Annotated in this window: 74 protein-coding genes and 1 pseudogene; 35 read left to right on the forward strand and 40 right to left on the reverse strand. The window is 44.0% G+C overall.

The window, feature by feature from the left end:
* A partial coding sequence (locus tag CRP01_RS42900; RefSeq protein ID WP_222845877.1) for a hypothetical protein occupies positions 1-206 on the reverse strand: 206 nt, incomplete at its 3' end.
* Between the two features lie 124 nt (positions 207-330).
* Positions 331-1,416 (reverse strand): S41 family peptidase, encoded by a 1,086-nt coding sequence (locus CRP01_RS33055; RefSeq protein ID WP_099154362.1) that lies wholly within the window; start codon positions 1,414-1,416, stop codon positions 331-333.
* 744 nt (positions 1,417-2,160) lie between these two features.
* On the opposite strand from CRP01_RS33055, the gene CRP01_RS33065 reads away from it, so the two are divergent.
* Positions 2,161-2,757 carry an outer membrane beta-barrel protein gene (locus CRP01_RS33065; RefSeq protein WP_170110638.1) on the forward strand — a complete coding sequence of 199 codons (597 nt, stop codon included), beginning with the start codon at positions 2,161-2,163 and terminating at the stop codon, positions 2,755-2,757.
* Positions 2,758-3,089: 332 nt separating this feature from the next.
* Here CRP01_RS33065 and CRP01_RS33070 read toward each other — a convergent pair whose 3' ends face one another.
* The 4 genes and pseudogenes from CRP01_RS33070 to CRP01_RS43515 form a co-directional block, all read right to left on the reverse strand.
* Positions 3,090-4,181: a hypothetical protein gene (locus tag CRP01_RS33070; protein ID WP_099154365.1), complete on the reverse strand. Its 1,092-nt coding sequence runs from the start codon at positions 4,179-4,181 to the stop codon at positions 3,090-3,092.
* Between the two features lie 514 nt (positions 4,182-4,695).
* Positions 4,696-5,754, reverse strand: a complete 1,059-nt coding sequence (locus CRP01_RS33075; RefSeq protein WP_099154366.1) for a hypothetical protein — start codon at positions 5,752-5,754, stop codon at positions 4,696-4,698.
* Between the two features lie 120 nt (positions 5,755-5,874).
* The gene (locus tag CRP01_RS33080) at positions 5,875-6,354 is read right to left on the reverse strand and encodes a hypothetical protein (protein WP_099154367.1); all 480 of its coding nucleotides are present in this window, start codon (positions 6,352-6,354) and stop codon (positions 5,875-5,877) included.
* A 1,594-nt stretch (positions 6,355-7,948) separates the two neighbouring features.
* Positions 7,949-8,476 (reverse strand): annotated as a pseudogene (locus tag CRP01_RS43515) (eCIS core domain-containing protein); the annotation flags it as partial.
* Positions 8,477-9,016: 540 nt separating this feature from the next.
* On the opposite strand from CRP01_RS43515, the gene CRP01_RS33090 reads away from it, so the two are divergent.
* A complete protein-coding gene (locus CRP01_RS33090) occupies positions 9,017-9,979 on the forward strand; it encodes a hypothetical protein (RefSeq protein WP_143473637.1) in 963 nt (320 codons plus the stop codon).
* Between the two features lie 113 nt (positions 9,980-10,092).
* Positions 10,093-10,536: a GNAT family N-acetyltransferase gene (locus tag CRP01_RS33095; protein ID WP_099154369.1), complete on the forward strand. Its 444-nt coding sequence runs from the start codon at positions 10,093-10,095 to the stop codon at positions 10,534-10,536.
* Between the two features lie 80 nt (positions 10,537-10,616).
* Here the strand turns inward: CRP01_RS33095 and CRP01_RS33100 are convergent, their stop codons facing one another.
* Together CRP01_RS33100 and CRP01_RS42550 are read right to left on the reverse strand one after the other, a co-directional pair.
* Positions 10,617-11,189, reverse strand: a complete 573-nt coding sequence (locus tag CRP01_RS33100; protein WP_099154370.1) for a response regulator — start codon at positions 11,187-11,189, stop codon at positions 10,617-10,619.
* A 603-nt stretch (positions 11,190-11,792) separates the two neighbouring features.
* Positions 11,793-12,701: a hypothetical protein gene (locus CRP01_RS42550; protein ID WP_170110639.1), complete on the reverse strand. Its 909-nt coding sequence runs from the start codon at positions 12,699-12,701 to the stop codon at positions 11,793-11,795.
* Between the two features lie 775 nt (positions 12,702-13,476).
* Here CRP01_RS42550 and CRP01_RS33115 point away from each other — a divergent pair.
* The gene (locus CRP01_RS33115; protein ID WP_099154373.1) at positions 13,477-13,815 is read left to right on the forward strand and encodes a YegP family protein; all 339 of its coding nucleotides are present in this window, start codon (positions 13,477-13,479) and stop codon (positions 13,813-13,815) included.
* Between the two features lie 138 nt (positions 13,816-13,953).
* Here CRP01_RS33115 and CRP01_RS33120 read toward each other — a convergent pair whose 3' ends face one another.
* Positions 13,954-14,802: a sigma-70 family RNA polymerase sigma factor gene (locus CRP01_RS33120; RefSeq protein ID WP_099154374.1), complete on the reverse strand. Its 849-nt coding sequence runs from the start codon at positions 14,800-14,802 to the stop codon at positions 13,954-13,956.
* 536 nt (positions 14,803-15,338) lie between these two features.
* On the opposite strand from CRP01_RS33120, the gene CRP01_RS33125 reads away from it, so the two are divergent.
* Positions 15,339-16,982, forward strand: coding sequence for a DUF5060 domain-containing protein (locus CRP01_RS33125; protein WP_170110640.1), 1,644 nt, complete (start codon positions 15,339-15,341; stop codon positions 16,980-16,982).
* A 569-nt stretch (positions 16,983-17,551) separates the two neighbouring features.
* Positions 17,552-18,103, forward strand: coding sequence for a type 2 periplasmic-binding domain-containing protein (locus tag CRP01_RS33130; protein WP_099154376.1), 552 nt, complete (start codon positions 17,552-17,554; stop codon positions 18,101-18,103).
* A gap of 363 nt (positions 18,104-18,466) precedes the next feature.
* Here CRP01_RS33130 and CRP01_RS33135 read toward each other — a convergent pair whose 3' ends face one another.
* The 12 genes from CRP01_RS33135 to CRP01_RS33185 form a co-directional block, all read right to left on the reverse strand.
* Positions 18,467-18,967: a hypothetical protein gene (locus tag CRP01_RS33135; protein WP_143473640.1), complete on the reverse strand. Its 501-nt coding sequence runs from the start codon at positions 18,965-18,967 to the stop codon at positions 18,467-18,469.
* A gap of 208 nt (positions 18,968-19,175) precedes the next feature.
* Positions 19,176-21,365 (reverse strand): 3-coathanger stack domain-containing protein, encoded by a 2,190-nt coding sequence (locus CRP01_RS43520; protein WP_099154378.1) that lies wholly within the window; start codon positions 21,363-21,365, stop codon positions 19,176-19,178.
* Positions 21,366-21,615: 250 nt separating this feature from the next.
* On the reverse strand, positions 21,616-21,828 hold the full coding sequence (locus CRP01_RS43525; RefSeq protein WP_099154436.1) for a helix-turn-helix domain-containing protein: 213 nt from the start codon (positions 21,826-21,828) through the stop codon (positions 21,616-21,618).
* A 561-nt stretch (positions 21,829-22,389) separates the two neighbouring features.
* Entirely contained in the window at positions 22,390-23,502 is a 1,113-nt protein-coding gene (locus CRP01_RS33150; RefSeq protein WP_143473641.1) for a hypothetical protein, read from the reverse strand.
* 30 nt (positions 23,503-23,532) lie between these two features.
* On the reverse strand, positions 23,533-24,309 hold the full coding sequence (locus CRP01_RS42025) for a DUF6345 domain-containing protein (protein ID WP_143473642.1): 777 nt from the start codon (positions 24,307-24,309) through the stop codon (positions 23,533-23,535).
* Positions 24,310-24,793: 484 nt separating this feature from the next.
* A complete protein-coding gene (locus CRP01_RS33155; RefSeq protein ID WP_099154380.1) occupies positions 24,794-27,835 on the reverse strand; it encodes a sensor histidine kinase in 3,042 nt (1,013 codons plus the stop codon).
* 91 nt (positions 27,836-27,926) lie between these two features.
* Positions 27,927-28,880 (reverse strand): hypothetical protein, encoded by a 954-nt coding sequence (locus CRP01_RS33160; protein ID WP_099154381.1) that lies wholly within the window; start codon positions 28,878-28,880, stop codon positions 27,927-27,929.
* A 36-nt stretch (positions 28,881-28,916) separates the two neighbouring features.
* Positions 28,917-29,693, reverse strand: coding sequence for a LytR/AlgR family response regulator transcription factor (locus CRP01_RS33165; protein WP_099154382.1), 777 nt, complete (start codon positions 29,691-29,693; stop codon positions 28,917-28,919).
* A gap of 420 nt (positions 29,694-30,113) precedes the next feature.
* On the reverse strand, positions 30,114-30,314 hold the full coding sequence (locus CRP01_RS33170) for a hypothetical protein (protein ID WP_143473643.1): 201 nt from the start codon (positions 30,312-30,314) through the stop codon (positions 30,114-30,116).
* Between the two features lie 570 nt (positions 30,315-30,884).
* The gene (locus CRP01_RS33175; RefSeq protein WP_099154384.1) at positions 30,885-31,370 is read right to left on the reverse strand and encodes a YciE/YciF ferroxidase family protein; all 486 of its coding nucleotides are present in this window, start codon (positions 31,368-31,370) and stop codon (positions 30,885-30,887) included.
* A gap of 29 nt (positions 31,371-31,399) precedes the next feature.
* Positions 31,400-31,819: a hypothetical protein gene (locus tag CRP01_RS33180; protein ID WP_099154385.1), complete on the reverse strand. Its 420-nt coding sequence runs from the start codon at positions 31,817-31,819 to the stop codon at positions 31,400-31,402.
* 9 nt (positions 31,820-31,828) lie between these two features.
* Positions 31,829-32,707: a DUF2391 family protein gene (locus tag CRP01_RS33185; RefSeq protein ID WP_170110641.1), complete on the reverse strand. Its 879-nt coding sequence runs from the start codon at positions 32,705-32,707 to the stop codon at positions 31,829-31,831.
* A 247-nt stretch (positions 32,708-32,954) separates the two neighbouring features.
* On the opposite strand from CRP01_RS33185, the gene CRP01_RS33190 reads away from it, so the two are divergent.
* Positions 32,955-33,965 carry a helix-turn-helix transcriptional regulator gene (locus CRP01_RS33190; RefSeq protein WP_099154387.1) on the forward strand — a complete coding sequence of 337 codons (1,011 nt, stop codon included), beginning with the start codon at positions 32,955-32,957 and terminating at the stop codon, positions 33,963-33,965.
* A 171-nt stretch (positions 33,966-34,136) separates the two neighbouring features.
* Here CRP01_RS33190 and CRP01_RS33195 read toward each other — a convergent pair whose 3' ends face one another.
* The 3 genes from CRP01_RS33195 to CRP01_RS33210 form a co-directional block, all read right to left on the reverse strand.
* Positions 34,137-34,634, reverse strand: a complete 498-nt coding sequence (locus CRP01_RS33195) for a nucleoside deaminase (protein WP_099154388.1) — start codon at positions 34,632-34,634, stop codon at positions 34,137-34,139.
* A gap of 320 nt (positions 34,635-34,954) precedes the next feature.
* The gene (locus tag CRP01_RS33205) at positions 34,955-36,397 is read right to left on the reverse strand and encodes a DASH family cryptochrome (RefSeq protein ID WP_099154389.1); all 1,443 of its coding nucleotides are present in this window, start codon (positions 36,395-36,397) and stop codon (positions 34,955-34,957) included.
* On the reverse strand, positions 36,387-37,922 hold the full coding sequence (locus tag CRP01_RS33210) for an FAD-binding domain-containing protein (protein ID WP_170110642.1): 1,536 nt from the start codon (positions 37,920-37,922) through the stop codon (positions 36,387-36,389). The genes CRP01_RS33205 and CRP01_RS33210 overlap by 11 nt, the downstream gene beginning before the upstream one ends.
* A 443-nt stretch (positions 37,923-38,365) precedes the next feature.
* Here CRP01_RS33210 and CRP01_RS33215 point away from each other — a divergent pair, with 443 nt between their 5' ends.
* The 8 genes from CRP01_RS33215 (at position 38,366) to CRP01_RS33250 (ending at position 52,392) form a co-directional block, all read left to right on the forward strand.
* On the forward strand, positions 38,366-38,953 hold the full coding sequence (locus tag CRP01_RS33215) for an RNA polymerase sigma factor (protein WP_099154391.1): 588 nt from the start codon (positions 38,366-38,368) through the stop codon (positions 38,951-38,953).
* An 11-nt stretch (positions 38,954-38,964) separates the two neighbouring features.
* Positions 38,965-39,735: an anti-sigma factor family protein gene (locus CRP01_RS33220; protein ID WP_099154392.1), complete on the forward strand. Its 771-nt coding sequence runs from the start codon at positions 38,965-38,967 to the stop codon at positions 39,733-39,735.
* Positions 39,736-39,789: 54 nt separating this feature from the next.
* Positions 39,790-43,158, forward strand: coding sequence for a CHAT domain-containing protein (locus CRP01_RS33225; protein WP_099154393.1), 3,369 nt, complete (start codon positions 39,790-39,792; stop codon positions 43,156-43,158).
* 109 nt (positions 43,159-43,267) lie between these two features.
* Complete coding sequence (locus CRP01_RS33230; protein WP_170110643.1) at positions 43,268-44,902, forward strand: thiol-activated cytolysin family protein; 1,635 nt, start codon at positions 43,268-43,270, stop codon at positions 44,900-44,902.
* A 174-nt stretch (positions 44,903-45,076) separates the two neighbouring features.
* A complete protein-coding gene (locus CRP01_RS33235; protein ID WP_099154395.1) occupies positions 45,077-46,960 on the forward strand; it encodes a CHAT domain-containing protein in 1,884 nt (627 codons plus the stop codon).
* A complete protein-coding gene (locus CRP01_RS33240; protein ID WP_143473645.1) occupies positions 46,935-48,866 on the forward strand; it encodes an ATP-binding protein in 1,932 nt (643 codons plus the stop codon). Before CRP01_RS33235 ends, CRP01_RS33240 begins: the two co-directional genes overlap by 26 nt.
* Positions 48,859-50,991: a WD40 repeat domain-containing protein gene (locus tag CRP01_RS33245; protein ID WP_099154397.1), complete on the forward strand. Its 2,133-nt coding sequence runs from the start codon at positions 48,859-48,861 to the stop codon at positions 50,989-50,991. Before CRP01_RS33240 ends, CRP01_RS33245 begins: the two co-directional genes overlap by 8 nt.
* Before the next feature lie 27 nt (positions 50,992-51,018).
* Positions 51,019-52,392: a hypothetical protein gene (locus tag CRP01_RS33250; RefSeq protein ID WP_099154398.1), complete on the forward strand. Its 1,374-nt coding sequence runs from the start codon at positions 51,019-51,021 to the stop codon at positions 52,390-52,392.
* A 66-nt stretch (positions 52,393-52,458) separates the two neighbouring features.
* Here the strand turns inward: CRP01_RS33250 and CRP01_RS33255 are convergent, their stop codons facing one another.
* From CRP01_RS33255 to CRP01_RS33265, 3 genes are all read right to left on the reverse strand, one after another.
* Positions 52,459-53,454, reverse strand: a complete 996-nt coding sequence (locus CRP01_RS33255) for a transposase (RefSeq protein ID WP_099154399.1) — start codon at positions 53,452-53,454, stop codon at positions 52,459-52,461.
* 433 nt (positions 53,455-53,887) lie between these two features.
* Complete coding sequence (locus CRP01_RS33260; protein WP_099154400.1) at positions 53,888-55,561, reverse strand: eCIS core domain-containing protein; 1,674 nt, start codon at positions 55,559-55,561, stop codon at positions 53,888-53,890.
* 135 nt (positions 55,562-55,696) lie between these two features.
* On the reverse strand, positions 55,697-56,863 hold the full coding sequence (locus tag CRP01_RS33265; protein WP_099154401.1) for a hypothetical protein: 1,167 nt from the start codon (positions 56,861-56,863) through the stop codon (positions 55,697-55,699).
* Between the two features lie 449 nt (positions 56,864-57,312).
* On the opposite strand from CRP01_RS33265, the gene CRP01_RS33270 reads away from it, so the two are divergent.
* Complete coding sequence (locus CRP01_RS33270; RefSeq protein ID WP_099154402.1) at positions 57,313-57,876, forward strand: class I SAM-dependent methyltransferase; 564 nt, start codon at positions 57,313-57,315, stop codon at positions 57,874-57,876.
* 6 nt (positions 57,877-57,882) lie between these two features.
* Here the strand turns inward: CRP01_RS33270 and CRP01_RS33275 are convergent, their stop codons facing one another.
* The 4 genes from CRP01_RS33275 to CRP01_RS33290 form a co-directional block, all read right to left on the reverse strand.
* Entirely contained in the window at positions 57,883-58,452 is a 570-nt protein-coding gene (locus CRP01_RS33275) for a glycosyltransferase family A protein (protein ID WP_170110644.1), read from the reverse strand.
* A gap of 17 nt (positions 58,453-58,469) precedes the next feature.
* Positions 58,470-60,017 carry a hypothetical protein gene (locus tag CRP01_RS33280; RefSeq protein WP_143473646.1) on the reverse strand — a complete coding sequence of 516 codons (1,548 nt, stop codon included), beginning with the start codon at positions 60,015-60,017 and terminating at the stop codon, positions 58,470-58,472.
* Between the two features lie 81 nt (positions 60,018-60,098).
* Positions 60,099-60,929 (reverse strand): hypothetical protein, encoded by an 831-nt coding sequence (locus CRP01_RS33285; protein ID WP_099154405.1) that lies wholly within the window; start codon positions 60,927-60,929, stop codon positions 60,099-60,101.
* 58 nt (positions 60,930-60,987) lie between these two features.
* Positions 60,988-63,054, reverse strand: coding sequence for a hypothetical protein (locus CRP01_RS33290; protein WP_099154406.1), 2,067 nt, complete (start codon positions 63,052-63,054; stop codon positions 60,988-60,990).
* A gap of 514 nt (positions 63,055-63,568) precedes the next feature.
* Between CRP01_RS33290 and CRP01_RS33295 the strand changes: the two genes are divergently transcribed.
* The 11 genes from CRP01_RS33295 to CRP01_RS33340 all read left to right on the forward strand — a co-directional run bounded on the left by CRP01_RS33295 (position 63,569) and on the right by CRP01_RS33340 (position 82,604).
* Positions 63,569-65,677, forward strand: coding sequence for a phage tail sheath family protein (locus tag CRP01_RS33295; RefSeq protein WP_143473647.1), 2,109 nt, complete (start codon positions 63,569-63,571; stop codon positions 65,675-65,677).
* A gap of 105 nt (positions 65,678-65,782) precedes the next feature.
* A complete protein-coding gene (locus CRP01_RS33300; RefSeq protein WP_099154408.1) occupies positions 65,783-66,256 on the forward strand; it encodes a phage tail protein in 474 nt (157 codons plus the stop codon).
* 14 nt (positions 66,257-66,270) lie between these two features.
* The gene (locus tag CRP01_RS33305; protein WP_099154409.1) at positions 66,271-66,750 is read left to right on the forward strand and encodes a phage tail protein; all 480 of its coding nucleotides are present in this window, start codon (positions 66,271-66,273) and stop codon (positions 66,748-66,750) included.
* Between the two features lie 11 nt (positions 66,751-66,761).
* Positions 66,762-66,932, forward strand: coding sequence for a DUF5908 family protein (locus CRP01_RS42555; protein ID WP_170110645.1), 171 nt, complete (start codon positions 66,762-66,764; stop codon positions 66,930-66,932).
* A 5-nt stretch (positions 66,933-66,937) separates the two neighbouring features.
* Complete coding sequence (locus CRP01_RS33310; RefSeq protein ID WP_099154410.1) at positions 66,938-67,624, forward strand: CIS tube protein; 687 nt, start codon at positions 66,938-66,940, stop codon at positions 67,622-67,624.
* A gap of 14 nt (positions 67,625-67,638) precedes the next feature.
* Positions 67,639-69,444 carry a type VI secretion system tip protein VgrG gene (gene vgrG, locus CRP01_RS33315; RefSeq protein ID WP_099154411.1) on the forward strand — a complete coding sequence of 602 codons (1,806 nt, stop codon included), beginning with the start codon at positions 67,639-67,641 and terminating at the stop codon, positions 69,442-69,444.
* Positions 69,445-69,566: 122 nt separating this feature from the next.
* Entirely contained in the window at positions 69,567-69,860 is a 294-nt protein-coding gene (locus CRP01_RS33320; RefSeq protein WP_099154412.1) for a PAAR domain-containing protein, read from the forward strand.
* Positions 69,853-70,275: a GPW/gp25 family protein gene (locus CRP01_RS33325; RefSeq protein WP_170110646.1), complete on the forward strand. Its 423-nt coding sequence runs from the start codon at positions 69,853-69,855 to the stop codon at positions 70,273-70,275. The genes CRP01_RS33320 and CRP01_RS33325 overlap by 8 nt, the downstream gene beginning before the upstream one ends.
* Before the next feature lie 10 nt (positions 70,276-70,285).
* Positions 70,286-75,511, forward strand: coding sequence for a baseplate J/gp47 family protein (locus CRP01_RS33330; RefSeq protein ID WP_099154414.1), 5,226 nt, complete (start codon positions 70,286-70,288; stop codon positions 75,509-75,511).
* Positions 75,512-75,547: 36 nt separating this feature from the next.
* A complete protein-coding gene (locus CRP01_RS33335) occupies positions 75,548-78,901 on the forward strand; it encodes a hypothetical protein (RefSeq protein ID WP_099154415.1) in 3,354 nt (1,117 codons plus the stop codon).
* Entirely contained in the window at positions 78,894-82,604 is a 3,711-nt protein-coding gene (locus CRP01_RS33340) for a contractile injection system tape measure protein (protein WP_099154416.1), read from the forward strand. The genes CRP01_RS33335 and CRP01_RS33340 overlap by 8 nt, the downstream gene beginning before the upstream one ends.
* 68 nt (positions 82,605-82,672) lie before the next feature.
* On the opposite strand, the gene CRP01_RS33345 is transcribed toward CRP01_RS33340, so the two are convergent.
* The 6 genes from CRP01_RS33345 to CRP01_RS33370 form a co-directional block, all read right to left on the reverse strand.
* Positions 82,673-84,952 carry a hypothetical protein gene (locus CRP01_RS33345; RefSeq protein ID WP_099154417.1) on the reverse strand — a complete coding sequence of 760 codons (2,280 nt, stop codon included), beginning with the start codon at positions 84,950-84,952 and terminating at the stop codon, positions 82,673-82,675.
* Positions 84,953-85,100: 148 nt separating this feature from the next.
* On the reverse strand, positions 85,101-85,631 hold the full coding sequence (locus tag CRP01_RS33350; RefSeq protein ID WP_449401859.1) for an eCIS core domain-containing protein: 531 nt from the start codon (positions 85,629-85,631) through the stop codon (positions 85,101-85,103).
* 138 nt (positions 85,632-85,769) lie between these two features.
* Positions 85,770-87,122 (reverse strand): ATP-binding protein, encoded by a 1,353-nt coding sequence (locus tag CRP01_RS33355; protein WP_099154419.1) that lies wholly within the window; start codon positions 87,120-87,122, stop codon positions 85,770-85,772.
* Between the two features lie 2 nt (positions 87,123-87,124).
* The gene (locus CRP01_RS33360) at positions 87,125-88,522 is read right to left on the reverse strand and encodes a hypothetical protein (RefSeq protein WP_099154420.1); all 1,398 of its coding nucleotides are present in this window, start codon (positions 88,520-88,522) and stop codon (positions 87,125-87,127) included.
* 10 nt (positions 88,523-88,532) lie between these two features.
* A complete protein-coding gene (locus CRP01_RS33365; RefSeq protein WP_099154421.1) occupies positions 88,533-89,111 on the reverse strand; it encodes a DUF4255 domain-containing protein in 579 nt (192 codons plus the stop codon).
* A 61-nt stretch (positions 89,112-89,172) separates the two neighbouring features.
* Positions 89,173-90,093 (reverse strand): GH25 family lysozyme, encoded by a 921-nt coding sequence (locus tag CRP01_RS33370; RefSeq protein WP_099154422.1) that lies wholly within the window; start codon positions 90,091-90,093, stop codon positions 89,173-89,175.
* 266 nt (positions 90,094-90,359) lie between these two features.
* On the opposite strand from CRP01_RS33370, the gene CRP01_RS33375 reads away from it, so the two are divergent.
* Positions 90,360-92,753 carry a motility associated factor glycosyltransferase family protein gene (locus CRP01_RS33375; RefSeq protein WP_143473649.1) on the forward strand — a complete coding sequence of 798 codons (2,394 nt, stop codon included), beginning with the start codon at positions 90,360-90,362 and terminating at the stop codon, positions 92,751-92,753.
* 338 nt (positions 92,754-93,091) lie between these two features.
* Here CRP01_RS33375 and CRP01_RS33380 read toward each other — a convergent pair whose 3' ends face one another.
* The 3 genes from CRP01_RS33380 to CRP01_RS33390 are packed head-to-tail and all read right to left on the reverse strand — an operon-like array spanning position 93,092 to position 97,703.
* Positions 93,092-96,001: a CHAT domain-containing protein gene (locus CRP01_RS33380; protein WP_170110647.1), complete on the reverse strand. Its 2,910-nt coding sequence runs from the start codon at positions 95,999-96,001 to the stop codon at positions 93,092-93,094.
* A gap of 39 nt (positions 96,002-96,040) precedes the next feature.
* Positions 96,041-97,090, reverse strand: a complete 1,050-nt coding sequence (locus CRP01_RS33385; RefSeq protein ID WP_099154425.1) for a hypothetical protein — start codon at positions 97,088-97,090, stop codon at positions 96,041-96,043.
* Positions 97,083-97,703, reverse strand: coding sequence for an RNA polymerase sigma factor (locus CRP01_RS33390; protein WP_099154426.1), 621 nt, complete (start codon positions 97,701-97,703; stop codon positions 97,083-97,085). Before CRP01_RS33390 ends, CRP01_RS33385 begins: the two co-directional genes overlap by 8 nt.
* 575 nt (positions 97,704-98,278) lie before the next feature.
* On the opposite strand from CRP01_RS33390, the gene CRP01_RS33400 reads away from it, so the two are divergent.
* The 7 genes from CRP01_RS33400 to CRP01_RS43385 form a co-directional block, all read left to right on the forward strand.
* A complete protein-coding gene (locus tag CRP01_RS33400) occupies positions 98,279-101,707 on the forward strand; it encodes a CHAT domain-containing protein (RefSeq protein ID WP_143473651.1) in 3,429 nt (1,142 codons plus the stop codon).
* A 659-nt stretch (positions 101,708-102,366) separates the two neighbouring features.
* The gene (locus CRP01_RS33405) at positions 102,367-105,471 is read left to right on the forward strand and encodes a CHAT domain-containing protein (RefSeq protein ID WP_099154429.1); all 3,105 of its coding nucleotides are present in this window, start codon (positions 102,367-102,369) and stop codon (positions 105,469-105,471) included.
* Between the two features lie 500 nt (positions 105,472-105,971).
* Positions 105,972-107,189 carry a hypothetical protein gene (locus CRP01_RS33415; RefSeq protein ID WP_099154431.1) on the forward strand — a complete coding sequence of 406 codons (1,218 nt, stop codon included), beginning with the start codon at positions 105,972-105,974 and terminating at the stop codon, positions 107,187-107,189.
* Between the two features lie 3 nt (positions 107,190-107,192).
* Positions 107,193-107,855: a hypothetical protein gene (locus CRP01_RS33420; protein WP_099154432.1), complete on the forward strand. Its 663-nt coding sequence runs from the start codon at positions 107,193-107,195 to the stop codon at positions 107,853-107,855.
* Entirely contained in the window at positions 107,852-109,582 is a 1,731-nt protein-coding gene (locus CRP01_RS33425; protein WP_143473652.1) for a hypothetical protein, read from the forward strand. Before CRP01_RS33420 ends, CRP01_RS33425 begins: the two co-directional genes overlap by 4 nt.
* Positions 109,583-109,594: 12 nt before the next feature.
* On the forward strand, positions 109,595-110,398 hold the full coding sequence (locus CRP01_RS33430; RefSeq protein ID WP_099154434.1) for a hypothetical protein: 804 nt from the start codon (positions 109,595-109,597) through the stop codon (positions 110,396-110,398).
* A gap of 260 nt (positions 110,399-110,658) precedes the next feature.
* Positions 110,659-113,267: S8 family serine peptidase (locus CRP01_RS43385; protein WP_099154435.1), on the forward strand; the 2,609-nt coding region annotated here is incomplete at its 3' end.

Consider the following 113,267-nt stretch of genomic DNA (forward strand, 5'->3'; position numbering starts at 1 on the left):
TTTATGTACTTTCCACTTTTAGTTCCTCCCCCTAGATGTCCTTCACCTCTTAATGTATAGTTTCCGTACTGATCAAACTGATAGATCCATTCCGTCTCTCCCCAAAAACCAATGAATTTGCGTTTTTTGGAGAATACCGAATCATCTCCAGTACAGCTAAGCTGTCCAAGTAGAAGTAAAATGATTATTTTCTTAATAAAATGCATCGATTTTTAAATGGCAGCCAACGGTCACGGCTATGAGTAGTTGCGTGGTTTAGTACTTGGCTTTGCAAGTACGCACAAAACTGAAAATCCGCTAGGGTTTTCAGAAGTAGGCGAGAACAAGCAATTACTCACAGCCATTGTTAGCGGTTGTTTTTTTCATTTCTTTAATTCCTTTTTCTATTAAGGGGTCTAATTCATCATTAATGTTTTGAAGTTCATTCAATAACTCTATGTCTGGCTTAATACCTATGCCTTCAAAATTTTTCATTTCGGAAGAGAAGTACTGCTGATGTGATAAAGTAGCAAGCCAACCATTGGGTAATTTAAAATCATACATATCTGAGAAAATTCCATTAGTATGGTCTCCTATTATGGTTACGTATGGTAATTCTTTCATGATCATAGTAAAGACCTCAGCCGCACTCGCAGTTAAGTCGCTCGTTAGAATTATTATTGGTTTGGTAAGTTGTTTTTTACCAGAAGGCTTTAAATATTTAGTTTTTAGTTTTTTAAATTCTGAAGTTCCCTTTTTTCTCTCTCTTTTATAAAGTGCAATTCTTTTTTTATCAGTAAATCTGCTTGCAATTTCAAATGATGCTTTATCATCTCCACCACCATTGAATCTAATATCAATTATTACACCTTTTGAATTTTCAAACGCTTTAACTGCTTTATCAATGTGTTTCCTATACCCACTTATAGATAAATTGCCCATAGATAAAATCCTTAAATAGCCATAATCTTTTGAAATTGCATATTCCATTGAACCTTTTTTGGAAGCACCAACAATCGAAAAGCCATTACCTTTAAGGGTTTTGTCTGTTGTTTTTAATAGTTGGTAAATATTTGGTCTTTCTTCTTTTGAAAGAGGAAACTTTTTAAGGAATTTGGAAGGGCTTCCATCATTTGCTTTGTTTATGACCTTACCTTTATTTCCGTATTGAATTAAGTTAACATGACCGTCTTTTAGCTCAAGAAGCATATTGTTACAAACTTTAAAAAGACTATCATTTGTAGTATTTTCATTTATTAGCGGTCGGTATTTTTTATAAATGTCACTCCAATTGATGTTTTTAATTTCAAAGCTTGCATATCTATCGTTAAACTCATTCCAGAGTTTGTCAAAGTTCTTTACTGGTTGCTCAATTCGAGTGTCTTGAGCAAATACTATATTGATGGTTGCTAATAAGAGAATGAAGGTAAATTTCATCACTGTTTTCTTTTTAAATAACCGCTAACATTAAGTCCGTTAAACGAAGGTGGAGCCCAAGCGTAGCTTTCGCTTAACGGACGCGTTGAACGAAGGGATCCGTCACACCAGGCTTTGTTGGGTAAATGATTCGCCCATGACCGCTTTGGTCGGCTCTGGCTGTCAAAATACGGTCATTCATCGGAGTAGACAAGAGCTGTGGTCGATGATTTCCGGGGTTTTGATCATAGTGAGGCCATGGCCTATCTGCTGAAGGTCTACCGGAGGCTTCCGCATCGTATTTATCCAACGGCTAATTTCGTATTTGTCGAACAGGAAGGAGGCGGGACGCTGGTGGACAGCAATATCATAAAGATAGGCATCCGGCCTTGTTTACAATAAGGGCAGGAGTGGGAATCTATTCCAATGAGCTGATACAGTCCTAGATACTGTATTGCCTGGAAGCCTTATCCTCTCAAAGGTTAAATGTTATGTCGTGCTAAAAGTTACCATGAAGGAGTCAAGAGAAATTTTGGTGTGAATGTTTAAGATATCCAGAATTACTCTACGCTCTAAAGTTAGGAACTTCGGGGCGCTTTCGGAAGATGGATACACAGTTTTGGACACTACGGACAGCTAAGGAGTCATACGGGTGCTTTTGAGATTTTTATGAGGGTGGTGCTGCGGGATAACATTTTACCTCTATATTGCATGCCGTTTTGATAACTCCACCAAGTCTACCTGCGCTACTCAATGAAATTTAAAATGAAAAAATTTACGCTCTTTCTCTTTTTGTTAAGTTGTGTTGTAACGATAGAACTAACTGGGCAAGAAAGTAGAAGCAAATGGTCTGTTGGTGGAAGCTGGTCTTTCGCGAAAGATGACGAAACAGTAATATTAAACTCGGATTTCGCTCTTGATGTGGATATCAGTATAGGTTATAGGATCAAAGAGCGTTTCCTAATCGGATTACGACCTGAGTATAATTATGAATTACTGAAGCACTATTTTAATTGGGACCCTAAAGGTGAAGAAAGTAGAGATAATGCGTACGCCTTGGGACTTTTTGGCAGATACTATTTACCAGTGAGCCCCAAATGGCAATTTTTCTTAGATATGAATATTGGTTACAAATACATTTTTACTAAAGGGTACTGGGAACGTCAGGGAGGAGAAGAGTTCATAAATTACGGTCTGGGTCTTGATTTTTTCATTACCAAGAAAATTGCAATAGAAACTTTATTTACGCTAAATGCAGAAGAGATCTTCCCGCTAAGGGGACCTCTGTATTTCAATGGTAAATACGATCTGAAAATCGGATTTCAATATTTTTTCCAACCTTTCCGCTCTCCGAAGTTTTGAACTTCGGATAATTATTCCAAAAGCGATTTCAACAAAACATTCTGGCAGTAATAATGATGTAAGGATGAGGTTTCTGGAGAGCATATGTATTTACAAGGCTTCCGATATTTGCCATCCTTACATGTTCATTACCGCCAACATTTTAATAAAGATTCGGCGTTCCAAATCCGAATAGCGGTATCGATGGGCCTAAAAACATTTGTCCCGGGAACCGCCGTATACGCGATCCGTACTGCCTGTCCGGTACATGGCATGTCGGGATACGGTGGTGTGAGAGGCGCAACCCGGGTTAAATATGGCTGGGGACGTCTACTCGATTAGTCACCGTATTCTTACTTTTCTTTAAATGGTCTTTTATCTGAAGTAGTTATTTTATATTGTTCCAAAGCCTCTTCCAGAGTAAGATCTGGTCGCATATTTTCAACGAATGTCATAACTGATGTAAAGATGAACGGTATGTTGCTTCTTGAAATAAAATCAGATTTTGTTGCAATGTCATCTAGTTGATCAGCATTCCATTTTTCCCTTATTCTATTGGCACTCTCATATTTTTCCTTATTCAAATTGGGAAGCCATATTTTGTTATTTAGAGAATCTGGCAACAAGTGATGTCTATATTGCCAAGTTGAGTAAACCTCAAAATTTCCTTTATCCTTATCATTTTGGAAATGGAGGTAAGAGATTGCTTGTTCAGGATCAAATCGTCCCTCATTTACTGCCTTGCAAAGAATTGGTTCAAGATCAATTATGTTTTTATCGCTGCTTCTTCTTTGAGATGTATGAACTAAAACCACATCATGATTTTGGCCTCTTAAGGATTTTCTAAAACCGAGCTCTATGTGCGAAGGGAAGCCAAGAGAATCAGTTATTGAAAGTATCCTGTTCATATTTATTATTCGATTAGCTTGAATAGTGTCATCATGAGTATCGTACATTGGTCTGAACAATTGATCTCTTTCCCAAATTGATTTGAATTCATTTCTTAATCTTGCGTTATATTCAGTCTTTCTTTTCTCTATAAAAGAATTCCAGAGGTTTTCATCTATATATGTGTTGACAAAAATTGACTTTAGCGAACTTAAATCATCAGAATTATTTATAAGTAGTTGAAGATTTAAATTTCTTTCATCTAAATTATCAGAGAGGTGGTTTGAAAGTGCAGCATTATAAACATCAGGACCAAAAGGTTTTTTGATTTCTCCAAATGCCAATGAGTAATTTTTGGATGCTCTATCAAAATCACCATCACAAATTGCAATTTCAGCTTCATTAGTTAGAATGTGATATTTAGTAATTGCTTCATTATTGTAGTTGCATTTCGCTAATTCAGTGATGGCAGAATTTTCAGACTTAATATTCGTCTCATTACGGTTTCTACAACCTACTTGAATTGTCAGAATAATTATAATGATTGTTATTCTCATTTTTTTAATTTTATGGTGCCCAACGGTTTGTATAGCCGCAGACCGACGTTAAGGAGCCTTGTCGGCTATGCCGTGTGTGTGCCCCGAATGGGCATCACTACTGTCAAAGATAACGAATCAAAGACAGTAGTCTACCCTAGGGAGATGAAAGTTCTCCTATCGGATAAAGTAAGTGAGGGCGATTAGCAAACCGCAAACTGGCTGGGCTTGCGCTAGAAAATAGCGAGTGCAAAAAACGCCGGATAATTAATGGTCTGAAGAAAGTCGGACTGCCCATATCGAGGCAAAAGCTGGACTGCACAAACAGTTAAATTGACTAATCCTCGAAAGAGATGGTCTACAAGAAAAGATGTATTGTTCCGTGAACCGCCGTATACCAGATCCGTACTGCCTGTCCCGTACATGGAATGTCGGGATACGATGGTGTGAGAGGCGCACCCCAGTCAACTATGGCTGGGGCCGTCTACTCGATTATAGGCGTTTTTTGCTCTCTCATGTATAATATTACGGATAGTTAAAATTTTTGGGTTGGATCAACTAATACATACCCTGCACTTGAGGTCTGTACCCACTGACCATATGAATCCACGTCTATTCTAGGTGCGGTGTAAGGATAACCACCACTAGTAGCAAGTGCTTTGCGATGGTCTAATATTTCTCTTGATCTGGGAGTTAGTGAACCTTCATCAGCCACTGTTGTCATATCAACGTGTGGGTCAGGTCTAAAGCTTACACTTCTATTGACGTAATTTATGCCTGGATAGTAATTCGCAGCAGAACTATCCAGTAATTTGATAAGATCATTGATAGCTCGTCCAATTTTTTGAACTCCTTGAGATTTATCAGAAATTATCTGGAACAACGAGACTGCGTGAGTATCTCCACCTGAAACCACATTCACCCAATATTGAGTATGTAGATCCAAAGCTCCTCCAGCCATTATATTATTTCCATACCGAACAAGTACGTTTTCAATATCACTTATTGAATTTTTATGACATAGATCAGCATTATTGGAGCTAAGCCAAGCTCCGTTTAAAAAAGAGTCTTTTTCTGCCTGGCTTGAAATTAACTTCTTTTCTAAATCATTTTTAGGTCCCTTTGAAATTATATCATCTAAAATAGCTTCCCTAACCGTTTTTCTGTTACGCTCACTAGGTCGCCCCCGAGTTGATGAAAAATGTGGAGAAGTTTCTTTAGTACTAATTGGATATCGCTGAACAACAGTTTTTTCAACTTTGGAAAGTTTTGGACTTAAGTTTACACGAAATGGTATTGTTCGTTTAGTTTGCTGATTATCTTGAGAAGCCTTTAACTGATATACTTGAGGGGTGTTATTAGCCATCTCTTTCAATTTTCTTTGGATAATAGTTTCAGGTCGATTATCAATATATTGCAAAGGATTCTTTTGGATATGGTTATTCGCCATTTCTTGGAACTTCCGCTTCTGAAAGACTTGAGATCGGTTGTCTATAAACTGAAAAGTTGACTTACTGCTACTTTGCTTTTGAAAAATACAACCTGCAACCGATTGGTTTTTATTTTCTTGCGTTTTATCAGTATAAATATTCATACTTTTTTCTTTTCAGTTTCTATTCTATTGCCTATAACGGTTTGAATAAACGACCGTTTTAATGGCGTTTATTTTGTGTTATAGGCATTTAAATCAATAGCACCTTTACCGATGGTTAGATCATCTCAATACTTCTCTCGCCATTTCTGCAAACTGACGCATATAATTAAGGTTTCCAATAACATTGGGATCGTTACTTTTAATTTCTCTCATTAAGGCATCGAAGCGTTCGCCACAGGCAAACAAGGCTGCAAGTAATGTTGATTTTGGGTACACTCCACTAGCAGTCTTATTGCCACTAACTTCGATATTATCACCGACCGGTTTTAAATCCAAATAACCCGACCGGCTAAAGTAATGTATTCTAACTTCCTCTCCATTCATCAATTGGCTTACCGCTCTAAAACACAGATTCTGTATCCAAGGCAACAGTTCATCGATAATCTCAATTGTAGGCTGATTTTCAGCATCAAGAACAACGGCACCTTCGATAGCCTTTGCCGAAGCAATTTTGCCACGAAGCTCAGATTCGGTTTGGGAAAACTCCTCTTCTTTATAGAATTTCTGATAGTCAAATGTAATAGTGAAGTTTACGTTCATAGTTATAAAATTATACCAATTGATCTATCGCACGCATCGTTGCTGCGTCATGATCATGGAAGTTTGCCCCGGCTTCCGGGAAGAATTGGCCAAGTCTCAGGCCTGGCCCACCGCCGTCCAACAGTCCTGCGATTTGTGCAGTACCGCCAACGACTGCCTGGCCTGGCTGTGGTATACCCGGCATCAGCCAGTTGCCGGCACCATGAAGTACACCGAGGAGCGCTACAAGCCGTGCATCAACCTGGGCACTGGCACCAGCCGCCCATGCCGTTGGCCATTGTGTATTATCCGGCTTTATCTCTCCAAAATCGAAATAATGGGCCGTATGGCGGGTAAGGAAATGGTCGTAGGAGATGTTAGTGATGTTCGGAGCATTGTTGGCTGCATCGAAAGCAGTAAACGCGTTCGTAACGGCCAGTACAGCGGGTGCAAATGCCGGGGGAACCACAATTCCACCTAAGCCAGTCAACTGACCATTTAACGTATTTGCAACTATATTACGTAACTGGTTAGCATTGTTTCGATGGCCGGCATTGATTGGTGCGCCTCCCCCAATTGCCGCAATATCTCCGTTGACTGTGCCAATTCTTGCGTTCACATTTCCCATAAGGCCTGCGTTGACTCCACCAGCATGGGTGCCTAAAGGAGGAGCCGTAAATGGAAGTGCAGAGTTGTATGCGGTGTACGCCTGCACGTGGAGTATGTTCAACTGGGCAAGAGGAGCCGCTGCTCTGGCCACATTATAGGCGTTTCGTGCCACATTGACGGGCCCTGGGACTGCGCCTGGCGGCGCAGTCCGTTGAAAGTGGGGAAGCTCTCCGCACAACCGGGCAAAAAGAGCGCCATTGCCTCCTGCTACTCTTGCCATGTCAAAAGCCGCAGTTGCTGTCCTTATCGGTGGTCCTGTTAGCATTGCACGAAGCGTTGCTATCTGCGCATGCCCGCCAATCAAGGGAATTATGGGGGCTAGTAGAGGAATATTTGCACCACCACCACTCGCATTGATGAGTGCGGTCAGGTTTGCAAGACCTGCAACACCGTTAGCAAGCGGGATCAGATGTACTAGCAAGTGGGCGTTTGCTGCACCGATTGCAGTAACGGCACCACTGGCTACTAAAGCACCTATTTGTGCCGGTGTCACAGTGTTAATCAAGTTGGGTAAGGTGTTAGCGTTGGCAGCACCTACCTGGTTCGCAAGTAAAAGTAAAGATGGTATATGTCCTGTAGCCTGTGCTATAAGAGCGTCAACAAGATATGCATTTCCATTACCAATTTGTGTGAGTAATTGATGTTCTCTCTGCGCTTCAGTTCGCATTGCGGTTGCAGCAGCGATACGAGCAGCTTGATGGTTACCAGCCAAATAAGCGTTGCAGGCAAGCACCAATGCATTCGCATTTGCAATTGTTCGTGCCCCTATATAATTTGCCAAGTCGCCATCTAGTGCCCTGATATTGGGGCCACGCCCATGAAACGTGGTTGCCGGTGTTGCGGCTTGGAACCCAGCCACACTAATAATCATTTGGACTGGATGGTTGGAGTTTTCAGTATTAGATTTTATTTCAGATAGATTCTTAGCGATACTCTGCCTTTGAAGAGCTTTAGCCCCCATCACATCCGCTTCTTTCTCCAAACTAGCATTATCATTCACATTGACCTTGCCCTTCATTTGCATGGTAGGCTTTACTCTGCCTTGTTTTTGTTGAACCACGTGCCAGGCTTCATGGGGGAGGTGTTTCTCTTGTCCTGGTCCTAAATGAATATCTGTACCTTGTGCATATGCATGCGCTTGTAACTGTGCTGGTTTGTCAGAATTACGATGCACTTTTACATCATCCAATGACATCCCAGAAAGGTTTTCTATTCCTGATTTTAAATTATCAGGTAAACCCGTGTTGTTTTCTTTCTTCTGAATGAGCTGCTGTTGCTCAGTAGCATGGTTGTCAGCTATTGACTGTAACTGTTTAGCTTGTTGCGCTTGGGGGCTGTTGATAGCCATATTCTGAACAGCTTGCAACTGCATAGCACGAGGACTATTATTAGCCATCTCTTGCAATTTCCGTTGGGCAACAGCTTCAGGTCGATTGTCCTCAAATTGAAAAGTAGAATCATTACCGCTTTGCATCTGAGAGACAGCCGCAGAAACCGCTTGGTTTTTATTCTCTTGTGTTTTGTCAGCGTGAGTATTCATAAATTTTTCTATTCAGATTTTGGTCTATTGCCTATAACTATGTGTATACGCCATATGGCGGATAGAAACTTGTATCCTTTCCAAGAATGAAGATAGGAAAAAAGCCTTCCAGGCTATAGCGCCTGGTGAAAAAGCCCCGATCAGTTCGAACATTACCCGGTTGGGATCCCATATGTTGAAAATTAATCATGCATTATAATGAATTCCTTGATCTTTTCAAATACGGAGTAGAACATTGAAGACCATCTTCAAAAATCCTAAGTTCTCTATCATTTAGTGAGCGCTCGATTATTGTATCATCCAACTCAGGAACGCATTGATCTTGAACCTATAAAAAGAAGATAGGGTTAAAATTGAATACGACGGACAGTGATCCGATCGGCACCAACCGGCGTTCTTCTGTTGATCTGCTACCGGTGGGGGCCTGCAGACGAACAATACTATTCCATATGGATCATGGATAAATGCCTGGAAATGGAAAAATTCATTGGTAAATACGCGCATACTCACAGATCTCTGGTACAATCTTGTTTTGCCTTACTCGTATTGAGCGTATTAAGTATATTTTTCGGTTCAACGAATCTGATCGCGTGCTCCTGTCCTGTATTTTCCCCGGGCCCCAGGCTGGTGCAGGAGCACATCGCCCGGTATGAAGTAGTTTTCATCGGCAAGGTCATTAAGCGTTCCCAGGAGTATTCGACCTTCGAGATTATCAGACACCTGAAGGGGCTGACCGGAAAATCGACCGTCACTTCGGCCTATTTCGATAGTTGTTCCACGCTTTATGATTCGGGTTACCATATTGTGTACGGCAACCTGAAAGATACCCTGCTCAATACCAGTTATTGTTCCTGTAATGAAAGTCTAAAGATGGAAGATTACGGAATTGCCGGAGCGCACGATACCGCTTCCTTCGAATCTTTATTGAAAAACGGTATCGAGCGGTACAATTTCCATGTCTTTTACTTAAAGAGTATGCGCGGACAGTCCCAGAATCGCCTTTATCTATCTCCGGTGATTAGCGGTAAAGACTGGTACCGCTCCTATACTATTTACCACAGCATGCAAATTGTTCTGATCGGCTTGCTGCTGCTCGCGATCCTGTACTTCCTGGATCGTCGCTTCGGTTCGCGCCAGCCCCTGCGCTCCTGGATCCATTTGGCGCTAACGGCCGGCCTGGTCCTTACTCTGCTATCCATCTTTATTTACGGTGAGTCCAGACCCATAGGCATTCCTGGAGAAACCGTATTGGAAATGTATGGATTTCCGAAATTTATCCTGTCCCGAAACTATGAGCTTGGAAGCGGAGCCTATACCGACTATGATCTACACCTGATCAATCTGATCGGTAACCTGAGTGTATACGCAGTGCTCTGCGCTCTTTGCCTCCAACTTTTCTTTTTCTTCCGGACGGTGCTCCACTCGAAGAACACCTAATCCTGGCCCCGGAAAGTTATTATGGACAATAAACGGATACAGCAACTTCCTACCAAATGCAAAAGAGGAAAAGCTGCCAAATGTCAATGATAAAGTAAAAGCTAAATTAGACGATGACGTATTCACTGATACAGTCAGAAGTTAAAGACCATCCGTGGTTGGATGCCTTACGTCGGGAGGTCTATAAAGATTTGTTCGATCTGACCTGGGGCAGATGGGATGAGGCCAGGCATCAGCGGCATTTTTCGGCCTGCTTGGACCGTGGAGCTATCCAGATTATTAAAGTTGCCGATTCCCCGGTCGGTATGCTCCAACTTTTGGAATCTGAGGTTGCGATCGAGATCGGAGAAATTCAAATTTTACCTGCGTACCAGCGGCAAGGACTGGGTACAAAAATTTTAACAGATGTGATACATCACGCGCAAAAGCACGCTAAGCCACTAAAACTTTCAACAGGACTGCGGAATGTTGGTGCATTAGAACTGTATAAAAAGCTGGGTTTTAGGGAAATTGAACGATCTGAAACGCATGTGCATATGGTGCATTTCACGGTGTGATAAAATAGGTAGAATGATCAGTTTTAGATTCTCCTTATTGGGTAACCCAAAGTGGTTTGGGATTTCCCGAGCAATATGTATTAGCCGGCAAAATTGGAAATGGCACTCTTACCATCCGCGTCCAGCAACTGATCGATCGTCGCGATCATCTCACTTTGCCGAGGTAAATTTGCACCACCCAGCAGGGTTCTCAAATTGGTCAATAACAATTCCTGTCGTTGCAAAAGTGCAGCCCGTTGCCTGGCCTTTTCCCGGGCGGCGCTCTTCCGCATGATGGCTTCGGTCATCACGGAGGGTAGGCGTCGCAGGTTCTGCTTAAGTACATACCCGGTAGCTCCCCGCAGTATGGCCCGCGCAACGAGTTCCTCGTCATTCAGAGTACCGGTCACATACACAAAAGGAACATCAGGCGAGATGGTTCTGGCCAATACCAGGGCATCGATCCCACTGTACCCGGGAATCGAAAAATCGGAAAGAATGATGTCAAATGAGGAATCGTTCAGTAAGCGCTCGTAGGACTGCTGGTCGTTGGCAACTTCAATTTGAGCGGCCGGAAATTTTTTTCGGATGATTCGGCTAATCAGCACAGCATCCGTCGGCATATCTTCCAACAGTAAGATGGAAAAGTTATGCGGTACATGATCACGGTTCATTCAATGTGGCTTAAAGAGTAGTCTGTAATTAAATTCTAATCATTGGGGCTTCCTTTCAAATTAGACTATAAATATAAACAAATTGTCTGACAAAAAGTATCAATATCGCCTGAAACAGGAATCAGCCCGAATAGGGTAGGAGAGATCCGGGAATCAATAAGAATTCGGGTAAACGACCGCTCCCTAACTTCCATTGGTATACTATCACCGACACCAAAAAGCATAAGATCCCGGACATCCCAACATCCCGGCTATCCCGATCCAAAAAAGGCGGCGGCAAAGAAAACCCCTGCCGCCCCTTCTCCCAAATCACTCTAGGGTAGCCTAAATAGTATGAAAAAGTCTAAGTTAATGCAAGATTAGTGGCCGCTCAGTAGTAAGGAAATGACAGGTGAAGCTATATCCCCTGACGGCGATGTTAAACGCCTAAAATCACTTGACAGTAGTATCAAAATGGAGCCATCAACCATCAAGCCATCCAACCATCCAACCATCAAGCCATCAAACCATCAAGCCATCCAACCATCCCAACCGTCAACCATCGACCGTCCAACCATCCACCATCCAACCATCAAACCATCAAACCATCCAACCATCCAACCCTCACTCCCCATCATAACACTTACAAGGAAACAACTCATACTCTCGCCGGTAGGCGTAGCTGTTATTCGGGTCCATATACTCCAGTCGCTTGCGGAGTTTACTGTAAATATGTTTGCTAAAGAAATCCGTACCGCAATTCAGCAGACTATGCACCGACGGACAGCGAGCTTTAGAAATATTCAGCCTGGCCCGGAAGAACGTCCCTTCCTCACAGTTGATCTTCTCAAAAGACTCCGTGTACAAAATGTTGAAATACTCGTAGTTCTTACCCTCAAAGGGGATAGCCTGAAACAAGTGGCATTCATCTTTTTCCCGGAGCAGCCGGAGTACGGCACCCAGGTTGTAGATCTCACAATTGCCATCCGCGAAGATGAGCCGGGCCTGGCCGTGGGTCATGGCCTCAAAGTGGATAAGCTCGTCCAGATCAATGTCGTCCACCGAGGGTCGTGCCGGCCGCTCTGACTGCGCTTCCGCATCGGTGTCCTGTGTCGCTTCCTCAAATCCGTAGGACTTGATCATCATACTGGTCTTTACGCCGTTTTCCAATACCGAATCTTGCTGGAAAAACACGTGCTCGCCTGGTTTTTGCAGCAGACTGGACGCCTCGGCTTCCAGCTCTCTAAACAGATCACATACGGTTCCTTCCGCCGCGGGACCGGGAGCGTCCAGTACTTTAAACTGGTATTCAACACTCATCGGCCATCCTCCAAACAGGTACACTTTGACGGCCAGCACCAGCGCCGTAGCCAGCAACCAGCGGATGGCGTATACCCACCAGGGGCGCTTCCTGCGGGCAGGGGGATCGCCTGCTTCCGTCTTCACGGGTGTTCCCGACGTGCCAAACTGCAATTTCGGCAACCAGCTCCAACGACTCTTGTACTGACTTCCTGAGTTTCTTTCATTTTCCATACTGCTAATACTTGGGTTTATTCGTATTTGTGTGGTAAAGTGTTGAGGTTTTACGTGTTCAGGTATTGAAGTTTCACGCCTCTGCCCCCCTGACCCCTTCGCCCCTGACCCCTCTCTCCTGACATCTCGCCCCTCCCACCTCCAAAAAAAATCCGGGCCCCAAGCAAAAGCTCAGCAACCCGGACCTCGGAACCAAATAATAAGTAAAACAGCAGGATAAAATCAGTGCTTAAGGCACTACTTATAGAAAACCCAGTTAGCTCTTTTTGCGCAATTACAGTTTTACCTATTAGGAGATGTTCGTTGTACACTTTTCTGGATTTAGAGGGTACCGTACTGGAACCGATCATCTCGCTTCCTTTCCCATGTACCTGACTCTCCAAAGGTCTATACTAACTGGACATTTGTCAAGTTCCGCTCCGCTGCGTTAACCTAGGCTGGTTTTTCAGGAATAATATTCGGAATATGATGTTGTTTTACGTCTAGCAACTAATAAAATATCGCAAATACAGGAAAGGCGAATAGGGCGAGTGATCGCAAGACAAGCGTGAACGATCTGTACCTAACTGGACATCAAACAATCTCAAATAGCAAGAAACGGATGAAACAAGTTCTCCCACGCACCTCAGCATCTAACCTTAGCACATTTCCACATCAACACTTTAACACATCCAACTTCAACACACCTCATCACGTTTGGACTTTCTCCGACAAAAAAATATATTTAGGGCGACATTTTGATCGAAATTAGTTTTTACATTAACAATCCAAATTTATGAAGAACCCTAAGTTTCAAATCTACAAAGACAAGAGCGGTCAGTTCCGCTTCCGTCTAAAGGCCGGCAACGGAGAAGTGGTGCTTACCGGCGAGGCCTATACCACCAAGCAGGGCGCCCAAAACGGCATTGAGTCCGTACAGAAAAATGCCGCAAACGATACCCGTTACGAGCGAAAAGAAGCTAAGAACGGCGAACATTATTTTGTACTGAAAGCGGCTAATGCCCAGGTCATCGGCATGAGCGAAATGTACAAATCTGCTTCCGGCCGCAATCAAGGGGTACAGGTGATCCAAAAGATAGCCGCCGGCGCCCCCACGGAAGACCAGACGGTCTGATCGGGTCATAAAGATACGAGGGGAGTGTAGGACCAGATGGATCAATCTTCTACCTACACCCCCCAACCTTAACACCGCAACACCTAACATTAGCACATTTCCACATCAACACTTTAACACATCAACACTTTAACACATTTAACACCTCAACCGCAACTTCAAAAGCGCCCGCCGTTTCAGCAACCGCACCCGTTCTCCGCCCAGGCCTAAGGTCGCTCCGATGGTCTCAAAAGTTAGTTCCGCCGGGCCTTCCGGATCTACGCCAATGCCAAAACAGTGGCGCAGTATCTCCCGCTCCCGCTTCGGTAAATTAGCCAGCAGTTGCTCTACTTCGATTCGCCGGTCCTCAACTTCCGTCAGCTTATTATCCGGCGGTGGGATGTGCTGGTCCGCCAGTCGCCCCAACCAATCCTCTTCCCGTTCCGGATCCGGAGGCGCTTGCAGGGAAATGGTGCGCGACCGCAGTGGCAACACTTCGGAAACAGCTTCCGGCTCTAACTGCAGCCGATCGGCCAACTCTTCCACCGTGGGGCTTCGCTCCAGTTCCTGTTCCAGCCTGTTGATCATATCGTTGATCCGCCCCAGATCCTGGAATTTGGCCGCCGGTAAGCGTACCATTCGCCCCTGCTCCATAATGGCTTCCATTATCAACTTCCGGATCCACCATACGGCGTAGGAAATGAATTTAAATCCCTTGGTTTCGTCAAAACGCCGGGCCGCTTCCACCAGTCCGATATTGCCTTCACTGATCAGGTCCATCAGCGGGATATAGGTATTCTGGTACTGCTTGGCCACGGAAACGACAAAGCGCAGATTGGCGCGTACCAGTTGCTCGAATGCGGCTTGATCGCCGGCCCGGATACGCCGGCTCAGCTCGATCTCTTCCGCAGCGGTGATTAAGGGAATGGTACTCAGTTCCCGAAAATAACATTCGAGGGAACGGGAGGCCTGCACCGGGATCGCAGGCAAGATAGTAAGGTGTCGCATCAGGATCAGCTATTTGCACTATCCGCCCGACGGTACGCCGGTCGGATGGCTGGGTGATAGCTAACCTTGGAGTGATTGGGAGATGCGTGTTGCTGTCATTATACCTGACAACTAGCATTCTATTTACAAATATACCGGATTTGTAAATATGGGGAAAGACTTCATCATAAATCGGGATGCTGTTTATCTATGCATTCTCTGTACTCGACACAAAGCGATTTAGTCCAGAGGTGCTTGTCACAGACAGGATTCTCAAATCACTTACTTAAGTTCTTAGGTACTAGATGGAAAAACCAACAGCGGAATCTCCTATTTACAGAAGATCCGCTTTCCGGATTTGATTCCCTACCGGATAGCAGCCGGTCGTCCGGGGCGCTGATTTGCCTAACTGCTACGAATACCGCACCGATAAATATAATGAGAGGGCTGCTGGTCAGAATTCATAGATCTTGGTTGGGCAGACGGTAAACGGGTAGAAAGGGGCATCCTGAAATTTGACGTATCTTGCAGATGCTCTGCCAACCGAAATGTATGCCATGAAAAACCTCGTTACACTACTCTTTTTGTTGATGGTTTCCGGACCAGTCGGATGGTCCCAGGTTGCTTATGCATTTGATCAGACTGGGATCCGGACGGCCGTTTTTATTCCAGTGGATCTTTCATTAAGGGTAACTGCACTGCCGGATGCTCCTTTTGAGGTTACCTTAGGAGCCGTTTTCTCCCATGAAGACGGAGCTAGCATTACCGTGCCGGGCTTTTACAATGGAGAAAAAGAATTCGTGGTCCGCTTTGCCCCAACACTGGTGGGCAACTGGACATTTGAAACTTTTTCATCCATTCCCGATCTGGCGGGCAAAATGGGAAAGGTGCAGTCCCTGCCGGATACCGACCCGGATCAGCACGGTCCGGTGGGGGTTCATCCGGATCTTCCGCAAAAATTCATCTACGCCGATAGCACGCCGTACTTCGCTCTGGCCTTTGAACTGGACTGGCTCTTTGCACTCGATTATGGTGACCCGGAGGGCATTCCCAAAACTGAAAATATTATCCGGGAGGTTAAAGCGAATGGGTTCAACCAGGTCGTGATGAATGTGTATGCCTACGATGTAGGCTGGGAAACGAGCGAAAATGTACCGGATCGGTATCAGTACCGGCAACCCGATTTTTCGGTATTTGGCGGCGACAATGACGATCCGGACTTTTCCAAATTGAATATTGATTTCTTCAAACACTTTGACCGGGTGATAGATCACTTGCAACAAAAGGGGATCATGGCCCACCTGATGATCTATGTGTGGAATAAACGGGTGAACTGGCCGCCGATGTATTCCGAAGCGGATAACCGTTACTTCGATTATATCATCAAACGCTACCAGGCTTTTTCGAACATCATCTGGGATGTTTCTAAGGAAGCACTGGACTATGGTCGCTGTGATATTCCCTATATTAATGAACGCATTCAGCGCATCCGAAACATGGATGCCTATGGTAGCCTGATCACGGTGCATGATTATGAATACTGTTCCCGTGAACCAGACCGGGTGGATTTCATTTCCATCCAGAATTGGCGAAATGATCTGTATTCCCTTAGCTTGGAAGCATTGCTGCGGCATCCGGATAAGCCGGTCATGAATATTGAACATGGCGGTTACGAGAAAGGTCCTTTTCTTTCATTTCAGGGAAATTATGTAGATCCTCAAACCTGCTTGATCCGCAATTATGAATGTATCTTTGCGGGCCTTTACTCTACTTACTACTGGCAGAATACTTCCTGGAATATTGTGATCTATGACCCCCTGTCTTCAGAGCAGGATTTCGATCCACCTCGTTTTGATTATTACCGACACCTCCAGGCTTTTTTTCAGCTGTATGATTTTAATACCTTATTCCCGCATAAACCTAAATTGACGACAAACGGTAGGGTAGGGGCCGATAATCTGGCTTCCAGCGGCTATGCATTGACCAACGGCAAGGGGCGCTACCTCTACTTGCTTCCGGGCTCTAATTTTCAAACCAATGTAGTGGTCCCGGAACCTCCCGGCGGCCAACTCCGGGCTAAATGGTTTAATCCTTTTACCGGTGAATTCCGGGATGGTGGTATTTCTGAATGGTGGAACTGGAAGGCTTATCGCAGCCCCTGGGAAAGTACCACCAGCATCCTGATCCTGGATGGTGAGTAACTAGCATTTTAAGCAGATCTATAAATGAGAGCTATCAAATGCTCAGTAAAGTCATTATTTAATTTATGCACATCCGGGTTTAAAGCGGATGTTTGAAAATGCATTGGAGACCAGGTTTACCTTCGAACCGGGGCAGTACCATCCGAAAAAGCCAGATATCTCCAGGGCGATGCCCTTCGCCGATCTGATTCAAACCACAGCCCTATAAATATTTCAGGGCAATGCCCTTATAATACTCAGCGGCGTAACCCTGGCCATTAGATTGCCAAGAATGCACCTTTTTCTTCATTATTGATTGAACCCAATGTCAAAATGCTAAAGTCGAGCTTACCGACAGTTCTTGGGATTAGTATTACGTCGGTCGGCTGGTCATCGAGTGGTAATATAGACTGGGGAGAGTTGAATTGGTCACTATTCGTTTTTAAAAAATCGTTTTTGATGCTAAAAAAGCTTATTTCCTGGGCTTTATTCTGTAAAAAAATAGTTGGATAAACACTTGCTTCTTAGATAGAATCCCCTATAGATTTGCATGGTAGTTCTAATGTTTGGAACTCGTAAATATCAACAAAATGAAGCCCTTGTTTCAATGGGTGCGCAACCATGTTGCCCTTTCGTTTTTCTTTGCAATTGAAATTATTGGTCTATTCTATGGTATTGTATTTGTTATCGGAACTTATGGTGAGGATAACCGTAATATGGCTAGTATCTCTTCTCCTCCTATTCTCCTTATTACGGAAGAGCCTTATCGAGATCTTGTAACGCTTGAATTAAAAGAATTTGCTCACTTCCCTACGTCCCGTACTAAGGTACTGGTGGCTACCAGAGAGCAGGCTATTCAGGCATTTGAAAATAATGAAAATGCGATCCTGATCCTTTCCAAACCTCTGGAAGAAGAGGAAATATTGGCCTTCAAGATGAAACCGGAGCGACTGCCGGTTCACCAGGATGTCATTGACTATTCGGAGGTTTCGGATGCAGGCGCGCCAGTTTTTATAACAGACAATGTCGCTTCTAAAATAGAACACCGACTGGCTATTTTTCTACGGGATAATGAGGTCCAGGATGTAGTTTTCCAAAAGTTCAATCAACGCCCCCAAAAGAGCCCCTTTAAAAAGGGATAACGCGATTGGTTGAAGCTATTGTCGGGGTATATCCGGAGCCTTCCAACCGGGTTAAGGGTACTACCCCTACAACGGGCTTTTTACAGCTACTAATATCGTTTGGTGCAGGCTGGCGAATTGTGTGCTTTCGGTTCTGCCGGTAAAACGATCGCGGGATTAACGCTATACTCGACGCGAAGTGATTTGAGATTTTTCTAAACCACTTCGCATCAGTATTAGCTGTAGACAACAGGAGACAGTTGGCTACGTATTGATTTCCGGCGAGCTGATCCCGCTGGTACAGATCGATCGTACCCTTTTTGAAATGGATGACGCTGCGAAACTGCTTGAGGAATTCGTAACCTAAAAGGCTGTCTACGGAATTTAATTCACTTTGTACTCCCCAAACCGGCTCGTGGATGTCAGGACTACTCTTATCTCCTGACAGTTGTAGTCATCGATGACTAGGCTGTGCAACAGTCCGCTTTGTAAATTTTCCCTTGCCGCATCGAGGCCAATAATAGGTACTGCCCGACTCAGGGTCAGGTGATCCGCGAGTAACTCGCCTTTCTGCTGGTCTAGTACGTTAATGCCGGCACCGGTATCCAGACCTAGGATCAAGGTACTGCTCCCTACTTTCTTACTGATAATGGGCATCCTGCCTCTCCAGCGGAATGCAAATGACACGTCGGGGGCGTGGCCGGGTTGCTCCATCTCCGATCGATTATTTACTTTGTGTAAATGCGATTCTGAAGCGTCAAAGTCGATCGTCATCATATAGTATTTCAGCACGTTTGTTCCGATCAGGCCCATGATGTTCATGCCCTTGATCAGGCATAGATACTCCAATGACAAAGTGATCGCTTCCACCCGGTTTAGTTTCAAGTGGCTGATCTGAAGATTAAAGTCTTTCTTAAACAGCTACATTTCTTCTCCAACCAGGCTCGTAATGGTTCCAATCCTTATACATACGAAAGGATCAGTCAATTTGTGAGGCCTACTGGCAGAAAATTAGGCGATCCTGCTCGGGCGAACCATCTATAACGTATACGTCTCCGCTGGCGCCCTCGCTGATCTCATGCTTGCCAAACAACTACTCCACAACCACCTTAGCTACCCAGGTTTGCATCCCTGTCTGTGCTTTAAATAGATACAGCCCTGCTGGTAAGTCTGCTATATTTACTTGAAAATTTTGGTCATCTGTCACGTAATCCTTTATTAAATTTCCTTGCATATTAAATAACTGCAATTGCATATGAGGCTCAGGTAATATAATCTGGACTGACTCGCTACTGGGATTTGGAAAAACTTTTAGTTCTTTTTCAGCATTTTTTGAGCTAAAAGTAAGTTGTGCCTCAATTTCACCGTCACTTTTTGCAGCACTTGAACCAATTGTAAATCTAACAGGCTTACTTTCTCTTCCATTCAAAATACGGGCTAATCTTAACTCTAATGTTTTAGGTAGTTCAGCGTGTTCGACATTATGGCCAGTTAAATAGGTATTGTTTGGACCAACAGATCCCTTGTTATATAAACTGTTTTTGGAAGGGTCATAAAACAAAATTATAGATCCTGAGCCTCCACAAGGATCGTATCCACGAATTTCAATCTCATAAGTTGACCATCCTACTCCTCCATTACCGGTATTACGAATACTTAGAACTTCACCTATCGGTTTTTTCATTTCGTTTTCCATACAGCAGACATCTCCTTCTCCGTCCTGATCAAAATCTGACTGATCCTCATTGTTAATGGTGGGACAATTATCACATGCATCGCCAAAACTATCGGTATCGGATGCAGTCTGGTCACCGTTCGGGGTTAAGCAGCAATTATCGCACACGTTTCCTACTCCATCATAATCAGTATCTTCCTGAAGGGGGTTGAAATTGTTAACACAATTATCCTGATCATTCCAAATACCGTCGTCATCGTTATCTTCACCATCACAGGGGATCACTATATCTTTAAACGGCACAGTGAAGCTTCTAGAGAGCGCATCTCCTTCAATACCGAAAAACGCTAATGCCTGTATTTCTAAGCCTATGCGAGCCGAAGCAAACAGGGACGCAATACAAGCTACACCAGGTTTAATGCTAAAGTTAGCACCGGTGGAAACTTCACTAAAAGCTTCTACAAAGTCTGCATCATAAGGGTCCCATTCATATTTTATTCCTAAAGAGACAGAACCATTCAATTCTATAAATTGGCTAGGATCAAAATCAATTCCAATAGGACTAAAGTTAGCATTCGTTTGAGATGAGGCATCTTGCCCTTTTACTTTGGTAAAGTAAGCTGAGAGTTCCCCTGTTTGTCTGAATTTTAAATCTGAAATAGATCCTCCTGCTGAATAATCGATAAAAACCTCTAAATCCTGCTCAATAATAATCGGAATTAAAAAACCGGCAACGGGTAAATAAAACCTTAGCAAAGGCAGCTCAATTTCTTCTAATTCAATTCTATCTGCGATCAGGTTCTCATTAGCTAGTGTCAAACTTCCAGTTAAGCTATATTGACCACCAACGCCGATCTTTGCGTAAGATGTACCTATGGTGCTAATATTTACTTCAAATTTAAAAATTGGGGTAAAGTCCAGTTGTGCATTAAACGAAGAATTAATGGCATCCCTCCTTAACTGATTCGAAGTATTGCAACCCGTGCTTAATGAGGAAAGGGGACTATTTACATTTCCCAAATTGTTAGAACCTGCCAAATCACTTAAAGTAAACTCAGAAGTAATAGCTCCTTCAAGAATTACATCTGCTATATCTGCATCTATGGTAGTCAGGATAATCGTATTGGTATCTTCCGTAATTGAGGTAATTTTCCTCAAATACCCTCTTGGAGCGTTTGAATGGATATCAGAGACGATAATATCTCCAATATCAAATACTTGTCCCTGGGAAATCGAAGCTGTAAAACGTAGATCGTTTTCTGATATCATTAATAGACTATCATTGGTGTTATTCGATATGAGATGAAGATTTGGGTTGAATATGATGGAATCCAGACAATCCTCAATTACGGCGGTAAATACACCGCCACTATCAACGGAAAATCCTGGCTTAAGGGTAATTGAACTTCCAGCACTAAAATTAACAGCACTATTGCTATTCACTTGTCCTGTTGATTGTATATTCCCATTGGTTTTATAAAAACCAGAACTAACCGTATCATCTAAAAATAGAGTATCTACATTACAAGTTGTATCTAGTTGGGCAAAAGCAATAGTTGGTAAGAAAAGACAAATTAAAACGGTATAAAAAGAGAGAGACTTCAACATGGCAGTAGATTTGAGTTTGAGAATTGGCGGTAATAACCAGGTATGGATGGAAAGTTGTTGAAGTCTAGTAAATACTGGACTCCGGAGAAACTGAATCCTCACATAATTATTACGGCTGTATTTAGAAAGGTCTTCCAGTATGATAGCAGAGACACTTGTGAGGATAAAGTTGTGGCAGATTGGAAGAAATATCCCGAACTATAGTTTCAAAAGACCGAACTATAGTACCAAAGAGCTTGGTTTTTGCTGATCAGCTATTATTTGGATCCATATTCCTATCCTGGCCCGGTGTCTTCCCGAATTTTTCTTTATAAAGCTTCCCAAAATAGTCCGTGCTATTGAAACCAGTCTGATAAGCTATATCCTTTACCAGAAGCTCCGTATTAAAGAGCAGGTGCTGGGCTTTTTCCAGACGAAAGGTGGCTATAAAACTAGAGACGCTTAAGCCCGTCAGGGCCGGTATTTTTCTATAACCGCCTTAATCAACGGGTGGTGGTGAATTGAATGTATGGACGACCTCATTGTAAGTTCTTTGCTAAAAGTAGTGTAATCATCATGAGTAGGAAATCTTTCGAAGGGGGCGGTGATGGTTAGATAGTTTTGACGGCTTCATGATTGAAAAGTCCCAAACCATATAGCCATCTAACCCTCCCGACGCTCGTTAGGAGCTCTCCGCAAATCATGGTTACCGTAAATTTGTCCAAGAAAATAATCTTAGTCTGTTATTATAGTTTTGGTTATGTTGACACACTAGAATTATACTTATACCGCTGTGAATAGCTCATAACTGATCGTAAATTTACTTAATCCAAAGTGTATTGGATCCACCGGCGAACGTGGCAGACACCCTCGCCGAAGCTATCGAGCTGATCGGGCGACCTGTTTTAGGAGAAGCCAGCTTTCGGGTTTCACCGAATCCTTTTTCTGATGAATTCCAGGTGTCTTCCATTTCTTCGGATAAAGGGGGTTCGCCGGTTTGAAGATTCATCTATGCCGGCGAATCCTTCCTTTTCGGATGCGCTCTTCAATTTTTTCGAAGAGGTTCAGTACCCTCATGCTGGACTCGAGGTTTGTCAAAGTCTAATGGTTGAGCTTCCGGATTTGTGAGGGAATAAGCTAAAGTCTTACGCCGGCTTACTACAGGATGATTATCTACTGTTCGTAGGTCACTATAAGAAATGACCAGTAGTGGTTCAACTATGGCTTCGGATTTTCCCTCCGGCATAGCGTACATAACCTTACTATAGGAGACTTGAACTTCACCATCCTGGAGTTTTTCGTTATAAAATTTGCTCATCAGATCGTTAGTAGTCACTGCTATTTTGCGGCGACTGTTTGGAATATTGGATTGAAGTGATCCGTTTTTCCATTCTCCTTCCGGACTTACTCCCCCGACCCTAAGACTAGTCAGTACGCCAGCTAGGTTTATACCCATTCTAATACCTGCATTAGCCAACTCCACCCCATTCAGTCTAGGCCTGTAAGTAATTCGAAAGGAGGTAATTTGTGCAGGTTGAACTTTCTGACTAAAGGAACCACTACCGACCATAGCGTATCCCAATTGCATAGCTGCTGTTTCATACAGCTGATAATCGATCACCTGATTTTCAGCAAGTTGTTTTAGATATAATTCAGCCTGTTTTTTTATAGCATCTTCGCCTAAAACTTTTGTAAAATCAGCCTGAGCCTCTCTCTCTTCATTAATAATCCTGATTTCATTAAATGACGTGTCATATTTAATGAATAAGGGCGAATTTGGGAGCTGTATCCAACTTCCGGCATTTTCCCTCTCTAATACTGTCTTTAGTAAATTTTCCTTCTCGAAGAATGCGAGATCTTTATCATCGCTGAGCAGTTTTACAGCTCCTTCAAGCTTTTGAAGTAACTCCCCGGATTGAGGCCGCCTCCAATTCATTTGATAGGCAATCATTTCATCACCTATTTGAAATTTAGGCTGTTCAAAGCCCTTTAGATTTGGCCGCTCCAACATTTTTGGAAGCTCTTGTGGGGTGGATTGTCGTTTGTCTTCTGATGAACTAGGGCTCTCTCTCACTCCGCTAGAGCAGGCCATTGGAATGAAAGTTAAAGAGCTAAACAGACAAAGGATTATGGCAATATTTGTTCTATGTTGGTACATGTCTTTTAATTTAATTAGAACTAAAATAATTTAGCACCCGCCATTATTAAAAATGAGGTAACAATACCAATTATGTGGAGCTGGAGCATCTGATAATAATACACGATCACGTAATCTGGCACGATCTCTAACCGTACCACAATGAGAAGAATTAAGACCAAACGTCATGCAGATCGGTGAATTATCACCAGTAAACCAACCCGGGCGGTCTTCCATTTCCTCTACCCAGGCGCGCTCATTTCTTAAATCGTCTGTTGCTTCGTAAAAATCGCGAGGTTGATCATCTTTGATAGTCGGAGAGTTATGATATCCGAAGGTCTGACGAATTTGCTGATTAAAATGGCGGGAAAGTGCATCTAAGTGAACGGTACAGCTAGTTAACCACATCGCATAAGCTGTTTCATCTCCACCCTGCGTCCCCAGCCGGGTATCGGTTGGAAATGAAACCGTACAACGGCCTCCTCTCCGAAATCCAAATTGGATTAGGCCTCGATTGCCATGTCCTGCATATACGCTAAGTGTTCGGGAATCACCGGCAACATGGTCTATGCCCCCAGAGTTCTGCTCGATAAAATCTTCCGGCCAGGCGTTTGTGTTAGTCCATCTTCTACCAGACCATCCATCAGAATTGAGCCGGTTTCTCAAGCTGGAAGTAACATCGTTCAAATCAGAATTTTCACAGCCATTGCCGGTAAAGTCGGTGGACTCGTCAATCCAATAGGTAGCTTGTCCGTACGATACAGTTACCAGATGTAGAAGCCAAATAGTCAGTATCAATGGAATCCAGGTTTTAATTTTACTTCTCATGTTGTGAGGGTTTTTACAAGAGTAATTAAATACAACTTGCAGAATTATTGAAAATGGGAAAAGCTTAGTAAAACAGTTTCTTACGTTTAGCAAAGTGCTAATTAGTCCAGGTAAGGTAGTGATGTATACTTGACGCTAAGCGGTTTAGGATATCACAAAACAATTAACAAGAAAATTTTACGTCAGTATACCTTACGATAAGTTAAGTGGTAATGATCATAGGTAAATGGATTGATGATTTTTGTAAACAAAATTGATAGACTAGGTTAAAAAGGCCCCCTTCCTGATTAACTCTATAGAAAGGGGCTCCAACTGGGGTATAGTTTTCGGGGCTATTATCGAATGCTGTGGTAATAATTTATCTTTATTCGATGGTTCAAATTTATATACTTGTATAAATAACTGAAAGAGAGAATGTATGAATGACATGTCTCAGAGGTTAAGTGGTAAAACAGTTTAAGATAAAAAATATATAATCGCTGAATTATTCTGGTGTGTATAACTGAATGATCACTTTTGTACCTAATGCCATTCTTTCATCATTTTCTAAATCTATGATGTATAACTCATTTAAGGTATTTAGTAATTGAAGTCTTTTTTTAGTTATATCTATTCCCATCGATTCGTGGCCTTCCTTCTCTTTTTCTTCGGTTATTTTACGGCCCACACCGTTATCTTCAATCTCACAAATAATAAAATCATCTTTTCGGAAAATATTCACCTTTAATTTTTTCAGATCATCATTTTTGGGTAATAATCCATGCCAAATAGCATTTTCTACAAATGGTTGTAAAATTAACGGTGGTATTCTGACGAAGTCTTGATCCACATTTTTCCCTACCTGAATTTGATAATCGAACTTATTGGTAAATCTTAGAGATTCCAGCTCAATATAAAGTTTCAGAGCTTCCAATTCTTTACTTAGTGGGACGAGTTTTTTTTCTGAATTATTTAGTATAGTTCGAATAAGAGTAGAAAACTTGGTGATGTAGCCTGCTGCGTCCTCGGTCTCATTTTTTAATACAATCCCCTTTATAGAATTAAGTGCGTTGGATAAAAAATGAGGATTCATTTGTGAACGAAATGCTTTCGTTTCCAGTTCGGCGACTTGTAACTCCAACTTAGCTATCGCGGTTTCCTTTTCTGCATTTTTCTTTACCTGATTTATTCTCAATCGATAAGCCAAATAGGTTATACTTACAATTATGATGGTAGTAAGTAAATAGAATATCCAGGTTTCCCACCAGGGAGGTTCAATATGAATGGGCAACTGGTGTACCTCACTAATATTCCCAAAACTATCCTCTGCTCTAACTTGAAAGATAAAATCTCCCGGGCGGATTTTTGTATACCGAATTTGCTGACCGTTCATTACAGTTAGCCATTCATCACGCTCCTCATATCCTTTCAGTCGATAGTGTAACTTAACTTGGTTGGCTTTTAGATAATCGATTGCCTTTACTAGAAAAGTAAGCGTACTTTCATCATGTTTTAATTCTATTTTATGTAATTCTCCTATGCCTCTTATCGCTTTATTATTGTTAATAGTAAGCTGGTCAATGTATACTTTTGGCTTTAATGGTAAGGGCTCTATACTTATAGGATCGAATGTGGTAAGTCCTTTGTTGTTGGCTAACCAGATATCTTTGGTGGAAGACTCAATAGCACTGTAATAAAGAGAAAATAGATTGCTTGATATTCCGTCTACTGTTTCGTACCTGCATAGTGTTGAGTCCTTCGGTTGGTATTGCCATAATCCTTGATTACCGGAAATCCAGAGAGCCCCGGTGTCATCTTCGACTATTCCGTATATACTGCTGTTACTCAATTCCGAGTCTTCCCCAAATTCGTATTGTATCAATGTGTCTTGTACAATTCTAACCAGCCCTTTTGAACTGGCTGCCCATACCGTTTCAGCGTATTTTTTGCTTTCACAAAAGCCAAAAAATTCTAGATTACAAGAGACTTTTTTCACTGGTTTTAGGCCTAGCATCGTTGCTTCATAAATCCATAATTCCGATGCGCTATACGGTATGTAAACTTTACGATTAGCGGTTTGAAAGGTTTGTAAAAAAGCAAATTCTTGGTTATTTATAAACTCCTTACAGGGTGCAAGGGAGTACTGACCTTTTCCATTTATTACTAATTCTTGCCACCCCAAATTAGTAGAAACAATAGTTCGCTTTGGATATATTGATGATAGAAAACGGAATGTCAGCCCTTTTGGATTTAGAATGGAATCAAATGAGTTTGTGGCCTTATCCAAATAATACAACCTTCTTGAAGAAACAGCGAAAATATTTCCATTTCCGCCAATGCCCACCTGCCATAATTCCGATTCAGTAAGATCAATTTGGTAATCGGACAAAAATTCTCCTTCACCTGAAAATACTTTGATGCCTTCCTCTTTAATACCGACCCAGACATTCTTGTTCTGATCCTCTTGTACAGAAACTACTTCAACATCCTGCAATTCAAGCTGAATAAGTGGATTTTTAAAGGGGTTACCATGAAGGTAGGTATAATCGATCCCAACGTTTCTTATTGATGTCCACAGGTAATTTTCTGGAGATAAATAAAGCTCTTTGGGGCTATCGGAGGATAAGTTGTGGGGGGGGGGATTGGCCGTTGACCATTGTTTGATAAATTCGTCGTCTTTCCAATTGTAATACCATAAACCTTTATCGAGTGTAGATAAGTACAGATGTTCTCCATCTGCTTTTACGGCGTCCCAGGGCTTATAGGATATGGTATTGGAAAGTATTGAAATGGTGTCGGGAGTAGTTTCGTCAAATAGAAATAGTTTTTTATCGTCCATCAACAGCCAGGATGAGTCCTCTAATAGAATGGATTTTTTAATGTATAGATGATCGTGTAAATAATGCTTGTAATCTACGAGCTGTGTATCCTGTAATTGAAAAAAATCAATACCGCGTCCATTCCACCAGGGACTGGCTACTATGGTTTCAAGCCCTCCACTTTCACCACTGATAGTGCTGAATTGTACACCGTTTGTTTTTTGAGGAAGTGCGAAATATCGACCAGGATCTTTGGTACTGAGCCCAAAGATCCTGTCGCCTACTTTTAACCAAAGACGGTCATTAGTTTGATCTAAATGAAAAACTCGGTAACCTTGGGCAAATGCAATACCGTTTTCGTCCAAAATGGGAACATTCAGAATGGAATCGAGCTGCCTGACGTAGACATTCAAAGTAGAAAAAGTACTAAACCAGATATCTCCCCGCCTATCTTCAAATAATTCACTCTGGATGTTGGTATCATCGAGTCCGTCTTCATAATTATAGAGCTTTGTTTCCATTCCGTCAAAGCGGTAAAGCCCTGATAGAGAACTGATCCATATGAAGCCCTTGCTATCTTGAAAGATATAGGTATTGAAACGATTATCTCTCAGTCCATCTTCCGGCCTGATATTTTTGAAATTGAATTGTAGATCAACTGTTGGTTGTGCCTTAGCGTAATATCCGCCTAGAACGAGAATAATGACACCTATAAATTTATACTGCATATATTCTCACTTTAAATTTGAAGTGGCTATCGGTACGGATGTTTATAGGAACCTTATCACGTGGCGGATACTGTTGAATATTTTATCCATTCTATTTTGATTCCCTCTTTATCCCTTTAGGTAAAGATGGGTTTATAGAGGGGCCATTTACTTCCTGAATTTTATCAATAAAAGCCAAAGCAAACTTTCTCCATGATATTTCGGCTTCCCTAGAAGCTAATTCAGAATTACCGGAGTTGACTGCAAGCTGACCGCTTCCCCAAATTGGAGGGCAAGGAAGACCCATTACCACATCTGGAAGGTATTCACTTGAAGTACTGCGAAAGTTAGGCTCTGCTTTAAGGGTTGAAAAAGAACCATTCGCATTACTATCTGGCGCAACGTCAAATAATCCTGTGCCATAGTTTATCTCGGCTCCCGATACAGTAATTGCTTCAGGATTATTTATCAGAATAGCCTCTAGCTGAGCTTTACCAAAAAATACAAAATCTACCACATCATTCCAAAATTGATAGTGAGAGCTGGCTAGTCTACTTCCACGGGCGGCTGCAACTGCTGCTCTTGCTAGGTCGGCCCTTGCACTAGGAATTTCATTTCTAGTGGTATCTCCACCTGATAGAGCTTCTCTTTCACTTCTAGCAGCAGCAGTAAAATCATTCCATACACTGGGCGTTATTTCCAGGTTGTCGTCAAGATCAAATGTATTGGTTTGGCTGTCTTGAAAAACAAACATTGAATGATTTACCGGTGGGTTAATATCAATTCTTTGATCCGCAAAGGAAGCTTCAGCTTCTGATGCGGGTAATCCCGCTGCTATTGCTGATTCTGCAGTACGGTAAAATATAGCATCAATGTCAAACCGCCTGCTTTCTGCTAACTGTCCCATAAAACCGCCGAAATTATTTCTTTCTACCGGATCGGATAGATTGAAAGCAACTCTGGAAAAAGCTAGTCCTACCAGTTCATATCCTGACTCTGCATTGTAGGTAGTGGCTAAAGCTCGTTCAATTTGTTCCGCTGAATAGACAATTCCTAAATTTGTCATAGTGGGTAGTTTTATTTTAAATTAGAATAAGTAAGATCAAAATCTGTCAATGTTAATAAACTGACGAAGAAACAGCAGAAAATCGTCTTTCCGGGCTCGGGCAATAGGTAGTTCTGTTCCATCATGCATAACTATAATTCCGCCATCTGATTTATCGTAAGCTGTAATACATTTCCCATTGACTATATACTCCCGGTGCATACGAAAAAAGTATTTATCCGGAAGTATTTCTTCCAAATTTCCAAGCGAATAGTTACTATGGATTCTGGTTTTATCTGCCAAATACACATAGGTGAAATTCCCGTCTGATTTGCAATGGCTGAGGTCAAAAAGGTTAATGAATACAACTTTATTTCCTGACTTAATACCAATTCTGGTTAAAGATCCGATTTCCAGAGATCTTAATAGTTCAACTGCGTTCAATACCTGTTCTTCCAAAATCCTTCTTCTCCCGTAAGTTTCTACTCGAGTTACGGCCTGTTGCAGATCTTCCTGAGAAAACGGCTTGATCAAATAATCCAATGCATTCAATCGCAGTGCTTGTAGCTTAAATTCGTCAAAGGCAGTGACGAATATGGCGTTAAAATCAGTCGCACCCGCTAACTCTAATAACTCTATTCCATTGATATGCGGCATCTTTATGTCAAGAAATAACAAGTCTGGTTTTAGTTTTTTGATTGCTTTCAATCCCTCTATACTGGATGAATATTTCCCAATTATATCAACGGTTGGACGACAATCGGAAAGCATGTATTCGAGTGTGTCAATTCCTTTCGTCTCGTCATCAATGATTATTGCTGTAATCGGTTTCATACACTATATTTTCCTCTGCCTTGACAAAGAACCTAATTTTTTAATGATAAGTCTTTCAGATATGATCAACGGATACTCTCAATCCATTAAGGACATCTTAAAAATGATCAATGGGAATCTGTTGGTATTTATATGGAAGTGATTCGGAGTGAGGATCGTTAAAGATAAAATAAACTGCTGGTAAGTTATTCTGAATAAGTGTATTTTTTATTGTAAATAAATTTTCTTGAGATTAGATTCTTGGAGGGCAATACCCTTACCCCTCATGAAAGGAAGAAACAAATTATTGATTCCCCATCAGGCTTTTAGGAAGCCCTCTGGAAGGCAAATAATATAACTTTCTGCTACACCAAGTTGTAAATATTCCGCTACCGCAAGTAGAGTAAGAGCGTTCATCGAAGAAATTAATTATGGTAAATTTTACCCTGTATCCCGGATCAGTTGCGCCACCTCCGGCATATAATTTTTCTCAGCAATATCCGCCGCGCATTCGCCCAGATGGTTGCGCCGCCGGTGGTCAAAACCCCGCTCGAGCAGGAAGTGGACGATGGCGGTGGCGTCTTCCAGATCCTGCTGTACCTGTTGCCGGTTTTTAGCAAAAAAATCTTCTATGGGTTCCATCACCTTGTCCTTATCGGTCGAACGGGGATTGCGCCTCCCCGGAATAAAAGACACTGCCTGCATCAACAGATCGTTGCCTACTTCGCTCCCAACCGGTGTCTATACGGTGCAACTGCTGTGGCAAGGCGGCTGCATTAATCAACGGGTGGTGGTGAATTGAGATTTCAGTATGACACTTAGAAAAAAAGTGCAGGTTATTGAAGCGTGAGAATAGAAAACGTGCAACCGGTCACCATTAATGCGGCGACCGGTTGCATTGTTTTTCTAGGAAAAATAGGGGGAAAAAGTTAGATGGATTAAATCTGATCAATCTGTTTTAATGACTTTATTGCCCTTGCTTAGTAGGTGATTTCACCTTCAAACGTTGCCACTCCGGGATAATCCGGTGGAATGAGATTTTGTTTGGCTGGTCAGGGCCTGCCCGTGCTTCAGTCGGGCAGAAGTTTTGCCGCCCGTAACCAGTTAGCGGGATGTTAAACATGTTCGTCGGACAAAACGGAGTAATACGGCTCATTTTAACGATTGCTGATCCCCTTATCCTCTACCCACCTCATTGCATTGCAATCAGAATTACTTGATGGCCTTCCGGTTGAGCCGATCTTCCGCCATATCATTGAGCTTTTCGTCAGTAGTGTACTCCTCATCCAGGGTACGTTGAAGGGTGGAAGCAGCGTTTTTGTGACCCAATTCTTTGGCGTAGCGTACGGCCGTACCGTAACCGGCGATTTCATAATGTTCTACCCGCTGCGCAGCAGCGATCATACCGGCGTTTTTTACCTCATCTGTCATCTCTTCCTTCAGAAAGGATTTGGCTTCTTCAATCAGACCGGCCATGGCTTTGCATTTGTGTCCGCTGTGGCTTAACCCGAGTTCGTCGCATACTTCTTTTATCCGCTCAGCGTGCTTTTTGGTTTCTTCCAGATGCTGTTCAAAGGCTTTCTTCAGCTTTTTGTCTGCTGCTTCTTTGACCATAGTCGGCAGTGCCTCGATCAATTGATTCTCTGCACTATAAAGATCCTGGAGTTCGTGTTCTAATAAATCGGTTAGTGTTTTCATAATAACTAAATTTTTATTCGAAAAATGATTTAAGGTAACAAGTAGGAAACCGCCTGACATTCAAAGGGATGCGATAGCGGGTCATGAGCGAACGAAAATTCCAGGCTCACTTTTTCATCGCAACCCAATAAGAGAACTTCCGAAGTTTCTGCTTCATAGGCTTCCGGACCGTTCGGCAGCTTCAACCTGGCCTGTATTTTAAGTTGATGTACATCGTAGGTACCTTTGTTGCTTACATCAACCGGTATTACCCAGCGATTACCTATTTGCCGAATCTCATCCTGTTTTACTTCCACTAGGAATTCGGGTTTTCTCTCAGCTTGGAAAGCACCGTATAAAAAATAGCCGATCAGGCTGAAAATGATCAGGAGGCTAAAGCCACGTACTGACCACTCAACAATGGTTGGCGGAGGAGCTTTCTTCTGTTTAGCACTTTGCGCTTTACTCATAGCATCAGTTTAAAAAATTAATCGTCCTGCCGAGCTGCCCATGGTAGTTACATAACCCAGTACCGCAATCCAGGGCAGACTCACAGATAGGGGAGTAGCGAGATCGATATAGCCGAAAAGCCACAGCAAGCCTGCGCTTACTAGAAGAGCGATGAGATAGGATATGAGAGATTCCGACCAGGCGCTGTCCATAATTCGACCTTTCTTAGCCAGACTACTTTTCGTAGAAAAATTGGCAACAAAGACAAATAGATAGGATAACAACAATGAATACAGCACAATCACTATCAACTGAAAACCGTTGATGGAACTGGAAATTTGAATGGTTTCAATGGTAGGCGCGATATTCAAAGAATAAAGCAGAGCACCCAGGGAGCCCGACAGGAAGCGCTTGTAGTCTACCGCATATCCGGAAATCTCTTCCTCCTCACCCGCGTCCCCGCCACCGAGCTGGTTTTTAGCCAGACTTGCCCCAAAACCAGTAAGTACACTCTGTAAGGCCAGGAGTTTGAGCACAATGGGAAAGGGTATCTGTATCGTGATCTGATCGATCAGTAACATAGTCAGCAGACTGGCTACTAAACCGATGCCTAAACAGCTGACTGCATCAAACCAGATAGACGAACGGGATTTGTGGTGTTTGAAACCGGATACTGAGTTGTAACCTACATTGGCGAAGAAAGCGAGGACCAGTACAATAGCGATATCCCAAGAGGGAATAGCTCGTGCTCGTTCCCACATCTCTGCGGTCATATGCAGTGGTAAAGCTACGAAGAGCGCTCCGCAAAATGCCCGAAGGGCATCCGTCATCTCTACCCTATAAAGTAGTCTGTTTTTTTCCCCTTCCTGAATAAAGGTGTCCAGCGTGGAGATGGATAATAACGACAAAAGCATTCAATTTAGACCCCAAATTTAGGAGTCAAACCCTAACCGAAAAAGCCAAGATTTAATCCAAAACGGAAAAGTTTACGCTTTTTCGGAAGGCTTTACTGGTCAGGGTATCCTTGCTCCTGGTAAGCGCACAGAACATCTTATTCATCCTGACCGTTTAGGGAAATTATAAGATTTATCTGAAGGTCTGTCTTAATTATCTTGCAGTTTCAATGCTGTACTGCTCTTCTAATGCGCTAATAGTATGTTGAATTTAAACATCAGCTCTTTGCCCATGCAACAGGTCCTCCACGACCTGGCCGTTGGACTCAATACGGAAGTGACCCAGATCTGTAACTGCTATACCGTCCGTTTACCGGAACGGGTCGGTAGTGGTTTTGTGCAGGGCGTTCAGTTCCCCTTCGGCTTTGCACTACTGAACTATCAATGCCTCTTCTACCAGGATACGGTAATTCGCTTTGACCTCGATCAGGTTCATCCTATGAAGTTTTTGCATTGCTTCGATGGACACTTTACCCACTGCTTTGCTCAAAGCAATAATACGCACGAAGTGGACCGGTTTCAAAATATCGGGGTAGCGAGTAAAAGGACCCAGGGGCATGTCTTACACTTTCCCGCAAAAGTGAATACCGGCATCTGTAGTGTGGAAATGGATAGAGCAAAGTTTCAGCAAAAAACGGCTTGTCTGGCCAATATGGAATCTAGTGCGCTGACGGAAGCACTGGTTGATGCCCAAGCGCATCGGCAATTCTATCGTAAAGGAAACTATAGTGTGCAGGTTTCAGAGATCATCCAGCTGATTAAAGCGGTAGAATTCAGGGATCTGGCCAGCGGGCTGTACCTGGAAGGAAAGTCCTATGAGATCTTATCCCTGTACTGGCAGCAGTTCTCAGATTTATTGGCTACCAAATTAGATTATCCCAACATTTCCAAAATAGAATATGATCACCTCCGGGAAATTACCACTTTCATCGCCGAAAACATCCGGACGGGGCCGACTTTAGGAAAAGTAGAACAAGCGCTGCGGCTGAAAGAAAAGTATGTACAAAAACTATTTAAAAAGGCCCTTAATACTACTTTCGCTCAGTATTTAAAAGAGTACAGACTAAAGAAGTCGGCAGAATTGCTCCAGACATCTGACCTGAATGTTTCTCAGATTGTATATGCCTTGGGACTGAGCAACCGAAGCTACTTTACCAAAATATTTAAGGAAAAGTTTGGGATCACTCCTACTGATTATAAAGCGGAACCTTGACTTAACTTTGATCTATGGAATTTCCCTCCTATCTGGACTAGCGGGAGCATTCGTGCAGAAAATTACGATTAGCAATATACTCACGTTTTTAAGAGCGTAACTTTTCTGTAAAGAAATCAACGCTGCTTATTGTTCTTAAACACTTTCATAACTTATCCAGGAAATAACGCGTCAAAGCTGATCGATGTAATCTTCTTTGCTAAGGTGCTCTTCCTGCCATTGGATGAAAGGATCTAGACCCTGCTCACGCTCGCATTGATGATGGGCCAACTGCCTTTTTTCTACCGGTCGCTCTAGTTCCGCGTACAACTCATTGACGCCGAAGCCGGCAATTTTATCAGCATCGGCGTGACTGGCTGCATAGTATACTTCCTGGATCTTAGCGTAGTAAATGGCACTGAAGCACATCGGACAGGGTTCGCAGGAGGAATAAAGAGTAGCCCCTTCGAGGTGGGCAACGCCCTGCCTGCTACAGGCATCCCGGATCGCTTCGATCTCTGCATGTGCGGTGGGATCCTGTTTTGCGAATACTCTATTGAAGGATTGACCGATAATCTTACCTTCCTTCACTACTATCGCACCAAAGGGCCCTCCTGCACGGAACTGCATACCCTGTTTGGCTAGGTCGATGGCTGCCAGAATAAAATGTTTATGATTTTTCTTCTCCATTACTTTAAGGCTATTAAGGCTTACAACGATGCTAGAACAAAGTATGCCGAACCTTGGTTCGTCACTCCTTTATCGCCGTTGCCCGGCAGCGGTCCGACTGACGTTTTCCAACGATATATCATTAATCGCTTTGGTCAAACCTTACGCTATTATCAGTTTACTTTGGATGTACCATCCAACCATCCAACCATCCAACCATCCAACCATCCAACCATCCAACCATCCAACCATCAAGCTATCCAACCATCAAGCCATCAAACCATCCAACCATCAAGCCATCCAACCATCAAGCCATCAAACCATCCCTAACATGCATACCCCTAATCACTCCCTTCCTGGAAAGCCTTCTTTATATTACTAATTGACCTATTCCATTTTCCGTAAATTTCAACAGGTTCGAGGTAATCTTTGACTCCGTACTTGGCACGTTCCTCTTCGGTTAAGAGCCAGGGAGCGTGGTACAAGGGATAAGGTAAACGAGCTAATTCCGGCAGCCAGTAAAGCGTGTATCGTCCTTTCTTGTCGTATTTCATGGCCTGATGCACCGGATTGGTGTACCAAATCTCCGTAGCCTGGGTATTCCAATTCAACCAATTGCTACATACATCGTAGTCCAACAGCAAGTTTTCAAACCAGGCAGCTCCCCAGCGCCAGTCTATTTGATAATCACGGGTGAGAAAACTGGCGGCATTGACCCGCCCGCGATTGGACATGAAACCGGTTTGCTGGAGTTCTTTCATATGAGCGTCCAAAAAGGGGATACCGGTCTTCCCATCTTTCCAGCGGTCAAAAAGAGCTTCGTCATATTGCCACGATACTTTTCTTTTCCTGATCCCTCCCTCCGCGAACATCAGATTACCAAAGCGCAAGGCCTGAAACTTGAAAAAATCCCGCCAAACCACCTCAAACACCAGCCACCAGGTACTGATATTGCGTTTTATGTCGACCTCATACTGTTTCACAGTGTGATAGATCTTTCTGGGAGAAAGACAACCGTGTGCCATCCAAGGCGAAAATTTACTGCTGTAATCCAGACCCAAAGAGCGATTGCGGGTAAATTTGTAGTTCGTCAATAACTGACTTTCAAAGGTGTAATATTGCAAGCGCTGTAGCGCCTGTCGCTCTCCTCCCTGATAGATATTTTGCGCCGGGACAGCGCGTTCCACCTCAGTATAACCTATGGCATCACTGCTCGGCAATGCGCCCCAATCACGGATGTTGACTGTTGGAATGGTTGTTGGTACAGAAAAGAGATCCCTGGGCTCAGTGGCTTTTCCGACATTAATGCGAAATGCCTTGGAAGTAAGGGGAATCTCCTGCGCGGTATAGGGAATATCATCCAGATGGTACAGCGTTTTTCCCCATACTAAATGGAGGGGAACACCTTGTTCTTCCAGGGCCTTTTTCACGCCCGCTTCTACCTCGGTTTCCTCCGAGGCAATTTCCTTCTGGGCGTAGACGGCACTAGCTTCATATTTAATGACCAGTTCAGGAATAATCTGTTCGGGCTGGCCAACCGCCAGCATGAGATCGCTGCCTTTCTCCTGGAGTTGTTTTTTTAAATCTGTCAAACAGGCACACAAAAAACGAAAACGATGGATACCGGTCTTGCGAAATCCAAGTTCCAATAAGCGGTAGTGCCGGGGATCAAAACAGTACACCGGCAGCACATTAGAGGCATTACTGATGGCTAAGTGAAGCGCCTCATTATCGTGTAATCTCAAGTCATTACGCAACCAGTAAATACTGATTTTACTGCTCATGTGTTTTGTTTTTTCTGTTGTTCCCCTTTCGGCCTCGAGGGCCTTTTCGGGAACCGTGTTTTTCGTACACTTCCCGGGCTGCCTGTTGGCTGGCGGCCAACTTGCGGATCGTCCAGATCCTGTCCTTCATTTCCCGGGAAGCAGCCCACCAATCCACTAATTGAGCGGGATAGTCGCCTAAGGCTTCCTGTCGATGCTTAGTGATGGCTTCAGCTGAAAAGTCTCTTAGTTCCGGCACCCATTCTTTGATGAAAATGGTATCGGGATCTTGGTCCACAATTTGCTTGTTTGGACTATAAATACGAACGGTATTGATGCCCACCACACTGGCCTGCATCTGTAACTGACTAATGTGAATGCCCGGTTCATAGTCAGTATACATGCTTGCCATCGGGTGATCGATCAATCGCCAGTCCAGATGGAGGGTGTGACAGGCGACTGATGCCAGCATGGCGCGCATGCGAAAATTAATAAAACCGGTAACCTGGAGACACCGGATGCAGGCATCTACCAAAGGAAATCCCGTTCGTCCGTTCGTCCAGGCGCTCAAAAAGTCGGATCGGTTATCGTATTGTAGTTCCTTAAATGCCGGGTTCAAGGGTTCCAACTCCATCTTGGGCTCGGTCTCCAGACGCTGTATAAAGTGGTCGCGCCAATGCAAACGAGACAGGAATGAGGTCAATGAGGCACGCCAACGCTTGGCGGTCTGATCCTCCGATATTTTCAGCTCTTCCTTACGCGCTTGGGTAGCCTGATACACGCGCCTGCCGGAGATGGTACCCCACGCGAGATGCACCGATAAACGAGAACCGGCAGTGATGGCCGTTAACGGCGAACTAATACCTCCCTTATAATCTATGCCGCGCTCGTATAAAAAACTCTGCAAGGTAGCTTCCGCTGCCGTTTCACTAACGGTCTGCAAACGGGCTCGTTGGGAGTCCGTCATTGCAAAAGGAGTATCCTCAAACTGCAATTCTCGTTGACCGGCCAGCGCTATGGATTTCCACTTCTTGGGTATCGTTAATTTGGAGAGCAGATCAGCAGACGGTCGCGGTAGTATAGGGGAGAAAGTGAATTGCTTCCACAACTTCTGCCGTTGATCTCGATCTTTCAGGCCGCGAAATACTCCGGTCTGAGGGATTTCTTTCCACGTCACCCCCTGTTGCTTACACCATTTAGCTACGGCAATATCTCTCTCATAAGTGCGAAGTATCCCAATCTCTTCGTGCGAATATATTCCCCGAAAGGGGAGGAGTGAGAACAGCTGATCGAGTACAGCCACCACCTCTCCTTTGAATATGGCCAATTGTCCTCCGGCACTATTTATTTTTTTTCGAAGATCATTCAAGGCCTGAAGTACCGCATGAACGTGAAATGCCGAAGTTTCGGAAGCCTCCAGAAAGGACGGTTCTAGAATGTAAATGGCACAAACCTGCCTGTTTTTATGCAGGGCCTCGGTCAGTGCCGGATTATCCACTAAACGGAAATCTCGCTTCAGCCAGTAGATTACTATATCATCATTCATACTCAAGCAGTATAAGGATGCCATTCGCAGGCCGATCACTAAAAGCTGCTAAGCTTAGCGTCTCTTAGCTTTATAATGCGATTGGCTCCAGGTCCCCCACAGACATCCGGCACAGCATGGCTACTCTTAAAGGAACCAGGATTTTTTTATACGATAAATTCATCTGTCATTGGAACAGCAGCGTAAGTGGTTTGTTCTGGTACCGGCTGACGTGATTTTAAGCGGATTACTGCGGAAGCTTTCATTGCTATAACGACTGATTATGCAAGTTTTGTCGCAGGGCGGGCGGGTCGGCTGCATGAGCTCGCGCCTTTTACACGTTATTAAGTGTTCCGTCAAGCCTCGCCTCGGAAATGCGCTCACATGGTACTTCCCGTAGTTTGCGGTTTTCTGTAAAAACACCTAACTTACCAATAAAATAGTTCGTTTGCTAAGAACAATGCATGAAAGTAAGTAAAATCGCCGCGCAGGACCAACAGTATTTACGTGGCCTACAGGAGCGTGATCCGCAAATACTGACAGATATCTACGACCGCTTTTTTCCCGTTTTTGACCGATACATCTGCAATCGAGGTGGAGACGAAGCAGACGCCAAAGATGTATTCCAGGACGCTATGGTCGTGTTGTTTCGCAAGCAGCAGGAGAAAACCTTCGAACTAACAAGTAGTTTTGGGACCTTTCTGGTAGCCGTAGGGAAAAGAATCTGGTTAAAAAAAGCCAGTAGACGAGTTAAACGTCCCGAGCAACCACTCCACGGAATCGATATTCCACAGGATGCCGAAATTGATGAAAAACTGGAGCGTACCGAGCAACATCGCTTGTTCCGGGATAAGCTGGCTCAATTGGGAGAAGATTGTAAAAAGGTGCTACGGTTATTTTTTATGGGTACACCTATGTCTGAAATTGCTACCGAAATGGGATATACGAGTGAAGGCTACGCCAGAAAGCGTAAATTCAAGTGTAAACAAAAGCTGACCAAATTGATCAAGAGCGATCCTCGTTTCGAGGAAATACGTTACCAGGGCCGATAAATCAGCTGAATATGAACGAACAACAAGCTATACAGATTGATCGATACCTCAGCGGCGAAATGAGTGAAGAGGAACGGTCCGGTTTCGAACGAGCGGTGGAGCAGAGTGCAGAATTGGCAGCAGAATTGAGCCTGCAACGCGATATGGAAGCCGCATTCCGCGAACCGGAAGTGGAAGATTTGGAGGAGAAGTTAGCGATGATCACCGGTAAGACCACAAAAGTTCGGTCAATCCAAACCAGGCCTTGGAGGTGGATAGGTTTGGCTGCCTCTGTGGCAATTGCCGTCGGTATCGCTCTTTGGATGTTGCTACCATTCTCCCAATCGCTCACCGCTGAAGAGCTTTACGCAGCCCATATTGATCTTCCGAGTTCGTTAGAGAAGAACTTGGCTGCCCGTTCTGCGGATCCTGATTCAAATGAGCCCGAGAATTTGGTAAGCCAGGTATTACAGGAGGTCGATAAATTGTACCAGGAAGGCGCCTATCAAGGTGCGGCAGCGGTGATAGCCGATAATCGCGAAGCACTCTTACAATCTTCTCCGGATACCTACTATTATCTGTACGGGATCCTTTCACTGCAACAGTCAGAAATTCAATCAGCTACAGAAGCCCTGTCTCAAGTACAATCCGGTGTTTATGGGGAATCGGCGGACTGGTACCTTACCTTAGCTCGACTGCGGATAGAAGGCAAAACGGATGCCGTGAGATCGAAGTTCGAACAGTTTACTAATTATCCTAATGATCATCTGGTAACCGCCAAGAAGGTGCTATCTAGTTGGTAGAGAGGCAAATCCAAAGACTCGTATTTCTGAATAGTCGTTCAACAACTTATTCAAATGTGGTATCATAGCGCTTTTTCTGTTTTCGACCGTCTCTATGTTCGACAGGCATTTTATAGTCAAAGTAAAGGGACACTTAAAGATGGGCATCGAGTGAAACCCCGGCAGTACAGCCGTACTTTACTTTTTGGCTTGTCTTTACTACTGTTTAGCTGTACAGACAACGATCCATCGAATCTTGGAATAGATTCATCCTCCCTCCGGGATACCATAGCTGAAATCGACCTTAGCCACTCCGCTGGCCATCAGGATAGCACGTTGTATGCGGCGGCACTGCTGGACAGTGCAGCTGCACTGTTAGCCCACATGGAGTACGACCGAGCGCTGGATACTATTCAAAAGGCAAAGAAACACTACGGAGAAAGGATAGGGGAAAAAAGTATCGCGTTGATTCGCGTGCTAAACCTGGAGAGTGCAGCCTATTTCCATAAGCTCAATTTAGACAGTGCCTCCGCAAAAGCAGAACGTGCACTTGAAATCGCGGATACCATAGAAATGAAGAATGACGCGTTGCTAGGAGATATTTTTTTCAACCTTGGGAACGTCGCCATGGAAGCGGGAAATTCGTCTTTGGGCATTGATTATTTTCAACGGGATTTGTCAATAAAGCAATCGGTTTATGGCAGGGAGCATCCTAAACTAGCATCAATCTATCTGGCACTTGGAGAAACGTACAGCATTAAAGGTGACTATGGGAAAGCGCTTGGATACGCCCACCAAAGCCTTAACCTCATCCAAAAAGATGAAAATCCGGCGGTGGCGGTTACTATTGCCAATTACAATACCATCAGCAACATTTACGAGAATCAGGGGGATTTATCTACCGCCATTCAATATTTGAAGCAAGGTATTCAGCTGGGAGAACAGTATTTAAGTCCGGACAATCACCAGTTAGCCCTCCTTTACTCTAATTTGGGAAAAACATACGAACGAGTCGGGGAATATGGTTGGGCCCTGGAGTATTTACACAGGAGCCTTGGCGTGCGACTAAAGCATTGGGGAGAAAAGCACGCGCATACTTCGGATGTATACTTCAATATGGCCGTTGTCTACGGAAAGCAGGAAGCGTACGAAAAATCACTCCTGTACCTAAATAAGAGTCTGGAAATCGATTCGGTCGTAAGAGGTCCTGATCACCCGTACGTAGCTGATGCCTACAATAACATGGGGATTGTGGCAGAAAAGCTAGGGAAATTCGAAGAGGCTCAGCGCTTTTACAAAAAAAGTCTAGCGATCAAGTTCAAAACACTGGGAGAACATCATCCCCTCGTTTCCCATACCTACGCAAACATCGGATCTTTACACGAAGCTCAGGGGCTGTTTAGCGAGGCCGTTCCCTATTTTCAGAAGAGCCTCGACATCAAATTAAATACCCAAGGGGCAAACAATACCGAAATTGCGCAGACCTATTACGCCTTGGGTTTACTCTTTACCAAGATGGGCAGGTTACCGGAAGGACTGACCAACCTGCACGAAGCCATGGCAGTGCTGAATTATGACCGTCACAAGCCCATGCAGTTTGAAGCAGTCACAAATCTGGAAATTCTCAAGGATGTATTACTGGCGAAAGCAGATTACTATCGGAAAAAGCTGGCAGTCACCGACCCGTCGGAGTCTACGGATTCCGTGTACGCTCAGTACCGCGTCCTACTGGCATTGGAGGATTATGCCCAGGGAATGTTTTTAAACGAGTTTACGCGTCAATTCTACGCCTATCAGTCCCTGCCGGTATACGAAGGCGCAATTGAATTATTCATGGCGCGCAATGAACCGCATCAGGCGTTTGAAATAGCAGAGAAAACCAAGAGCCGAAGACTTGCCGAAAGTATTCAGGCCATTACGAAGAAGACGACCTTTAATTTGCCGGATTCCTTGATAAAAAGAGAGAGTGAGATAGCTGCAAAGATTTTTTCATTTGAAAAGAAAGTTTATCAGGAAGTGACGAATGACTCCTTACTGCTCATTTATGAGGACTCACTCTTCCAGTTGCGCCGAGATAAGAATTCACTACTCGAAACACTAAAGGAAAACTTTCCCGAATATTATCAACTGCGATACAGTCCGGAGATCATTAGTGTCTCCCAAGTACAGGAGCAGGTGCTGAACCGTGAAGACCAGGCGCTTGTTGAGTATTTTGTAGGAGATTCGAGTATATACCTGTTCACCGTGCTCAAAGACACCTTTTACACCACAAAAGTGGTGAAAGACTTTCCCCTTGAAGAGTGGATTCAAAATTTGCGGTGCAGTATTCTTGCTGAAGCCAGCCAGGATACGAGTGGTTGCTCAACGCTTATTACCGGAGTACCAGTTAAAGCCTTATATTCCCAATATGCCAGTTTGCTCTACGATAAGCTGTTCCGACCGCTCGAACAACAGTTAGCGCATACCTCAGAATTACTCCTTGTGCCCGACGGTAAACTAGGTTATTTACCTTTCGAAATTTTGCTGCAACATCAACCTGAAGCGTTAACCGATTTTTATCAATTTCCTTATCTGCTCAGAAAATACGCGATCGGGTACGCCTATTCCGCTACGTTACAGCGCGAAATGCAGGATAAAAAACACGCCAGAGAACCCGCCCATCGACTCTTGGCGGTCGCTCCGGTTTTCTCCGGCAGTCAACAAGTGACCAATACGCAGTTGGCAAACCGGCTCGTTGATACTACGCTCCGCCGGAATGTACTAACGCCACTTGCTTACAATGTTCCGGAGGCACAGCAGATAGCCGCAAGATACGGTGGCGAGGTATGGGTAGGAGAGGAAGCCACCAAGCAACACTTTGTTAAACGGGCGGCAGACTACCGTATCCTGCATTTATCTACTCATGGCAAGGCGAACGATAAAAAGGGCGATTATTCCTTTCTCGCTTTCCAGCCCAGATCAGCAGATAGCTTAAATGATGCTTTACTTTACAACAGTGAGTTGTATACCCTGTCTTTAAATGCCGATCTGGTGGTCTTATCCGCATGCGAAACCGGCATTGGAGAACTCCAGCGGGGGGAGGGGATCATATCTTTGGCCCGTGGTTTTAGTTACGGGGGGGCTAAAAGCCTAGTTACCTCGCTTTGGAACGTCAACGACCGGAGTACTAAGGAAATAATGGAAGCTTTTTATGATTATCTGGCGCAAGACCTGGGAAAGCACGAGGCACTTCGTCAGGCCAAGCTAGCTTATTTGGAGCGACACAAAGACGCGTCTTATTTTCAGTCCCCCTACTATTGGGCTGCCTATATCCCGATCGGTGATATGGCGCCGGTAGCACTAGCGCCGGCCTTCCGGTATCGGTGGCTACTGATTGTAGCAGTGCTGTGCTTAGCCGGATACTTTTACTGGCGGAGCAGAAACCGTCAGGTAGGCTCTAAATAGATCGTTTCCGCAAATTTTTTTATAAAAATTCTTCTAAGCGGGGGAACGTTTGGTGGAATGAAGGGCATTGATGAATGATTTTCATTACAAACCCTTAATTCCAATCACTATGTTTATCTTTCTAAATGTAAAGCAGGCGATCAATTCCTGCAAATTACTGACAACTTACCTGGTCTTTGCCTTGCTATTGCTGGCAACAGCCTGTAAAGATGACGTTTTCGAACCCCTGCCGCTTCCCAACTATGGTACCCTGCAAACTGATCCTGGAAGTCCACAGTCCGGTACAACGCTAACGGCCGGCACCACGGATACCCTACCGACGGTGGCGGGCCCTGGCGATAAGGGAGAACTACGGTGCCACAAAACCAGCTACAATGCGAGACAAATACAGGAGTTGTCCAACATGATTGCAACTGATGGGACGACCGGAATAATCTTCCCGGGAGCCATCATACAGGGTGGAGCCTTCGAAGCGGGAAACTTCACGCCGGTCACCATCCCGAAAGCCGGCGGACCATTGACCCTTAATGGATTATCTGGTGGCGAAGAGATCACCGTTATCGCCGACGTATACGATTACGACGAGGTAAGCCAGAAGATCAATGGCATGTTAAACAACGTTTCCAAAGAGGTCAACGCAACAGTTGCAAACTTTTCCTACGTACTCGAGGAAGCTTACAGTAAAGAAGAATTTCAGTTTAATCTGGGATTTGACGCCAGATACGGTTTGACCCAGGTAACCGGGGAGTTCTCACTGGATAAAGAGATTGAAGGTAGCCGGGTCATGCTAAAGTTTGATCAGGTTTTCTATACCATATCCATAAACGATCCGGAAACGCAGTACTCCCTCTTTGCCGATGGAGAAAACGCCCGCGATCCGGAACACCAGATGGGAGAGGGCAATCCTCCTCTGTACGTGAAGTCCGCTAGCTACGGTCGCCAAATCTACTTCATAGTCGAAAGCAAATATGGTACAGAAGAGGTGAAAGCGAGTCTGGATGCAGCCTATAAAGGATTAGGTGGTTCGGTGGAGGTCAGTGCGGGGCTGACCGCTTCCAAGATACTTGACGAATCGTCGATTACCTACATTGTTCGGGGCGGTGGATCGGCAATTGCACTTGAGGAAGCTCCCGGTTTCAATGCGGTTCAACGGGTAATCAGGGAGGGCGCTTCCTGGAGTTTATCCAATCCGGGAATCCTGCTCGCCTATGAACTGCGCTATCTAGCTACCCGGCAACCCGCCCGGATCGCCATGGTAACGGACTTTGTTCGCAAAACCTGTAGACTGGACCAACCCGCAGCTTACAGGATCACGCCTGTATATATCGATTGTATCGATTGTAGAGAGCTGGATCCGTTTGATGATGATAAGCGGGAATTTTCCGGTAATGCGCGCATTACTACTTCTCGGAATCCAGAGCCCCAAATATTACCGGTCAGCATATTTGGAGTGCCCCCTGGAGATAAAAAATCTTACGATGAGAACCCTGAATTACGTGGAGACATTGAACTGGAGGATCCCCGTGCTTCGGATTATATCAGGATCAATATGAATCTGATCGAGTTGGATGATCCACCCAATGCCGATGATGATTTTGGAGATATCACGCATACCCTAAAACTGGATAACCTGCTGGAGGTGAATGCTTCCACCACCCTGGATTTCCATTTTTGGGATATGGTAGGTAAAGGGGCTAATGAACAGCAGGCTATAGTACAGCTACGGATCACCCGAATCCGTTAATGAACGGCATAATCTCCTTTGTAATGGCGGACAACCGGGTTGTTCGCCATTACATATAAAGACCGAAAGAAGGATTGTATTGATCAGCAGTTTATCACAATATTTATAATAAATTATTTAAATTAGAGTTTTCCATTATATTCTCTCGTTTAAGCGTTTTGAACCCCGCGAGCGATGCAACAAATTCCAGTTATATTTCTGGCCTTTGCAAATGACCAAGATACTTATCTGCAGCTTTTGCAGCAGGAAGCCGAAGATATCTTTCGCGAATTAAATCCTCTTCAAAACCGGCAGCTCATCCAAATATACCGGGATCAACACGCTGACATTAGGAAAATTTATCATTATTTAACGGATTATCAGGGTCGGGTAGCGATTTTTCATTATGCCGGTCATGCAAATAGCCGTAAACTACATTTCGAAAAACAGGATGCAGATGCGCGTGGTATCGCTGAATTATTGGCCTTACAGAACAAATCATCTGGTGGTGAACAGGCCTTAAAGCTCGTTTTTCTCAATGGATGTTCTACGCGCAGTCAGGTCGACTACTTGCTGGAACTTGGTATTCCGGCAGTCATTGCAACTTCTGTAGAGATCAATGATGCGCTGGCTAAAGATTTTGCAGGTCAATTTTACAAGGCGCTGGCTCAACCGAATGTGACCATCGAAGAAGCATTTAGATCAGCCTCCAGTCTGACTCAATCCCTCGAACAGCTTTCACTGGGCGTATTTCACCGCGGTCTTGGTTTAACAGAAAATAATTCGACTTCTTTTCCTTGGGGGCTGTACTTAAATGGCAGTGAAGATAGTCCGGAGGCCAGGGCCGTACTGGATTATTGCCTGCCACTTGAAAATCATCGGGAGGTAATAATCTGGGGAACGCCTCATCAGACCGAAACCGGCCCAAAACTGAACGAGGAACTGGTCATGAATATGTTCCGGGAATTTAGTCAGTCCAATGATGATATTCGCAAATGGAAAGAGTTTTACGGTCAGTTCGGCAATTTTGAGTACAAGGCGGTACGTGCAGCTTTGATCAACATTTTTCCAGCACCGATCGGTCAGCAGTTTCGCAAACTGGTTTTCGGCGAACAACACGATGCCGGCCAACAGCTGAGCCGGGAACGCCTCGGGCAGATCATCAACACCTATGATGTCCTGGTACGCTTTCTCTTCTTTATTCTACTATCACAATTGTGGGAAGCCATATATGCCGGAAAGATTAAGCGAATCCCATCAGAATTTTTTGATGAATTTGAGATGTACCTTTCACTTCGCCCCTCAGAAGTACGTTTTTACAACTTTATTAAGTTAATTGAGCTTATCCAGAATATCTTCCTCCAGGCCGAGAATACCGTGCAATCGTTTATCAGGGAATTGAGCGGCCTAAAAAAAGCTTTTGATGAGGGCCGATCTGGTAGTCAGGAGAGCTCTGGCCGGGCTTTTTACGAGGCGCACATTTTTCTGGAAGACATCAAGCATAAGTTGCCCGTGGATAGCACAGAAGCAGAATTATCCAGCCTCTGCCTCCAGGGGGAAAGACACCTGGCGATCATTTTTACCCGACTCGGTTTTTGCGTGAATTACAAATTGCTGACAGTAAAATCGATCGAATATCAGAAGGTTCGATTCGAAAAGGAAGGCTATTTACTCAAATTGGTTAACCAGTTTCGCATTATCGAAGGTATAGAAGATACACAGCGCATTTCTGCCCTGCCTACCGAAGACCGGTCGGTCATTTTACTGCGTGATATCAAGGATTTTTCTCAAACACTAAGTCTTTCGCCTTTCATTATTGATGAGAATGCCCTGTTGGGGGCGCAGCGGTCCAAGTTGTACTTCTTTCATCATATTGAACAGGATGAGCAAGGTAAGCCGATCTTTGTGTTCCAGTTTACCGATCAGTTGGATTACCAGATGGAAGTGGACAGCCAATTGAAGGGTGGCACGATCCGGGTCACAGAACAAAACTTTCCAGCTGTCTTTCACCTATTTGAGCACTTCTTGAGGAGTCTCCGAAATGCCCGAACCGATGCAAAGATCAAATATGCCGAATAAAGGCGATTCCCCATTCAAGTTCCTGAACCCCTACAGTAGGGGTGATATTGATATCTTCTTCGGAAGAGATCAGGAGATCGAACAGCTCTACCAATACGCCTTCCAAGCCAATCTGTTATTGGTTTACGGCCAATCTGGAACAGGCAAGACGAGTCTGGTAAATTGTGGCCTTGCCGGTCGTTTTCAGACCTCCGACTGGCTGGATCTTTACATTCGCCATAATAGTGATATTAACGCTTCCCTTATAAAGGCCATTCGGGATAAGATGGAGGATCCGCCGGCCGTTAATACTTCCCCGATCAAATTACTTTTTAGGCTTTATTTGGACTATCTACGCCCCATTTACCTGATTTTTGACCAGTTGGAAGAGTTGTTTATTCTGGGAAAAGAAGAGGAACAGACTACCTTCATAGCAGATATCCTAAAAGTTATCGGTTTAGGCCAGGCAGATGATGAAGAGGAAAAGAAACTGCTCGCTGCAGTGGCAGCTGGGGCCTTGCCCTGTAAGGTCATCTTTATAATCCGAGAAGAATATCTGGCCAGCCTTTATGCCTTTGAAAAAGAGGCCGATGGTCTGTTTCGCAAGCGGCTACGGGTGGAACCTATGAGCCCTGGAGCGGCACGGGATGTGATTAAGCAAACTGCTGCAACGCGCAAACAAGTGCTGGCTCCTGTATCAGACATTATTGCAGAACAGATAGTAGAGGCAATAGCGGAACGGGGACGTGTTCGCCTTCCTTACCTGCAGGTTTTTCTGGATTTTTTATACCGGGAAGCTCCCGTAGTAGAGCATAAGACAACCTTCGATTTGCCGACAGTTAAACGCCTTGGAAAACTAGATGACGTGCTGGCTACCTTTCTCGACGAGCAATTGGCGGATTTTGTTATAAAAGAGCAACTCGCTCAAGGCCAGGCTATCAATTTTCTCAAGGCTTTCGTTTCCAAAAAAGGGACGCGCCGTCCATTATCGAAACCTGAACTTGCGAAAGCCCTTCCCGGCTATAGCCAGGGCGATATCATTCGAATGCTGAATTTCTTCACGGACCGTCGTATACTAAACCCGATAGAGAACGAGCAGTATGAACTGGTACACGATAGCCTTGCTGCGAAACTCTTTTCAATGGAAGCCCGGCTGGTTGAAATCCCTGAGCTGAATAGGAATGTTTTACCGGAATCACTATTCCCTGGTCTACTGCCGTATCAAGCCGACCAGGCTGCCACCTTTCTGGGAAGAGAAGTAGAAATTCAAGTGCTGTTCGATAAGATTATAAACGACCTGCGAGGCTCAGTGACATTGCTTTACGGCCCTACAGGGGTGGGTAAAACCTCTTTGATTCAAGCCGGCTTGGTGCCGCGGGTGCAGCAGCTCTTTCCTTGCCGCTTGATCAATTGCGGGAGCACGCTGGAAAATGAACAGTGGGCAGCTCTATTTGCAGCACCGGTTGGGAAGCACAATGAAATCCGCATTCTGGATATAGCCTTCGATGATCCCTTACCCATTGGAGAGCAACGGCGATTTTTATTCTTTGACCAGGTGGAAGAATGGTTTATTCATTTGGATGAGGAAGCTTTGGGTAATTTATACCGACACCTACGACAGGTTTTTCAGCACGATGTTGCCTGCGGACTCATATTCATCATGCGGGAGGAGTATTTTTCCTACTTGCCTGCTTTCCAGGCTAAAGTTCCGGAGATGCTGGAACGGCAATACAGGCTGGAACCTATGAAATGGGAACAGACCTCAATTTTGACCGACAGTTTACTGGATTTACTAGGTCTTCAAAAAAAAGAGGCGCTTCATACTCAGATCATGGAAAATGTAGTGGACAAAGAGGGGAATACCAACCTGAGTCTGGTCCAGGTGCAATTCAAATATATTCAACAACAATTGGTTGGACATGAGTAAGCTCTCCGAAAAAATTGAAACGATCGAAGGCCTGAACTCCATGAATGCTTTCGTAGATGCAGAACTGAGCACCTTGGAACAACAATCCGGTGCCGCTGCCCGGAAAGCAGGGGAGGCTGTATTGGAGCGGCTGACATCGGAAAGTGGTACTTTGACAACTTTGTCATGGGAAGCCTTGGAAAAATTGCTGCATCAGGAGGCGATAAAACCTTCTGCTCTGCCTCAGGCCATGGAGTCATTGCTAAAGGCCGGTCTGGTCACTGAATCTTCCGGGAATACCCTCCGTCTCAGCAGTAATACCCTGGCTCTTGCCTTGCAACAACGTTTCCTGGGTCGGCGCACCATACGCCGCGAAACATCGACATTGATCCGGGGGAAATATGATCGCAAAGAGCTTTTGTCAGACAAGGAACTGACTCGGGTCATGCCGGCATTGCCTTACCTGGATCTCACGCATGAAGAAATGGAGTTCGTGCGGAAGAGCGACTGGGTAGTGAAACGTCGGCGGTGGATGTTGCAAGGGGCAGTAGTAGTGGTGATTTTACTGTTGTTAGGACTTGCCTGGAGTTTATCGGAACAACGGAAAGACGCCGATGAACAACGGAAAGATGCCGATAAAGCCCGTCAGGTTGCTGAAGAAAAGCAGCAGGAAGCGCTGGATAGCGCAGAAATTGCGAAGAAGCTTCGTGCAGACGCTCAGTTATTAGCCGACTCTCTAAGGATAGAAAGGGATAGCTCCGTAGCACGCCGTGACCGGGCGGAAAGTAATGAAACAAAGGCTCTCAAACTATCCATTATTGCTAAAAGAAAGGCTGAGGAAGCCGACACCCAGAAAGTGATTGCCCTCAAATTGAATGATATCCTGCGTATGCAGCTGGACACGGTCAATAAATACCGTGATCAAGCCCTTAAAGCTGTAGATACCGCCAACCATGCCCGGAAAAATGCCGAAGCGCTGTCCCTCATTATCAAATCTCAAAATGTTGCACTAAGTGTGCCCCAACTGCCGGCAGATAGTGTAAATCGAAAAGCGATCCTGGCCTACCAGGCTTTTGACGTCAATAATAATACTCCCCTGGGCAATATATATAATGATGCCATTTACAAAGCACTTTACCATGGCTTACAATCTTTAAGCGGGGATGATAGCGATAGGATCGAAAACGTTCACCAGGAATCGCCTTTAAGTATCGTGGCTGTTGGAGATCGATATTACTCTGCCGGTATGGATGGGACGGTTAAGCAGTGGGCATTTGGCGGTCCGCCTCCTGTTCAGGTGAAGGGCATTCACCCGGAGGTACATAATCAATTGACTACCAGTGATGATGAGGAATGGCTGTTGATTTGCAGTCGGCTGCCTTTTGTTCAATTATTTAATACCAGATCCGGAGTGCGAAAGATAGTGCCATACCCTAATAAATGGGGCGCTACCGGTGCCTGGTATGAATCCGAAAGTAAAAAGTTTCTTCTTGCCGGCTACGCTGATTCCCTCTACTGGATCAATCCCGAATCCAAAGTTCCTAATGCACGGACCGACAATCAACAATCTCTGATAGCAATAGCCCGCATCAAAGGAAATTATGTGGGTTTTGATCGCAATGGAAAAGGATTTCTGAACGGGCGGGCCATGTCGGAATGGCCGGGTGGCCTGAGCGCCATAGCGGCTGCTACCCGAAATGATCAGTTGGCATTCGGAGATAAGGACGGAAATGTGTACATCGATACCACGGGGTCCGGTGTCGCTCTGCTTCGCCTCCAGGTCCATCGATCGGCAATTGTGGCCATACAATATAGCCCTGATGCACTATTCCAGGCTTCCCTGGCACGCGATGGAAAAGTTGGTATCATCAATGTAAAACAATATCTGAAGGCTCCTACGACCTATCAGCCCATCCTATTGGATCTTCCGGGGCTCTCGGCGACTGCTATCGCTTTTTCAAGAGATAGCCGGGAATTACTGCTTGGAACAGAAGATGGCCGTATCGTTCGCTTCTACTTAGATCCAAGGATTTATGCGGATCGGATCTGCCGATTATTGAGAGATAGAGGACTGGATTCGAACGATTGGCAGAAACCATGGGTGGAGCATTTTCAGGAAAAAATTAGACCACCTGCCTGTAATTAAAGTTTGGACTGGTTTAAAAAAGAAACCATGAAATACATCACCTGCTTTTGCATATTATTTTTCTGGAGCCCCTCTCTGGCTCAGCCTGATCATTGTGAATCCCTGCTGCGCGCCGCTCGTTCGGATTTCCGCCGCTCGGAATTTGGTAAGGTGATCGCCAAGTTAGACCCTTGTGTTGAGGCAAAAGCTTTTCAGGGCATTCAAAGTACGGAAGCGAACCGATTACTACGTCAATCCTACGAAAAATTGGGCTTAAGATGGCCGACCATTAAGTCTTCAGAACCTTCTCTCAACTCCGGGTCCTTGAATTGCCTAGACCTCCTTGATGATGCCAGAGCGCTTCTGAAACCCTATCCGGCGCAGGCTCTACAAATGTTGGAGGGATGTTTATTGGATTCAAGACTGGAGATTTCCAAGCAGGTAGAAATATTGGAGATATATACCGAGGCAGCTCTAAGCTTGGGAAAATTTGATACTGCGGAGTGGGCCTTCAAACAGATTTATCCATTAGAACCTCAATACCGGGCCGGACCAAACCGAACCCAGTCTTTTCGTTTTTTTGCTGGCAGATTCATCTTTGAACCACGGTTCTCCATGGCCGTTCTCGGCGGATCGCATACCAGTTATCACTATAGTACTCGTCAGTTTACTCCTAACCAGGTAGAAGAGTCCCCCGGGAATTACAGCTACCTTTATGATCCCCACTTCGAATTACAATTCCGTTATCGCCCTTTGTTTTCACGCTTGGAATATTTCCTGGGAATAGGTCATCAATGGAACAGCTATAAATACGAAGGAAATTATGGGAATGCCATGGCCCCTAATGGACAGCGGATGGATGCCAAGTTTGAATTTGATGAACGCTGGCGAGGCATCCAGGCTAATCTGGGAATGCGCTATCATTTTGTCTTGAGGCGGGCCGAGAGTTTGAAGAATCCGCTGGAAAAAGAAGCTAAATTTCTAGTAGACCGTCTTTTCCCATACATCTTAGGCGGCATATCAACCCGACGACTTGAAAATGCTGTGCTTGTAAGACCGGTTATCTCTTTTTCCGAAGAAAATACTTTTGATACCGGAACAGCTGAGATCAATCTTGCCTCCCGAAGAATCAATAAGGGCAAATTATCCGGTGCCACCGGGCCCGCCTTACGCAGTGAGTATACTTTCGGTTTGATGGGAGGAGCGGGTTTAAAATTGCATTCCCGTAGAAGAACTTACCTATTTGTCGAATTTAGTGCTCACTGGACGCCCACTAATCTAGTAGATAGCAGGAACCGATATGCAAACCCACAGCTTATCAATACATTTAACCATCTTGATGATGACTTGAATCTTCTTCAGTTCTATTTTTCAGTCGGCGTTGGGTACTCTTTATTTTACACCGTCACTCCAAAATTGTGATCGCTTATATTCCCTTTGATAAGAGAATTATTCGAGTATTATCAACAGAAAATTTATTTGCGTTCATTAAAAATGACCCTGTAATGAGACGGTATTCTGCAGACGCTGCGATTCATTAAAGGGATCAAAGCTAAAGTGTTCCACAAAGCTGATGCCATCCACATTGAACAGATGCACTTTGGGACCAAACTCCACCTTCTTAGTCTCCTTTCCCCGCACAATGGGACGTACCCAAGGTTGAGCCAGGCTTAGGATACGGTTCGGTATTTTGGCCTCGGGATCCTGGAAGTGGAGCAGTTGCTGTTCATAGACCTGTTCAACGAGTTGTTTACGTTCCATTCCTTTTTGGGACAGGACGATAGCTTGACCATGACGGCGCTTCATTTTGGCCCAGTTGTCAAGCCCTTTTTTCAATAGTCGCAACAAGGAACGGGTAATGCCAATACGCCGCCCGGTGGGTTTTCGTCTGAGCTTTTGAAAGGCCACATAGCGTTCGTAAACCTGCTTTTGTTTGCGCCGTATGCGGGGCTGGCCCAATAGCCGACTCCGGGTATCGATTAGCGACCATATCCATTCACAACACTCCCACAGCAGTTTAACATCCGTGGGGTAACGAATGCCCACCTCATAGCAGGTGGCATCCATTAAAACGGCTGCTTTTTGTTCCATGTGAGGCTGCCAGTGCCAGGCCAATGCTTCCTGAAAACGGTCATAATCGATATGTTGAGCCAGCCATCGGCGGCAGCGGCCGACAATATCCTTGTCTCTAATCATTTGTCCCGGCCCCAGGCGAATACCGCAAAAGTACTGCAGGGCCCAATCGGTGTTGATCCGCTGACGTAGCTTGTCGTCACTCAGGTTCAGATAGGCTTTCAGGATCTGGAGCCCGATCATGCCTTTGACATCGAAAAAACTGGGCGCACCTCGGCCCGAAGGAATAGGAAACTGGGCGGCTAAGACCTCAAAGGGAATGGATTGGTGAAGTTGGCCCAATGGATCGCGAAGAAAAATCTGCCAGCGCAAATCTCGGCCATCTTGTGTACAGAAAATTTGGTTTTCCATACAAGATTTGCTTGATTGTCAATAGATAATAAATTGTATACCCCGAAAATAGGCAAATGCGCCTAGATTCGGGGTATTTTATTGGCCTTTTTCCTACTTAATAAACTGCAAGCTAAGTGCTTAGAATTTACAGGGACGGCCCAATTCACTGACTTGTTTTTAGTGCTCTGTATTTTAGGAACCTGTGTTAAAATAGTGATAGTACAGATTGCATCATAGTGTGAAATGATTGGGCTTCATAAATCTAACTTTCGAAGTTTGTATTTAACTTCTGATTGATTCTCTATGAAATGTTTTTCTTTCATTTTAATTACCGCCAAAATTGGGCTAAAAGACGTTTTTAATGGATTTTAGTTTATGTTAGGGGCATAATCTGAGTCTATAATTTTACTCTGCCCCCCAATTCACTTTTCAGCTACATTGGACAGAAGGATTACTCTAACCCTTTCGGTGGCCTTAAGCGATTCACTGTTTTTAACATCCCTGGTAGCGTTCCACTTATACTAGGACCATAATCTTCAGGCTCGTCTTTCTTTTTCCATTTAGAATTCCTTCCTTGTTCATTATATGCTTTAACAAGAGTCTGAACCATATCATCATATGATAGATCATTTGCTCCAAAACCAGAAAAACGTCCATTCCCAATATACACTGCATGCTCACCTGCCCATGCAGCCTCAGGGCCTTCATGCGTTGTCTCATAATCTGAATAATTTTTAAAGTATACGGAGTCACCAGGTGCGAGGTGATCTTGATTCTTAAGCGTGATTTCTTCTTTTAGTTCATCCCCAGGAGTATCTTTAAATCCATGCTTGAATTTCACTTTAGTCACACCCTCGGGTGCTAATGCCATATCTCTACCTTCAGCACGATTAAAAGTATTCGCATTTTCTAATTCCGTATACGCTGCTAATAGTGCTTTATATTGGACTGCTAATATCGCTGTTGAGCAATCCAAATAATATTTTTCACTCCCCGCTGCTCTAAATATAGATTCTACGGCCTCCAATGAGGTCCTACCCTCGGCAGGTATAAAAGCACTTCCCTTACCATCATCACCAGGATCATTACTTTTATGGTCAACTCCAACCCATTCAGACGGCATTTTAAGATGGTCACTCTCCCAGTTATAGCGGAATGGAGAAATGTCACTATTGAGAAACCTCATTCCCTTAATCATTTCAGCACGCATAACTACGTCAGCAATATATCCCCTATATGTGCTAAACTTATACTCCATTTCATTTTTAATTAATTCATCTATAACTAATTTTTTATCTTCATCACCATTTGCGTCTTCTTCACTTGCCACATAACCATCCGCAATTATTATTTTTCGTTGAAGAGTACTATTTTGACTATTATCTTGTTCAAATGTCTTGGTATTTCCTCGCCCCAATCGGCCACAATCTCGCGTGAAACAGTTGGCTTGTGAATGCAGTTTCCGTTGCGAAATAGCCTCTGATCGATTATCAACAAAACCAAACCCTTGTTTAACAGTACTTTTCTTCTGAGCAACTGAATTAGCCGCCGCCCTGCTATTATTTTCTTTCATTTGTAAAGCCTTTACCCCCATCGTGTCACCCTCCTTCTCTAACCTTTTATCATCATTAACATTTACTCCTCCTTCCATCTGCATTGTTGGACTTACTCTGCCTTGCTTTTGCTGAACCACGTGCCAAGCTTCATGAGGTAAGTGTTTTTCCTGTCCTGATCCTAAATGGATATCGGTACCCTGAGCATAAGCATGTGCTTGTAACTGAGCAGATTTATCAGAGTTATAATACACTTTCACATTATCCATCGAATATCCGGATAGGTTTTCCATTCCCATTTTCAAATTATCAGGTAAACCCGTGTTGTTTTCTTTCTTTTGGATGGGCTGTTGTCCTTGAGCAGAATGGTTGTTTGTCATAGCCTGCAGCTGAGCAATTTGGTTGGCTTGTAGACTACTATTAGCCATATCCTGCAGCTTTCTCTGTGCAACTACTTCAGGTCGATTGTCTGCAAACTGAAAGGTGGACTCACTACTGCCTTGCTTTTCTGAAACTGCACTTGCTGCCGAGTGGCTTTTATTTTCTTGCTTTTTGTCAGCGCGAGTATTCATTATTTTCCTTTTTAGATTTCGGTCTATTCCCTATAAAGGGCCGGCTAAACGAAGTAGCCCCGCTTATGGGCTATCCCGTTTTAGGCTTTTCTAAATCAATCTAATAATTTTTATTTTATTGTTGGTATTTTAATATTAGGGCTTTGCCGGTATGGAATTTACAATTTTCACCTTCGATACCATTGTTTGGAATAGCTCCCTAGTTTCTGTATTCTCGCCAATAGCGATACTCAGTGCCTCTCCTCCTCTGTTTTCGGATTTTAATCCAATTCTACCAGGCGAAAGCCCTTCTCCCCCTCCTCCATCTGCTGGCGCCCTTTCAAACTGGGTATTGTGCCATTGATGAATTTGCGCTATGGCTCCACGTGGGTTAGGGTACTGTAATGCAATTGTATTTGTATCCTGCAAAAGGCGTGGGGCCTGTCGAGTCAAGGTAAATTCAATTAAAAACTTTGGTTCCCTGCCTGGATTAGTATAAGTAGTTGCTTGATCATAACCTCCAAGATGATTTCGAACTGGAAGTGGTGAGCCGCTCCTAGGCAATTCGAGATCTTTTTCAATATCATTAACTTCACGTTCTAAATCAGGATCACCAACAATTAAATCGGTTTTGATATTATTTTGCTGATCTGCCCATTTTCTAATTTCTGCTAATTCTCTCGCTCCCATTGTTCTATATACTTTCATCCTTGGGGAGTTTTCTGGAGAATTTACCGGAATTCTTCCCTGATTCGCTGGAAGATTCGCTCGCCTTTTGTGGTACCCAGCACGAAAAAATGATTGGAATAGATCACTATGAACAGATGATTCAAGATGCTGGATACTCCTAAAACCACGATCATCATCATTATAACGATTTAATATAGCTATAATATCCTTGGGAGTTGAACCGGTTGCTTGGCATAGTCGTTGCTCTCTTTCGTTATTTCTAAAGTAAGTTCTATATACATAATCTGCGTCCGTTTCTGTATCCTTTTTCCATTTTCTAAAACTAGGTGTTTCAACATCAATTGCTCTCTGAATTATTTGTCCTTTCGAGTTATTTGTAAGACCAGTTCTATTTCCTTTTTTCTGGATATCTTGTTGTTTTCTAAAATGATTTGTTATCATATTTTGCAATTGAGCAGCTTCTTTTACTCGCGGGCTATTATTAGACACCTCCTGCAGCTTTCTTTGTACAACTGCTTCAGGTCGATTGTCTGCAAACTGAAAAGTAGACTCACTATTGCCTTGCTTTCCTGAAACTGCATTTGCTGCCGAGTGGCTTTTATTTTTTTGCTTTTTGTCAGCGTGAGTATTCATGTTTTTTACTTTTCAGACTTTGGTCAATTGACTCTAACATTAAGTCCCTTAACCGAAGGCGGAGCCTAAGCGGATCTTTCGCTTGAACAAAGGGCCCCTTCACACGATGCTGTTATGGGCAAAGTATATGCTACCTCTATCCGGATAGGCCGGAATGGTTTGGCCCCAGGAACGCTTTGTTCGGCTCTGGCTGTTAAAATACGTTCATTCAGCGGAGTAGACAAGAGCTGTGGTCGATGATTTTTCGGGGTTTTGATCATGTGAGACTGTAGCATATCTGCTGAAGATCTACCAGCGTCTTCAGTATCGTATTTGTTGAACAGGAAGTAGTTATCCTCTGTAGACTGATCCGTTCATTCATAACGTCTTTACTATTGACGATTTTGAAATCATTAAATTCCAAAATGTAGTTCCAGATATCCAGCATTGCTAAAACAGCTATAAGCCTTATGAAACGATATGATGTATTAATTTTTCTAATTAATAAATACCAGCTTAGATCCTACTTGGAAATTGGAGTCCGGGAAAGCACTACTTTTTCCCGGATTAATCTTGAGGATAAGATTGGCATCAATCCAGGTGGGAGTACTTTGTCTAAAGTGCTCAGTATCACCTCCGACCAGTTTTTCTTGCAAAATGACAGGAAATTTGATCTGATTTTTGTTGACGGAGACCATCGTTCAGCACAGGCGTTACGGGATCTTAAAAACAGCTTAATTAGCATCAACGATAATGGATTTGTTGTGGTCCATGATACTATGCCGCATAATCTTGAATATACACAGCCAAATTGGTGTGGTACTGTTTTTCGTGCCGTCCAGGAGATAAATCAGGACCCTAGTATAAGCCTCCATACGGTTAATACCGATCACGGAGTCTCCATCCTTTCGTTAGAGCCATCCCCCCCAGGTCCACTATATAAGGATTTCTTTGATTTTATGGATAACCTTTCGCTCTGCCTCAATATCGTAACTCCGGAAAATTTAGCTCACATCAAATTCTATGGAAAATGATGGTACTTATCTGCCGGATCGTGAAGTGGTTCGGGAATAATCATAGTAATATAAGATTTTTGGGATACGTACCTGCTTTTTTACCCGTTCAACTACCCTTGTTGCCCACTCGTCATCTTCCCCAAAGTTAAGTGCTAAAAATTGAATATCCTTCACATTATCCCTCCTGTGTACCATAATATGATTGGGCCTTCGATAGTAAGCTGCTGCGCCGTTTCGGTGCTGGTATTCTTTTCCGTATTTGCATATTTTACCTCTTATTCCATTCAAAGTAACCCAAGCGTCAAAAACCACGCAGTCCGGTTTGCTGTGCAGTGCTCGCAGAATATGAATTACGTAGTCTGGTGCGACACGGTCATCGTCATCGACGAAGCAGAAATAATCTCCCTTAGCCAATGCTACAAGTTGATTTCTTTTTTCACCAATAGTACGTTGGCGGTTATCAGTAAATACTAAAATTTCCACAGGTTGACCAAGAGCTTGCATTTCTAATTGGCGGAGTAACCGAGTCAAAAAGGACGTATGCCTCTCTGGAATGCTCAGTATAAGGATAGAAAGTAGGATTTTATCTTGCATATGTAATGGAGAACTTTCTATGTTTTCGCCCATTTTCTGTCGAAAAGCAACTTTTGCTGACTGGTTAGTTGCCGACGCCTGGCATCCTCGGTGACTCGAATCGTTGTGCTAGCCAGGTGATCTACAAAGGAGTTTGTTACCAAAACGTGTAGTAAATCGTGATATTTGATGGTTTCACTATAATCATTGTCGGCATACCAAAAAATAAACGACTCATCTAATTCCTTAATAGTTTCATAGATTTTTCTCTGCTGAAAGATACACCATCCGGCAATATGTTTTGCTACCTGATAACCTTCTATCAAGCCGGAATTCGGTTTAATCCCCTGGGTAGGATGATAATGTCGGCATAGGGGAGAAGCACTTACTATAGCAGGCTGTGCTTCCATGGCCCTAATTATTCTACTGGCCCATTTTTTCTCAAAGACTAAATCGTTATTGCACAGACATACGTAGGGAGCGCTGCCCTTCTTGCGGCCTAAGTTAAGGTAGGCGTGATAACCAAATGGAGTCTCGGGATATACTGTTTCAACTCCTTCTCGGTCATAATTTATTCCATGAATCGATTCTACTACCACTACGTTGAATTGAATGTCATCTTCGGATGTTAGTAAAGAGCTAATGCAGTTTTCTGTCACTTGCCTCAAAGTTCGATTTGTAGCATTGGATATAATTACCACGTCTACTGTACGATTAATTAGACTGGCTGGGGGTTCCGGCATTGTAGATCGTTTTTTTTGTGTTTGGGTGACTACCCATTTCCATAGTTCCGGAGGAGTAGAGGTTTCAAGAAATAGTTGCTGCGCGTTCCTGCCAATTTCCACACACCTTTTCCGATCTTTTCTACAATGCGCTATTTTCTCCGGTAAGTCTGAATAGTCGTCAGAACATTGAATGTAATGTACATCTGGAATTAACTTTCTGAAGCCGGGAAGCATGGTGATAATCTTTGGAGAAATGGTACAGGCTCCGAATGCTAGGTACTGCAGATGCCCTCGGTCAAGGATATTGTTTCGGGCGCCCGGTACACAGACTGATACTAGCGAATTACTGATCTCTTTCCAAAATTGAACCTGTTCGATCCGTTCGGTCGCTGCCAGCGCGCCGTATCTATCTTTAAGCAGGTGTTGCACCTGCTTACGGCGATGCAAAGCATTACCATGAGGATACTGACGACTTAGGATCATCTCTCCATTTGCTGTGTACTTAATTTGCTGCCTTAAATAGTGATATTGTTGCCAGTCGTAAAAGCTGACGGGAGAAAATGGAAACAAATTATCGTGTGCTTCATGATATCCCTCTGAATAGTGAAATTTGAAATACCAGGGATATTTTTCGAATTGTGGAGCTAAAGTCAGATGATCCGAATAGTCGATTACAATCTCCGTATTAGCTATTCGGATCACGAATTTAGCATCTCCAATGGAAGAGTCTGGGCCAAATTTAACGCCGGCCTTCAGATAACGCAGAGAATCTAGCACATAACCGTAATACACCCGGTAGTAGCGCTCCAACATACTGCGCCGGGGTAAACCTCCGGCTTTTTCTGGGAAGATTAAATCCATATAACTGAAGCGGTAAAAGTAGAGTGCTCTGCTTGAGCCAGAGCAAAACACTCTGCTTCTTAGACAACCTACAAAAGAGCGCTATCCAGCTGGTGATGTGGCTGGTGTATATTTATACTCAGCACCTTGCTGGGCAGCATTGTATTCTGCATGAGTTTGAGCAACAATAAATTCCCAATCCTGCACCTTTGTATTAATATCATCCACCTGAAGATCAAGCGATTCATTTTTGGCTTCCAAAACAAGGTACCTCCGATTAATTAATGCTGCCTCCTTTCCTAATCGGGTTATCACGTCTCGAAGCTCTTTTTCGAAAGCTGAAAATTTTTGGAAATAATGGGCAGTTCGCCGATTGATCTGTTGATTCGTAATGTAAGCAGCAAATGCAGCCTTTACCGCTTTTACTCCGGCAGTAAAGGCGGCCTGCCCCATTGCATCGGCATCGACAATCTTACTTGTAAAAATGTCTGACCATTTCTCGTTATCATCATTTTTTTTATCTCCTTTGTTGAAGGCTGTTACCCGTTGCTTGATTTCCTCTACTCGCTCCAGGCCTTGCATGTTGACAAATTCTGTAGCTTCAAAGATTCTTTGCGCCATGACCGTCGCATCGTTTACCATAAGCTGGGTCTGTTGCATCCTGGAATTAAAGAAACTGACAATCAATGCCACTTTTCTCAGAGCCGTATTTGCCGCTTTCAAACTATCTTGAGCTTCAGCTCTTTCTTTCCGAATGCGGGTAAACTCTTCTCCTACATTTTGCTTCTGGTTTTTCAAAATAGATAGGTTGCCTTGAAGCTTCTTGAGTTGCAATTTGGCGTTCTGCCAGTTATTATATAATTGATGAATATAGTTGACCGTTTCGGGTGTGCCGAATTCATCAGTACCATTATTTTTTTCGGTAGTAGCCATTATTTTATTTTTAGATAATTAGGAATTGGCCTTTGCTGGCCATCTCGAGCTTATAAAACTATTCGCCGGAATCCGCGAAACTGGCAGAGGAATCTGCCAAATAGTTCAATTCTCCTAATTCAATGATATTTTTTAGATCTTCCCTGGATTGATAGGTGATTTCTCGATTGAATAGATCCATTTCAAAGTCCTGCCGGGACTTGATGTAATCATCCAAATTGCTAAAATAAGTTGTGGTGTCTTTTTGCAGATCATTCTGCTTTTGCTGGAGCACAGCACTTACCTTCAATTTCATAGTATTCAACGCGGTCATGGCGTCCTTTTGCTCTCCCAACAAAAGTTTCTGCAAAGATGTGTTCAGTCCGGCCGTTGAGGCAGCTACCTGTACTCCGTAGTACTCTGCCTGTTTTACGAGCGGCTCGGGCTTTCCGGTGCCCATATAGATAGCATTAGCTAGATCCGTGATGCTGCCTTCGTTATTTTCGGAAATTCCATCCATTAACTGTTTAACTACCTGGTAGTTATTGCCGCTCCCTTGTTTGTCGCCCTCTCCACGATAAGCTGCATATAAACCTACCAAAGACTGCGCATATTGATTAAATGCTACCGCAGCTGCAGTTATACTTTTGGCTGCATCTAAAGATTTGGACTGATTGATAGGGATGTCCTTATCTAGATCATCCGATAATTTGTTTAGCAGATTGGATGTGTAGTCTGAAACCCTGGTTATGATCTGTCGGTCGTACGTAGCACTAATTAATTCTCCCTGGGTACCCTGCTCTACCAGATCTTCAAAAGTCTTACTAATACCTGACCTTATTATATTCCTCAGATCTTTTTTAAATTCTTTTTCTTGCTTTCTCCCAATATGCAATTTGTGGCGCTGCACAAAATTGTCCACCAGCTTTTCAACACTTTCAAAATGCGGAGTGCTATTGTTAAAGGCTCCGGTATCTATACCCGTTCCGGTATCTATGCCTGTTCCGGTATCTATGCCTGTATCCATACTTGATCCGGTAGAAACTGAACCCCGAAAATCTTTCTGTATTCTCTTCTGGGCTCCGGCAATGATCTCTTGTTGTTTTCTGATATCCTCCAACATTTGATCAGTACGCACATCTACCGGTGGTGGATTATAGATGTTCTGAAAAAGTTTGGTTTGTAATGTGGTGTAGAAGTGCATTTTGTCAGGTTGAGGAAAAATTTGGGTAACTGCATCTTCTAATTCTGCGATTAGTTCCTCTTTCTTTATGTTAGATATTACGCTGGAAGGGATACCATTGATAGTAGTATTGATCCAATTCCTTATCGATGTCTCATTATTGGGATCATAACTGCTCAACGCCCCTTTCAGCCTGTTGAGGATATCCTCAGTATTTTGCTCAACCTCCTCCTCGGTTTGCTCCTTACTAGCCAGAATTTCCCAAATAGTTGGACAAAAATGTTCTGGCCATATACCAGTAGCATCACTTTCTGCACAAGGTGATACACCGGAACCTGTTGGAATAGGTAAGGGTTCACCGGTATTGGGAGACTTGCTCTCAAATTCACTCCATGAAGCACCTTTTAATTTTTGGGAGGTATCCAAAACAAGTTTATTAAGGCCATCTACTATTTCCTGTTGCTTGGGAACCCCTAAATTTTTCTCCAACTGAAAAATAGATGCTTCTATCCATAATACAAATGAAAGTTTGTCTTTAGGAGCATTCCCTTCGCTGATCAGATCTACGTAGGTACCTTCGAAAACATCATGAATAGTCTGTAGCAGATTGATACTCCTAATTTCTTGTTCATCATCAGCCAGGGTATTTTCCTTCAATATATTGAAGATGATGTTTCGAAATTGAACGGGAGATTTTGAAGGGGTATCGGATAGGATATCCTTCCAATCTGGGGCCTTGGAATACGGAACTGGACCTCCAAGCTCTTCGGCAGCAGTCCTAAGATTAGATTCTTTTTCGGTGAATGTTTGCAGATCTTTAGTATCCTGGCCCGCTATCTTAACTTCGTTTGTGGAAATAGTCTTCAGGATCTCATCAATATCCTTCAGAAAATTATTCCACATTTGTTTGGAGTTGGTAGGCTTTTTCTTCCCATTGGAATTGCCCGCATTTTGTTCTGCCATACTGGATTTAATTTGTGTCTGGTTTAAGTTTTAGATGTATTTTACTGAGAAGACATCTCAAAAATGTGTTTGATGGTGAAAAAGAAGGATTTTGGAGATGGCTTCAATTTATTTTCCAAAAAGGCCAGTAGCCTATACCTTTCGGTATCTGCACTGTTTAAGCAATTAGTGATATTCCCTAATATCAAAATTAGAGTAAAGCAGAACAAAAGGTTAATCGAGTAGATATAAACCTTTTTATTTTATCATTACCTTTTTATTAATGCATCACAACCCGATGCATTAAGCAAATCATTCCGGATAATACGGAATTCTAATTACTCCTAAGACTAATTGAAATTATTTAAAAAAATGAAGTAATAGAAAATTTTTCAAGAAAGGAAATGAACAGGAATAAAATTAAAAAAAATCTTTATTTAAAGAATAATATTATGATAGATATTTGGATTTGTATACATTTATTCGCGTAAATAAGATCATTCTCACAAATACCTACCTGAAACCCAATAATAATATGATGAACGCTAATAATCCCATGACCCCAGGGGTTTACACTGTGGAAAAAAATGCATTTCCACCATCAATTGCACAGGTTCCAACCGCGATTCCAGCATTTATCGGTTATACCGAAAAAGCCGAACGGAACGGTAAATCTTTGATCAACCAACCGCTGCTCATCAACTCTCTGAGCGAATATAACCGCTATTTCGGCGGTGCTCCGGAATATCAATTCCCAATCAATTTAGTGCCAAAACCCGCTGATGGCAGTATGATTCCCCCGGGTAGCTATGACTTCACGGTTTCAGGTAAATATTATAAGATCGGACCAGCAAAGGTAGGGCTATTCTATATGTACAATAGCCTGCGCCTATTCTATCTAAATGGGGGAGGCCCGGCTTACATTGTATCTGTAGGTACTTATCTTCAGCCTACCTACAATGATAATAAAGAACTTGTCCTGGAAGCCGAACCGGCTGACCGTGATAAAATGTTAGCCGGTTTGGAGTTACTGCCACTGATTCAGTTCCCCAAACCAACAATGATCATTATGCCGGATGCACTCTCCCTAAACGAAGCAGAAGATTGCTACGTATTGCAGCAGCAGATGATTAGTCAGGCTGGTTCTCTAAGGGATCGAGTGGCTTTATTGGATATCTATGAGGGCTGGTTAAGTCCCGATGATCCGGCATCGGTAATCAGTAATTTTAGAAACAATATGGGGGTCAATAATCTCAGTTATGCCATCGCTTATTATCCTTGGTTAGAATGTGCAGTGGTAGATGCCTCTGAACTAACATATGCTAATATCTATAAACCGATCGATGCAGATAAGGCAGACCCCAATCTTACAGATATAAGTTCCATCATTGTCGGAGAACCTTTGCTTGCTAGTTTGGATCAGCTGACATCAGATCTAAACAATTTGCAGGAACACTTGCTGATTACATCTCCTCTGACATTTACCGGGGCAACATCTGCTACAGTTTACCCAAGTTGGTCCGCAGCCTTCAACGGATCTCCCGCTGTTGACCCAAAGGTGATAATTACTGATCAAAGTACCGTCCTTGCAAATATGTATCAACTGATTTTTGATCTGGGAAATACGGGGATCTTATCTACCAAAGATGGGGCCGCTAACAAGCTAAAATCGAATGATCTGAAAAACAATATAGCGCTGTTAAGTAACCCCAAGGGTACATTAGCCAGCACCATGACGCTTTTGGCAGCTCTGGAAAGTAAATTCCCTTCTTCAGCAGCTGGTAGTGCTATTTCAGATAAATTGACCACCTGGGGGATCCCAGTACCAGCAACTCCTGTTGATCCTTATGTATTTAAAGCTGATGTGAAAGAAGCGGATAAGCCAAAGCTAGCCTTTAATATTGCCGAACCACTGTACAAAAACGCTTTCGCGCAGCTGCTTAAAGCGCTGAATGGGATCATTTCATCGGCTTCCAGCCTGCTAATGCAGTATAATACCGCTTTGGAAACCAAGAATAACTACTACCAAAATATTATGGCAGCTATTGCCAACCAGGTTAACATTTTACCTCCGACTGGCGCCATTGCCGGAGTCTATACTACTGTAGATAATACAGAAGGAGTATGGCAGGCTCCCGCGAATCGTAATATCAACTCGGTGGTAGCTCCCATGGTCAGCATTAATGATGACCAGCAGGCACCACTGAATGTAGATGCACTGGCTGGTAAATCCATCAATGTCATTCGTTCTTTCTACGGGAGGGGACCAGCTATTATCTGGGGGGCACGTACTATGGATGGCAATAGCCTGGATTGGAAATATATCAATGTTCGACGCCTTTTGATTATGGTTGAGCAATCGGTTGCAAATGCGGCTTTCTCTTTGGTGTTTGAACCTAATGCTGCTTCCACTTGGACGTTGTGCGAATCAATGATTTCCAATTTTCTTCACAACCTTTGGTCAGAAGGGGCGCTCCAAGGTGCCTCCCCGGCAGACGCTTATTCGGTACAAGTAGGACTGGGTAAAACCATGACCGCCTTGGATATACTCGAAGGTATCATGCGGGTACAGGTTAAATTGGCCGTAGTCCGCCCGGCAGAATTCATTATCATTACCTACGAACAGCAAATGGCTACCTCTTAAAGTATGTTTGAATCTATTGTTGAGTTGCTGCAAGCCGACCAACAAATTGAAAGACATTACTTTACACACTTATTATTTTGAAAAAAAATACTTAAAACACCTACAATGGCAGATCCTACAGGTAAAAAGGAAAACGCGATTTGGCCAATGCCCAAATTTTATTTCAAAGTTAGTTGGGGCAGTGCTACAATCAGCTTCTCGGAGGTTAGTGGTTTGGATACGGAAGCTCAGATCATAGAATACCGGCACGGTGACAGCCCGGTGCACTTACCGATTAAAATGCCGGGCATTCAAAAAGTAAGCAACGTTACGATGAAGCGTGGGGTATTTGTTGGAGATAATAAATTTTTCGATTGGTTTTCTCAGATCAAACTCAATACTATTACCAAAGGACGTGAGAAGGTTACTATCCAATTACTTAATGAAACGGGTAAGCCTACTATGATATGGGAACTGAATAATGCCTGGCCTACCAAGATCACTAGCACCGATATGAAATCCGATGGTAATGAAGCGGCAATCGATACGATTGAGATTGCTTACGAAACCTTGATCATCAAAAACAAAAATAATCCTTAAGGGAGTTTGGTTAAATGGCGAATAGCAGTACATATTACCCCCCGGTAAGTTTCTTTTTTAAGGTGTTTTTTCAAGGACTTAAGGGAAAAGCTGATAAGGAGGCAAGTTTCAAAGAAGTATCCGGTTTATCTGCAGAAACTTCCGCTGAAGAAGTAATAGAAGGGGGGGTGCTACAATATAGGCACAAACTCCCAACTACGACTAAATATCCTAACCTGATCTTAAAAAGGGGCTTGATTTTGGATTCGGAACTCCGACAGTGGATTGAAAAAGGTATTAATGAATTCTCCTTCACACCGCTAATGGTAAGTGTGCATCTTTTGGATCAATTTTCGCAGGAAGGCCAAAATTCGAAAACACTGATGAGCTGGACCTTCCATAATGTTTGGCCTGTAAAATGGGAAATTGCTCAATTTGATTCCTTATCAAATGAAGTAGCAGTGGAATCTATAGAACTGGCTTACGATTATTTTGAAACAAAGAAAGGTGCTTAAATAACGATAGGATGCCGCTGGAAATTAGAGAGATTGTAATAAAAGCTCAGCTGGAAAATGCACCATCAGTAAGTGGGAAAAGAAGAATGTCTGAGGTAGATGTCAAAGAGCTTGAAAAACGGATTATCAACCGATGCTTAGAAAAGGTGCAGGATTTTTTAGATAAACAGACGGAAAGATAAGGCCGATGGCACTGGAAAAGCTTACAATTACCGCTTATAAAAAACCTGATTATTCAGATTATGCGGGCAAATTTACTGTTCTCATCAACCCTGAATCCTATCGTAAAGAGGTAGAGATCAAATATGCTGGTCAGCAGAGTCTAGGGTCTTCGGCACCAGAACTTCGTTATATCGCAACTGGAGGAGAAAAGATCAGCTTTAAATTGGTCTTTGATGGCACCGGATTAATAGCTACTGCCCCCAAATCGCTAATGAGTGGAAACAAGGTAAAGCCTGTGTCTTTCCAAATTGAAAAATTTAGAAAAGTAACTTCTGAATATTGGGGGTCCATTCATCGGCCGTACTATCTCCAGCTTTCCTGGGGTACTTTTCTCTTCAAGGGAGTCTTGGTCAGTCTGGGGATTAATTACAAATTATTCGATCCCAATGGGACACCTCTTAGAGCAGAAGCAGATGTCGTTTTTACCAGTTCTATACTTCCTGAAGATCAAAAGAAAAAGAAAAAAAACCAATCACCGGATGTAACACATATCAAAACAGTTAGGGCCGGTGACCGACTGCCGGCTCTGTGTGCCGAAATATACGATGATCCTAATTACTTCGTTCAGGTGGCTGCGGCCAATCAATTGAACCACCTTAGACATTTACGCCCCGGTAAAGAATTATCCTTTCCACCGATTATCAATAAGTAAATAACCTCCTGTAAATGGCATCAACTACTGACCATTCATTGGTATCCGTGAAAATTATGGTGGATGGATCACCCATCAAAGAGGAGTACGATATTTATGAAGTAAATGTCTCAAAAGTTGCTAATAAAATTGCATCCGCTCGAATTAGATTAATCGATGGATCTGTAGCCAAGGAAGATTTCAAGCTTAGTGACGGAGAGGAATTCGTGCCCGGAAAAGATATCGAAATTCAGGCAGGCTTTGGATTAAAGACCAAACGGATTTTTAAGGGAATTATAATCTCTCAATCCCTCCGGGCTAAAGCGGATTTGGGACCGTCTTTACTGATAGAATGCAAAGATGAAGCAGTAAAGATGACCATTGGTGCAAAAAATGGAATATTCACTGATAAGACAGATAGTGATGTGATTACACAACTGATCGGTGATCATAATCTTTCGGCTCAGGTAAGTAGCACAACTAATACTTATGCTCAGATCGTTCAGTACTACGCAACGGATTGGGATTTTTTGCTCACGCGGGTTGAAGCTAACGGTATGATTGTCATTACCGGTGATGGAAAAGTAGAGGTAGTGCCGCCAAAAGTGGATGCTTCTCCGGATCTCACGCTGACCTTTGGAACTGATATTTTTGAAGTAGATACTGTAGTGGATGCTCGTACCCAATTTGCTGGTGTGGAGGCACAATCCTGGGATTTTAAAACGCAGTCGGTTGTACAATCTTCGGCGAGTTCTCCGTCCGGCCCCGATCAGGGGAATCTTTCAGCAGATAAACTTGCAAAGGTAGCGGGACCGGATACAGTAGTTCTCCAAACTACGGCTCCCCTTGACTCCGGAGCTTTGAAAACTTGGGCCGATTCCAGTCTTCTTAGGTCCCGTATGGCAAAAATTGAGGGAACATTGAAAATATTTGGTAATGCAGATCTGGCCCCCAATTCGGTTGTCGAACTAAAAGGTATAGGAAAGCGATTTAATGGCAATGCCTATATTTCTGGAGTGCGACACGAGATCAATGAGGGAAATTGGTGGACCTTCCTTTCTATCGGCCTTTCTCCCGATTGGTTCGCTTCTATAATAGAGGTCACTGCCCGTCCGGCGTCAGCTCTTTTGCCAGGTATCAGGGGCTTACAAAATGGTATCGTAAAAAAGATTGACGAAGACCCGGATGGAGAAACTAGGGTACAGGTAGAAGTTCCCATGTTTAAATCTGATAGTGGCAACGGATTGATATGGGCCCGGTGGGTACAGGGCTATGCCACTACAAGTGCTGGGTATTTCTTTATGCCCGAATTAGAAGATGAAGTAATTTTAGGTTTCCTGAACGAAGATCCGCGTTTCCCGGTGATTCTGGGAAGCCTTTACAGCAGCCAACGGGCACCTGCCTATCAACCTACTGCAGAAAATCCTATAAAGGCAATTGTGACGAAAAAGCAGCTTGTTATTGAATTCGACGATCAAAATAAAGTGTTGACAATCAAGACTCCAGGCGCCAACCAAATACAATTGACGGATCAAGATCAGGGAATTGTTATTCAAGACCAAAACAGCAATAAGATTACCTTAAACACTGATGGAATATCTATTCAGAGTCCTTCTAATATTGAAATTAAAGCTGGGGGTGAAATGAAAATATCTGCTGAGGGAGGCGTCACAGTATCTTCTCCCAGTCAGGTCAAAGTAGATGGAGGTATGGAGGTAAGCGTTTCTGGTCAGAATGCAAGTCTTGAAGGAAGCATTTCATTATCGGCGGAAGGCGGAACAACATCCATTCAAGCCTCGGGCCCCTTGGCTTTGAAAGGTAGTCTGGTTACGATCAATTAATAGAATATTGACTTATTTACATTTGTGCAATTAGCCCTGAAATCTATTCAACAATCAATATTTTTTAAACCTAACTCATTTTTGGGCTAATAAAAAGATCAGCTAACTCTAAAACAAACGTAATGCCACCTGCAGCAACTTTATTCCTCAGTTTTCATCAATGTCCGATGGTCACCGGGATCGTTCCCCATGTTGGCGGACCCGTGGTCGGCCCCGGAGCTCCAACAGTCCTAATAAGCGGTCTACCTGCTGCCAGAGTGACTGATAACTTAGCCTGTGTAGGTCCACCGGATGTTATTATCAAAGGATCAAGTACGGTCTTGATCGAAGGCTTGCCTGCCGCTTTTATGGGTAGTACTACTGCTCATGGAGGAACAATTTTAGTTGGAGTACCAAATGTCATCATCGGTGAGTGAATTGATCAATAAAATTATTGGCGTCGGCTGGGCATTCCCCCCGACATTTGACCCTGTAAACCAAACAGCTCAGATGGTTACAGGTAAGGCGGATATCGAACAAAGTCTTAATATCTTGTTTGGAACTCAGCCGGGAGAGCGGGTGCTAACTCTGAAGTATGGCTGCGACCTGATGACCAGCTTATTCCAGAACATTTCCCTATCGCAAAAAACTATTCTTGAAGATCGCATCGAAAAAGCAATTACCAATTTTGAACCGCGTATAATTCTGGAAAAGGTAGAGATCGATATTACCCAGGCTGGTGAGGGCATCGTATATATTGAAGTGGATTTTTTAATTTCTCGCACCAATAGCCGTCAAAATATGGTGTTTCCTTTCTTCCTTCGAGAGGGGACATTGGTTCCTCGAATCTGAAGTATTTTTTATGAAACCTACTTTTTATTTCTCTCTGGGAACCAAACAAACAGATCGAATCGTTTCTGCTCTTTTACCCGGATTTGTACAGATCGATGAGCAAACCGACCGGGACACCATTCATTTTATCGAGCAGTTTTCAAGTATTCTACAATTCTACAATCTTCAAAATGATCCTGAAGGAACTTGGCAAAACTTTTTTCAGCAGGATCTAAGCTTTCTGCTGGCTGCTATCGGGCATACTGATTTATCGGGATTCCATGACGAGTTTCGCTCTCTAATCAATCAATTCAATGCTTCCCCTCTAAATAGTTCCAAAGAACAAGTACTGATTGAACTTTTAAAATTGACTCTCCGGCTAATCGGAAATCTGTTGAAATGGTATCAGGCTATTCATTTTCAGAGGAAGAAAAATGATGATTATCAGGAAATTGACGAGATGATCCTGGAATTGTATAAGGCAAATATCTGGAAAGGTGCCGGTCAGCTCCGACATTGTTATAAAAGTATGTTGTACACTTTCAATCAAAACCCGAATTGGCTGGCACATGAGGATCTGGAATCAAATGTAAACAGAACTCAGGCTCAATTATGGCAAACGCTTGGAAGGTCCTTCTTCGATCTACGTAACTCTAGTTTTCTGGATAGAAATACGACTTTTGTCTTTGAAAGGCATGCTGATTTCTTTTCTTACCTGACGGAGTTATTTGAAAGTGTCTATAGTACAGCCTCTGTCTTACAACAAAAATCCCAAAGCTTTTTAGCACAATCCCTTCTTCAATCGAACCATACACCGCAGGTATCTTTGTTATTTGCGCTGCAGGCTATGATGGAGCCTACTCGTGAATTGTTAAACGGTTATGTACAAAGACACCTGAATTTTTACTACCGGCAAGTACTTTTGCAAAAGCCGGCCCCGGCAATACCGGATCAGGTGCCGGTCCACTTCCAAATGAACCCGGCTTATCAAGAGTCTTTCCACCCTCAGGGGACCGCCCTGGTAGCTGGTACTGATGCAACGGGTAATCCCATAGTTTATAAGACTACCCGAGATTTGACGGTCACGCCAGCCAAGATTGTCGCCTTAATGACGCTGTTTAACGGGACTATAAGAGATGATAAAAAGAACAATATACTGCCTTATCTGCTTGCTGCACCAAAGGCTGATTCCGGAGATGGTAAGGGGGGACCATTCATTAAACAACCTGCAGCTTGGTCAACTCTGGGAGCCGGGCTGCCCGAAAAACAAGGTAGTCGTCCTCTTCCTAATCTGGCAAGATTAGGATTTGCGTTTTCTTCTGCCTATTTATTGCTTTCGGACGGTCAACGAATTTTGTCCCTGACCCTTGATATCGACCCGCAAACCCTTTCAGATCTAAATCAAAAATGGAGACAACAATATCCGATCATCCCACTCGAAAGCTTTTTGGAAGAAGTATTCTCCATTAGTTATTCCAGTCCACAGGGCTGGACGGCACCTTCACAGGTACAGGTTCTGACAAGCTACTCCTTTCAAAATTCGAGTGAAACGGGGACCGGTATGGCACCAGGTCAGGAAACAGGAACTGGCATGGAGTGGAGTAGCAAAGACGATGGTTTAGAGTCCGGGCTTACTTTCACAATTACAATTGCTTCTGATCAACCTCCTGTGGTACCTTATAATTCCAAGATCCACGGCCTTGGTTACCAGACCCATGATCCTCTCCTCCGTTTTAACCTGATACAAAAAGTGGTTAAACCAGCTGAATTGGAAAAAAGCGGAATCAACCCTTATTCCTGGCTCGCCAACCTCGGGTTTCGAGGAGTGTATCTAGAAACTATAGTGCAAGACGCTAGTCAATTTATTGCTCAGAACGATTTTTCGGTATTAAAAACACAGAGCCCGTTCGCGGTATTTGGAGATAAGCCGGTGTTGGGCAACAATTTTTATATTGGTAACAGCGAAATTTTTGCTAAGCCACTTTCTGAACTTATTATAGAAATAGAGTGGTACGATTTGCCAAAATTCCCAACCGGTTTCTGTGAATATTATGCAATGTACAACCGATTTCACCAGGATCAACCTTTTAATAATGCCGTGTTTACGTGGCACCTGAATTTACTGCTCAATAACTCCTGGGTGCCTATACCTATTGAAATGGCAGATGATTTTACACTGTGGAATACCGATGTGAACTCCGGGCCTATCTCTTCAGACAGCACTGGCATTATTCCGGCACCCGAATCTAAAAGACTGCAGCAGCCAATTGAAGAATTATCTGTCGAACAGGCAAAAAAATTACTTTTTCATTTTATAATAGCTCATCAGGCTATCCCAAATTTAAGGGAGGCACTTCCTGCTCTTGAAACCGGCTTTTCCTCTGGGGGCATTAATAATGCTACTTCATCAGGCAATTTTAATCTGTCAGCTCCAATGTTTGTATGGTACAAGGCAAGCCAAGAGCAGAATGCCTCTGATAAAATTCTACCTACTCCTGCTGATATACATGAGACCTTAGATAAGACAAATAACGTGTTGACACAACTCAGAAATGATGCGATCCCTCATGAGCTTTTTAAAAAAATATTATCCTCAGAAATTAAGACCGGCACCACAGACCTTAAAATAAATCAAGGTTTGGAAGATCTCATTCAAGGTGTAAAGAACTCTTCTATACTTTCGAGTATGCCAATTTCTACCATTGCGTCTGCCCTTAATACTTCAGAAGATGAACATCGCCCAATTCGAAAAGAATTGGAATCTATACTCTCTGCCGTTGTTGCCAGAGTATTTCCCGCTAGCCAAACAGTTCTACCTGATAAACCGGATAAAAAAAAGTCGGGCTTATCTGGAATATTTCAGTTGGTTATAATGCTTCTTGCCCAGCGGTTGAAGATCCCCTTCTCGGCATTAAAGGGAATTTTTAACCATAAAAAGAACCAATCCACATTGCAAAAGGCTCCAACTCCTATGGAAACTCCTGCTGTGGAAACAATTTTTCCTAAACAGGATCTTCTTACAAAAGATACTGGCTCCACTCCGGAACGTAGGTCCAATCCAGAAATAATTTCTACTGCCTGCCCTACAGAAGCACAGGGCGTGCTTAAATCAAAGTCTATTTATCGATGTCATCTAGATCAAATTTCCTGGGATCTAAAAGCTGCTTCTGTTCCGTTTTCTCCTAAAATGAAATTTGGTGAACAATCTTCCGAAGGATTTCTTCGATTTACTCTGGATCAGCCCACTTATGCTTTTGGACACGAGCTGTATCCTCGGGTTTTGTCTGAAGTTGCTAACGAAAATATACAGCTGATGTCCGGCCGGGCAATAAATAGTGGAGCCGACAAAGGGGCGACAGATAGCAAACCTTCTCCGAAAGAAAAATCGAGTAGCCAAAATTCAGATGGGGCTGTAAATACTGGACTCTCTACGGGGAGCCAGTCGACAGAAGATGGATCTAAGGAGGAGCCGCCAAAACACCAGAAAAGAGAAGGCCTCTGGAAGGTTTTTGACGGCGTTACTGGACTTTTGAGCCTTGTTTTTCCGGTAGCCAGATTAGTGAAAAAAGCAGGTGATGCAGTCCATAAGACCGCCAGTGAGATCGATCAGCAGTTGGATAAATACCGCTCAGTGAAAACAAAAGCAGCAATTGTACCTCCTGATACGACAAAAAACAGCTTGTTATTACCACCCCGGCCGGCTTATACTCCAAAAATCAAGAATCTGAAAATCTCTTATCGGGCTTCCCAGCGAATAGACTTTTCCAAAAGATCAAATGGTCATACTGCCATCCTGAACTTTTTTCATTTGGATGCATTTGGCATAACTGCTCATGATCTCGAATCATGTAAAATGGTATCACTTCTCCCGGTATATAATCGGCAGGGTTATCTATATGTAGGATTGGAAAAGCTATCGCCTCCACAGGAACTTTCCCTTATGTTTGTCTTTGATGAAGCTAGCGGAAATCGCGACAAGAATCCTCCTCCAATTATTTGGTCTTATTGGAAAAATGGAAATTGGGTTGATTTTTCGCCACTGGCTGTGCAGGATGGTACGCAGGGATTTCTGCAGTCCGGATTGATACTCTTTAATCTCCCATTAGTGGCGTATAAGGATAAGGGGCCTTTCACGGATCAGACCAAACCGGACGCCGGGAAACTATACTGGTTACGAGCTACGGCTGGCCAGGCTGCAGACGCGGTTTGCAATACAGTTAAGATTTATCCTCATGCTGCTATTGCCACATACGCCGGAGGGCTGGAAAAAGCTCCACATTTAAAGGCGCCATTGCCGGTTGGCAAAATCAAAAATTTGCAGGATCTACATCCAAAGATCAATAAAATTGTACAGGCTGTACCTTCCTCCGGTGGGAAAACGGAGGAGTCAGATGTTCAGTTTTTTACCAGAGTGCAGGAACGTCTTCGCCATAAAGATAGAGCGATTACCGCTTGGGATTATGAACATCTCGTTCTGAACGGCTTTCCTTCTATAGGACTGGTGCGTTGCCTGAATCATACTTTGGCTTCAGATCACACTACTTCCTTGCCGGGAGCCGTAACGGTGGTCATCATGCCCGCTAAAATCTCTTCTAACGAAAATCCACTTGCCCCGAAAACGAATCAAAGTTTATTATTAGAGGTGAGTGAATACCTTAGCCCGAGGATTGATCCGTTTTTACAACTGGAAGTCCGGAACCCAGATTATGTTTTTCTTCGGGTAAATGCTAGTATTAAATTTCAGGCAGGACTGAATAGCGGAAAATTACTTAACCAACTTAACCAGGGGCTCATTGAAAAAATCGCACCCTGGAATAATGATTATCAACAATTTAATCCTTTTGAATACTCTCTCAACTATTTTACTTTATTGGAATATCTAAATCATCAGCCTTTTGTGGAAAATGTAATTGAATTCAGGATTAGCTTATTAACTGGTCAAAATAAAATTTTAGAAATTGATATCTCGGAATCTTTTAAGAATATTTCCCCCGATTATCCATGGATAATAGTGAGCTCTGTACCCAAACACGATTTGCGAGATATTTCCGATAATAATATCTCGTCGGAGAGAACCTTGCCGGTAGCAGCCAATGAAAATCCTGATTTGAAAAGCCTATCTTCAGGAGGGAGTGACTCAAGTGAGACCGGTATTGTACATAAAGATATTTCCCACGAAAACTATGATACCGGGCAGGAAAAGGTTGTAATAGTCCCCACCGCTGCCGATAATGCGCTATATATTCGTAGTGAATGAGAAAGTGCTGCCTCCGCATACCAATGATAAAATATTATGGCAAACAGCCCAAAAAATGATGGAATAGAGAGTCCAGAAGAAGCATTAAACGCTGCTCTTGATTTCACCACGCTACGCCGGTTGGGACTAGAAGCTATTATTCGTACTGGTAGCCGTCATTGGACAGACTACAATGAGCATGATCCAGGTATAACTATATTAGAATCCATTGTTTATGCATTAACTGACCTGGGTTATCGCACTATGTTCCCTATAGAGGATATTTTAGCAGAAACACAGACTTTAAATGAAAATTTAACGGAGACTAGTTTTTATACTGCCCGCGATATATTAACTGTGAATCCGGTTTCTTTAACTGATTTTCGTAAACTTATCATCGACCTGGAAGGAGTTGATAATGCCTGGGTGTATCCGGCTCCCAACTTCTTTAATCCTGTCCGAGGTATCCTCGACATCCTTATAGATGCTAATGAGCAGATCAAAGTGGAGCGCGATACTTCTGTCTCTCGTGCTGACCAGGGGGAATCAAAAAGGGAACAGCTTATCCAAAATGTTCGCCAGACTTTTACCAAACACCGGAATCTGGCGCACGATTTGGGAAAAATTATCATTCGTGATGCATTTAGTATTTATTTCTTTCTTGATCTATCCATCGAGCCGGAGGCGGTAACGGAGAAAGTTGTCGCTGAGGTGATGTTACAACTGGAATTTTTCTTGGTCAATACTGTTCAGTTTTATTCATTACCGGAAATGATGATAAAATTTGATCAGGATGTCAATAAGATTTTTAATGGCCCCCAACTGCTACACGGATTTCTACCGGATGACGCGCTTAAGCCCGTCATATCAGAGTTGCGGACAGTAGATCTGCTTCCGGTAATTAACGCTGTACCAGGTGTACGTCGCGTAAACGAATTGAAATTTCGAACAGATACGAAGGGCGAAGATTTGCCGGCAACCTTGCGAAAAAATGCTACTTGGAACTATCGGGAAAAGCTCCCTCATCACCGTAAGCCAGTTCTTGCTAATTTGGATCAACAGGTAATATTTGTTAAAAAGGAGGATCAACTTACTGCCTGGGATCCATCTGTCACGGCTGTAGAATACTCAAACCTGAAAAATAATCAGCGGTCCCCTAAGCTGGCAGCTGAAGCTCGGGATATTCCCGTACCACAAGGGAAATTCCGGGACATTACCCAATACCTCTCCATTCAGCAGGAATTTCCTCGTCTTTACGGTTTGGAGCCGCATGGTCCACCGGCTGGTGCGGGAGCATCTCGCCTGGCACAGATTAGGCAATTGAAAACTTATTTGCTGATCTTCGACCAAATTTTAGCCAATTATTTATCTCAACTTGCCAACCTAGGTAATCTGTTTTCCTGGTCAACGGCAGTAAAACGAACGTATTATTTCCAAGGGTTGGAAACTGCAGTAGAAGATTTACAGGAATTATTGCAAGAAAGTGCCCTGACTGATCAGCAAATAGAGGACAAGGAGAATGATGATATGCCTGAAAACAATTCAAAATTATTGAGAAACTATCTTCGAAAACTAGCTGATTTTCGCGAAGATGAAAAAACCTTTTTGGACCGCCGGAATAGGTTCCTCACTCACATTCTTGCACGCTTCGGCCGCCAACTGACCCATTTTACCAATAACTTGGAAGCTACGGAACAGCAGATGGAACGCCAACAATGGACGGCATTGACTACCAAAATGAATGTTCTGAACAGTTATGCGGAGCTCAGCGCTCAACGCAACCGAGCTTTCAATCTGGATCAAAAGGAGACAAACTTTCCAAAAGAATTTTCCGGATTAAGAAGATGGGTTGAATTATTGCTGAACATGACTCCGGAATCAATCGACGTTTTTAATTTTAATGCACGTTTTCTGCAGGATGATTATGATTTGGAAAATCCCGTCAGCAATCCTGTCAGTGAATACGCTTTAGTCACCGACGACGGCAGTCCTGTAGATTTCAAAGAACTTATGCGTATTGGTACTGACCCATCGAATTATCAATTGGTATCCAACTGGCCACCTAAAACTGAGACAGGATGGGAACCGGAATTTCGCCTATCTCTTTCCAAGATCACGGATCTAACTCTGAAAACAAATACTTATCATCTAGGTCATTCTTTCCCTACAGCAGAAGATGCCGAATCAGCTATAAAGGAGTTAACGGCTTTGTTTCGTAGGTATAATAATACTAGTGAACGAGTTTATCTGGTAGAGCATCTTTTATTGCGCCCGCAGCCCGCGGAAAATTATTTTGGGTTGATATTGATGGATGAGAATGGTAATAAATGGTTACAGACGGATACCTGGTATAGCGAGACCACATTATCGGAAATCGACAACTTAATCCAAGAGGGTTTTGCATATTATAATATTATATATCCTGATATTATCGGTGGATTGGAAAGTGGTGGTGCAGATGAAGCTGCTTTACCTACCGGTACCGAATCCTGGTCAATAGAGACTGAAAACCAGATATCTTCTGATCGATGTTTCAATTTCTTCATAGTAGCTGGAGAAACTGGAAGTTATCAGGTGCAACTCCAATATTTTACTTCGGATACTGTTGTTTCTTTGACTTCACCTCCAATATACGCTTCCGAATGGGAGGCAGCCAAAGCTATCAAAAACTGGCTGAGCACCATAGCAGCTTTTACGATTTCAGCCCATAAGCAGCCTGACGGTAGTTACCGTTTGTATCTAGGAGCCAAATCCGGAGACTCTTATTTAGAAATGGTTTCCATACTTAGTTATACGGATCTCCAGGAATCAGAAACGATTATCGGAAAATGGAAAAAGAAAGAGGCTTTCTTTAAATTTCTGACCGAGATGACCGAAACTGGCCACTACCAGTTAATATTCCAGTATGAGACCCTGGGGATGAATATAAAGTTTCAATCCGCGATTTGGTACAGTTCTCTAGAAGAAGCCGAATTGGCGCGTAATCAATGGCACTTACAACTCGAGCGAATGGCCGACGAAAAGAACGTACTACATCGGTACTGTCGCCCGCTCCTTAAACCTTGGTCATATCCCCAAGGTGTTTCGACTGAAGGTGCTGCTTATGATCCTATATTCGCAGATCCCTTTACCGCCACGATCACCGCAGTGGTTCCAGATTGGCCAGTTCGTTTTCAGCAAAAGGAATTTCGGGAAGCATTGGAAAAAACGCTTCGATCAGAGGCTCCAGCCCATCTATGGTTGAATGTAATCTGGTTATCTAAAACCGAATTTCAGCATTTTCGGTTTTTGTTCGGCAACTGGTGGAAACTATATTCACAAAATGAAGCGGGCATTGCTTACTTCCGCAAAGCTTTATTAGAGTTTATGATGACGCGTATTGCTGCGGTTAACCAACCCTCCGATGAATAAACAGCAGCACCGGATTTTTCGGTTGCAATTTGATTTAAGGATACCGGATTCGGAAATCCCGGGCCCGATTCAGGATCGAATTAGTGCTATAATTGATCAGCGGCTTTTCGCCATACTTGAAAAGGTCTTCTGTGAATTTACAGATCCGGCCGTCTTAATCGTGTTGGAGCGCCTGGAATTGGATCTTGGAAATATTCTTATTAATGAAATGGAAAAGCAATTGCCAGAACAGGTCGAAACGCTGCTTAGACAACAATTGGCACATTTACTCAAGTTTCCTGTTCCGGATCAACCACAGTTCCAAAAAAGAATAGTACCTAACCGAGACCTGGAAATTCTTGAAACTTTCCTGCTGAAAGGGGCTTATCCCTGGTGGCTTTCTCCGGATAAATATTTTTCTCCCGGTGAATTATTGCTGCAATTGTTGGAAAATGACCTGTCAGGATTGAAGGGATTATTGCAGCGTATCAGCGGCCTTAAATCGGTTAGCCGCAGGATAGCTGCAACGTATAATGACCGGGAACTTATGCAGTTGATCCAGTTATTGCCGCCTGCTCGTGTCGATTTCTTACAAAAGTTGGTAGTAGATTTGACTGAACAGTTTCAGTTAAATCCTCTGCCAAGGTTGGATCGGCTTGCTTTTCGGGTTCTACTTTGGGAGTTAGTTTTAGCGTTTACTTTACCACAACTTGGTGAACTTTTTAAGAAGCAGGATCTTGTAGTTCATCTGCTTAACGGCTTTATGGACCGTCTAGGTGAGATTGGACAACACTCCTTTTTGGTGTTCTTGGATGGTTTGCTCACTCTTCCTACTGAACATCCTTCACTTCCTTTGAATCAGCAGTTGCCGGCCCGTAAACAGGTTTTTATTGAAGTTGAAGAAAGTTTCTTTCCTGATTGGATGAATCAGGTTATACTGGCTTGGCCAATAGAAGATAAAAACTGGATTAAAGAACAACTCTTACAGATAGAAAAGAATGATCGGCTACCTGATAAGCAGCTGCTGAAAGATTTGGCTGCGGTAAAACCACAGGTTTTCACAGCCTTACTATATTATCTATCTCTGAAACCATGGTTTAGTAAACAGATGTGCGCTCTATTCCCAGATGAGGAGCTTTTACAAATGATAAAATTGTTGTGTCCTAAGCATCTTAACCTAATTGAACGGCTTTTGGCAGATTTGCAGCATTCATTGCTCCAGTTATCTACATTGTCAACTGGCCAGCTGCCGATTCGTAGCCTTTTATGGGAACCAGTGCTAAAAGTTGTCGTCCGGCCGCATGCATCGAACTTTGGCCAACAGGAGATTATTAGTCATATTGTAGCGGGACTAAGGGATAGCGTGGGAAGCTCCATTCTATCAAAACTGATCGAAATATCAAACGTTGAACAAGCAGCTGATCCTTCGAACCGATCACTATCTCCATTCTACCGACGAGCTATCAACCGGAATATTACTAGGACAGAGAAAGATATCACGATTTTTACAACTTGGATAGACGATTTTCTTGTGGATTTTCCACCGAAACAAAGAGCTCGAGTCCGGGAGAGACTGCTGGAACTGGAAGAGAACGAATGGGTATTGCCGGATTTTAGCTTGTGGGGCATCCGATTTTGGCAGCGTTTTGTCCGCCAGCTATGGACTAAGCAACCGCAGGCAATCCACAGACTGGTAGAGGTACTCGTAAATACTGGGGGAGCGGCTGATGCTTACCTTTTAAATTTCCCTCCAGAAGTGTCCCGAAAATTGATAGCTCATGATCATTCGGAGCTTTCAGGCCCTTTAAATATTTTGGAACGGGAGTTGGTATGGCTCGCTCGTCGCAATCTTCTTCCAGGTTGGACCGCCTCCCAGGTGCATAAAACCATAACGCTGTTCTTTTTAACCCGCCTGATCGGTCCGACAGCCAATTGGTGGTCTTCTTCCCAAATAATGAAATCTTTTCTACACTTATTGGCTACCCGCCGAGCGCAATCTTCGACCAGTTGGTTTGCCGGAATTCTGGATCAGGTAGTGCGATTGCCAAAAAACTCATTATCTCCATCCTTGCTTCATATGATCTGGGAGCTTAGTGGAGGAACCCACGCACCGCAAGAGGTGGAGGCAAATGCCTCAGATGAATGGATAAATGAAACCATCATAAACGATAGTAGCAATGAAGCAATAGCGCATCTTGCCCGTAACATTGGTTTGGTCCAGGATTTTTTTATATCAGAAATGTTACCATCCGGCACTTCCCTTACTCATCTCTGGGATTGGATTTCTATTTGGTTACGGCACTCTCCGTCTAGCTTGAAAGAATGGCTGTATGCTCGCTTGTACGATCCTGGATTTTCTGATCGTATGGCTACTTTTTTGCCGCAAAAGATATCGGCAGCTATCCTCGATCTACTGCATTATCCTGCTGGGGCCTCCACTTTGCAGTGGCAAATAATTCTCACTGAAATGGGATTGCTCAAATACGGTGGTCTTTCTGTTAAAGATTATTGGTGGGCAAGCTGGGGGGCTATGAGCCAAAAGCTACCGCTTAGTAATTTTTCTTTGTCGGGATATTTTACAGATATTCTTAAAAATCTGGCGACTAGGAGTAGCATCTCTGTAGAAGAATGGCTTTCAAAACTGGGTGAAACATCTGATAAGGAGCAGAGCGCTCCCCGTAGGATCCTCCGAACGGTGGCTATCGTGCAGCAGTGGGAACGAATTTTTCAGGATCGCTCTCCCGAATTTGCCACTTTAAGTATCGATCAGAAAACTTTTTTGTTAGACATTGTTTTGATCATTACGGAGGAAATGCGCTTGGGTGGAAGTTTTGTTCCGGCAGCTTTCCCGGAAGAACTTTTTGGCCAATCAATTTTAAAAGGTCTGACTCAATCTGGAGATGATGCAGTCCGGCAGCGGATTTTGACGGAAATGCTTGCCAAGCAGGCTGTCGATAGTGAGCTTACTTTTTCCGATTATTTGCAGAGACTGTTACCGGTTTTGCAGTACCTGGGTCCGGTACTTCAGCATGGCTTATCCCAGGAGCGTTTTATGCAGGTGATCAGAGACAATTTAGAAGTGACGATGCCTAAACTTGACATTGTAGCCCATTCAAATGCTGCGCTTAATTCTGGATCAATAGGTTCTCCGAAAATCAAATCGCTATACCGCAAACTTTTGGAAAAAGAATCCGCAGATACCTCGACTGATCAAGCTGAAGTTTGGCTGGTAGCAAATGCCGGTATGGTATTAGTATGGCCGTATCTGGGGGTGTTTTTCGAAAGAGCCGGCTTGATGAAGGATGGTCATTTTGTCGATGAGGCTCACCAACAGCGAGCGGTCTATCTATTAGAATATCTGGTAAGCGGCGAAAGCGCTCCTGAAGAGTATAAGTTGCTGCTGAATAAGCTCCTTTGTGCCTGGCCTATGGAGGCTCCGCTAACTGTTGGTTTTACTGTTGGTGATCAACTCACTGAACTTTGTGAGGGCCTGCTTCGGGCTGTCATTAGTCACTGGTCGGTAATTGGCGATATTTCTATTGATGCCCTGCGTGAAACTTTTCTTTTACGCGAAGGTTATCTGGCACGTACACCTAAAGGATGGTTTTTACAGATCCCTCAGAAAAGTTACGATATTCTCCTAACGGAGCTGCCTTGGGGAATTTCTGTAGTGAATTTGTCCTGGACGGATACTTTGCTGGAAGTAGAGTGGGGACTTAAATAGCATAGTTCGCAATTCCTATCTTGAGCTTTTTTTAGCAAAAAAAAGCCTTTAAATCGCTCAAGTATACTTTATAGTGCCGTTCGTAGGCTTGTAAAAAGCTGGGTATAAGTGTGGTTGCCTTCCAGTGAATCTAGATATTCTATGGTAATAGCCGGAGGAGCTGCGCCTTGTGCACTACGAGTTGCTCGAAAGGCTATCCAGTGAAAACCTCGTTCACTGGCATCACGGTGACTGGTGGTATTAACTACTCCTACAAAACTATTGGTCGCACCACGCCGAAAGTCATTTAGTGTAGTCAGGCCGGCCCGATCTGCGGGGCCCTGATTATTCGCAACGAGATCCGCTTCTGCATCAAGAGCTGCTGTCGCACCTATAGGTGTATTTACGGAATGGTCGGCAATATCTACCATTTGTCTCAGTGTTTGCATTTGGTGTAGATTTCCGATCACCGGAATATGTGCTGCGCCCTGACTGACCAGTATGGCACGAATATCATCCTCCGAAATGTTATTAGCCAGTGGCCCCAGCGCATTTAGGGAAGCATCATTATCAGGACGCCCAATCGCGGGATCCAGTACCAGAGCGTTGTGCGCGGCCATCTGCCCGCATTCGGCAAAAAACTGCCGAAGTGCCGGCAACCTCTGTCCGTTTGCTCCCGCAGCAAGATGAGGCGCGACAGTGGTCCGGGGACGCTGGATGTGGGACAAATTATTCATGAACCATTGATAGATCTGCCCGTAGTAGGTATTTAGATTAGCTTCGTCGTCTATGTCATTTGGATTAAGCTGCTGAATATTGCTCCGGACAGTAGCTAATATTCCCCGGTTTGGATAGGTCGGCTGGTCGAAAATGCCAATGGTCGTGATCAGGGTATGAATCCGGTGCTTATAATCCGCTAATGTGTCATTTTTGTCCATCCGTCGTGGTGAAGTAGGGGCAGTTTGCGCCCGAAATGGATCTGTGAAGCCCTGATGGCCGGTTGGGCGGCGAATTTCTAAACTTTCAGCGATCAACTCTGCCATCAGTTTGATTGTTTCACGCTGGCGGCGCTGCTGCTCGTGGAAGGCAGGATTCCAATTTGTTACATTTTTTGCTGAAAGTGGGGCCGCCATTTGTTCCAATGTCCCGGTTATAGACCTTAATACCCAGGAAAGTATGAGAATTTCAGGACGATTAGCGGAGCCTTGGAGTAATTGTTCCAGCAATTCCATGGCATTTTCAGCCCGTGCCCGGTCGTTATAACTGTGAGCTGAAGTTCTTCCTTGTAGCTCCGGCCAGTTATTTTTCCAACTCGTGACATGTTGCTGGCCGTCTACCTGCCCGCCAATAGTACTGGGATGTACGATGCCCCGGGTTTCCGCCCGAGCTGAACTGGCAAGTCTTAAACCTTGTTCTCGTAGATCGCTAAGCGCCAATCGCGTAGCTGGTGGGGTAGGAGGGGCGTTTCCTCCCTCGGATTCGTTCATGGCATTAAAAAACTCTCTGGCCCCGGCATTGCGAACCAGTTCGTCCTTTGATTTGGTGATTCTTCGGTACTTATCCTGGCCGATAGTTTTTGCCTTGTGCAGTTTTCTTACCTTGGCCGGGTGGTTTTTGCCGAGAGTGTCTCCGGCAATAGCTTCCATCTTTTTGGAGACTGATGCCAGCAGTCGGGTGCCTGCTTCCAGTTCGCGTACGCTACTGCTTTTGGCTCGCTTACGTACACTCTTGCCGGCTTTTTTACTTCGCTTAGCCAAATCCTGATCCGTATCCGGGCCTTTCACGACCGCTTTGCTGGATTTGACTCCGGCAGCGTCATAACGCTCCTCCTGCGCCCCACCCGGATGGATAAGTGCAGGATTCTGGTAAAAGGCAGTGGAAAAATCGACTGCACCTGGTGGAACCATATCCCCGGCGTTGATCCAGATCGGGGTGCCGTTCAACATATACCACTTTGCTTGCAAAACGCCGCCTTGAATAGTAGTGTGGCGGAGTTGTGGCGTGGTATAGGTCGGACTGGGCAAATTTAGATCTCTTGAAACCGGCGAACCGCCTGGCTGTCGGAAATCCCCGGTTGCCAGTTTTTCTGCTTTTTGTTCCACCTTCACTTCATCGTTCGTTCGGACACTTTCCTGTTGTTGCCTGCGGTAGAGTAGGGGAAGCGTATGGGCGTTAGCAGCCTGTTGTAGGATATTTAGCTGCACCACTCGAGGACTGTGTTGTATGATTTCCTGCTGTTGTTGGATGTGAATAATTTCCTGCCGGTGATCGGTCATCTGGGAAACAGCGCCGGCCTCCCGCCCCTTGTCGGCACCTGTGGCGGGGACATAATTCGGGGACTTACGCTCTGCTTCCTTAGTTGATTTCATGCTGGGAATTCTTGCTTTATCTTTTTGCGTTTAGCCATTTTGAAATTGAAGTTGTCTCGCCTGTAGGTTTTCGGCCCGTGAAATATCATCGGCCGATCATCTTGGCTGAACCGTCAATATCCCCATAAGGCAAAGTAGTTGACTTGGCTCATTGTATCCTCTTAGCCTGTGCTCCCATTACATCTGCTTCTCGTTCCAATGCCTCGTCATCATTTATATTTACCTTACCTTTCAGCTGCATAGTAGGGCGCACCCGCCCTTGTTTTTGTTGCACTACGTGCCAGGCTTCGTGCGGTAAATGCTTTTCTTGTCCCGGAGCTAGATGAATGTCTGTGCCCTGTGCGTAGGCATGCGCTTGCAATTGGGCCGGCCTGACCGAGTTGTAGTGTACCCGCACATCGTCCATTGAATAACCGGAGAGGTGCTCGATACCTGATTTTAGTCTGTCAGGAAGCCCGGTATTGTTTCTGTTTTGCTCTGGAACGCTCTCGCTTTTTCGCTGAAGGGTATCTGCCAGGCCATTAGGGCGACTGTTCATCTTATCCTGTAGTGCTCGGAGCTGGCTGACTTGAGGGCTCTGATCTAGAAATGTCCGCTGCTGTTGTGCTTGGAGGGCAGCAGGTCTTTGATCCAGCATAGTCGTGCTGGATGTATGCTTACTTCGTCTTTGCGCAACCATCTCACTGACCGACCGTTTTGTGTCGGTTTGCAACTTGAGATTTGACCTGTATTGCTCCATACTAATTTATCGCTATTGTCAGGTTAAGATATAAAAAATAAATTCTTTGCCTTCAGACTTGCTTACCTTAAAGGAAGTTTACGCCCGTCCCATCATCACCCGGCCGCTTTTTTGATATTCTTTGCGTAAACTCTCCAGAATATCCCGGAGATGGACCTCTTCTCGTTTGGCGTGTGCCATTTGTACCGCTAGCGTACGGAGGACATTGATGATCTCTCCCCCGGTAATTTCGTACTTTTCGGCAATCGCCTCCAGATCTAGGTCGTGTGCCGGACGCAGGCCTCCGGAAAATATTTTTTGCCATAGCAATAGGCGCTGATCTGGGCCGGGTACAGGAAATTGAATAATAGATTGAAACCGCCGGATAAAAGCTTCATCTAAATTACCTTTAAAATTAGATGCAAGGATAACCAGCCCTGGGTAATCCTCTACACGCTGTAGCAGGTAAGAGACTTCTTGATTCGCATAGCGATCATTAGAAGACTTCGTCTGGGTACGCTTACCAAATAACGCATCGGCTTCATCGAAAAAAAGAATCCATTGCCGGCGTTCTGCCTGGTCAAAAATGCCGGCCAGGTTCTTTTCCGTTTCCCCAATGTACTTGGATACAACCATTGATAAATCGATACGGTAAACGGCACGATTTACGGCTTTACCCAATAATGAGGCTGTCATAGTTTTACCTGTGCCGGGCGGTCCGAAAAATAGGCTCCGGTAACCGGGCTTGATCCATTTGTTTAGCACCCAATCTTCCCGAATCTTCATTTCATATAGTACCCATGCTTTTATTTCATTGATCTGCTGCAATACATAGGGAGGTAATACCAGATCGCCCCATTCCAGCGGGGTGCTCACGCGTTTGGCTGGAAAGCCTGGTCCGAAATCAGGTTCGTATTGTTCGTCCCACAAAATGGCCCGAAGACAGGTGGGAGAAAGCTCTAAAGGAACACTTAGGACCGGCTCCCCACTTCTTTCCGAACCCATTCGTAAGATCTGTTCCTCGAATAAATAGTGGTCCCGCCGGAAAATCCGCATAGCAAGAAGACGCTGGTCCATTTGGCTACCGGCTATGATAAAGACTGCGGTCTCACCGGTGGGTAAAAATCCTCCGTGTTGCTTGCCCTGTACACCACCAAATTCGGTAAATCCACGTTTGGTCGTTGAGTTTTCGATGTAGAATATATCTAGTAATTGTGGTCGTATATGGGGTGCCAATGCTAGCAGCACCACGATTCGCTCTTCCCAGTTCATATCGTATTCCTCGAATAAGCGATCCAGTGGGGTAGAAGGCGGGAGAGTTGGTGGTGGGGGAAATCCTTCATCCCGCCGCGGATGATCGTGCTCGAAGTATTGCGCAATCCGAAGATCCAGAACAGCCTGAAACCATTCCAGATGCCAATGTAGGGATTGATCGATTGTGGGCTGATCCATATTTATAATTTGATGAATATTTCTGAATACCACTTTGGATTGGCAGCCGATCGGTCTTTTCGCTTTATAATTCCCGGTTGTGCAGCCGGTAATACAAGTCCTTCTGATAGGTATGGCGTCGACAGTCGAACTTTCCATGATGGCCGATCCCGTAGGGGGATCGGTTTTTGAGAACTTATAACCCATGCTTGACCACCAGTTGGCAGGTCAATAGGGTCGGTTTCTTTTTTAAATGAGATTTCCTTATTGCCAATTCGAATAGTAGAGACCTGGATGTCTTTCCAATCTTCGTTGGCTAGCCCTTGTAGAAAATATTGCCAATACGTAGACTTGGCCTTGAACCATAGCTTTAGCTTTAGGGGCTCTGGAGCGTATGCCTCAACCGCAATGCCCGTCTGCTGCTCTACTTTACGACTGACTTTTGCCGGAGTTTCACCGTCGCCCCGGTCTTTGCGTCCTGCGTGCAGTTGATGTTGAAAAGTAATCAGTCCCTTCCAATCCCCCCGCTGGGCTAGCGCAGCTTGCTCGGGCCAGCTTCCCGGATGGTGAATACGGTGATTTGGATCCGCATTTGTGAGTATGGTCCGGAGTTCTTCCGGCTGGGCTGCTGCCAACTTACTCCAATTGCTGATTCCGGCTGCGTGAAGCACTGCTTCCAGCTTGGGGCCGATTCCCTCTACTACCTGGAGATGGGTTTCGGGAAAAACGAGGGAAAAATTGTAGGTGTGATCTATCCCGGACTCTATGGCCATCGCTTCGGGCGGTACCAACAGTGCGGCCGGTGGGGGGCGAAAAGAGAAAGTATCAGAAGCAAAAAAAGCATAAGTTTTATCGGATCGATCTGAAAAAGTAAATATTGCTTCGTAGGCTCCTGGACCGGCGTTTGACAGGTCAAATTGGTAGTTGAGTTTCGGACGTAACCCGGGTAGAGGTAGAAAAAACGCTTCTCCGGTGATCGGCACAATTTGAATCTTTTTAAGTGTCTGCCATTCTTCCGTCGATACAGGATAGGTAAATCGTAAGGGGTGTATCGGTAGCAATCGGGCATCTTCACTAGTTATGATCTCCTTCGTTTTGGATGCGCAAAACAATAGTATTTTTGGAGATTCTATCTGGGGAAGAGGCATATTGTTTCTGCCGGTATGTACCAGGTCAATGGCGGTATAATTTGTAAAAGTAGGATCTTGAAACCAAAGTGGAAAGATAAGCGGAAGTTGTTGATCAACCTGGTCCTGCGCATTCTTATAAATCACTATTCTGTCTTTCTGACGATTTATTCCTATGCTCACTGAAGCGTTTATAATATTATTTCCGATCTGGATAAGATCAACGGCATGTCGGTCTCCGAAATATTCATGTTGCACTCTTATTTCCAATAATGTCTGAACTGAAGCGATCATAATTTGAAGCTTAGCTTATATCTTTTACCGTTGTTTTTACAGTTGGGAGAACCTGATCAATCGTACCGTCGTCAACAATAATTGTCCTCACCTTATACAATACTGAAGGCATGTATTTTGCCCCTATAGCGCCCCATATATGACTCTGTTGATGAAAATCAGGAGATTCGAGTTCAAAGATCAACTTGGCTATGCCTTCGGGCATTCCAGGTGATGTCTGTTCATTCCACAATGGCATTCCCTGGAGAAACGCAATGCCCATAGAAAGCATATCCAGGCCCTCTCGAGTTTGCTCCGCTTTGAAATGAGCAGCTAATATTATAAAAAGATTTAAATGCACCGATGGTGCTTTACCAACGACTACCTGATCACCAAGAGGGAATCGACGGACTTCACCTCCCGCTATGGGATCTTTCTGAATGTTGACTAAGCTGAATAATAGTACATTTTCTTCTTTGATAGCTATAGTCCCCTCCGGCTCCATAATCGAACTCAAAATAACTTTATTTGATCCTGGTGGCGACTTTAACCGCTGCCGGATAACGGCGTCCATTTTATTTGTTACAAACTGTAGTGCGGAACCGATCATGTGCTGAAAGTGAATAGTATATAAAAAGTTATAATATATAAGTTACAGTGAAATAGGCCGTTTAAATCGAATTGGTTTTCCAAAATGTATCCAGCTCTTCCGCCGTTCCATTAAAGATATCCCGGTCGTAGCTTCCTATACCCGGTACTGCTGGTGATGGATTTGGATGCTCTCCGTCCGTGTATTGCCAGATAGTCCACCTTGACCAACCTGCAGGTAACTTTAACTGGCTTTCGTTTACGTATCCTGCTAACCACAGCCAACAATTGGTCAGAATATCTCCTTCATAATTCTTCATGGCTTCTCTCAGATCACTACTTCCATAGATTCCAGGCCATTTCCCAGTTGTATCCTTAATATAAGTTACAAAATCTTCTGCTTGTTGTATATTCATCAGTGTTATTATCTTACCATTTTTATCTCGTATCGCTTCAAAGTCCAGTGCCGGTAGTACATTACCTGCTTGACCAATATTATCTAAAAAGAATTTAGCCTGATCTTTACCATCTTGGTCGGTACCGAAATGGTAAGCCCCCCATAGTAAATTGGCCTCCAATGCAGCTTGTTTGCGCTCGTCGTACTTCGGCATGTCTTTTTTGAAATCAACTCCTTGGGTAGCTTTGTGAAAGATGGCCATAATACCTGAATTCCTGGCTTCGACAAAGTCAAATACAGTATGCGTATTGTTATCATCATCCTTAATCTCATTTAGCCGATAAAGATCAAGAATGGCATTGATCGAATCTGGTGGTGGAAAGTTAGGTATCGGTGCCGGCACATATCCAGCTTCTTTAGCTTTTGCGATTGTTTGCGGCCCCACTATTCCGTCGGAGTTCAATCCACTATTTTCCTGAAATACTTTAGTAGCCTGGAGGGTAGCTGGACCAAATATACCATCCGCAGTTCCTTGTAATAATTTTTGTTGCTTGAGAAATTGCTGCCAATCTTTGACTTCTGGCCCGCGAGCGTTCACTTTGATCATTTTTTTATCTTTTCTAATGCTTAGATGACATTAATCTATTTCCCAATATATTGAAAAATTTAATTATTAGTAGATATTCCATTTTATTTGTTATGAGGTGCTATTGCTTTTAAAGAGCGAGAAATTTCCAAAATTCCTGCAACGGATTAATGCCCCAATTCACTATCTTTACTTGTTGTGGCATCAATATGGGAAAGTGAATCGTGGGATAATAAATTGGACCACCTTGCATATTTAATTTTACTATAAAGTGCTAATCATTATCAATGCCGAAAACTGTATATAACAGCCTGCGATCGCTTCGGATCAACCAACCTTATATCGCCTTGTTCGGATCGGGTAATTCTATCCATGCAATTACGAGTCAAGAATTTAATTTTATTAGATCAAAGACGTTTGTTATAACCATAAATTATGCTCCTGTTCATTTACAGGGGCATTTAAACATGTGGTCCGATCTGAAAGTATCGGAATTTTTGGAAAATCATTACCGGAACAATCGGAAAAACCTGCAATTTTTGGCGCAAAAAGGGAAAGTACCCGAATCGCTTAAACGATCAATCGATTACTGGTTTAGCGTCAAAGAAGAAGATTTACGTGGCAATTACACGGTAGTTTGGGCCCTACAATTACTACAGAAATATTTCCCCAAAAAGACAATTCTACTGTTCGGAATTGACATGTATTCTTTGCATGGACAAGGAGATAAATGGTACGATCGCTACACATCATTCGATCGAATAAAAAGAGGGAGAACATACCAGATAGATTATAACCTACAGCGCTGTGCTAATCAGATCGAGACACATTGCCGCAGGGATGGTGTTTTTAATTGCAATTCGCAGAGTAAGCTGGATTTTTTTGAAAAACGAGATTGGCGGTGCATCCTTCCATTGCATATCCTTCATCTCTGTCCGTCTGCTCTTGCTGGAGCTCCGGTACATTTAAGTAAAATTATTAACAAGTATACAAATTGCCGCTCTTCAACTATTCTCCAGAAGCATTTTACGTCACCGGCACTTAACCAACTTCGTTGGGCATATGATCTGGTTGATCCAAGCAAAGATCAATTGTCAGACCAATTATTGCAAGCGGATATTGTACATTATCACCGTAAAGCTTGGGGGCCGCTCACGCCGGGTAAGAAGTCCTTAATACAATATCATTCTCCACCCAGACAGTACCGACCCGGTGCTAGTGATAAAATTTTTAATAAAAGAAAATTGGTGATTGCCCAGTACCATCCACGGTACTACACCGATGCTGCCATCGTACCAAATCTGATCGATATTTGGGCTCCGGAACACTTACCGACCAAAAAGGCAAAAGATAAGGTGAAAATCTTTTACTCCTGGGCATCAGAAATGAAGGGGGGATGGTCTGATAAAGGATCTACAGAAACCATTGCTATTCTTGAAAAGATCAAGGCAAAATATAAGACAGCCGTAGAAATAGTCGTATTTAATAATCGTTCCTACGAGGAATGCTTGTTGGAAAAACAGAGTGCACACATTTGTATCGATGAATGTGTGACTGGAAGCTATCACTTACAATCGTTGGAAGGATGTTCGGTGGGAGCACTGACGATCAATAATGTCGATCAGCAAACTAAGAGTTTCATTCGCTCAGTAACAGGACAGTTTTCAGACCCCTTTCTACGATCAAGTTTGTCTCAACTTTTTATCCAACTTTGTTACTTCATTGAAAATCGCCCCCAACTAGAAGCTAAGGGTAGGCAAGCCCGAGCATGGATGGAGAAGCATTGGGATCCACAAAAATTGATCCACCGCTATTTGCAGGCGTATTTCGATGTGTTCCTACACGATGAGATACGTCCATTCGATAAAGCTTCATTTTCCCAGTCATTTGATTACAGGATGAGTACAAATGTTAAAATATCGGATAGCAATCGTTTAGGAGATCATCGCTTACTTACATCGGAAAAAACATTGCCCGAATATAAACACCCCGAAGGTATTCCAGCTAGAATAGCCACGGCAAACGGAAGACCAATCACAGAGTTATATCGAAAGTATGTAGGTGAAGAAATCTATATCTTCGGTGCCGGACCATCCCTATTTCAAGTTGAAGCGGATCGCTTTAGAGGTAAAATTTGTTTTGGAATTAACTATGCATTTGAAGTGATACCTTGGGTCGATTACATATTTGTTCATGTATTAGAACCTTATGAAGTTATTAAAAAACATATAGATAACCGAAAATTTGTACTGCCGGAAACTTTAGTTCGGCAGTGGCAGCCTGATCCAGCAAAAAGAGTAACTCCTCATCGAGTCCCTACTGTCAATAGAAACGCATTTATATATCCAATTCAGGACCCTCACTCACGTGATCTCTCGAAAAAAGAGTTGAGCTTAGGCGCTGATGCGTCCATATTTACTTGGTCATCCACTACGCATTCCGCCATTCACCTCGCTGCTTATATGGGCGCCCGTATAATAAATCTTATTGGTATGGATTACCAACTGTACCCTAACGGAAAGGTTCACTTTCCCTCTAAGTATAGTAAAACCTATGCTTCACAGGATTGGCACGCTAACCACCGGCACCGCCAAGGGGATGAGTGGTTGACACTTCACTTAAAAAACCAAAATATATTGGTAAGAAACTTGAGTCACATTCTTAGAACAAGAGCCAGGTGAGAGAATAGTTGTTTCTCTTTTAGGTTTAATTCTAAGCTTATCTAACTTATCAAGGCAGAATTTGTGAAAAAGCGGAGATAATTATTTTTGTAGTAACTACTACACAGATTGTATACTCCTCTTCAGCTTCAATAGCATGGATGTCGATACTGTAAATATCGAAAGAAAAGGCGCAAAAGTACAGCAGTACGAAATCGAATGAACGTAATACGCCTCCTGGACCTAGGCTTTAATCGCCAGGACTGTGCCTTGATCTTATAGTGTCAAATTAATTCAGTGGCTATTTATATCAAGTTGTATTATGGGCGGGACCTCTACTCAGTACTTAGCAACTTCCGTTATTTAATACTGCTGGTGTCCCCAATAGCCACAAAGCCCGACCAGTTAGCAGGAAATGCTTCCCGGCCGCTATGTGTTTTTAGGTAGTCTAACTTAGCCCGACGCAAGCTGCTGTCCTTGGACACACCTGCGTTGAGATAAGCGTAGAATCCAGCCATTAACTGCTGCGTGTGTTGATCATCAATTTTCCAAAGCGAGGTGATCAGGCTCTTGGCACCGGCGTAGGAAAAAGCCCGGGCCAGACTGATGATGCCCTCCCCTTGTCGTAGTTCACCGATCCCCGTTTCACAAGCTGACAAAACGACCAGATCGGCATTGAGCTGTAAACCGTAAAGGTCACGAACGTGCAATAGCATCTGTTCATCGGGTTGATCGGTATAGGCGAAGACCAGAAAAGAATTCTCTCCTTGCACGGAATTGGCCTCAGCGTGGGTAGCCAAATGCAGAATACGGCATTTGGGCGCTTCCTGCATAAACTTTTTCTTGGTAGCTGCTTTTCCGTAAACTGTTTGGTTTTGCGGTTCGCTCTCGAACATATCGATCTCTTCTTTACTATATAGCAGGGGAAGAAACTTATGGATAACCTGACCGGTATCCGCACTTTGATTTGGCAACTGCAGATAAACAGTATCCTTACCGCTAAAAGGGGCCATCGCTAATATTTGCCGGGAGGGATCTTGATGCACTATAGTTTTCATGGCGTCCAGCAGGGTTAGGGAATAGTTGTAGCTGATCTCGTGATCATTAATTAAAAATGGCCATCGCTCTACATAGTTATCTTTCGGCATTGCGGTCAACAAAGCTTCAAAGGGGATATAACCCAACTTTTTATCAGGTACAATAACCAGGCGTTCGGGCAGCTCATCCGCAAGCGGGCGGATCAGTTTTTGGTATAACAGGTGGGCCGGTTCCCTAAAATTATCCATATTATAGGGCATCGTACCGGTTATGTGCTTACGCACCTGCTCGATCCAGCTTTCCAAGGGAAAATCATATTTAATCGGGATCAACCGAACCTCATCGGTGGTCACTAAGAAAACGAAAATAGTACTATCGCCGACCTGATATTCGATCATCGCCTGATCCCTGGGCAAAGATTGCTGTAATTGTTTTAGGGAGACCGTTTCCAAGTTATACATCAAATCGAAATAGCCGGGATGAAAGTTCGCAAAATCGGCTTTTAGCTCTTCGTAGCTTCTTTTAAGATTAAAGATCTCCTGATTCCACCTGGCCCGGTCTTCGGAAAGAGACTCATCACTCCCGCTGTAAATTAATTTTTCGTAGAAGTAATTTAATCTGGCCTTTAAATCGTATTCACTTTGTAAGAGGCTGTCGGGTACCCCTTCAAACTGGATCTCTTTTTTATGCCGGACCGCTTCAAATAACAGTGTACTCTTTCCAACCTCGGCAAATTGAAAGGCCGCTTCCAGATAGTGCCTGTCATTAGTAAGTAAATAGAGTTTCTGGTAAGTATCAACTGCCCACTCACTCCAAAGATCGTTTCGCTGCACCAGGTTGATCTTGGAAGTTAGATCCGCAAAATTGACGCGTAACCCGTTTTTTACGATCATGGCGTCGGTTAAAAATTCACCGGATTTTTTGAGGTCGTTGCTATCCTTTGTCAGCCGGTAACGCTGATTGTAAGCGATGCCTAGGTTAACCAGGGCATCCTCCAGATCCTGTGATGCCTGCCAGGGTATCGGTAGTGTAAGGTCCAGTGTATCGTAGGAAAGTGTGTTGGCTGCCTGCGTGAAATGCGCTAAAGCTGCCGGTAGATCCCCTTGCTCGGAGTAAACCCGTCCCATGTGATTATAGCAGTTCGCCAGGGTATAGATCGATGCGCCCTCCATCGTTTGCAGAGCATGTAAAGCTTCTCCGTACACTCTTAAAGATGCTTCCCAATCCTTTTTAAGCCGGAGGTGATTACCCAGACCGATTCGGGTAATGATCGAATAGATCGTTGGCTGATCGCCGAAGGTGCGCTGCCAGATATCCAAGGCTTGAAGATCATAATACAAGGCTGTGTCCAGCTCTGTGCGTTCTGCCTGTACGTTAGCTATATTCGAATAGATCTGCCCCATAAAAGGATGTTCAGGAAAATTCTCGCGAATGATTTTCTCTGCTTTACGAAATTCCGTCATCGCGAGATGGTACTGTTCCTGAAAAAACCAGACATTCCCCAAATTTTGGTGCACCTGGATCAGGTCGATGTGCGTACCGTATGCTTTTTCCAGAATGTCTTTAGCGATGAGGTAGTAGTCCCTGGCTTTCCCGAAATCTCCGTATTCTTCGAAGATCGTTCCCAGGTTTACGTACGCGTTTGCTCGGGTATTGGGTAGGAGACCCGGTAGCGTATCCTTAATGACCAAAGAGCGCGAATAATAATCTTCAGCCAGACGGAACTGTCCCATCCCGGCGTACGTATTTCCCTGATTGTTAAAAATGTTGGCTTGTAAAGACGGAATGGGTTCCGTCTGGCGATCGATAATCAGTTGTGCAGTATCCAATAGGTCCAGTGCCGCTTCGAATTTACTGAACTCCGATGCTAATCCTCCCAGATTAAGGTAGGAGGTGATCATATCCACGTGGTATAAACCTAAATAGTTTTTCCGGATCTGTAATGCCTGGTCGTATTTCTCCTTGGCCTCCGGGTACATTCCGTAATAATGGTAGATAACACCCGCTGCCTGGAACAGACCGGCGTAGATATCCTGTTCACCGGTCGGTTTCGCTTCATACTGCTGCAAAGCCCTTTGGGTCAAGGCTAAAGCGCTATCCAGATTGCCTTGACCGATCAACTGGTCAACATCCAGGAAAAATTGCCGGTAATTTATGGTATCGGAAGGCGATTGGGCGTGGAGGGTATTAACTAGTAAAAAGCAGAGAATTACAAGGCTCTTAGCTCGCATAATCGGGGTTTTAAACATGTTCTTGAATAACTTATGTCGCTATCCTTTCTTCTTTGCGGCCTCTAAAAATTGAGCAGCCGCTTTCCGGACATCGCGATCGCCACTGTTAGTAGCCAGCTCGTCTATCGGACCGAGATCGGATGTTACCCCCGTAGCTAATTCCGCTAGCGCCAGATACCAGCGCATTTTATCCATATCGTAGTAACCCTTTTCGATCAGCTCCCTGAAAAGCGGAATGGCCTGCGTGAAACTGTCCTGTTCAAAATAAATAAAGCCTAGGTACTGTTGGGCGTTGCGATATTCTCCTTGTTGTTCGGGAGGAATAGACTTGAAGATCTCAACCGCTCCCGGCAGATCACCATTATCCATTAAACGGCTTCCCTTACTGATAAGCGATTCATCGGGATCCGGATCACCGGAACTCCTGGATGTCCGGGTATTATTAATAGGTGAAACAATCTCTGCCTGGGCCAGGGCCAATTGCTGTAGGCGGTCTGTCGGGGTATTATCATTTTCGGCGACGGGACGATCCGGCTTTTTGGTAGACTTCGGCTCGGAGTCTACCGGTGGTGTAACCGACGGGGTGGACATCGGTTCTGTACTGGTCGGTTGCTCCGCTTCGTCAACCGGTTGAATACCGGGCACCTCGGTTTCCGTAGAACCATCCCTGGGATCTGACGGCAAAATTTCTCCATTGATATCGGAGGTTCCCGGATCCTCCGAAGGCAAAGGGGCGGACGGCATAAGTAAATAGAAAACTACCCCAATACCAGCCAGCACCAGTAAGACTGAAAGCCAGCGTCTGCTAGCGTTCGGTTTCGGTTCATCATCCTGCACCGATTCAGGGGGTGTATTGTTTTCGTTGGCCGGTTCGCGGAGATCTGGCTCGGATGCCCAGGCTTCCATTTTAGCATCGAGTTCATCATCGATCATCACCGCGGCTAATTCCCTTTCCAAACGTAGCAGGGCTAGCTGCTCGGCTACCTCATCCTCCGTATTGATTCGTTGCCGCAAAGCTTCTTTTTCTGCGGCCGGAAGCTTATCATCCAGGTAATCCTCCAGTTGATAGTATATGCTTTCTTTATCCATTCTTCAAAGATTTAAGCACTTCCAGCAAATGCGGCTCCTTCTGAATTTCTTTATGCAAGCGCTGCATACAGCTAAATCGTATCTTGCGTACAGGTGGTTTGTCCGGTAATCCAAGCTCATTTTTGATCTCTTCATCGCTGTATCCCTTATACTTTAACAGGATGACATCCAGGCATTGTTGCCCCAAAAAAGCAAGCATCTCTCTCAGTTTCTCTTTGCGCTCCTTGTCAAACAATTTGACATCCGGGGCGTCGGCAATATCCTTATCGTGTTCAATAGTGTCGCCGGAAAGGGTCGTGTTTTTGTAAAAGCTTTTCTTTTTAGTGTCCAGCCAACAACGAATACAAATGCCGGAGAAATAATTGTACAACGTACCCTGTCCACGATATTTGTCCCTGATCAGGTTCCTGTGAAAAAATCGGAACCCTTCCTGGAGAGCGTCCTCTGCATCCACCCGGTTCCCGCCCCGAGCGATAATTTTTTGAATGACCGAATTTCTTAGATTCGGGCGGTTAAAAAAATACTTGAAAGCACGGTCCCGTTGATCCCCCTTAGCTGCAATCATAGCTAGGAGTTGTTGGTCGGAATAAGTTTCGGTTTGTGGCTTAGTCATACTTAATATCACCATTAATAAAAGCGATCGAGAGCGCCGATAGATTATATGGCTCCTTACACAAATATAATGGAAAATAAAGATGACGGAAAGCGGTTTGAAATTTTCTCAAATTATTTCCCGTCACAGAAGATGGACCGCAAACGTCAGGATGCAATACCGGTCCTCCATCTCCCTAGTGAACCGAAACAGCTAAATGTCTGGAAATTTCTACTTTTTTCTGCCGGAGCTTGGTGGAAGTTAAATTTGTGGCTGTAACCGTCGGGAAATACCGAGTCGCGACGGATTATGGAGCTTCCGTCAATTATTCAGCTACTGTCAACAACCAACAGTTAACGCTACGGAATATTTCCGGACGGCGCTTATGATGGGATAGATCGCGTTTAATGACCCTTTGGGGCGATAATTATTTTATTAAAGCTCAGAATATATTCGCCGAGCTTTTTATATTTTTGATTTATGGACAATATTATATGATGCAAAGCAGATGCTGATTGCTAGCGTCATTCATATACTACGCTGAAATTGATCGGGCAGATCCAAACCAATTTTACGTCGGTAATAATATATCGCAAATGAAAGGTTATAAATCGTTGCTTCTCTTTTTCACTTACCTAATGATTAACGGGGTATTTGCACAACAAGCCCCTCCTGGTAACTCGGATAACCAATTAATCAATGACACTTTTGCACTAGCCGGGAAATTGACACAAGCGAGAATGCTTATTGACTCTAATAAGCTCGATGAAGCAAAAGAGCTATTATTAGCGGCAAACGGCTTAATAGAAAAAAATAGCCTGTCTCAGTCTATTTATCAGTACGATTATCTTCATGAATCCGGCCGGATCATCTATGAAGGTAAAGATTATCAGACATCGTTTTCAATTTTCGAACATGCTCTTCTCTTATTAACGGATACTTTACAGATTCCGGATTCTACAAGAATTGCCAATTCGCTTTACAATATTGGCAATACATTCATAGGGGAAAAGGATTTTAAAAATGCTGAGACTTACCACCGTCAAGCGTTGGATATTAGAGAGCGACTTCCCGATGTGGATAGCGTGCGTTTGTCCATGTCTTATAACAATATGGGATACATATACCAAAATCAAAGGAAACTGGAGAAAGCGCTGGAATCCCATCACAAAGCACTGGAAATCCGGAAAAAAGTTCTGCCGTATAACCATGTATTTATAAGCGACTCCTACAGAAATATCGGTCTTATTTACGAACATCAGCAGAAGTATCAGGATGCCATAAGTTGTTACCAAAAAATCATCCAGATCGAACGGGCCTCCGACCGAGGTAAGGATAAGCTTAATGATAGATTAGTACGCGCCCTTTCCGGTCTCGGATTCGCATTAGTTACCAGTGGCAACGCTGCAGAGGCAGAGGGCGTTCTAGACGAAGGGCTCAGGGAGCTTGAAAAATTTGCTGGAGCAAAAAATAGTAAAGAGGGTTATCGCATCATTTTTGATCTGGGTAATCTGCAACTTTCAAAAGGAGCATTTAAAAAAGCAAAAGAATTTTACTTAAAGGCAGGTGAAATTGCAAAGGAATTACTTGGTGAGGGAAGTTATGAATATGGTAGCACATTATTTCAGCTAGGTATTATTAGTCATGATGAGTTTAGAGTGCAGGAAGGACTGAACTACATTAATCAAGCCCTCCAAAGTTTTGAGGCTAGGTTTGGTAAAGAGAGCATATATTCTGCATATGCATATAATGAGTTAGGGAATCTGTACTATGTCAATAATGAACTGGAGAAATCTCAGACTGCTCACCAGAAATCGTTAGATATTAAAATAAAGTATTACGGCGATCAAAACCCGGCGGCGGCCAACAGTTACAATGGCTTGGCAAATGTATACTTAAAGCAAAAAAAGTTTGAAGAAGCAGTACTGTACAATAAAAAAGCATTAGCGTTGAGGATAAAATACCTTGGCCCCCATAATTATGAAACAATTATGGGCTATATGAATGTCTACAATAATTTTATTGCGATGGGGCAATTAGATAGTGCCGCTAACTATTTGCCGGATATTACAAAGCTACCGGGAGATCTAAATCAATTCACCAGAGCGATAGTTGTCCTGAATACAGGAAGTTTTTATGGGGCAAAAGAAGAACCAAAGTTGGCGAGATATTATCTCAATAAAAGTATGGAAATGCTCCGGGAGGTGTTTGGTGCTAAACATGGTTTGCTGGGTAAAGCGTTTCAAAATAGCGGATTGCTGCTGGAAAATACTGATTTGGATAGTGCACTGATCCGGTATGATGAAGCACTCGCTGCTTTCAATTATAACGAGTCAGATCTTGAAAATACGAATTCTCCAGATCAGGTATTAATCTCCCTGAACCGTCGGGCCGGTATTTTTTATCGACAGGAAAAACTTAGAGAAGCAAAGAACGATTTGATCCAGGCGAAAAAACTCGCACTTAGCATCCTGGCATTATCGCCCCCTGAATTTTTACACAGCGTCTTGAGTCATCATAAGTTAATCATTGAAAATTCTATCAATGTAAATGGGCTTACGGTTGATGAGCCTACCAATTGTAGGGACTGTTTTCAGGATAGTGAACGTGCAAAGTCATTGTTGTTGTATCAATCTATTCAAGAGTCAAATGCGCTCCGCTTTGCCGGTATACCGGATAGCTTGCTAATAGAAGAGAATGATCTGCGTCTTGACATCACTTACTACGAGAAGAAAAGACAGGAAAGTCTTAACAAAGGCTTATCGGAAGCGGATACTAGTGTTCTAGCAATTGGGTCGCAGCTATACGATTTAAGACAGAAATATGAATTGTTGAAGCAACGTTTCGAGAGAGATTTTCCAGATTACTTCCAACTTAAGTATAATTTTGCAATTGCAACAGTAGAAGACGTCCAAAAGGAACTTCTTGCATCAGACCAGGCACTACTGGAGTACTTTGTTGGAGATAGCTCGATTTTCATTTTTGTAATACGGGAGGATGGCTTTCAAATGGTAGAAGTTAAAAAAAATTTCCCCCTCACCGATTGGGTCAACCAGCTCACCCGAAATATCTCCGTTCCGGAGAACTTTGCGTACGAAAACTACCTCGAGCCGGCGTACCAGCTCTACGAAAAACTCATCGCTCCGGTGGCAGACCTGTTGCCGGAACGCGTGGTGATCATCCCTGATGGAGTGCTGGGCTATTTGCCCTTCGAGGCCCTTCTGACCAGTCCGGAAAACCTATTCAACCCAGCGGCCGCCCCCTACCTTATTAATAAACACGAAATTAGTTATAACTATTCTGCTACCTTGTTAAAGGAGATGCAGCAGAAGAAAATACGACAGTTGCCGACAAAAGATATCTTGGCGATGGCCCCTTTCTCCGATCAAGACACCATTCGGATAGCCAACCTCGATCAGGATAACTGGATCAATCAAAAGCGGGATGAACTGCTCTCGCCTCTGCCTTTTTCCGGCATAGAACTGGACAGTTTGAGCGAGATATTCCCGACGGATGCCTTTCACGGATCAGAAGCGACCGAGGAACGGTTCGCCGAACGAGCCGGCGAATACCGCATCCTGCATCTGGCTACGCATGGCCGTGCTGACGCGCGCTCGGGTGATTACTCCTATCTGGCCTTCACACCGATCCCCGATAGCCTGGAGAACGAACTGCTCTACGTGCGTGATCTTTACAACCTTCAACTCAATGCTGATCTCGTGGTCCTCTCCGCCTGTGAAACCGGGATCGGAGAATTGCAGAATGGTGAAGGGATCATCAGTTTGGCTCGGGCTTTCGCTTATGCCGGCACCAAAAGCATTGCAACGACGCTCTGGCGGATCAACGATAAAAGTACTCAGGAGGTCATGGTCAGCTTCTACCACTATCTCAAAGCTGGATTGCGTAAAGACTCGGCTCTCCGCAAAGCGAAATTGGACTTTTTACAGAAGTACGGGGGGAGTGCGGCTCATCCGGCGCTGTGGTCCGGTGTCATACTGATCGGGGACACCGCTGCTTTGTATTAATGTGATTATACTTTCGATATCATCTGGCAATGCATCATTCGTCTCTGTCGTAGGTTAAATGTAAGAACATTAAACCTACAGTATGATTATTGCTTTTCATTTTCACGGGATAATATTAATTACCGTATATGATTTAAATTATTAATTATCAATGATTTACATCGAATTTGTAATGTTCTGATTTCAAGGATCAGCGGGAAAATGGGCCTTTTTTTTACTTGTCGTTCTCCTTTTAGTACGCTTACTTTAAATTTCGTTGAAGCTTCTTACTATGGGTATTGAATTATCACTCCATGTTAAAACCCATGCAAATGCAACTGGAAATTCTAATTTTTCATTGCTTGCGAAGAGATAGTTGTTGAAAAATAACAATTTCAGGCATCTGCTTTTTTAATCCAGGAAGTTTTGATATCGACGGGGAGTTTGAATATACAGATGATCTGTTAATAGATCGCAATCATAGTGGCAGCTTTCACGGTCGGTATTCAATTGTAGCTAAGTATTAACAAATAAATCACTTGGAATCAGGGAAAGTATTGTTTAAATCAAGTTGTAATACATCTGGGAATAGGGTATAGAGGAAAACACTCATTAAATAACTTTTGCTCTGTTTTGCTCTTCACAGTTTCTCTTTGCTCACATCGCACAAATTTGGCCTAATGAAACGAATATCCTTTTTAATCTTAATCACCTTTATTTTATCCTTTCAATTTGTACCGAAAGGGATTAGCCAGGAGATTTTGGGTGATAACCCAAAAGATTCCTCAAATTATACGCTGGCCGATACGGTGTTGGCAACAACACTTTTCTTGGAAGGGATAGACTTATTTAAAGCGACAAAATATGTGCAAGCGCTCAATAAATTTGATTCTTCCCGGGTTGTTTTCACCCATACCTTGGGCACCGTTAATACAAATGTGCTGGAGTGCAATCGATATATCGGCTTCATCGCCAATGGAATAGGGAAATTGGATCAATCGATAAATGCCTGGAAAGCTGCCTTGGATAATGCCCTGATACTCTACAGCGAAAAAGAGGAAGAGCTGGCTATCTTCAATTTTAATTTAGGTGGTGCAACTGGACAGAAAGGGGATCTCGAAGAGTCTATTTATTACTATTCGGAAGCATTAAGGAGATTCAAAAAAGTTCATCCGGAAGAGGAAGATCCAAAGGTCGCGGCGACCTATCTCGGCTTAGGCACCAGCTTTTACAACAACAAAAACTATAAAGAATCTCTTTTTTATTTAAGAAAGGCGGTTAGCCTTCTGGAAAAAGCCGGCACTGATAAGCTGAATTTAGCTAAGGTATACGGCAACCTGGGGGCTATTCAACATATCTTAGGTTATTACCGGGAGAGTATTTCCTATCTGGAGTCAGCAAGGCAGATCTATATCGACTTAGGGTACGAAAACACCGTTGAAATAGCGAGAACCTATTTGAATATGGGGAACGCTTACTCGTTTTACGGTAATTATTTCAAAGCAAAAAACTTCCATGAGAAGGCTCTATTTATTCTAAAGAAGCTCAGAGGGGAAAAGCACCCCGAGGTCGCTGCATTATACCAAAGTCTGGCGGTCACCTATTATCAGATCCACAAACAAAGCAAAGCCATCAGCTATAATAATGAAGCGATAGCAATACTTACACCTTACAAAAATGAATTTCCTTTAGAAATAGCGAACTTGCTTCAGAATTTGGGTTTGTGCTATATACAGCAGGGAAAAGAAGAACAGGCTATAGAGAACTTCAAAAAGGCAGAGAAATATTATTTAGATTTTGGGACTATAGATAGCGTAGCGCTGGCTAAACTATACAGCAATTTAGGAACAGCCTACCAGAGTAACCGAGCATATGATCTGGCTATAGAATACTTTCAAAAAGCCCTATCGGTTATAGACAATATGTCTTTCATCGAGGGCGGATATTTTGCGTCTACTCAGGCTTCTTTGGGATTACTTTTTTATGAAACGGGGAATTTTCAAAAAGCAGAAGAGAGTTTTGAGCGTGCCCTGCTCACTTTTGGTTTATCCCACATTGATTCGTTAACCGAGATCAATGCCCTGCCGAAATTAGCTGAAACGTTGTTTACCACTGCTCAATTTTACAGACGGTGGTACGATCAATCTTCCAGCATCGACCATTTAAGAAAAGCCCGCCATTTTAATCAGTTGGTTTTCAAAGTTGTCCAGTTGAAGCTCAAGAACTCGTTAACCGAATCCAAAAAGATTTTGGCTGAAGCTGGTGCGAAAATGTCGGAAATGGCCTTGAATCTAGATCTTAAGCTGTATCAACAAACAGACTCCCTCCATTATTTAGAGGATGCTTTCGTGGTCGTGGAACGCTCCAGATCGTTATTGCTTTACCAGGCCCTCCAAGAGTCCCAGGCATTAAATTTTGCCGGCATCCCCGATAGTTTACTGCAAAGAGAATACGAGTTAAAAATAGATCTCACCTACTACGATAAGTTAAGACAGGGAAAACTGAACGAAGACGTTTCGGAAACTGATACGACCCTTTTAAACATCAGTTCCCGATTATTTGAACTAAACCAAACCTATGACCGCCTCAAACATCATTTTGAAAAATCTTATCCGGAATACTACCGGCTGAAATACGATCTGAATACCGCTTCGTTAGAGGAAGTGCAGAAAGGCCTGCTGCAACCGGATCAGGCATTACTGGAGTATTTTGTGGGAGACAGTACGGTTTTCATCTTCCTCGTACAACCAGAGCGCTACGAAGTGGTCAAGGTTGAAATGGACAGTGTATTTAAACAGCAGGTCCGGCAGCTGCAATGGAGTCTTCAAAAGCCTTTACCATATACGCTGGAATATTATAATGAAGCCGCCCGCTATCTGTATGAAAAACTCATAGCCCCGCTCGCCGATCGGTTACCCGAACGTCTGGTAATTGTGCCGGACGGCATTTTAAATTATGTTCCCTATGAGACTTTGTTGACTCATGAGCCAGAAAGCATATACCAGCCGGAGCGGTATCCTTATTTACTCAACCGCCACCAAATTAGCTATAATTATTCTGCTACATTGTTAAGGGAAATGGTGGAAAAATTGCATCAGCAAAAGCCCCAGAACAAAGTTCTGGGCTTCGCACCTTACTCCGATGTCGATACGGTGTTTACCAATGATCTGGACCAAAGTCAATGGTGGCTAGATGATACCCGGGCTGATACCTTGGTGAACCTTCCGCAAACTAAAATTGAATTGGATAGCTTAAAGATCCTTTTCCCCACGGATGGTTTCTACGGAAAAGCAGCTACCAAAGCAGAATTCTGGAAGCTGGCTGCTCAGTACCGGGTGATCCACTTAGCGACGCACGGCAAAGCCGATACCCGGTTGGGAGATTACTCTTATCTCGCCTTCGCCCCGTTTCCCGATAGCTTGGACAACGAACTACTCTACGTGCGGGATTTATATAATTTGAAACTGAACGCCGATCTAGTCGTGCTGTCCGCCTGTGAGACCGGTACGGGAGAACTGCAACGTGGAGAAGGTCTGGTCAGTCTGGCCCGGGCCTTCGCATACGCCGGAGCTAAAAGTATCACTACCACACTTTGGCAGGTCGATGATCGTAGCACCCAGGAATTGATGACTCACTATTATCGATACCTGAAGTCAGAGACTTCGAAAGATGAGGCCTTACGCCGGGCTAAAATTGACTTTTTGGCCTCCCGTAAGGACATTAAGGCCCACCCGAGCTTATGGGCGGGAATAATCGCCGTCGGTGATATGCATCCTCTAAAATGAAATTTTCCCTTCATTACAAAATCTTTAAAAAAATCTTCGATCGAGAAGGACATTTTGAAAACTGCTTTCACTGAGAGGGCAGATTCAAATGATTATTTACCCTAAAACCTTCTTGATCATGGAAAGGTATTTATTCTTCCCAATATTTTTCGCCGCTATTTTCTCTGACCGATCTCCAATGACTCAGCCGACCTTACCGGTTTCAATACCGGCTCTTTTTACTTACGCCAAGGCTGGCAAGCACTTTTGGGTGTTTATCCCTGCCTACCGAAAAAAAAAATTTTCACAAGTTTTTTTCTTTTTCCTCGGACATTTCGCGCACTGCTTTCACCATGTTAACAAAGCTATACTGAGCATCATCTGGTTTTGTACCGGTAGATCAGTCAAATCCCTGATAACCTTGGTAATTCATCCGGGTAATCAAATGATCTGGTGTATCCTGGTATGAATTTTACCTCATCATCCGGGTGAATGAATCCCCGAATAACACCATCAAAATCATGAGAAAAAAACGAAACAGACAGCCCTCCTTTTTGTCTACTGCCATACTGCAGATCCTTTTAGCGGCTATGGTGCCGGGCGGAGTGATAATAGCCATTATTAGTCTCATAAATACATCGCCACCGCCGCCCTGCGCAAGCTGGAGTAAGCAATACCCAAAAATTGCTGCGGAGGCACAAAAGGTTGACTATTACAACGGTGCTACCCCGCTCTCGCCGCTCAATTACAATTCAGAGTCGGTCAAAGTAGAGCTAGCGGAGGGAAAAGAACCGGAAGACTGGCCGGCTTATTTTAAGTTCGAAATGGAGTCTCGAATTCCCAATCTGATCAACAAATTAAGGTTGGATCTGCCGGCAACCGTTGACCGCGAATTGCTCAAAAGTACCTTAACGGGCAGGGCCTCCGCTCAGCCCCTCATTAATGGTAAAAACGGTTTATCCCGCTTGTTTATCCCCGACTTTGATCTGGAGTTTGACCGGGAGAACTGCAAGCTGATTATCCATTACCGGATGTATGCGCCAAAATCGCATATTATCTGTTCAGACGCCTTGCAGGTTGCGCTGCAACCTGGGCTTTCTTCCTGCTCCGACATCAGCAAATTTATCAGCAACCCGATCAATCAACAGTATTCTCCGGTGCTCACGAAGTCATGTTTGGGTAGGCAACATTGCGATGACTTTCAAGATTTATCTCCGGAAGATGTAAACTTTCTAAGGATTACCAAACGATACAATTACTGGGCCGGTCGTTGTGCCGATAATAACACCTATTTCGATCCCGGAGCCTACGCGATCACGGAGCTGAATCGGGCCGACCTGGAACTGTTTTCTGAAGTGATTGCCAATTATGTTCGCCTACATCCGCAAGATCGATACCTGATCACCTGTATGGGGTTTGCAGATCCTGCAAAGGTAAGTAGTATTGCTTATCATGGCCTTGGGCGTTATCACGATCAGAATAAGCCTTTACGCCTAGACCATAAGGAGGGAGCCCAGATCCCGAAAGCCATCCCAGACAACTATTTGCTCTCCTGGGCACGTTCACACGAGGGAGCTACCGCTTGCAACTCTATTCTCAACGAACTACTACCACCGGAACTGCGGGATCGCATCACCATTCAGTACCAGGGGATGGGCGTCAAACCGATCGGTAGCACTAACGATGGTGGTGCTCAACAAAGAAGAGTCGAATTTTTATTTACCAATATAAACAGCTAAACAATGAAAAACGAACAAATTTCACCGATGGAAATTCCCTCGGCTGGCCAACCAGAAACTGAATACAGCTACGAACGTCAATATTTGGAAATCGGTCGACTATACGGACTGGGTGGTATGGAAACCAAAAAAGTGGGTGCGGTCCATGAATTGGAGCAGCGCAGCCGGCGATGCAACAATGAATACACGAGTAGTATGAAGATCATCAAGGAGGAGGTCGATAATCTGGCGGGTGCTTTCAGAAAGGTAAACCAGGACGGCATCGAACAGCTGCAAAACCTGCAACAATACGCCAATACTGCCTTACAACAGTTCGTGACCGCTACCGAAATCTTAACTAAAATGAACCTCAACGAACAGGATCGGACCCGCGCCCTGGATGAAGTCAGACGGGCCAGTCTGGAGATGGTTAATAGTATTCAGGATGCCATTACCGACAGCCTGAAAATGATCAATCAATTCAATGATCGGCTCCGGGGAATGGACATTATCGGTCAGGCAAATAGCCGATCTGAAGCCTTTCTAAACCTGAAGCTACAGGCTGAACATGACCTTTTTGCTCTGGAAAAAGGCTACCTGGAAGGGGACAGTATCCGGCAAAGTCTCAGCGGATCTCCTCAACCTGCACTGCCACTGATTTCTTTACCGCAAACTATTTCCTCATGAAAATACTTAATTCGCTTTTTTCCAGGAAAAAAGCAACAGCAGATCCGATAATACACACCTTGGAAGATTCTCAGGTACTTTTACCGGGTGACGGAGATGATTCGCTGTATGAGCATGACATCCTCAAAAAGTACTTTGGCCCGGTGGACGATATCATCGGGGCCATTCACCGGGAGGTGTACGGAAACGCAGAAGATGCACCGGCGTACCAAAAGGGCTTTAAGGACGGCTATCAGCTTATAGACGACATACAGTCTGCTACCCGGGCGATTGAATCACAGTTTGAGTATTACGTTACCATTCTGAATGAACGCCTGGAAAACATCCGCAAGTTTGAAATGGTGCAGGCTAAAATGCACATTGAGAAATTGCAAAGAGAACTGGACCGCTTGATCAATGACCTCGATCCGGGACGGGCGGATAGTGTGATAGCACTCGCCCGCGCCAAGATCAGGCAGGTAGAAGCGGATATTAGATCGCTGGTTAAGCGCCTGGATACGGGGCAGTTTATGGATGATCACCAACGAGCCTGGACGGATTACCTGGACAAAGAGTTTCACCTGATCGAGACATCGTTCCAGGAAGGTATGCAGTTGCAGGCAAATTTAAAGCTGGAGATGGAGGGAATGCGGCGGGTATTGGCGGATCATCTCCGTGCACCGGATACGCGACTAACCGTAGAGAAGATCAAAGAACTCAAAGCGGTACTTCAACAGTTTCCCGTAATCGAATCCGCCTTTAACCAGGATCCAGATGAAAACAGAAGCACCTTCTGGTGGTCAAGGCTGTCAAATGCTGATAACTTGAGTTATTACGAGGGATACGCTGAGCTCCTACAGGAAATCAGTGATAAACTTGAGAAAATTCGCACGAAAATACTGGATAGCCAGCCGTTCATCGATAGTCCCTGGCATACGCGTCTGTACTTCTTCTTAGCCTTTTTTATCTTTTTTGGAGAGTTCTATCTGGTGTACAACTTTTTGGCGGATTTGCTGAACTTCAATATTGGCCGGGGCATCGGTTTGTCATCCGATCAGGTCTTTGCTATACTGTTTTCCATGGCCTACCCATTAGGTGTCGGCATGCTTTTCAAAGCGGCTATCGCTTACGCTAAGAACAAAACTACTTTCAAACGCCGGCTCTTTTCGTCCGTTGGGCTGGTACTGATCGCCTTTTCGATCCTTATGATCAGTATACCCAATGGTATCAATGTGTTAAGCAAAAGCCTCCAGGGCGACGCGCGTGAGACCCTGCAAAATTTGTTCGGCGGCCCGGAGATCATCGCAGTCCAGGCTATCGCCATGATCGGGTTCCTGGCTACTTTAACCTTATTGTTTGCACTGGTGGGAGCCAACTTGCTGCAGGAGGCGATCTATATGAGTAAACAGCGGTATCATCTGACCGGTAAATTGATGAAAAGCCTAAAGAAGAATGGCTTCTACCAATACCTGGAGGGGCAACTTCAACAGGAAAAAGCCAAGATCGAGGCGCTAAAGCAGGAGAAAAGCCGCCTGGAGCAGGAACTCTCCAAACAGGAAGGACGGTACCGCTTCCACGAAGCGCCAATGGGGCTGATCAACACTAAGGCCAGCATCAAGGAAACGGTAGTACATCGCTACCGGCACGGGTTTGAAGTAGGCCGCTCGCAACGATTGATGAAAATCAAGGAAGATCAGTATTTGATCTACCGGATGAAGACCACTAACCATAATCAAAAATTTAACTAATACTGAAATATCATGAAGAGTTATATTTTATTCATAGTTGTTGTACTGGCCTTTGGCCTTTCTTCAGGCTGCGAGAATGAATGCGGGGCAAAATCAGTCGGGGCAGACCGGGTCGCCATTATCTTTAGTGAAACGCCACAACAACTGCCGGTTTTTCTAAGCACATACGGAACGACTATTCAGCCCTTACTTCATAATTTTATTGAAGAGGGTACCTTTTTTTCCGAACGCCTCCAAATCCCCCGGCTTCATTTTTTCTCACTTAGCGATAATACGGAAGGTGCGGAAAGACTCGCAACTGCATCCTTAAGCCAGGAAGAAGCGAAAGCCTGTTGCTATTCCGACGAAAATATAGAGACGATACTTTCCGATTTTAAGGATGCTGTTAAAAATAAATACCAAACCTACAATGAGGGAATTCGGGTGCTGCCATCCCTCAAGCGATTGGAAGAGGTAGCCAGGGGATTGCCAGATTCAAGTCTGATTGAAGTACACTACTTTTCGGATATGCTGGAAACCATTGCCGACAACGGTAACTGCGGCACTTATTGCTTCTTACAAAAGGGAAGCAGACTGATCAATAATCATGATCTGTCAAGAGCGGAAAGTGATCTAAACGGTGGGTGCCTGGAGGACAGGTATATCACCCCCGCGAAAAACGCGTTGGAAAAGTATACAGTGAAAGTAGTTATTCATCCACTTAATGGCGGCAATAATGTACAAGTGGGCTATAACGGCGAAAGCTACCAATTGATCAGGGATTTTTGGAGAAATTATTTCGCAGCAGCCGGGATCCTCGATATAACTTTTCAATAATGGGCATTCACCTCCATTACAAAAAGAAAAAACACAAAGGCATACATTGATTATTTGCATGATTAATAAATAGTTAGGTGTGCTTTTCTGATTCAATGCCTGCTGTTTTAGCGAGATAATCACTCTTTTTTTGGTTTGCTTTCCGCTACCGCTATCCCTTATTTTCATCGGAAATATTATTTGTAGTAATTCTTTATCAGTCCATTGCCCCCGATGCTGCGGAGCTACTACCCGAATCCACTAAAATCTAGTTATTTACCGTGAAAAATCTCAAGAAACTATTGCGTAGCACCGGGCTGCTCCTGCTGCTTGTGTGTTATTCCGGCCTGCTTCCCGGGCAGCGTTATTTTAGCTACATCCCGGAGGGTAAAGCTTATTATGAGTTATCTACCGAAAAGATATTATTGCGTTTCGCGCCTAATTTTACCGATGGGGCCCGGACTCTGTTGTTTCGTCAGCACAAAATGTTGAAACCCTATCAGGCAGACCTCGTACTGGATACTCCCAAAGTCTATTTCGCCGAACTACAGGCAAAAACATCTTTTGCCCAGGTAGAAAAACTTATCCGGACATTGAGATCTACTCCCGGGATTGCCCTGGCCAGCCCCTTCTTACGGTATCAGGGACAAACGGAGATCAGTTTTACAGAGTCATTCCAGATTGGCCTAAAAAATAGCGCTGACCTATCCTTACTGCGCAAATACGCAGAACGATATCATCTGGAGATCGTGGCGCAGGATAAGTATACGCCTACTATCTATCACCTGAAGGTGACGGATCAAACTCCTTTGAATACCCTTGATCTGACGAACCAATTATCTGAAAGCAAGGATTTTACCTTCGTGGAGCCTGATTTTTTGATGCTGAACCTTCAGCGCTCGAATGATCCACTCTTTGAAGCGCAATGGGCTTTATCCAACACCGGGCAATTTGAAGGAAGTATCTCCGGCGAAGACATTGATGTGGAAAGAGCCTGGCAGATCACGAGGGGTAGTAAGAATATTAATATCGCAATTATAGACGACGGGGTTCAGTCTGATCATCCTGATCTGCAATCGAATTTTCTCCACGGCACGGATATCACAGGACAGGCCCCGGGAACCGGCGGTTATCCAGGGCAATTTGATGGACACGGTACGGCTTGTGCCGGTTTGGCCGCAGCTACTGCTAATAATGGTACTGGCATCGCCGGCATCGCCAATGGATGTACAATTACCAGCGTTCGAATTTCCTACAAAACAGCAGCTGGTAATTCCGTTTATCAGAACAGCTGGTCTGCCGAAGGTATTAATTCTGCCTGGAGTGAAGGGCAGGCTGATGTTTTGAGCAATTCCTGGGGTGGAGGCCCCCCTTCCAGTTTAGTGAATTCAGCCATTAGAAATGCCTTACAACAAGGACGTAATGGCAAAGGGTCACCCGTGCTTTTTGCTGCTGGGAACGAAGGGAATAATTACGTTTCTTATCCGGCTGCTAATCCCGATTGTATTGCAGTAGGGGCAAGTACTTTTTGTGCACGAAGGAAATCATATAATTCTTGTGATGGGGAAGATTGGTGGAGTAGTAATGTTGGAAATGATTTGGATATAGTCGCTCCTGGGGTGGCAGCGATCACTACAGACCGGACTGGCCAGTACGGTTATACCAATAGTGATTACTATTACTTTGGAGGCACCTCAGCAGCTTGCCCAATCGCAGCCGGCGTCATGGCGCTTGTTCTATCTGTTAATCCTGATCTGACCGCTCAGGATGCACGCTATATCCTGGAAGCTAGTTGTGAAAAGATTGGTAACTATAATTATAGTAATATTAGTGGCCACCCAGTTAGCGCCTGGAATGTGGAAATGGGCTACGGCCGGGTCAACGCCTACAGAGCTATACAGATGGCGGCTGGGGTTGAGGAGGGGATGGGTGAGCTTACCCTGATCGATCCCGTAGAGATCACTCCGGACCCTATCGCCTGCGGAGAAGAGTTCTCCGTATATTTTAATGTGTACAATAGTGGCACCAGTACTTTCAGTGGAGCAATCGGGGCCCTGTTGCTCGATGAAGATCGTAAAGTACTCAATCTCATCGGTGAGTTTTCGGAGGATGGCCTCGAGCCTGATTATTATTATGTCAACGGCCTTGAATTCACTAATCCAGACCTTTTGCTGGATGAGGGGGAATACTATGTAGCACCGGTGTTTGCGACTCCGGGATCTGAGAGCATCTTCCCCGTCAGTCCCGGGGAGTACGAGAATCTCATCCCGGTTTCGGTCGTATGCCCAACTGATCTTCCTAAACTGGTCCTGGCCTCACCGATTCAGATTAACCCGAATCCCGCCGTATCCGGCCAAACCATCGAGGTCGTGTACACGGTAAGGAATACAGGAAGTACGACCTGGAAGGGAGATTTGTCAGCCGACTGGTTGAATCAGGATGAGCAATTTCTCAAAACAGTAGAGGAGAAGTATGACATCAGCATCTGTGCCGGTTGTGAAAGAACATTTACTTTTTCTAATTCTGTTGCCCTTGAACCGGGATATTATTATCTGGCTGCTTACTTTTATTCGCCTGAGAATAACGAGGAGGATTTTTGGTACTACATAGAGAACGGATACTACGAAAATCCTGTACCACTGGATATCATAAAAGAAGAAGAGGAGGAATTATCTTTGAATAAGTCTGTGCTAAACTTCAGTGAAAACGGTGGCAACCAAAGCTTTAGTATTACCAGCAATCTGAATTGGTCGGCTTCGGATGACCGCAGTTGGATCAAGCTAAGCGCCACGTCGGGCTCGGGCAATAAGACCATCACGGTCACCTGCGACCCTAACCCGGAAACACAGACTCGCTCGGGTAAAGTGACCGTCACCGGGGGAGCTATCGT

It is taken from the genome of Flavilitoribacter nigricans DSM 23189 = NBRC 102662 (genome assembly GCF_002646595.1).
Lineage (GTDB): Bacteria > Bacteroidota > Bacteroidia > Chitinophagales > Saprospiraceae > Flavilitoribacter > Flavilitoribacter nigricans.

Coding starts and splice junctions, on each gene's coding strand:
- CRP01_RS33080 (WP_099154367.1), bottom strand. CDS start 6,354: ATGAACGTAAACTTCACTATTACATTTGACTATCAGAAATTCTATAAA.
- CRP01_RS33345 (WP_099154417.1), bottom strand. CDS start 84,952: ATGAAATCAACTAAGGAAGCAGAGCGTAAGTCCCCGAATTATGTCCCC.
- CRP01_RS33275 (WP_170110644.1), bottom strand. CDS start 58,452: ATGCAAGATAAAATCCTACTTTCTATCCTTATACTGAGCATTCCAGAG.
- CRP01_RS33090 (WP_143473637.1), top strand. CDS start 9,017: ATGGAAAAATTCATTGGTAAATACGCGCATACTCACAGATCTCTGGTA.
- CRP01_RS33370 (WP_099154422.1), bottom strand. CDS start 90,093: ATGATCAAAGTGAACGCTCGCGGGCCAGAAGTCAAAGATTGGCAGCAA.
- CRP01_RS33365 (WP_099154421.1), bottom strand. CDS start 89,111: ATGATCGGTTCCGCACTACAGTTTGTAACAAATAAAATGGACGCCGTT.
- CRP01_RS33425 (WP_143473652.1), top strand. CDS start 107,852: ATGAAAATACTTAATTCGCTTTTTTCCAGGAAAAAAGCAACAGCAGAT.
- CRP01_RS33430 (WP_099154434.1), top strand. CDS start 109,595: ATGAAGAGTTATATTTTATTCATAGTTGTTGTACTGGCCTTTGGCCTT.
- CRP01_RS33150 (WP_143473641.1), bottom strand. CDS start 23,502: ATGTACCAACATAGAACAAATATTGCCATAATCCTTTGTCTGTTTAGC.
- CRP01_RS33180 (WP_099154385.1), bottom strand. CDS start 31,819: ATGAGTAAAGCGCAAAGTGCTAAACAGAAGAAAGCTCCTCCGCCAACC.
- CRP01_RS33220 (WP_099154392.1), top strand. CDS start 38,965: ATGAACGAACAACAAGCTATACAGATTGATCGATACCTCAGCGGCGAA.
- CRP01_RS33335 (WP_099154415.1), top strand. CDS start 75,548: ATGGCAAACAGCCCAAAAAATGATGGAATAGAGAGTCCAGAAGAAGCA.
- CRP01_RS33305 (WP_099154409.1), top strand. CDS start 66,271: ATGGCGAATAGCAGTACATATTACCCCCCGGTAAGTTTCTTTTTTAAG.
- CRP01_RS33270 (WP_099154402.1), top strand. CDS start 57,313: ATGAAACGATATGATGTATTAATTTTTCTAATTAATAAATACCAGCTT.
- CRP01_RS33375 (WP_143473649.1), top strand. CDS start 90,360: ATGCCGAAAACTGTATATAACAGCCTGCGATCGCTTCGGATCAACCAA.
- CRP01_RS33280 (WP_143473646.1), bottom strand. CDS start 60,017: ATGGATTTAATCTTCCCAGAAAAAGCCGGAGGTTTACCCCGGCGCAGT.
- CRP01_RS33340 (WP_099154416.1), top strand. CDS start 78,894: ATGAATAAACAGCAGCACCGGATTTTTCGGTTGCAATTTGATTTAAGG.
- CRP01_RS42025 (WP_143473642.1), bottom strand. CDS start 24,309: ATGAGAAGTAAAATTAAAACCTGGATTCCATTGATACTGACTATTTGG.
- CRP01_RS33095 (WP_099154369.1), top strand. CDS start 10,093: ATGACGTATTCACTGATACAGTCAGAAGTTAAAGACCATCCGTGGTTG.
- CRP01_RS33250 (WP_099154398.1), top strand. CDS start 51,019: ATGAAATACATCACCTGCTTTTGCATATTATTTTTCTGGAGCCCCTCT.
- CRP01_RS33195 (WP_099154388.1), bottom strand. CDS start 34,634: ATGGAGAAGAAAAATCATAAACATTTTATTCTGGCAGCCATCGACCTA.
- CRP01_RS33285 (WP_099154405.1), bottom strand. CDS start 60,929: ATGGCTACTACCGAAAAAAATAATGGTACTGATGAATTCGGCACACCC.
- CRP01_RS33385 (WP_099154425.1), bottom strand. CDS start 97,090: ATGGATAAAGAAAGCATATACTATCAACTGGAGGATTACCTGGATGAT.
- CRP01_RS33240 (WP_143473645.1), top strand. CDS start 46,935: ATGCAAAGATCAAATATGCCGAATAAAGGCGATTCCCCATTCAAGTTC.
- CRP01_RS42550 (WP_170110639.1), bottom strand. CDS start 12,701: ATGGAAAATGAAAGAAACTCAGGAAGTCAGTACAAGAGTCGTTGGAGC.
- CRP01_RS33230 (WP_170110643.1), top strand. CDS start 43,268: ATGTTTATCTTTCTAAATGTAAAGCAGGCGATCAATTCCTGCAAATTA.
- CRP01_RS33070 (WP_099154365.1), bottom strand. CDS start 4,181: ATGAGAATAACAATCATTATAATTATTCTGACAATTCAAGTAGGTTGT.
- CRP01_RS33300 (WP_099154408.1), top strand. CDS start 65,783: ATGGCAGATCCTACAGGTAAAAAGGAAAACGCGATTTGGCCAATGCCC.
- CRP01_RS33355 (WP_099154419.1), bottom strand. CDS start 87,122: ATGGATCAGCCCACAATCGATCAATCCCTACATTGGCATCTGGAATGG.
- CRP01_RS33260 (WP_099154400.1), bottom strand. CDS start 55,561: ATGAATACTCGCGCTGACAAAAAGCAAGAAAATAAAAGCCACTCGGCA.
- CRP01_RS33295 (WP_143473647.1), top strand. CDS start 63,569: ATGATGAACGCTAATAATCCCATGACCCCAGGGGTTTACACTGTGGAA.
- CRP01_RS33160 (WP_099154381.1), bottom strand. CDS start 28,880: ATGACAAATTTAGGAATTGTCTATTCAGCGGAACAAATTGAACGAGCT.
- CRP01_RS33310 (WP_099154410.1), top strand. CDS start 66,938: ATGGCACTGGAAAAGCTTACAATTACCGCTTATAAAAAACCTGATTAT.
- CRP01_RS33175 (WP_099154384.1), bottom strand. CDS start 31,370: ATGAAAACACTAACCGATTTATTAGAACACGAACTCCAGGATCTTTAT.
- CRP01_RS33360 (WP_099154420.1), bottom strand. CDS start 88,522: ATGATCGCTTCAGTTCAGACATTATTGGAAATAAGAGTGCAACATGAA.
- CRP01_RS33075 (WP_099154366.1), bottom strand. CDS start 5,754: ATGAATATTTATACTGATAAAACGCAAGAAAATAAAAACCAATCGGTT.
- CRP01_RS33130 (WP_099154376.1), top strand. CDS start 17,552: ATGAAGCCCTTGTTTCAATGGGTGCGCAACCATGTTGCCCTTTCGTTT.
- CRP01_RS33065 (WP_170110638.1), top strand. CDS start 2,161: ATGAAAAAATTTACGCTCTTTCTCTTTTTGTTAAGTTGTGTTGTAACG.
- CRP01_RS33405 (WP_099154429.1), top strand. CDS start 102,367: ATGAAACGAATATCCTTTTTAATCTTAATCACCTTTATTTTATCCTTT.
- vgrG (WP_099154411.1), top strand. CDS start 67,639: ATGGCATCAACTACTGACCATTCATTGGTATCCGTGAAAATTATGGTG.
- CRP01_RS33165 (WP_099154382.1), bottom strand. CDS start 29,693: ATGAAACCGATTACAGCAATAATCATTGATGACGAGACGAAAGGAATT.
- CRP01_RS33225 (WP_099154393.1), top strand. CDS start 39,790: ATGTGGTATCATAGCGCTTTTTCTGTTTTCGACCGTCTCTATGTTCGA.
- CRP01_RS33330 (WP_099154414.1), top strand. CDS start 70,286: ATGAAACCTACTTTTTATTTCTCTCTGGGAACCAAACAAACAGATCGA.
- CRP01_RS33380 (WP_170110647.1), bottom strand. CDS start 96,001: ATGCGAGCTAAGAGCCTTGTAATTCTCTGCTTTTTACTAGTTAATACC.
- CRP01_RS33170 (WP_143473643.1), bottom strand. CDS start 30,314: ATGGAACCCATAGAAGATTTTTTTGCTAAAAACCGGCAACAGGTACAG.
- CRP01_RS33190 (WP_099154387.1), top strand. CDS start 32,955: ATGTTGAATTTAAACATCAGCTCTTTGCCCATGCAACAGGTCCTCCAC.
- CRP01_RS33125 (WP_170110640.1), top strand. CDS start 15,339: ATGAAAAACCTCGTTACACTACTCTTTTTGTTGATGGTTTCCGGACCA.
- CRP01_RS33290 (WP_099154406.1), bottom strand. CDS start 63,054: ATGGCAGAACAAAATGCGGGCAATTCCAATGGGAAGAAAAAGCCTACC.
- CRP01_RS33245 (WP_099154397.1), top strand. CDS start 48,859: ATGAGTAAGCTCTCCGAAAAAATTGAAACGATCGAAGGCCTGAACTCC.
- CRP01_RS33115 (WP_099154373.1), top strand. CDS start 13,477: ATGAAGAACCCTAAGTTTCAAATCTACAAAGACAAGAGCGGTCAGTTC.
- CRP01_RS33210 (WP_170110642.1), bottom strand. CDS start 37,922: ATGAATGATGATATAGTAATCTACTGGCTGAAGCGAGATTTCCGTTTA.
- CRP01_RS33400 (WP_143473651.1), top strand. CDS start 98,279: ATGAAAGGTTATAAATCGTTGCTTCTCTTTTTCACTTACCTAATGATT.
- CRP01_RS33215 (WP_099154391.1), top strand. CDS start 38,366: ATGAAAGTAAGTAAAATCGCCGCGCAGGACCAACAGTATTTACGTGGC.
- CRP01_RS33155 (WP_099154380.1), bottom strand. CDS start 27,835: ATGCAGTATAAATTTATAGGTGTCATTATTCTCGTTCTAGGCGGATAT.
- CRP01_RS33320 (WP_099154412.1), top strand. CDS start 69,567: ATGCCACCTGCAGCAACTTTATTCCTCAGTTTTCATCAATGTCCGATG.
- CRP01_RS43520 (WP_099154378.1), bottom strand. CDS start 21,365: ATGTTGAAGTCTCTCTCTTTTTATACCGTTTTAATTTGTCTTTTCTTA.
- CRP01_RS33205 (WP_099154389.1), bottom strand. CDS start 36,397: ATGAGCAGTAAAATCAGTATTTACTGGTTGCGTAATGACTTGAGATTA.
- CRP01_RS33390 (WP_099154426.1), bottom strand. CDS start 97,703: ATGACTAAGCCACAAACCGAAACTTATTCCGACCAACAACTCCTAGCT.
- CRP01_RS33415 (WP_099154431.1), top strand. CDS start 105,972: ATGAGAAAAAAACGAAACAGACAGCCCTCCTTTTTGTCTACTGCCATA.
- CRP01_RS42555 (WP_170110645.1), top strand. CDS start 66,762: ATGCCGCTGGAAATTAGAGAGATTGTAATAAAAGCTCAGCTGGAAAAT.
- CRP01_RS33420 (WP_099154432.1), top strand. CDS start 107,193: ATGAAAAACGAACAAATTTCACCGATGGAAATTCCCTCGGCTGGCCAA.
- CRP01_RS33265 (WP_099154401.1), bottom strand. CDS start 56,863: ATGAATACTCACGCTGACAAAAAGCAAAAAAATAAAAGCCACTCGGCA.
- CRP01_RS33120 (WP_099154374.1), bottom strand. CDS start 14,802: ATGCGACACCTTACTATCTTGCCTGCGATCCCGGTGCAGGCCTCCCGT.
- CRP01_RS33100 (WP_099154370.1), bottom strand. CDS start 11,189: ATGAACCGTGATCATGTACCGCATAACTTTTCCATCTTACTGTTGGAA.
- CRP01_RS33350 (WP_449401859.1), bottom strand. CDS start 85,631: ATGGTTGCGCAAAGACGAAGTAAGCATACATCCAGCACGACTATGCTG.
- CRP01_RS33235 (WP_099154395.1), top strand. CDS start 45,077: ATGCAACAAATTCCAGTTATATTTCTGGCCTTTGCAAATGACCAAGAT.
- CRP01_RS33255 (WP_099154399.1), bottom strand. CDS start 53,454: ATGGAAAACCAAATTTTCTGTACACAAGATGGCCGAGATTTGCGCTGG.
- CRP01_RS33055 (WP_099154362.1), bottom strand. CDS start 1,416: ATGAAATTTACCTTCATTCTCTTATTAGCAACCATCAATATAGTATTT.